General features: G+C 31.5%; 120 protein-coding genes, 1 tRNA gene, 4 pseudogenes and 1 riboswitch (2 of these 126 running past the window's edge). Of the genes and pseudogenes, 62 read left to right on the top strand and 63 right to left on the bottom strand.

Annotated features, from left to right (window positions below; all coding sequences use genetic code 11):
* Positions 1-54: the 5' portion of a uridine kinase gene (gene udk / locus AC0L3M_RS07200; RefSeq protein ID WP_145002328.1), read on the bottom strand. The gene continues 555 nt to the left of window position 1, outside the view; the window shows 54 of its 609 coding nt (coding positions 1-54); the start codon lies at positions 52-54; its stop codon lies beyond the left edge, outside the window.
* Between the two features lie 325 nt (positions 55-379).
* On the opposite strand from udk, the gene AC0L3M_RS07195 reads away from it, so the two are divergent.
* Positions 380-457: transfer RNA gene (locus AC0L3M_RS07195), tRNA-Pro, on the top strand.
* Positions 458-488: 31 nt separating this feature from the next.
* On the opposite strand, the gene AC0L3M_RS07190 is transcribed toward AC0L3M_RS07195, so the two are convergent.
* The 3 genes from AC0L3M_RS07190 to AC0L3M_RS07180 all read right to left on the bottom strand — a co-directional run bounded on the left by AC0L3M_RS07190 (position 489) and on the right by AC0L3M_RS07180 (position 2,589).
* Positions 489-974, bottom strand: coding sequence for a hypothetical protein (locus tag AC0L3M_RS07190; protein ID WP_473432352.1), 486 nt, complete (start codon positions 972-974; stop codon positions 489-491).
* An 88-nt stretch (positions 975-1,062) separates the two neighbouring features.
* Positions 1,063-1,215, bottom strand: a complete 153-nt coding sequence (locus AC0L3M_RS07185) for a hypothetical protein (RefSeq protein WP_341587097.1) — start codon at positions 1,213-1,215, stop codon at positions 1,063-1,065.
* Between the two features lie 9 nt (positions 1,216-1,224).
* Positions 1,225-2,589: an NAD-dependent succinate-semialdehyde dehydrogenase gene (locus AC0L3M_RS07180; protein WP_473432351.1), complete on the bottom strand. Its 1,365-nt coding sequence runs from the start codon at positions 2,587-2,589 to the stop codon at positions 1,225-1,227.
* A gap of 181 nt (positions 2,590-2,770) precedes the next feature.
* On the opposite strand from AC0L3M_RS07180, the gene AC0L3M_RS07175 reads away from it, so the two are divergent.
* The 6 genes from AC0L3M_RS07175 to AC0L3M_RS07150 all read left to right on the top strand — a co-directional run bounded on the left by AC0L3M_RS07175 (position 2,771) and on the right by AC0L3M_RS07150 (position 5,485).
* A complete protein-coding gene (locus tag AC0L3M_RS07175; protein ID WP_292947585.1) occupies positions 2,771-3,097 on the top strand; it encodes a YtxH domain-containing protein in 327 nt (108 codons plus the stop codon).
* Complete coding sequence (locus AC0L3M_RS07170) at positions 3,098-3,445, top strand: hypothetical protein (protein WP_292947582.1); 348 nt, start codon at positions 3,098-3,100, stop codon at positions 3,443-3,445.
* The gene (locus tag AC0L3M_RS07165; RefSeq protein ID WP_145002302.1) at positions 3,445-3,648 is read left to right on the top strand and encodes a hypothetical protein; all 204 of its coding nucleotides are present in this window, start codon (positions 3,445-3,447) and stop codon (positions 3,646-3,648) included. Before AC0L3M_RS07170 ends, AC0L3M_RS07165 begins: the two co-directional genes overlap by 1 nt.
* Before the next feature lie 22 nt (positions 3,649-3,670).
* On the top strand, positions 3,671-4,105 hold the full coding sequence (locus tag AC0L3M_RS07160) for a hemerythrin domain-containing protein (RefSeq protein WP_473432350.1): 435 nt from the start codon (positions 3,671-3,673) through the stop codon (positions 4,103-4,105).
* An 8-nt stretch (positions 4,106-4,113) separates the two neighbouring features.
* On the top strand, positions 4,114-5,154 hold the full coding sequence (locus AC0L3M_RS07155) for a DNA topoisomerase IB (RefSeq protein ID WP_473432349.1): 1,041 nt from the start codon (positions 4,114-4,116) through the stop codon (positions 5,152-5,154).
* A gap of 172 nt (positions 5,155-5,326) precedes the next feature.
* A complete protein-coding gene (locus AC0L3M_RS07150) occupies positions 5,327-5,485 on the top strand; it encodes a DUF1328 domain-containing protein (RefSeq protein ID WP_145002296.1) in 159 nt (52 codons plus the stop codon).
* A gap of 11 nt (positions 5,486-5,496) precedes the next feature.
* Here the strand turns inward: AC0L3M_RS07150 and AC0L3M_RS07145 are convergent, their stop codons facing one another.
* Positions 5,497-5,880 (bottom strand): arsenate reductase family protein, encoded by a 384-nt coding sequence (locus AC0L3M_RS07145; protein WP_473432348.1) that lies wholly within the window; start codon positions 5,878-5,880, stop codon positions 5,497-5,499.
* Positions 5,881-6,056: 176 nt separating this feature from the next.
* Between AC0L3M_RS07145 and trxB the strand changes: the two genes are divergently transcribed.
* Positions 6,057-7,040, top strand: a complete 984-nt coding sequence (trxB, locus tag AC0L3M_RS07140) for a thioredoxin-disulfide reductase (protein ID WP_473432347.1) — start codon at positions 6,057-6,059, stop codon at positions 7,038-7,040.
* A gap of 87 nt (positions 7,041-7,127) precedes the next feature.
* Here the strand turns inward: trxB and AC0L3M_RS07135 are convergent, their stop codons facing one another.
* The 5 genes from AC0L3M_RS07135 to AC0L3M_RS07115 all read right to left on the bottom strand — a co-directional run bounded on the left by AC0L3M_RS07135 (position 7,128) and on the right by AC0L3M_RS07115 (position 10,856).
* The gene (locus AC0L3M_RS07135; RefSeq protein ID WP_473432346.1) at positions 7,128-7,865 is read right to left on the bottom strand and encodes a GIN domain-containing protein; all 738 of its coding nucleotides are present in this window, start codon (positions 7,863-7,865) and stop codon (positions 7,128-7,130) included.
* Between the two features lie 290 nt (positions 7,866-8,155).
* Positions 8,156-9,250 carry a hypothetical protein gene (locus tag AC0L3M_RS07130; RefSeq protein ID WP_473432483.1) on the bottom strand — a complete coding sequence of 365 codons (1,095 nt, stop codon included), beginning with the start codon at positions 9,248-9,250 and terminating at the stop codon, positions 8,156-8,158.
* 146 nt (positions 9,251-9,396) lie between these two features.
* Entirely contained in the window at positions 9,397-10,005 is a 609-nt protein-coding gene (locus tag AC0L3M_RS07125; protein ID WP_473432345.1) for a PspC domain-containing protein, read from the bottom strand.
* Positions 9,998-10,342, bottom strand: a complete 345-nt coding sequence (locus tag AC0L3M_RS07120; protein WP_145002286.1) for a PadR family transcriptional regulator — start codon at positions 10,340-10,342, stop codon at positions 9,998-10,000. The genes AC0L3M_RS07125 and AC0L3M_RS07120 overlap by 8 nt, the downstream gene beginning before the upstream one ends.
* Before the next feature lie 67 nt (positions 10,343-10,409).
* Positions 10,410-10,856, bottom strand: a complete 447-nt coding sequence (locus AC0L3M_RS07115; RefSeq protein WP_292947564.1) for a DUF4870 domain-containing protein — start codon at positions 10,854-10,856, stop codon at positions 10,410-10,412.
* A 144-nt stretch (positions 10,857-11,000) separates the two neighbouring features.
* On the opposite strand from AC0L3M_RS07115, the gene AC0L3M_RS07110 reads away from it, so the two are divergent.
* From AC0L3M_RS07110 to AC0L3M_RS07080, 7 genes are all read left to right on the top strand, one after another.
* Positions 11,001-11,456, top strand: coding sequence for a DUF4442 domain-containing protein (locus AC0L3M_RS07110; protein ID WP_292947562.1), 456 nt, complete (start codon positions 11,001-11,003; stop codon positions 11,454-11,456).
* Positions 11,457-11,516: 60 nt separating this feature from the next.
* Complete coding sequence (locus AC0L3M_RS07105; protein ID WP_145002280.1) at positions 11,517-12,347, top strand: TIGR00266 family protein; 831 nt, start codon at positions 11,517-11,519, stop codon at positions 12,345-12,347.
* Between the two features lie 147 nt (positions 12,348-12,494).
* On the top strand, positions 12,495-12,692 hold the full coding sequence (locus tag AC0L3M_RS07100; RefSeq protein ID WP_028281676.1) for a hypothetical protein: 198 nt from the start codon (positions 12,495-12,497) through the stop codon (positions 12,690-12,692).
* A gap of 133 nt (positions 12,693-12,825) precedes the next feature.
* The gene (locus AC0L3M_RS07095) at positions 12,826-13,179 is read left to right on the top strand and encodes a hypothetical protein (protein WP_292947557.1); all 354 of its coding nucleotides are present in this window, start codon (positions 12,826-12,828) and stop codon (positions 13,177-13,179) included.
* Between the two features lie 70 nt (positions 13,180-13,249).
* The gene (locus AC0L3M_RS07090; RefSeq protein WP_339808573.1) at positions 13,250-14,053 is read left to right on the top strand and encodes an MbnP family protein; all 804 of its coding nucleotides are present in this window, start codon (positions 13,250-13,252) and stop codon (positions 14,051-14,053) included.
* A 62-nt stretch (positions 14,054-14,115) separates the two neighbouring features.
* On the top strand, positions 14,116-15,162 hold the full coding sequence (locus tag AC0L3M_RS07085; RefSeq protein ID WP_473432344.1) for a cytochrome-c peroxidase: 1,047 nt from the start codon (positions 14,116-14,118) through the stop codon (positions 15,160-15,162).
* The gene (locus tag AC0L3M_RS07080; RefSeq protein WP_473432343.1) at positions 15,140-16,126 is read left to right on the top strand and encodes a transporter family protein; all 987 of its coding nucleotides are present in this window, start codon (positions 15,140-15,142) and stop codon (positions 16,124-16,126) included. Before AC0L3M_RS07085 ends, AC0L3M_RS07080 begins: the two co-directional genes overlap by 23 nt.
* Before the next feature lie 36 nt (positions 16,127-16,162).
* Here the strand turns inward: AC0L3M_RS07080 and AC0L3M_RS07075 are convergent, their stop codons facing one another.
* The gene (locus AC0L3M_RS07075; protein WP_473432342.1) at positions 16,163-17,101 is read right to left on the bottom strand and encodes a hydrogen peroxide-inducible genes activator; all 939 of its coding nucleotides are present in this window, start codon (positions 17,099-17,101) and stop codon (positions 16,163-16,165) included.
* Between the two features lie 104 nt (positions 17,102-17,205).
* Here AC0L3M_RS07075 and AC0L3M_RS07070 point away from each other — a divergent pair, with 104 nt between their 5' ends.
* Together AC0L3M_RS07070 and AC0L3M_RS07065 are read left to right on the top strand one after the other, a co-directional pair.
* Positions 17,206-17,685 carry a Dps family protein gene (locus tag AC0L3M_RS07070; protein ID WP_145002270.1) on the top strand — a complete coding sequence of 160 codons (480 nt, stop codon included), beginning with the start codon at positions 17,206-17,208 and terminating at the stop codon, positions 17,683-17,685.
* A gap of 123 nt (positions 17,686-17,808) precedes the next feature.
* Entirely contained in the window at positions 17,809-18,465 is a 657-nt protein-coding gene (locus AC0L3M_RS07065) for a methyltransferase domain-containing protein (RefSeq protein WP_473432341.1), read from the top strand.
* Between the two features lie 25 nt (positions 18,466-18,490).
* Here AC0L3M_RS07065 and AC0L3M_RS07060 read toward each other — a convergent pair whose 3' ends face one another.
* The 3 genes from AC0L3M_RS07060 to AC0L3M_RS07050 all read right to left on the bottom strand — a co-directional run bounded on the left by AC0L3M_RS07060 (position 18,491) and on the right by AC0L3M_RS07050 (position 20,865).
* Positions 18,491-18,910, bottom strand: coding sequence for a BLUF domain-containing protein (locus AC0L3M_RS07060; RefSeq protein ID WP_473432340.1), 420 nt, complete (start codon positions 18,908-18,910; stop codon positions 18,491-18,493).
* A 136-nt stretch (positions 18,911-19,046) separates the two neighbouring features.
* Positions 19,047-19,514: a DUF2141 domain-containing protein gene (locus tag AC0L3M_RS07055; RefSeq protein WP_473432339.1), complete on the bottom strand. Its 468-nt coding sequence runs from the start codon at positions 19,512-19,514 to the stop codon at positions 19,047-19,049.
* Positions 19,515-19,617: 103 nt separating this feature from the next.
* Positions 19,618-20,865 (bottom strand): OmpA family protein, encoded by a 1,248-nt coding sequence (locus AC0L3M_RS07050; RefSeq protein ID WP_473432338.1) that lies wholly within the window; start codon positions 20,863-20,865, stop codon positions 19,618-19,620.
* 192 nt (positions 20,866-21,057) lie between these two features.
* On the opposite strand from AC0L3M_RS07050, the gene AC0L3M_RS07045 reads away from it, so the two are divergent.
* Positions 21,058-21,660, top strand: a complete 603-nt coding sequence (locus AC0L3M_RS07045; protein ID WP_473432337.1) for a trimeric intracellular cation channel family protein — start codon at positions 21,058-21,060, stop codon at positions 21,658-21,660.
* Here AC0L3M_RS07045 and AC0L3M_RS07040 read toward each other — a convergent pair.
* The 5 genes from AC0L3M_RS07040 to AC0L3M_RS07020 all read right to left on the bottom strand — a co-directional run bounded on the left by AC0L3M_RS07040 (position 21,657) and on the right by AC0L3M_RS07020 (position 25,448).
* Positions 21,657-21,983, bottom strand: a complete 327-nt coding sequence (locus tag AC0L3M_RS07040) for a DMT family transporter (protein WP_473432336.1) — start codon at positions 21,981-21,983, stop codon at positions 21,657-21,659. The genes AC0L3M_RS07045 and AC0L3M_RS07040 overlap by 4 nt on opposite strands.
* Positions 21,984-22,090: 107 nt before the next feature.
* Entirely contained in the window at positions 22,091-22,456 is a 366-nt protein-coding gene (locus tag AC0L3M_RS07035) for a DUF2200 domain-containing protein (protein ID WP_473432335.1), read from the bottom strand.
* Positions 22,457-22,563: 107 nt separating this feature from the next.
* Positions 22,564-24,720, bottom strand: coding sequence for a M3 family metallopeptidase (locus AC0L3M_RS07030; protein ID WP_473432334.1), 2,157 nt, complete (start codon positions 24,718-24,720; stop codon positions 22,564-22,566).
* A 42-nt stretch (positions 24,721-24,762) separates the two neighbouring features.
* The gene (locus tag AC0L3M_RS07025) at positions 24,763-25,233 is read right to left on the bottom strand and encodes a peptidylprolyl isomerase (RefSeq protein WP_473432333.1); all 471 of its coding nucleotides are present in this window, start codon (positions 25,231-25,233) and stop codon (positions 24,763-24,765) included.
* A gap of 35 nt (positions 25,234-25,268) precedes the next feature.
* Positions 25,269-25,448, bottom strand: a complete 180-nt coding sequence (locus AC0L3M_RS07020; RefSeq protein WP_473432332.1) for a hypothetical protein — start codon at positions 25,446-25,448, stop codon at positions 25,269-25,271.
* A 7-nt stretch (positions 25,449-25,455) separates the two neighbouring features.
* On the opposite strand from AC0L3M_RS07020, the gene AC0L3M_RS07015 reads away from it, so the two are divergent.
* Positions 25,456-26,097: an NUDIX hydrolase gene (locus AC0L3M_RS07015; RefSeq protein WP_473432331.1), complete on the top strand. Its 642-nt coding sequence runs from the start codon at positions 25,456-25,458 to the stop codon at positions 26,095-26,097.
* A 47-nt stretch (positions 26,098-26,144) separates the two neighbouring features.
* Positions 26,145-26,947: pseudogene (locus AC0L3M_RS07010) on the top strand (lysophospholipid acyltransferase family protein).
* A gap of 11 nt (positions 26,948-26,958) precedes the next feature.
* Here the strand turns inward: AC0L3M_RS07010 and AC0L3M_RS07005 are convergent.
* From AC0L3M_RS07005 to AC0L3M_RS06995, 3 genes are all read right to left on the bottom strand, one after another.
* Positions 26,959-27,420 (bottom strand): hypothetical protein, encoded by a 462-nt coding sequence (locus AC0L3M_RS07005; protein WP_473432330.1) that lies wholly within the window; start codon positions 27,418-27,420, stop codon positions 26,959-26,961.
* Positions 27,420-27,968, bottom strand: coding sequence for a hypothetical protein (locus AC0L3M_RS07000; RefSeq protein ID WP_473432329.1), 549 nt, complete (start codon positions 27,966-27,968; stop codon positions 27,420-27,422). Before AC0L3M_RS07000 ends, AC0L3M_RS07005 begins: the two co-directional genes overlap by 1 nt.
* A gap of 86 nt (positions 27,969-28,054) precedes the next feature.
* Entirely contained in the window at positions 28,055-28,549 is a 495-nt protein-coding gene (locus AC0L3M_RS06995; RefSeq protein ID WP_028281693.1) for an RNA polymerase sigma factor, read from the bottom strand.
* A gap of 266 nt (positions 28,550-28,815) precedes the next feature.
* On the opposite strand from AC0L3M_RS06995, the gene AC0L3M_RS06990 reads away from it, so the two are divergent.
* Both AC0L3M_RS06990 and AC0L3M_RS06985 read left to right on the top strand, forming a co-directional pair.
* A complete protein-coding gene (locus tag AC0L3M_RS06990) occupies positions 28,816-30,969 on the top strand; it encodes a TonB-dependent receptor (RefSeq protein ID WP_473432328.1) in 2,154 nt (717 codons plus the stop codon).
* A gap of 165 nt (positions 30,970-31,134) precedes the next feature.
* Complete coding sequence (locus AC0L3M_RS06985; RefSeq protein ID WP_292946381.1) at positions 31,135-31,422, top strand: hypothetical protein; 288 nt, start codon at positions 31,135-31,137, stop codon at positions 31,420-31,422.
* A 14-nt stretch (positions 31,423-31,436) separates the two neighbouring features.
* Here the strand turns inward: AC0L3M_RS06985 and AC0L3M_RS06980 are convergent, their stop codons facing one another.
* The 3 genes from AC0L3M_RS06980 to AC0L3M_RS06970 are packed head-to-tail and all read right to left on the bottom strand — an operon-like array spanning position 31,437 to position 33,826.
* Entirely contained in the window at positions 31,437-31,655 is a 219-nt protein-coding gene (locus tag AC0L3M_RS06980; RefSeq protein ID WP_473432327.1) for a 3'-5' exonuclease family protein, read from the bottom strand.
* Between the two features lie 5 nt (positions 31,656-31,660).
* Positions 31,661-31,942 (bottom strand): exonuclease domain-containing protein, encoded by a 282-nt coding sequence (locus tag AC0L3M_RS06975; RefSeq protein WP_473432326.1) that lies wholly within the window; start codon positions 31,940-31,942, stop codon positions 31,661-31,663.
* 39 nt (positions 31,943-31,981) lie between these two features.
* On the bottom strand, positions 31,982-33,826 hold the full coding sequence (locus tag AC0L3M_RS06970; protein WP_292946403.1) for a hypothetical protein: 1,845 nt from the start codon (positions 33,824-33,826) through the stop codon (positions 31,982-31,984).
* Positions 33,827-34,091: 265 nt separating this feature from the next.
* Between AC0L3M_RS06970 and AC0L3M_RS06965 the strand changes: the two genes are divergently transcribed.
* From AC0L3M_RS06965 to AC0L3M_RS06950, 4 genes are read left to right on the top strand one after another with little or no spacing between them, the layout of a single operon-like run.
* Positions 34,092-34,718 (top strand): hypothetical protein, encoded by a 627-nt coding sequence (locus AC0L3M_RS06965; RefSeq protein ID WP_292946406.1) that lies wholly within the window; start codon positions 34,092-34,094, stop codon positions 34,716-34,718.
* Between the two features lie 2 nt (positions 34,719-34,720).
* Complete coding sequence (locus AC0L3M_RS06960; RefSeq protein ID WP_473432325.1) at positions 34,721-36,067, top strand: 2TM domain-containing protein; 1,347 nt, start codon at positions 34,721-34,723, stop codon at positions 36,065-36,067.
* Between the two features lie 11 nt (positions 36,068-36,078).
* On the top strand, positions 36,079-36,426 hold the full coding sequence (locus AC0L3M_RS06955; protein ID WP_028281701.1) for a 2TM domain-containing protein: 348 nt from the start codon (positions 36,079-36,081) through the stop codon (positions 36,424-36,426).
* Between the two features lie 59 nt (positions 36,427-36,485).
* The gene (locus tag AC0L3M_RS06950) at positions 36,486-37,241 is read left to right on the top strand and encodes a LytR/AlgR family response regulator transcription factor (RefSeq protein WP_473432324.1); all 756 of its coding nucleotides are present in this window, start codon (positions 36,486-36,488) and stop codon (positions 37,239-37,241) included.
* 3 nt (positions 37,242-37,244) lie between these two features.
* Here AC0L3M_RS06950 and AC0L3M_RS06945 read toward each other — a convergent pair whose 3' ends face one another.
* Positions 37,245-38,426, bottom strand: coding sequence for an LETM1-related biofilm-associated protein (locus AC0L3M_RS06945; RefSeq protein WP_473432323.1), 1,182 nt, complete (start codon positions 38,424-38,426; stop codon positions 37,245-37,247).
* 155 nt (positions 38,427-38,581) lie between these two features.
* Between AC0L3M_RS06945 and AC0L3M_RS06940 the strand changes: the two genes are divergently transcribed.
* The 5 genes from AC0L3M_RS06940 to AC0L3M_RS06920 all read left to right on the top strand — a co-directional run bounded on the left by AC0L3M_RS06940 (position 38,582) and on the right by AC0L3M_RS06920 (position 43,441).
* On the top strand, positions 38,582-39,229 hold the full coding sequence (locus AC0L3M_RS06940; RefSeq protein ID WP_292946424.1) for a DUF4331 family protein: 648 nt from the start codon (positions 38,582-38,584) through the stop codon (positions 39,227-39,229).
* A 26-nt stretch (positions 39,230-39,255) separates the two neighbouring features.
* Positions 39,256-39,822 (top strand): DUF4331 family protein, encoded by a 567-nt coding sequence (locus AC0L3M_RS06935; protein ID WP_145002223.1) that lies wholly within the window; start codon positions 39,256-39,258, stop codon positions 39,820-39,822.
* Positions 39,823-39,919: 97 nt separating this feature from the next.
* Positions 39,920-41,203 carry a tetratricopeptide repeat protein gene (locus AC0L3M_RS06930; protein WP_473432322.1) on the top strand — a complete coding sequence of 428 codons (1,284 nt, stop codon included), beginning with the start codon at positions 39,920-39,922 and terminating at the stop codon, positions 41,201-41,203.
* Between the two features lie 10 nt (positions 41,204-41,213).
* Positions 41,214-42,476 (top strand): TonB-dependent receptor plug domain-containing protein, encoded by a 1,263-nt coding sequence (locus AC0L3M_RS06925; protein ID WP_473432321.1) that lies wholly within the window; start codon positions 41,214-41,216, stop codon positions 42,474-42,476.
* Positions 42,449-43,441 (top strand): TonB-dependent receptor domain-containing protein, encoded by a 993-nt coding sequence (locus AC0L3M_RS06920; RefSeq protein WP_473432482.1) that lies wholly within the window; start codon positions 42,449-42,451, stop codon positions 43,439-43,441. The genes AC0L3M_RS06925 and AC0L3M_RS06920 overlap by 28 nt, the downstream gene beginning before the upstream one ends.
* A gap of 557 nt (positions 43,442-43,998) precedes the next feature.
* Here the strand turns inward: AC0L3M_RS06920 and AC0L3M_RS06915 are convergent.
* The 5 genes from AC0L3M_RS06915 to AC0L3M_RS06895 form a co-directional block, all read right to left on the bottom strand.
* Positions 43,999-44,796, bottom strand: a complete 798-nt coding sequence (locus AC0L3M_RS06915) for an anti-sigma factor (protein ID WP_473432320.1) — start codon at positions 44,794-44,796, stop codon at positions 43,999-44,001.
* Between the two features lies 1 nt (position 44,797).
* Complete coding sequence (locus AC0L3M_RS06910) at positions 44,798-45,325, bottom strand: RNA polymerase sigma factor (RefSeq protein WP_292946439.1); 528 nt, start codon at positions 45,323-45,325, stop codon at positions 44,798-44,800.
* Between the two features lie 85 nt (positions 45,326-45,410).
* Positions 45,411-45,968 (bottom strand): superoxide dismutase family protein, encoded by a 558-nt coding sequence (locus tag AC0L3M_RS06905; RefSeq protein ID WP_292946442.1) that lies wholly within the window; start codon positions 45,966-45,968, stop codon positions 45,411-45,413.
* 72 nt (positions 45,969-46,040) lie between these two features.
* Positions 46,041-46,673: a YceI family protein gene (locus tag AC0L3M_RS06900; protein ID WP_292946445.1), complete on the bottom strand. Its 633-nt coding sequence runs from the start codon at positions 46,671-46,673 to the stop codon at positions 46,041-46,043.
* A 71-nt stretch (positions 46,674-46,744) separates the two neighbouring features.
* Complete coding sequence (locus tag AC0L3M_RS06895) at positions 46,745-49,957, bottom strand: VPS10 domain-containing protein (RefSeq protein ID WP_473432319.1); 3,213 nt, start codon at positions 49,955-49,957, stop codon at positions 46,745-46,747.
* A gap of 96 nt (positions 49,958-50,053) precedes the next feature.
* Between AC0L3M_RS06895 and AC0L3M_RS06890 the strand changes: the two genes are divergently transcribed.
* Entirely contained in the window at positions 50,054-51,184 is a 1,131-nt protein-coding gene (locus AC0L3M_RS06890; protein ID WP_473432318.1) for a vWA domain-containing protein, read from the top strand.
* A 112-nt stretch (positions 51,185-51,296) separates the two neighbouring features.
* Positions 51,297-52,763: a MoxR family ATPase gene (locus AC0L3M_RS06885; protein WP_473432317.1), complete on the top strand. Its 1,467-nt coding sequence runs from the start codon at positions 51,297-51,299 to the stop codon at positions 52,761-52,763.
* Between the two features lie 55 nt (positions 52,764-52,818).
* Here the strand turns inward: AC0L3M_RS06885 and AC0L3M_RS06880 are convergent, their stop codons facing one another.
* From AC0L3M_RS06880 to AC0L3M_RS06825, 12 genes and pseudogenes are all read right to left on the bottom strand, one after another.
* The gene (locus AC0L3M_RS06880; RefSeq protein ID WP_473432316.1) at positions 52,819-54,030 is read right to left on the bottom strand and encodes a bifunctional alpha/beta hydrolase/OsmC family protein; all 1,212 of its coding nucleotides are present in this window, start codon (positions 54,028-54,030) and stop codon (positions 52,819-52,821) included.
* A gap of 57 nt (positions 54,031-54,087) precedes the next feature.
* Complete coding sequence (locus AC0L3M_RS06875) at positions 54,088-54,660, bottom strand: YdeI/OmpD-associated family protein (protein WP_473432315.1); 573 nt, start codon at positions 54,658-54,660, stop codon at positions 54,088-54,090.
* A 2-nt stretch (positions 54,661-54,662) separates the two neighbouring features.
* Positions 54,663-56,313, bottom strand: a pseudogene (locus AC0L3M_RS06870) (M1 family metallopeptidase).
* A gap of 144 nt (positions 56,314-56,457) precedes the next feature.
* The gene (locus AC0L3M_RS06865; protein ID WP_473432314.1) at positions 56,458-58,266 is read right to left on the bottom strand and encodes an acyl-CoA dehydrogenase family protein; all 1,809 of its coding nucleotides are present in this window, start codon (positions 58,264-58,266) and stop codon (positions 56,458-56,460) included.
* A gap of 27 nt (positions 58,267-58,293) precedes the next feature.
* Complete coding sequence (locus tag AC0L3M_RS06860) at positions 58,294-59,484, bottom strand: acetyl-CoA C-acyltransferase (protein ID WP_339808602.1); 1,191 nt, start codon at positions 59,482-59,484, stop codon at positions 58,294-58,296.
* 5 nt (positions 59,485-59,489) lie between these two features.
* Positions 59,490-61,897: pseudogene (locus AC0L3M_RS06855) on the bottom strand (3-hydroxyacyl-CoA dehydrogenase NAD-binding domain-containing protein).
* Between the two features lies 1 nt (position 61,898).
* Positions 61,899-62,354 carry a MarR family winged helix-turn-helix transcriptional regulator gene (locus AC0L3M_RS06850; protein WP_145002185.1) on the bottom strand — a complete coding sequence of 152 codons (456 nt, stop codon included), beginning with the start codon at positions 62,352-62,354 and terminating at the stop codon, positions 61,899-61,901.
* Between the two features lie 139 nt (positions 62,355-62,493).
* Positions 62,494-64,263: an AMP-dependent synthetase/ligase gene (locus tag AC0L3M_RS06845; RefSeq protein ID WP_473432313.1), complete on the bottom strand. Its 1,770-nt coding sequence runs from the start codon at positions 64,261-64,263 to the stop codon at positions 62,494-62,496.
* Between the two features lie 262 nt (positions 64,264-64,525).
* On the bottom strand, positions 64,526-65,332 hold the full coding sequence (locus tag AC0L3M_RS06840; protein ID WP_292946484.1) for a helix-turn-helix domain-containing protein: 807 nt from the start codon (positions 65,330-65,332) through the stop codon (positions 64,526-64,528).
* Positions 65,333-65,401: 69 nt separating this feature from the next.
* Positions 65,402-69,100, bottom strand: a complete 3,699-nt coding sequence (purL, locus tag AC0L3M_RS06835; protein ID WP_473432312.1) for a phosphoribosylformylglycinamidine synthase — start codon at positions 69,098-69,100, stop codon at positions 65,402-65,404.
* Positions 69,101-69,264: 164 nt separating this feature from the next.
* Positions 69,265-71,103: an endonuclease gene (locus AC0L3M_RS06830; protein ID WP_473432311.1), complete on the bottom strand. Its 1,839-nt coding sequence runs from the start codon at positions 71,101-71,103 to the stop codon at positions 69,265-69,267.
* A gap of 68 nt (positions 71,104-71,171) precedes the next feature.
* Complete coding sequence (locus AC0L3M_RS06825) at positions 71,172-72,383, bottom strand: RsmB/NOP family class I SAM-dependent RNA methyltransferase (RefSeq protein WP_341587046.1); 1,212 nt, start codon at positions 72,381-72,383, stop codon at positions 71,172-71,174.
* A gap of 166 nt (positions 72,384-72,549) precedes the next feature.
* On the opposite strand from AC0L3M_RS06825, the gene AC0L3M_RS06820 reads away from it, so the two are divergent.
* From AC0L3M_RS06820 to AC0L3M_RS06765, 12 genes are all read left to right on the top strand, one after another.
* Complete coding sequence (locus tag AC0L3M_RS06820; protein ID WP_473432310.1) at positions 72,550-72,813, top strand: RNA polymerase sigma factor; 264 nt, start codon at positions 72,550-72,552, stop codon at positions 72,811-72,813.
* A 91-nt stretch (positions 72,814-72,904) separates the two neighbouring features.
* Positions 72,905-73,126: an RNA polymerase sigma factor gene (locus tag AC0L3M_RS06815; RefSeq protein ID WP_473432309.1), complete on the top strand. Its 222-nt coding sequence runs from the start codon at positions 72,905-72,907 to the stop codon at positions 73,124-73,126.
* A gap of 35 nt (positions 73,127-73,161) precedes the next feature.
* Positions 73,162-73,476 carry a hypothetical protein gene (locus tag AC0L3M_RS06810; protein WP_473432308.1) on the top strand — a complete coding sequence of 105 codons (315 nt, stop codon included), beginning with the start codon at positions 73,162-73,164 and terminating at the stop codon, positions 73,474-73,476.
* Between the two features lie 2 nt (positions 73,477-73,478).
* Positions 73,479-73,940 carry a Spy/CpxP family protein refolding chaperone gene (locus AC0L3M_RS06805; RefSeq protein WP_473432307.1) on the top strand — a complete coding sequence of 154 codons (462 nt, stop codon included), beginning with the start codon at positions 73,479-73,481 and terminating at the stop codon, positions 73,938-73,940.
* Between the two features lie 136 nt (positions 73,941-74,076).
* Positions 74,077-74,364, top strand: coding sequence for an EF-hand domain-containing protein (locus AC0L3M_RS06800; protein ID WP_473432306.1), 288 nt, complete (start codon positions 74,077-74,079; stop codon positions 74,362-74,364).
* 28 nt (positions 74,365-74,392) lie between these two features.
* A complete protein-coding gene (locus AC0L3M_RS06795) occupies positions 74,393-75,844 on the top strand; it encodes a CotH kinase family protein (RefSeq protein WP_473432305.1) in 1,452 nt (483 codons plus the stop codon).
* 168 nt (positions 75,845-76,012) lie between these two features.
* On the top strand, positions 76,013-76,534 hold the full coding sequence (locus AC0L3M_RS06790) for a hypothetical protein (protein ID WP_473432304.1): 522 nt from the start codon (positions 76,013-76,015) through the stop codon (positions 76,532-76,534).
* 24 nt (positions 76,535-76,558) lie between these two features.
* A complete protein-coding gene (locus AC0L3M_RS06785) occupies positions 76,559-77,701 on the top strand; it encodes a YHYH protein (RefSeq protein ID WP_473432303.1) in 1,143 nt (380 codons plus the stop codon).
* A 426-nt stretch (positions 77,702-78,127) separates the two neighbouring features.
* Complete coding sequence (locus AC0L3M_RS06780; protein ID WP_473432302.1) at positions 78,128-78,571, top strand: YHYH protein; 444 nt, start codon at positions 78,128-78,130, stop codon at positions 78,569-78,571.
* 154 nt (positions 78,572-78,725) lie between these two features.
* Positions 78,726-79,208, top strand: coding sequence for a toxin-antitoxin system YwqK family antitoxin (locus AC0L3M_RS06775; RefSeq protein ID WP_473432301.1), 483 nt, complete (start codon positions 78,726-78,728; stop codon positions 79,206-79,208).
* Complete coding sequence (locus tag AC0L3M_RS06770) at positions 79,205-79,873, top strand: SCO family protein (RefSeq protein ID WP_473432300.1); 669 nt, start codon at positions 79,205-79,207, stop codon at positions 79,871-79,873. The genes AC0L3M_RS06775 and AC0L3M_RS06770 overlap by 4 nt, the downstream gene beginning before the upstream one ends.
* A 79-nt stretch (positions 79,874-79,952) precedes the next feature.
* Positions 79,953-81,050 (top strand): WD40/YVTN/BNR-like repeat-containing protein, encoded by a 1,098-nt coding sequence (locus AC0L3M_RS06765; RefSeq protein WP_473432299.1) that lies wholly within the window; start codon positions 79,953-79,955, stop codon positions 81,048-81,050.
* Between the two features lie 129 nt (positions 81,051-81,179).
* Here AC0L3M_RS06765 and AC0L3M_RS06760 read toward each other — a convergent pair whose 3' ends face one another.
* From AC0L3M_RS06760 to AC0L3M_RS06730, 7 genes and pseudogenes are all read right to left on the bottom strand, one after another.
* Positions 81,180-81,629 (bottom strand): hypothetical protein, encoded by a 450-nt coding sequence (locus tag AC0L3M_RS06760; protein WP_473432298.1) that lies wholly within the window; start codon positions 81,627-81,629, stop codon positions 81,180-81,182.
* An 11-nt stretch (positions 81,630-81,640) separates the two neighbouring features.
* Positions 81,641-82,123: a hypothetical protein gene (locus AC0L3M_RS06755; RefSeq protein WP_292946519.1), complete on the bottom strand. Its 483-nt coding sequence runs from the start codon at positions 82,121-82,123 to the stop codon at positions 81,641-81,643.
* Between the two features lie 32 nt (positions 82,124-82,155).
* Positions 82,156-82,701 carry an RNA polymerase sigma factor gene (locus tag AC0L3M_RS06750; protein ID WP_145002158.1) on the bottom strand — a complete coding sequence of 182 codons (546 nt, stop codon included), beginning with the start codon at positions 82,699-82,701 and terminating at the stop codon, positions 82,156-82,158.
* Between the two features lie 274 nt (positions 82,702-82,975).
* Positions 82,976-84,754: an ABC transporter ATP-binding protein gene (locus AC0L3M_RS06745; protein ID WP_473432297.1), complete on the bottom strand. Its 1,779-nt coding sequence runs from the start codon at positions 84,752-84,754 to the stop codon at positions 82,976-82,978.
* A gap of 63 nt (positions 84,755-84,817) precedes the next feature.
* Positions 84,818-86,545 carry a phospho-sugar mutase gene (locus AC0L3M_RS06740; protein ID WP_473432296.1) on the bottom strand — a complete coding sequence of 576 codons (1,728 nt, stop codon included), beginning with the start codon at positions 86,543-86,545 and terminating at the stop codon, positions 84,818-84,820.
* Positions 86,546-86,616: 71 nt separating this feature from the next.
* Positions 86,617-87,569 (bottom strand): annotated as a pseudogene (locus AC0L3M_RS06735) (glycosyltransferase family 2 protein).
* A gap of 36 nt (positions 87,570-87,605) precedes the next feature.
* Positions 87,606-88,136, bottom strand: coding sequence for a DUF4199 domain-containing protein (locus tag AC0L3M_RS06730; RefSeq protein WP_028281742.1), 531 nt, complete (start codon positions 88,134-88,136; stop codon positions 87,606-87,608).
* A gap of 158 nt (positions 88,137-88,294) precedes the next feature.
* Between AC0L3M_RS06730 and AC0L3M_RS06725 the strand changes: the two genes are divergently transcribed.
* The 4 genes from AC0L3M_RS06725 to AC0L3M_RS06710 all read left to right on the top strand — a co-directional run bounded on the left by AC0L3M_RS06725 (position 88,295) and on the right by AC0L3M_RS06710 (position 91,406).
* The gene (locus tag AC0L3M_RS06725; RefSeq protein ID WP_145002153.1) at positions 88,295-88,546 is read left to right on the top strand and encodes a type B 50S ribosomal protein L31; all 252 of its coding nucleotides are present in this window, start codon (positions 88,295-88,297) and stop codon (positions 88,544-88,546) included.
* 145 nt (positions 88,547-88,691) lie between these two features.
* On the top strand, positions 88,692-89,867 hold the full coding sequence (locus tag AC0L3M_RS06720; protein WP_145002152.1) for a GlmU family protein: 1,176 nt from the start codon (positions 88,692-88,694) through the stop codon (positions 89,865-89,867).
* Between the two features lie 139 nt (positions 89,868-90,006).
* A complete protein-coding gene (locus AC0L3M_RS06715) occupies positions 90,007-90,699 on the top strand; it encodes a lysoplasmalogenase family protein (protein ID WP_473432481.1) in 693 nt (230 codons plus the stop codon).
* A 2-nt stretch (positions 90,700-90,701) separates the two neighbouring features.
* The gene (locus AC0L3M_RS06710; protein ID WP_473432295.1) at positions 90,702-91,406 is read left to right on the top strand and encodes a lysoplasmalogenase family protein; all 705 of its coding nucleotides are present in this window, start codon (positions 90,702-90,704) and stop codon (positions 91,404-91,406) included.
* Between the two features lie 16 nt (positions 91,407-91,422).
* Here the strand turns inward: AC0L3M_RS06710 and AC0L3M_RS06705 are convergent, their stop codons facing one another.
* Both AC0L3M_RS06705 and AC0L3M_RS06700 read right to left on the bottom strand, forming a co-directional pair.
* A complete protein-coding gene (locus AC0L3M_RS06705) occupies positions 91,423-93,042 on the bottom strand; it encodes an ABC transporter substrate-binding protein (protein WP_473432294.1) in 1,620 nt (539 codons plus the stop codon).
* A gap of 198 nt (positions 93,043-93,240) precedes the next feature.
* Positions 93,241-93,537, bottom strand: coding sequence for a GNAT family N-acetyltransferase (locus tag AC0L3M_RS06700; protein ID WP_186439197.1), 297 nt, complete (start codon positions 93,535-93,537; stop codon positions 93,241-93,243).
* A 124-nt stretch (positions 93,538-93,661) separates the two neighbouring features.
* On the opposite strand from AC0L3M_RS06700, the gene AC0L3M_RS06695 reads away from it, so the two are divergent.
* From AC0L3M_RS06695 to cls, 3 genes are read left to right on the top strand one after another with little or no spacing between them, the layout of a single operon-like run.
* Positions 93,662-94,321: an alpha/beta hydrolase gene (locus AC0L3M_RS06695; protein ID WP_473432293.1), complete on the top strand. Its 660-nt coding sequence runs from the start codon at positions 93,662-93,664 to the stop codon at positions 94,319-94,321.
* Positions 94,322-94,372: 51 nt separating this feature from the next.
* Positions 94,373-95,302 (top strand): lytic transglycosylase domain-containing protein, encoded by a 930-nt coding sequence (locus AC0L3M_RS06690; protein ID WP_145002147.1) that lies wholly within the window; start codon positions 94,373-94,375, stop codon positions 95,300-95,302.
* The gene (gene cls / locus AC0L3M_RS06685; RefSeq protein ID WP_473432292.1) at positions 95,303-96,760 is read left to right on the top strand and encodes a cardiolipin synthase; all 1,458 of its coding nucleotides are present in this window, start codon (positions 95,303-95,305) and stop codon (positions 96,758-96,760) included.
* Between the two features lie 60 nt (positions 96,761-96,820).
* Here the strand turns inward: cls and AC0L3M_RS06680 are convergent, their stop codons facing one another.
* Complete coding sequence (locus AC0L3M_RS06680) at positions 96,821-97,399, bottom strand: tetratricopeptide repeat protein (RefSeq protein ID WP_145002145.1); 579 nt, start codon at positions 97,397-97,399, stop codon at positions 96,821-96,823.
* 211 nt (positions 97,400-97,610) lie between these two features.
* On the opposite strand from AC0L3M_RS06680, the gene rpmH reads away from it, so the two are divergent.
* The 4 genes from rpmH to AC0L3M_RS06660 all read left to right on the top strand — a co-directional run bounded on the left by rpmH (position 97,611) and on the right by AC0L3M_RS06660 (position 101,420).
* Positions 97,611-97,772 (top strand): 50S ribosomal protein L34, encoded by a 162-nt coding sequence (gene rpmH, locus AC0L3M_RS06675; protein WP_028281753.1) that lies wholly within the window; start codon positions 97,611-97,613, stop codon positions 97,770-97,772.
* Between the two features lie 101 nt (positions 97,773-97,873).
* Positions 97,874-100,726, top strand: coding sequence for a carbamoyl-phosphate synthase large subunit (gene carB / locus AC0L3M_RS06670; protein WP_473432291.1), 2,853 nt, complete (start codon positions 97,874-97,876; stop codon positions 100,724-100,726).
* Between the two features lie 65 nt (positions 100,727-100,791).
* On the top strand, positions 100,792-101,316 hold the full coding sequence (locus AC0L3M_RS06665) for a plastocyanin/azurin family copper-binding protein (protein WP_473432290.1): 525 nt from the start codon (positions 100,792-100,794) through the stop codon (positions 101,314-101,316).
* Positions 101,317-101,351: 35 nt separating this feature from the next.
* Positions 101,352-101,420, top strand: coding sequence for a hypothetical protein (locus tag AC0L3M_RS06660; protein ID WP_473432480.1), 69 nt, complete (start codon positions 101,352-101,354; stop codon positions 101,418-101,420).
* Between the two features lie 51 nt (positions 101,421-101,471).
* On the opposite strand, the gene AC0L3M_RS06655 is transcribed toward AC0L3M_RS06660, so the two are convergent.
* From AC0L3M_RS06655 to AC0L3M_RS06625, 7 genes are all read right to left on the bottom strand, one after another.
* Entirely contained in the window at positions 101,472-102,026 is a 555-nt protein-coding gene (locus AC0L3M_RS06655; protein ID WP_145002142.1) for an acyl-CoA thioesterase, read from the bottom strand.
* The gene (locus tag AC0L3M_RS06650) at positions 102,026-102,277 is read right to left on the bottom strand and encodes a hypothetical protein (protein ID WP_292946568.1); all 252 of its coding nucleotides are present in this window, start codon (positions 102,275-102,277) and stop codon (positions 102,026-102,028) included. The genes AC0L3M_RS06655 and AC0L3M_RS06650 overlap by 1 nt, the downstream gene beginning before the upstream one ends.
* Positions 102,278-102,279: 2 nt before the next feature.
* Entirely contained in the window at positions 102,280-102,645 is a 366-nt protein-coding gene (locus tag AC0L3M_RS06645; RefSeq protein ID WP_292946571.1) for a 6-phosphogluconate dehydrogenase, read from the bottom strand.
* A 12-nt stretch (positions 102,646-102,657) separates the two neighbouring features.
* Complete coding sequence (locus tag AC0L3M_RS06640; protein WP_473432289.1) at positions 102,658-104,043, bottom strand: DNA recombination protein RmuC; 1,386 nt, start codon at positions 104,041-104,043, stop codon at positions 102,658-102,660.
* A gap of 497 nt (positions 104,044-104,540) precedes the next feature.
* Positions 104,541-105,212 carry an ABC transporter ATP-binding protein gene (locus AC0L3M_RS06635; RefSeq protein WP_473432479.1) on the bottom strand — a complete coding sequence of 224 codons (672 nt, stop codon included), beginning with the start codon at positions 105,210-105,212 and terminating at the stop codon, positions 104,541-104,543.
* Positions 105,213-105,335: 123 nt separating this feature from the next.
* Positions 105,336-106,367 (bottom strand): FecCD family ABC transporter permease, encoded by a 1,032-nt coding sequence (locus tag AC0L3M_RS06630; RefSeq protein WP_473432288.1) that lies wholly within the window; start codon positions 106,365-106,367, stop codon positions 105,336-105,338.
* Entirely contained in the window at positions 106,364-107,575 is a 1,212-nt protein-coding gene (locus tag AC0L3M_RS06625) for an ABC transporter substrate-binding protein (RefSeq protein ID WP_473432287.1), read from the bottom strand. Before AC0L3M_RS06625 ends, AC0L3M_RS06630 begins: the two co-directional genes overlap by 4 nt.
* A 128-nt stretch (positions 107,576-107,703) precedes the next feature.
* A riboswitch (cobalamin riboswitch) is annotated at positions 107,704-107,927 on the top strand.
* Between the two features lie 31 nt (positions 107,928-107,958).
* Here AC0L3M_RS06625 and AC0L3M_RS06620 point away from each other — a divergent pair.
* Positions 107,959-109,809 carry a TonB-dependent receptor plug domain-containing protein gene (locus tag AC0L3M_RS06620; protein ID WP_473432286.1) on the top strand — a complete coding sequence of 617 codons (1,851 nt, stop codon included), beginning with the start codon at positions 107,959-107,961 and terminating at the stop codon, positions 109,807-109,809.
* Between the two features lie 8 nt (positions 109,810-109,817).
* On the top strand, positions 109,818-110,864 hold the full coding sequence (locus tag AC0L3M_RS06615) for a DUF5074 domain-containing protein (protein ID WP_473432285.1): 1,047 nt from the start codon (positions 109,818-109,820) through the stop codon (positions 110,862-110,864).
* Positions 110,865-110,951: 87 nt separating this feature from the next.
* On the opposite strand, the gene AC0L3M_RS06610 is transcribed toward AC0L3M_RS06615, so the two are convergent.
* The 3 genes from AC0L3M_RS06610 to AC0L3M_RS06600 form a co-directional block, all read right to left on the bottom strand.
* Positions 110,952-111,671 carry a Dph6-related ATP pyrophosphatase gene (locus AC0L3M_RS06610; protein ID WP_473432284.1) on the bottom strand — a complete coding sequence of 240 codons (720 nt, stop codon included), beginning with the start codon at positions 111,669-111,671 and terminating at the stop codon, positions 110,952-110,954.
* A gap of 17 nt (positions 111,672-111,688) precedes the next feature.
* Positions 111,689-112,459, bottom strand: coding sequence for a S41 family peptidase (locus tag AC0L3M_RS06605; protein ID WP_473432283.1), 771 nt, complete (start codon positions 112,457-112,459; stop codon positions 111,689-111,691).
* A gap of 212 nt (positions 112,460-112,671) precedes the next feature.
* The gene (locus tag AC0L3M_RS06600) at positions 112,672-113,124 is read right to left on the bottom strand and encodes a hypothetical protein (RefSeq protein ID WP_473432282.1); all 453 of its coding nucleotides are present in this window, start codon (positions 113,122-113,124) and stop codon (positions 112,672-112,674) included.
* A gap of 109 nt (positions 113,125-113,233) precedes the next feature.
* Between AC0L3M_RS06600 and AC0L3M_RS06595 the strand changes: the two genes are divergently transcribed.
* The 4 genes in view from AC0L3M_RS06595 to AC0L3M_RS06580 are tightly spaced (at most 24 nt apart) and all read left to right on the top strand, a layout consistent with a single transcriptional unit that may run on beyond the window.
* A complete protein-coding gene (locus tag AC0L3M_RS06595) occupies positions 113,234-113,743 on the top strand; it encodes an RNA polymerase sigma factor (protein WP_473432281.1) in 510 nt (169 codons plus the stop codon).
* Positions 113,730-114,206 (top strand): hypothetical protein, encoded by a 477-nt coding sequence (locus tag AC0L3M_RS06590; RefSeq protein WP_473432280.1) that lies wholly within the window; start codon positions 113,730-113,732, stop codon positions 114,204-114,206. Before AC0L3M_RS06595 ends, AC0L3M_RS06590 begins: the two co-directional genes overlap by 14 nt.
* Positions 114,207-114,230: 24 nt before the next feature.
* A complete protein-coding gene (locus AC0L3M_RS06585; protein ID WP_473432279.1) occupies positions 114,231-114,797 on the top strand; it encodes a DUF4252 domain-containing protein in 567 nt (188 codons plus the stop codon).
* A 4-nt stretch (positions 114,798-114,801) separates the two neighbouring features.
* Positions 114,802-115,343, top strand: partial view of a DUF4252 domain-containing protein gene (locus AC0L3M_RS06580; RefSeq protein WP_473432278.1) — the 5' portion only. It continues 1 nt past the right edge of the window; 542 of the gene's 543 nt are visible here — the first part of the coding sequence; its start codon is at positions 114,802-114,804; its stop codon straddles the right edge of the window (only 2 of its three bases are visible, at positions 115,342-115,343).

The following is a 115,343-nucleotide window of genomic DNA, read 5'->3' as shown; positions in this document are numbered from 1 at the left end:
AACAACTGTTGTTTTTCCACAACCAGTACCTCCTGCAATTCCAATTATAAGCATATTCTATTATTAAATCTTTGGTGACAAATTTAATAATTCTAAGTTATCTAATTGGTATTTTTATAACGTATTAATTTGGTAAAGTGTTATTGTTTACGTCCTGCTGTAATTTTTTTATAAACTTTAGCTTTTGAATAATAAAATAAAGTAAAATGTTTTATAATTTTTGAATAAACTTTTAGGTTAAACGATTGATTTTTAGCTTGTTTTGGTGTTGTTGTCTTACGGTTTTAGAATTTTAATATATTTTCTGGTTTTAGTTAAAAGAAAAGATGTATATTTGCACCTCTAAAAAGGAAACCCTTTGAGGAAATGATAATCAATTCGGGGTGTAGCGTAGCCCGGTTATCGCGCCACGTTTGGGACGTGGAGGCCGCAGGTTCGAATCCTGCCACCCCGACCAAAAAAAAGCTTCAGTTTTACTGAAGCTTTTTTTATTCTAATTTTATATAATTTTCTGAATATATTCTTGAGCCATTCTCGTCCAATTCTACTTGACTAAATCTATTTTTTGACAGTATTAGTTCGTATTCAAAGGTTTTTCGAAGTTTCATTATATTATCCATAGATAATGATCCATATTCAACATGTTCAGTTAGAATATTATCATTAATGTTGTATTTACCAAAAGCAAACCATTCGGTTGAATCTGCAGGTCTTTTTTTACTCCACATAAATTTTCCATCGGTAAACAATTTAATTTGTTTTTGATTGGCATTGGAGATTGTGGAATCTTTGATTTTATCGTTGACATAGTTATAGAAGCTTACTAATTGCCATGCGCCTTGAAGATTTTTACTTTTATTGTCTGTTTTAATTTCTGTAAAATCTTTTTTGCTGGTTTCGCGGTTTATGTCACTATTATTATTACAAGAAAAAAATAGTAGCAGAATTACTGAAAGTAGTATTGTATTTTTCATAATTCGTGAATTAAGTTGTTGATTTAATACAATTTACGAAAAAAATAATGAAAACTTTTTTGTTAGTACAGAATATATTTAAACCTTATTAAAACCATTTGAAAAAGAAACCAGAAATTAATACTGCCACGACAAGCAATAGTAATATTATTACTACAAAGCCACTTGTTAATTTAGTTGTTTTATCTTTTTGTAAAATGTAATCTTTTCTATCTTCGTTTTTATCTTTTATTAAACTCATATTTTAGTTTTATTTGTTAATGTATACTGTTTTTGTGTTTACAAATTCTAATATTCCTTCTTTTGACAATTCTCTACCATAACCTGAGGCTTTTGTTCCGCCGAAAGGCAATCTAGGATCAGATTTTACCATTTCGTTTATAAATAAAGCACCATCAGGGATTTGACTGATATTATCATAAATGCCATCAATATCATTTGTGAAAATCATTGTACCCAAACCGAATCTAGAATTTTTTGCTAGCTGTAAAGCATCTTGTTTATCCTTAGCTTTAATGATTGCTGCTACAGGTCCAAAAGTTTCTTCATCAAAAACTGGCATTCCAGGCGTAACATTAGTAATTATAGTTGGTTGGTACTTTGCTTTTTCTCTGGTATTACCATAGTGCACAGTTGCGCCTTTTTTTAATGACTCGGTTACTTGTTTTTCTAATTCTTCAGCTAAATCTTCTCTTGCCATGACGCTCATATAGGTGTCTTTGTCTTCAGGTTTTCCATATTTTAAAGCGTTTACCTTTTTAGTGAATTGCTCTAAAAAAGTGTCGTAAATTTTTTCTGTAACAATAAACCGTTTCGCAGCAATACAACTTTGACCATTATTTTGCATTCTGGCGCTGACCATTGTGTCTAAATATTTATCTAAATTTGCGTCATCTAATACAACACAAGCATTATTACCACCTAATTCTAATACCGTTTTTTTAAGGCTTTTTCCAGCAATGGCTGCTATACTTTTTCCAGCTTTTTCGCTACCAGTAAGTGTCACTGCTTTTACTATATCATTTTGGATTACCGCTTCTAAATCCTTGTGGTTAATTAGTAAAGCTTGAAAACATCCTTCAGGATAACCTGCATCGATAAATAATTTTTGTATCGCAATTGCTGTACCTGTTGAATTTGATGCATGTTTTAAAAGCCCCACATTACCAGCTGTCAATGTTGGAACAGCAAATCTAAAAACTTGCCAAAAGGGATAATTCCAAGGCATTATGGCTAATATTGTACCTAAGGGATCGTAGCTTATAAAACTTTCTGAAGCTTCAGTTTTAATGATTTGATCAGATAAAAAGTTGTCTGCATTAGCAATGTAAAAATCACAAAGGACAGCACATTTTTCAATTTCGGCAATACCTTGTTCTATAGGTTTTCCCATTTCGGTTGCCATTAATGTGGCATAATCTTCTTTGTTTTCTTCTAATAGATTAGCTAAGTTTTTTAATAATTTGGTTCTGTTAGGAATTTCGGTTTGGCTCCAAGTTTCAAACGTTGTGTTTGAAACAGTTAATATGTTAGAAATTTCTTCTGGTGTGTGATAATTATATTTATTAATTACGTCACCTGTATGCGGATTAGTTGTGATTATTTGCTTTTTCATTGGTTTTATTTTTTGTTAAAATTATAAATAATCCATAGTAATTTCTGATTTAAATCTTATTTTAACATAGATTTATCAATTTATTTAAAGTTTTATTAAGAATAATTAAACGCTTATATTTTATCTTTGTTTCAAGCTGATACAAACCATCAGTATAAATATTAACTATAAAAAAAATAAAATGAGCAAGAACACAAATACAGCGTTAGGACTATTATTAGGAGGAGCAATTGGAGCAACTTTAGGAATATTATTTGCACCAGATAAAGGTGTAAATACAAGAAAAAAACTTAAGGACGACGCAATTGCTACTAAGGATAAATTAGCAGATAGTGCTTTGCATTTAAAGGATCAAGTAGCTAGTACTATAACGTCACAAAAACATAGTTTAGATTCTCAGTTAGAAACTGTAATTTCTGATGCAAGTTATAAAGCAGACGATGTAATTACGACGTTAGAAAGTAAATTAAAAGATTTAAAAGCGAAGAATAAAAAACTTCAAAAATAGATGACTGTTTTTGAATCCATACAAGATACCTCGAATCAAGCGATTGATAAAGGTGAAGAATATTTAAAAAAATCCCATGAGTATTACAAGCTAAAGGTTTTTCAGCAATTGACAATGTCAATTAGTTTAGTTTTAAAATCATTATTAATTGGTGGATTAATACTTATAGGATTTGTTTTTGTAGCGGTTGCTGGAGCAATTGCTATAGGTAACATGTTAGATAGTTTTTCACTTGGCTTTTTAATTGTCGGTCTTATTTTTATGTTATTTTCTGCAGTTATTTATTTAATAAGAAAACAGATTAACAGTAAGGTTATTCAATCACTGTCAAAAACATTTTTTGAATAATGATGAAACAATATAAAACAGAACACGATTTAGAGAATGACCTTAAAAGACTTAGTCTTGAAAAGCAAATTGCATGGGAAGAATTAAAATCTATTAAAGGAGACTTTAAAGAAGCTGTGCAACCTCCAAATTGGTTACAAACAGGTTATAAAATGTTTACAAAATTTGGAATGATGATGTTATTCAAAAAAATAATAAAATAATCTAACCATTAAAAATCAACCAATGACCATATTTGAATCCATAAGAAAAGACCATGATACCCAAAGGGAATTACTAGATCAGTTAGTAAAAACTACAGGAGATAGTAAACAACGAGATAAGATTTATAAGCAGTTAAAAAATGAATTAAATATTCATGCAGAAGCGGAAGAGCGTCATTTTTACAAACCACTTATAAGTAATGACATGATGCAGGAAAAAGCTAGACATGGTATTGCGGAACATCACGAAATTGACGAATTATTAGAGCAATTGGATGATACGGAATATAGCTCTTCAGCTTGGCTTAAACTAGCTAAAGATCTTAAAGAAAAAGTAGAGCATCATCTAGAAGATGAAGAACACAAGTTTTTTCAGTTGGCAGGAAAAGTTTTTAATGACACCCAAAAAACAGCGTTAGCAAAAGATTATAGATCGTATATGGATACTAATTTATAGATTTATAAGTGAAAGCTTTACATACAGATATTTACAATCAAATTCTTTTACAACCAGAACAGGTTATAGAAGAATTTGATTTGGTTTATACCAATCCTTCTCATTTAAAGATAATTAGAGAACGTTTAGATGATGACTTTATTTTTAAACTTAAAAATAGAGTCATCAAGGAGAAAAATGAAATAAACAGAATTAAACAGTTGGTCATTCCTCCAGCGTGGAATAATGTAAAAATTTCTCAGTTAAAAAACGGTCACTTACAAGTGGTAGGTCGTGATGCTAAAAATAGAAAACAATATAGGTACCATCCTAAATGGAGTAAAATTAGAAATCAAACCAAATTTTATAAAATGTATCTTTTTGGGCAACAGTTACCTAACATAAGAGCACAAGTAGAGGTTGATTTGGACCAAACCACATGGACGCAAACCAAAGTATTAGCATTGATTGTAAGATTAATGGAAGAAACACATATACGGATTGGTAACACACAATATGCTAAACGTAATGAAACCTATGGTCTTACTACATTAAGGTCTAAACATGTAAATACTTTTAAGGATAAAATTCAGTTTGAATTTGTTGGTAAAAAAGGTAAAGCACACAAAGTTTCTATTAGAAATAAAAAGCTAATAAAATTAGTTAATAAATGTGAAGAAATTCCTGGTTGGGAGTTGTTTCAGTATTACGATGCTAATGGGGAAAAACAAAAGATTGATAGTGCTATGTTAAATAATTATTTACAAGATTTAAGTGGGACGCTTTTTACTGCAAAAGATTTTAGAACATGGGCTGCAAGTATAATTTGTTTTGAAACCTTAAAGGAATTAGGATACACAGAAGATCCAAAATTAAATAAGGAACATATTTTACACGCTATGGATGTTACATCTAGTCAATTAGGAAATACAAGAAATGTCTGTCGTAAATATTATATACATCCAGCAATTATTGAAAATTACGAAGAAGGTACCATTGTTAATTATTTTGAATCTCCTAAAAAAAGAAGCAAATACCAGATCACTTCACACCCATGGAAAGCGCTTTAATGCGACTTTTAAAATCATATCAGCCAGAATTTTAATTGGGATTTCTTAATAACGTCTTAAATAGCAGTGTGCTTATGTTAAGTGCAGTTAAAGTCTTTGTAAATGCGTGTTAAACAGTATTATATAAGGTTGCATAAATTGTAAATTTGAATAATATTTAAAACAATTAATTATGCGCTGGACTATCTTTTTTATAATTCTTGCATTTATATCAGCTATTTTTGGTTTTGGTGACCTAGCAGGAAACTTAGCATTTTTGGCTAAGCTGTGTTTTTTTGTATTTGTAGCTTTGTTTATTGGTACAGTTTACAAGTTTATATCAGAACATTAAAAACTTTTAAATTAATTATTAGTACCTAAAAGCTGTCTTACTTGAGATGGTGTTTCAATTTTATAAAATTTATCTTCAATTACCAATATAGAATTAGCAAGTACTTCTGGATTGTTTTGTATTACTTTAATCCAATCCTCATCCGTTAATACCGCTTTATTATCATAATTTTTAGTAAAATCTGGATGCTCTTTATTTATTAGTTCAGCTACAGCTATATTTAATTTAGCAGCAATTTCTATCCATTGAGTGTCAGAAACTTTAGTTTTTGAAACATCAATTGTTAACGTTTTTTTTACACTATCTTGGATATATGCTAATGTTTGTTTGTCTACATTAGAGTTAGAATTATAGTAAAACGTATTTTTATTAGTGTTTGTCGCTATCACACCCATTGGTTTTTAAAATTAAATTAGAGTTTCAAGTTAGAATATTTCAAATAAAGTTTTCTTAAAAAAAGAAAAAAATAGACTATAAGAACTCTTTATTCTTTAATAATAACTTTTAATAAGTCTAGTGTAAGTTTTCTTATAAAAATTCTACTTTTGTAGAAGATAAAAATGAATATAATATGTCAGAGAATATAGAAAAAGTAAAATGTTTGATAATAGGTTCTGGACCTGCAGGATATACAGCAGCAATATATGCAGCAAGAGCTAATATGAAACCTGTTTTATACCAAGGAACACAACCTGGTGGACAATTAACAACTACAAACGAAGTTGAGAATTTTCCTGGTTACCCAGAAGGTATTACTGGTCCAGCAATGATGATGGAGCTACAAAAGCAAGCTGAACGTTTTGAAACAGATGTTAGAGATGGTTGGATTACTAAGGTAGATTTTTCTGGAGATGTACATAAAGTATGGGTTAATGGTGAAAAAGAAATCCACTGTGATACCGTAATTATATCAACTGGAGCAAGTGCTAAATATTTAGGGTTAGACTCTGAGCAAAAATATTTAAAACTAGGAGGAGGAGTTTCTGCTTGTGCTGTTTGCGATGGTTTTTTCTACAGAAATCAAGAAGTGGTAATTGTTGGAGCAGGAGATAGTGCTTGTGAAGAAGCACATTACTTATCAAAATTATGTACTAAGGTAACCATGTTAGTTAGACGTGATGAGTTTAGAGCGTCTAAAATTATGGCTGAACGTGTTAAAAATACAAAAAACATAGAAATCCTTTTTAATACCGAAACGGAAGAAGTTATTGGTGACGGTCAGGTTGTAACAGGTGTTAAGGTTTTAAATAACCAAACAAAGCAATCACACTTAATTCCAGCGACTGGATTTTTTGTAGCAATTGGACACAAACCTAATACAGATATTTTTAAAGGCTTTTTAGATTTAGATGAAACAGGTTACATTATTAATGCTAAACCAGGAACCTCTAAGACAAATATTGATGGGGTTTTTGTTAGTGGAGATGCTGCAGACCATGTGTACAGACAAGCTATAACAGCAGCAGGTACAGGATGTATGGCAGCTTTAGATGCAGAACGTTATTTAGCAGCTAAAGATTCTTCTTTTGAGGTTAGTACTTCTACTTATAACTAGTATTTAAATTTTAAAACAAAAAAAACCGAAGCAATTGCTTCGGTTTTTTTTGTTTTTTTATTCTTTTATTTTATTAATATAATAGTCTTATTTTTTCTTTAAAATAGCATTATCCTCAAAGGTTTCAATTGTGATTTTAGAGCTTCCAAAGATTTCTATTATTGAAGATCCTGAGGCTTTTACCACTAATTCTCCACTAACATCTACGTAAGCTTCAGCTCTATTTTCTGTAGTAACAGTTGCGTTTTTTGATGTTAAATTTTGGCCATTAAAATCCGTCGAGTTATCAGCATTTAATATTAAATTAGCTGTATCACCTTCAATTTTTGCATCTGCACTCTCTAACATATCAACGACTATTTTGGACGCGTTAATTAATGCCTCAACCTTACTGCTTCCGTTTAACTCTAAAGTAGCAGCTTTTGCAGTAATATTTAATTCAGCTTTAGCTTTATCATTATTTATTAGTTTAAATAAGTTACTATCTATTGTTAAGTAAGCTTCTGAACTACTTGAGGTTGTTAATGTTAAGTCATCAAATTTTAAGCTAGATTTAGAACTGATTTCTGCATCCTCCTTAAGCTCGATAGTATTTAAAAGCGAATTATAATATATGGTTATTTCAAGCTTTTTTTCTTGTAGCCTAGCAGTTGTCTTTAAACTTAAGGTGTTATCCTGAGACATTATTTTAATGTAATTATGTAGGTTTTCGTCTGTAGTAATTTCAATTCTAGTTGAATCTGCTTGTACTAAATTAACTTCAAAATCTTCTGTTAAAAGTAAACGTTCAAAAGCAGTAACAGGAGTGGATACCTTTGTAAGCACACGACTGCCTTTAACCTTTTCTTTTTTTGTGCAAACGTAAATGTAGTGGTAAGAAGTAAAAATAATGTAAGTAATTGTTTTGACATTTAAGTAAATTGATTTGTTAGTACAAATATAAGCAAAAACCATCCCAAACTTGATTAAAGCTTGAGATGGCTGGTTTTTTTGATTGATTGTTGTTGTAAAATTTGGTCTAAATTAAAACAAAATAGACACGATTGATGATACTAGATACTCGATTAATGCGATCATAATTGTTGGTTTTTGATTTGATTGATGATTGTATGATTTTAATTCTCGTCTTTGTTATTGGTTATGTTAATACCATCTTCTTCATTAATAGTGACTTTTACGTTTTTTGTACTTGCTTTTGCACCTTCGTCGTTAATAATAATATCCATAGTGTCTGTTTTTGCCACTATACCTTCCTGGTTTACAACTATGGTTGAGGTGTTGTCGTTATCTGAAGTCATGTCATTATCGTCATCACAATCCAAACATTCTAATTTAGCACGTTTTACTAGTAAAAAGTGTTCTTCCATTCCGTTATCTAAAATATCGTTATAATAATGACTGTTGTTTCTGTGGTAATTATACGTGCTTTCTTCAGCAAATAATACGCTTCCTTCAGGAAGATAAACCGTTAGTTCTACTTCTTGATCTCTTGATATGTCGTTGTTAGAGACTGTAAAGTAATTGTCTAATATTAAGTTATTGTTATCCAAAGTGTAATTATAGCTTATGTTTTTTGCTCTGTCTTTAGCTTTACTATAGCTGCTTCCTCTAGCTGATTTATCCACTCTAAGTTTAGCAACACTATCTTTAGTAGACTTAACAATTAGTCTAATACCTTGAGAAAACACAATCTCGTTTCCGTTATCGTCATCAGCACGTTGTAACCCATAATCACGTCTAAAACGTTCAGCAAAGGTGTCGTTGTAATTCATGCTAATCACTAAAGTATCATTAGTTTTAATGTTTGCTAATTGTTCTGTTTTAATGTCTGCAGCTTTTTCTTTATAGCTTAAGCCTTGTCTTGTACCAATAATAGCCAATCCAATTATTGCCATAATCCATAATCCAATTAAACTGTATTTAGCAACGTTACCCATTGGTTTTAGGTTGTTTACTAATATCTTTAAGCCTAAGTAAATAAAGAAAATAATTGGGATAACAGATACTATAAATATTAAGACTGGAAATAACCAAAAAAGCCCATCACCATCATTGAAAGTTCTAACATAATCTGTGGTAAAAAAGCCAAAATCGGCATTAAAAAAGGTCCCAAATATTAAACCTATTGCTAAAGCGATGATACCAGCAACGCATGATACTACAAGTGCAATACCAATAAATTTAGAAAAAATTTTAAATAAAGATGAAATAACGTTTCCTAAACCTCCAAAAAAGGATTTACTACTAGATTTGATCTTATTTGTATCTATCTTTTTTACCGAATCTGATATGTTGTCTGACGCTTGTCCAAAGCCTTCTTTAAACTTGTCCGCATGTTTTTGAAAATCTATATTTTTTACATTCTCTGATACGCTATCAAATCCGTCTCTAATTTTTTTTCGATATTAGAAATAGTGACTTCTTCTCCAGTCATGTTTAACTTATCAGCAGTCGTGGTTGCTTCTGGAATAAAAATCCATAATAATATGTACAAGAAAATACCAGTACCAGCTCCAAATACTAGAAGTATCCAAACTAATCTTACCCAAATAACATCAATATTAAAGTAGTGTGCTAATCCAGAACAGACACCACCAACATAGCTGTTATCGGTATCTCTAAATAGTTTTTTAGCATTACTGTTTTTAGATCTTGATGAAGCATGGCTTTTTGGAGTAGGTTCGTCCTCAAAAATTTCGTCATCTACCAAATAATCTTCAGGTTGTCCCATGATGGTAATAACATCCTCAACTTCTTTATTTCCAATAACTTGTCGGTCTGTTTTCATACGTTCAGAAAACAACTCGGCAATTCTAATTTCTATATCAGCGATAATTTCAGAACGACCTTGAGAGTCTGTAAATGAACGTTTTATAGCCTCAAGATAACGTTGCAGTTTTAAGTATGCATCTTCATCGATATGAAAAAATATACCTGCTAAATTTATATTGACTGTCTTATTCATTTTTAGTTGATTTAATTGATGTTACTATATTTACTGCATTTTGTAATTCGTTCCAAGTCGTGGTTAATTCTTTTAAAAAAAGATGACCTGTTTCTGTCAATCCGTAATATTTACGTGGTGGTCCAGAGGTGGATTCTTCCCAACGATAGTTAAGTAATCCAGCGTTTTTAAGTCGTGTTAATAAAGGGTATATTGTGCCTTCAACAACTAATAATTTAGCGTCTTTAAGTGTTTCTAATATTTCGGCAACGTATGCATCTTCGTCCTTTAAGACTGACAAGATGCAGTATTCCAGAACACCTTTGCGCATTTGTGCTTTTGTGTTTTCTATCTTCATAATTCTGTAAGATGTTTCATAATTAAACTGTTCGTTTTTTGATGATTTGATTGATTGATGATGTGTATTATTTGATAAATTTTATTGTAAATGGATATTTGTATGCTTGACCATCTCTTGCTTTTAGACTTGCATTAATTATAAAAATAATTTCTAATATAAAACCAAATACTGCTAGTAGTCCAATGCTACCACCAATATAAAATAGAGGTGACGGTTTGGTAAGATTAATATTAATGCCTTCAAAAGCCTGAAAATCTAATAAGTCTAAATGGTTAAATAAAGTGAAAGCAAAAAACGGTATACATAACGTACCAATGATTAAAGCATACAATAAAATACTAAACTGAAAATTAATAGCTTGTTTACCATGGGCATCAATAAACTCTGATTTATCTTTATTAGCAACCCATAATACTATTGGAGCTATTAAATTTCCGAAAGGAAATATAAACCTAGAAAAAGTTGATAAATGAATAAATGTTGCAAGATTTTTTTGATGACTGGTAACCATAATTCAAAAGTATATAATAGTTTCTTATGCAAATATATATCTTTAAAAAGGTATTATGCAATACAAAGTACTAAAAATTAACATATTTTTAACATAGTGTAATGTCAATTATTTTCGATAATTTAGCTAAAAATTGAATATATAATGAAGATAACTCCTAGTAAACTCAACACCTTTACAATACTTAAGTTACCATCAGCTTTTTTGTGTGGTGTTAGAACAAAAGTTTTAAATGATACACAATGCGTAACAACTGTAAAGCATAGATGGTTTAATCAAAACCCTTTTAATTCTATGTTTTGGGCTGTTCAAGGTATGGCTGCGGAATTTGCAACTGGTGCCATGATGATGAAGAAAATACAAGAAACAGGTAAAAAAGTATCCATGTTAGTCACCTCTAATAATGCTACGTTTACTAAAAAGGCTACAGGCAGAATTACCTTTGTGTGTAATGATGGTTTAAAAGTAGATCAAGCATTACAAAATGCTATAAAAACTGGAGAAGGTCAAACTATTTGGATGCAGGCTATTGGTACTAATACTGATGGAGTAGTAGTATCAACATTTAATTTTGAATGGTCTATTAAAGTAAAAAGCTAAACTCCAATTGTAACAAATTGTACAATTAAGCAACATATAATAAATTAAACCTTTACAAATATGTATCCAAAAGACGAATTACCTCAAAACAGTTTAAATGCACACGACATAGATTATAAAATTTATGGCGAAGAAATGCAATATGTAGAAGTAGAACTTGATCCACAAGAAGGCGTTATTGCCGAAGCAGGAAGCTTTATGATGATGGATGATGGTATTAAAATGGAAACCATATTTGGTGATGGCTCTCAAAACGATTCTGGTTTTTTAGGAAAAATATTTGGAGCAGGAAAACGATTGTTAACTGGAGAAAGTTTGTTTATGACAGCATTTTACAACAACTTGACAGGAAAGCGTAAAGTAAGTTTTGCGTCACCTTATCCTGGAAAAATTGTAGCTATTGATTTGCTAGAATACAAAGGTAAGTTTATATGTCAAAAAGATGCTTTTTTATGTGCAGCAAAAGGTGTTAGTGTAGGTGTAGAATTTAGTAAAAAATTAGGTCGTGGTCTTTTTGGAGGTGAAGGTTTTATTATGCAAAAATTAGAAGGAGACGGATTAGCTTTTGTACATGCAGGAGGAACTTTAGCAAGAAAAGTATTGCAACGAGGAGAGACATTAAGGGTTGATACAGGATGTATCGTTGGCTTTACTCAGGACGTAAATTATGATATAGAGTTTATTGGAGGTATTAAAAATACCGTTTTTGGTGGTGAAGGTTTATTTTTTGCAAAATTAGAAGGTCCAGGTGTAGTATATATTCAATCATTACCATTTAGTAGGTTAGCAGGACGTGTATTGCAAAGTGTACCAAGAGGAGGGAAAAGCAAAGGCGAAGGTAGTATTCTTGGTGGTTTAGGTGACTTGTTGGATGGTGATAATCGCTTCTAATTAAATAATTTTAACGTGTTTTTAACTGTTAAAATTTTGGATGCATCAATTTTGAACCTATTTTTTTGCTACCTTTAATCGAAACTTTTAAACCGTTTGCCTATAGCATACTATTACTTTTTATTTAACTAAACCTAATAATTAATTATGGCAAGAGCAATGTTTGAGTACACTAAAACTGTACTGCAAAAAGTTAGTTTTGATACCACGTTGTTTTGCAAAGAAGTCCAAAAAGCCTTAGAGCGACTTTTACCATATGAGGTAGAAGAGCTTAAAGTGTATATTGAGTCTTTAGTACAGCAAAACCCAAAATTAGACCAATGTTTAATATATCTAAACACTTAAAAATATAAAACTAAAAAGCGACCAACAGGTCGCTTTTTTTATATAAATAACATAAGTAATGTTATAAATTTGAACTAAATGCTATAACTTTGCAAAAATTTATTTTTCCCTGAAAAAACTATTTACAATATTATTGTTTTTATCCTTCGCAATACGTCCTATGTATTACGTTGGTTATGTGGCTTATTTTCAGTTAAATATAGATTACATTATAGATACCTATTGTGTTAATAAAGAAAAACCACAATTAGCCTGTAATGGTAAATGTCATTTAGCAAAACAATTGCAATCACCAATAAATGATGATAATGATAGTAAAGCAATAACTACTTTAGCAGAATCTTTTTTTCCTGTATTTTACTCGGAATACCAATATACTCTAGACGCTTCTTCGCTAGTGTTTTTTAATCAAAAAAATACAACGATTTATAACCAAAGGTATTCTTACAACTTTGATTATTTTCATTTTAAACCTCCAATAGTATAATTTTTTATTTTTCGGCTTAAGCCAAAATAGGCTTAATTACATTCTATTTAAATAAAAAATAACAATACAAATGAAATTATTAAAATACACATTTGCACTATTAGCGTGTGCAATATTTACAGCATGTTCATCAGATGATGATAATAATCAACCAGAAGATTTAACAGGACAAACAGGTGTAATTACACTTAAGTATGACAATGGAGTTGGTGATCAGGATTTTATATTTGGTACCACTTACAATAAATCTAATTCAGAATCTTTTAAATTAGAAACGTTAAAATACATGATTAGTAACGTAAGATTTACGGATTCTAATGGTAATATTTTTGAATACCCAACAGAGGATAACGTATTTATTATTAACGAGCTTGATGGTAATAATGCAGGCGAAATCTTTGTGACATTAGAAGGTGTGGACGCAGCTGATTACGTATCTGTTACTTTTGGTGTTGGTATTGACCAAGACAGATTTGCTTTAGGTGCAGCAGGTCAAGGTACTTTTTTAGACTATGCAACAGACCAAGGTATGATGTGGAGTTGGGCTTCTGGATATAAATTTATTAGATTAGATGGTACCTATTCTACAAGTGCAGTGTCTGACCAACCATTAGCAGTGCATATGGGAAGCGTTGGGACAGCATTAGATAATTATAAGGAAGTAACGTTAAGTTTTCCAAATACAGTTTTGGTTAGAGCAGATAAAACACCAGAAGTACATATTAAGGCAGATATAGCTAAAGTTTTTGATGGTACAACAACAGCTAATTTTGCTGATGGTTATGATCAAGTACATACAGATGTTAATGAGACACCAATAATCGCAACAAACATAGCTACAATGTTTGAGGTACATCACGTACATAACGATTAAAACTTATCTAATAACACCATTAAAGGCTAAGTGCTTTTAATGGTGTTTTAAATCTCATTATTATGAAAAAGTTAAGCCTTATAATTTTGGGCTTGGTTACACTGTTTGCGTGTTCTAATAGTACAGATACAGCAAACTATGTTCCCATACCTTTACAGTTAGATTTGCCATCTAATTTTCCAGATATAACTTATAATTTGGATAATAATCCTATAACAGACGCAGGTTTTGAATTGGGTAAAAGACTATTTTACGAAGGTAAATTATCCTCTAATGGTGCAATAGCTTGTGCTTTTTGTCATGAGCAAGCTTTTGCTTTTACACACCATGGACATAATTTAAGTCATGGTGTAAATGGAGGAATTGGTTTAAGAAATGCACAACCAATCCAAAATTTAGCTTATCAAACATCCTTTATGTGGGATGGTGCAGCATCGCATTTGGATTTGCAACCCATACTTCCTATTACTAGCGAGTTAGAAATGGGTGAAACCTTATCCAATGTTATTGCAAAATTACAACAGGACAGTTATTATCAAGAGCAATTTGCTAAAGCATTTGATGGTGGAGAAGTCAATACGGAAAACATGTTAAAAGCATTGTCTCAATTTATGTTAATGATGATTTCTTCTAACTCTAAGTACGATAAGTATGTTAGGCAAGAAGATAATGTTACATTAACAACAACAGAGTTGGATGGTTTAAATACGTTTCAAAATAAGTGCTCAAGCTGTCATGCTTCAGACCTTTTTACAGATCAAACCTTTAGAAACAATGGTTTGCCAATTAATCCACAATTAAACGATAAAGGACGTTTTAATATACTAGAAAACCCAGACGATTTGTATAAGTTTAAAGTGCCAAGCTTACGTAATGTAGAGGTGTCTTATCCTTATATGCACGATGGACGTTTTTCTACCTTAGAAGTCGTCTTAGATTTTTACGATTCTGGTATTGTGGATAATGGTAATGTAGATGCGTCATTACAAAAAACAGATGGGACTTACGGTATCTCACTTTCAGCATACGAAAAAGAGAGTTTAATAGCTTTCTTAAAAACATTAACCGATAATCAATTTTTAGAAGATGAACGTTTTGCAGAATATTAAATATTTAATAATAGGAGTCGTTTTATTTAGTGTCGCTAAAGCGGAAGCACATAATCCCGTAAACCCTTGTAATAAACATGAACCATTTCAGGTATTATGTGATTTATGTGGCTGTTCTACAAGTAGCGGAAGTTTTGGTTTTGGAACTTTAAGCAATGCTAACTTTGTTGGTTTAAGATATATTTATCAAAATTTTGAGTCTAAAAACGGGATTTTTGAAAACTCTCCAATTAGCAAGGAAACCTTTAATACCATACAATTATGGGCTCAAATACCAATTAATGATTCTTTTTATGTTACTACAAGTCTACCATATCAAGATTTGACAAGAGACTTTAATAACGTAAAAGAAAACCTAAACGGATTAGGAGATGCAAGTGTTATAGGATGGTACAAACACGTGTTTTATAAAAAGAAAGATGAAAACGTCGTAGACTTTAACCCTAATAAAGAACCATCAGGACATAGTCTGCAGTTTGGTTTAGGTGTTAAATTACCTACTGGCCAATTTGAACAAAGATTAGCAGATAATATTAATCCTGGATTTCAAGTTGGGACAGGTAGTGTTGATGGTGTTTTTTCTTTAGGTTATAATTATGGAAGTGACAAATTTGGTGTCAATACGCTACTTAGTTATTATTTAAAGGGCGAAAATAAAAATGACTACCAATTTGGAGATCAATTTAGTTATGCAGTAAACTTTTTTACTGCAATTCCGCGACAAAAAATGAATATCATGCCATTTGTTGGACTTTCAGGAGATGTATATGATTCTATTACACAATACGACGAAACGTTAAGAGATACAAATGGAGATATTTTAAACTTTAGCTTTGGATCCGAGTTGGCTATCGAAAAATTTATCTTTGGAGCTAGCTACACATTACCAGTTAGTCAAAACTTATTTGGTGATAATGTACAGTCTAAACAGCGATTGTCCGTTTATGTCAATTTTGCTCTTTAAAAAAAAAGCGACCATTTGGTCGCTTTTTTTATTTTATTATTTAGATATAGGACTAATTATTTGCACGTTTTGAAAAGCAATAGCACCTCTAACAATACCAGAAATCACGTCTTGCATTGCTTCGATAATTTGCATTTTAAGCTCGCTTTTATGATATATTAAGCTAACTTCTCTTGCAGGTGAAGGCTCTGCAAAATAATGTAGATTCTCTTTATCTCTATCATTTAAGTCTAAGGTATGTAAGTAAGGCATTAATGTCATGCCTAGACCTTCGTTAGATAATTTAACCAAAGTTTCTATACTACCACTTTCTATTTGAAACTTATCGTCACTATGGTTTTTAAAAGCCTTACATAAATTAATAACACCATCCCTAAAGCAATGACCATCTTCAAGTAAAAGCATATCATCTATTTCTAAGTCAGAGGTTTCTAACTTTTTCTTGTTTTTTAACCTGTGATTTTGTGGTACGTAAGCAACAAATGGTTCAAAATATAGGACGCGCTCTTTAATATTTTCGTTTTCTAAAGGTGTTGCAGCAATTGCAGCATCTAAATGACCATCGTTAATTCTAGATATTATTTCTTCGGTAGTTAACTCTTCAATTTTAAGTTTAACCTTAGGATATTTTTTAACAAAATTGGTTAAAAACATAGGTAATAATGTTGGCATAACGGTTGGGATAATACCAATCTTAAATTCGCCACCTATATAACCTTTCTCTTGATCTACAATATCTTGGATTCTGTAGGATTCATTAACTATATTTCTAGCTTGGGTTACTATTTTTTTACCTACTTCTGTTAACTCTATTGGTTTTTTACTTCTATCAAAAATTAAAACATCTAATTGATCTTCTAATTTTTGTATTTGCATACTTAATGTTGGCTGTGTTACAAAGCACTTTTGAGCAGCTTTTGTGAAATTTTGATTTTCTGCAACAGCAAGTACATAGGATAATTGAGTTATTGTCATCGATATAGTTTAAGACTATAAAAATATAAAATCTATCAATAAAACTTATATATTAATTGGTTTATTTAGTTGTAAATTTGAGTAAACAAATAAATTACAATACTATGACTTATAATAGCTTAGGACTAGACACAAAAAAAACTAAAGAATTAGCAGATCAATTAAATCAATTACTGGCTAATTTTCAGATATATTATCAAAACTTAAGAGGAATCCACTGGAATATTAAAGGTAAAAACTTTTTTGGATTACATGTTAAGTTTGAAGAGTTATACACAGATGCAAATATGAAAGTAGATTTAATTGCAGAGCGTGTTTTAACTTTAGGAGAAACACCATTGCATACTTTTGAAGACTACGTTAAAATAGCTAAAGTACCAGTAGGACATAATGTATCTAAAGATGAAAATGCTGTAGCTTTAATAGTAACATCTTTAACAGAATTATTAAAATTAGAACGTGACATTTTGGATGCTTCTGGAGATGCAAATGATGAAGGTACCAACGCTATGATTAGTGATTTTATCTCTGAGCAAGAAAAAACAATTTGGATGATGAATGCTTGGTTAGGTAAAAGCTTATAATGACATTAATTTTTGATTAAAAAAGAGCTACATAAGTAGCTCTTTTTTTTGAAACATAGTTTTTGTAGGTTTGCTAGATATACTTCTATAAAGTAAGTATTTTATGTGTTAATAGTTAAGACAATGAAGACTCCAAAAACACCTTGGCCAACCAAAGCAGCTATGGAACAGGTTTATAAATTAAACCTTTGGGGAAGTAATGCGTCAGAATTTTATTCAGGTGAAGGTTCGCATAATCCGGATTTGGTTAATCCATATATAGAGGTTATTGTGTCTTTTTTAAAAACATTTAAAACACCAATTAGTGTTTGCGATTTAGGCTGTGGCGATTTTAATATAGGAAGTAATTTGTATAATTATGCTAGTAAATATTTTGCTGTAGATATTGTACCAAGCTTGATTGATTATAACAAAAACAATTTTATAGCAAATAACTTGTCCTTTAGTTGTTTGGATATTGCTTTAGACGAATTACCGTCTGCAGATTGTGCCTTAATTAGGCAAGTTTTACAACATTTATCTAACAAAGAAGTCAAAAACATTTTGAAAAAGCTACAGGCTTACAAATATGTTATCATTACGGAACATATTCCATCATTTGATTTTATTCCTAATCTAGATATAATTTCGGGACAAGGTATTAGACTTAAAAAGCAGAGTGGTTTGGATGTTTTAAAAGCACCTTTTAATTTTAAGATTACATCTCAAGAAGTGCTTTTAACTATAAATTTAAAAGAAGGGAAAGGTAAAATTGTAACAACTAAGTATACACTACAATAAATTATTACTTAAAATAGTGTCAGGTTTAGATAGCAATGTTTTCTAATAATATGTCTGCAACTTGTGGAAGTCTATTAATTAAATCTTCTACAACCTTAGGATCGCTTAAATCTGTTCTTATACCAGGAATTAAACTTAATGAAGGATCATCAAAATCTGCACAACCCATACTCCAAATACCAAAAAGTCTAGTCTTTACTGTTTGATCATCAATTATTTTGATTTTACTATGTCTTATATCTCGACGTAAACGGTTTAACAGGTCGTCAATAATATTATGGTCTCCTTCTATGACCTGAACAAATAAACCATCCTTGTGCATTAGCACACCTGTAATATTATCTATTGTGTTAAATGCACGTGCGTCATGTAATAAATCTAATAAATCACGTTTATTAAAATGTTGTGTGGCTTGACTAGAGTAAATTATTCTACGACAGGTCATATATTGATTATTAAGTAGGTTGTTAAGAGTGTTGGTTATCACTAAGTTAATCAAAAAAAGATAATGTTGTAAAAAAATGTAAAATTAAAAAAGCCACGATATAGTGGCTTTATTTTAATTTGTTTTTTGAATAGTCCTAGAAGCGTACATCAAAGTTTAAATTTTCATTAGTTACTTCAAATTTAGCTTCAGAAAAATTAGGAGGACCATAAGATAGCGGATTGTTAGACATACCATAGTTTTCCTGAGGCATACCGTTTTCAAAATCCATACGATTATTTTCATTTTCATCATGTAATACCATTATTGCGTATGCACCAGGTTTTACATTTTTAAAAGTTACCGTTACAGTGTTATCTTTTATCGAGCTATTTATATTTTGTATGCCTTGACTTTTCATCCAAGTATCATTGGTATGTAAAGCAAACATTATTTGTCCGGAGTTGTTTTTTACTTTATTAACTACAACAGTGATAGTTTGACCAGTATCTGTAGTTTCATCAGTATCTACTTGAGCAAAGGAAAATGAAATGCTAAGCATAAAAACTACTAAGCTATTTACAAAAGTTAAGTACTGTTTTTTAGATGTTTTAAAAGTCTTCATAAGGTGTTGTTTTAATTGGTTAACACTTCAAATTTGCAATAAAGACAACTATTAGACTAAAAAACTGTACTCAACTGTTGTTTTTTATAGTTCAATTGTAGAATTAAATCATTGGTATGATTTCTACACGTCTGTTTTTATGTCTGCCTTCTTCCGTATTAGAAGAATCAACAGGAAATTCTTCACCAAAACCTCGCGTTAATAGTTTGGTTTTATCAATACCTTTTGCAACTAAATAATCTCTAACAGCATTGGCTCTAGCTAAAGACAGTTTTAAATTAGTTTCTGCAGAGGACGTATTATCTGTGTGTCCTGATATTTCGTAAGTTTTAATGTTTGATTTTGTAATGTAAGAGGCTACATTATCTAATATTTTTTTGCTTTCAGCTGTGATTTCAGATTTACTTAATTCAAAATAAATTAAAACAGCTTTTGGTTTAGATGTTATTTTTATTTCATTAATATCAGCTTCAGGAGGACAACCATTATTGTTGTTTAGTCCTTTAACAGAAGGACATTTGTCAAATTTGTCTGGTACACCATCATTATCGGTATCAGGTAAAGGACAACCGTTATTAGTTTTGTCTCCAGCAAAATTTGGACATTTGTCATATGGGTCTGCAACACCATCGTTATCAGCGTCTGGACAACCATTTAAAGTTCCAGCGATATCTGGACAATTATCTTCTTGATCCATTATACCATCTTTATCTGTATCTGGGCAACCATTAAACATTGCTAAACCAAATACATTAGGACAATTATCTTCTTTATTAATTATACCATCGTTGTCGTTATCTGTTCCACCAAATTTAAAAATTATACCAACAGAATGTTGGAAGTGGCTTATACCATAATCGTCTAATGCATGTTTATAAATGGATTGACCTGTCAACCCAAAATTATAAGTCAACCAAACATTTAATCCAACACCAGCATTTGCTGTAAGTGATTTACCTAGTGTATCAACCCAAGTTAATCCACCTCCTATAGCAACATATGGGTTTACATTAAAATTATTTATAACGTTATATTTAGCTAGACCATCTAAAGCTATTAATGAAAACTTTTTGTCAACATCAATATAGTTTTGCTTGATTCCTGTCAATGTTACAGAACCTTCCAAAGATAAATTACCTGTTAGGTGTCTAGAAATTGCGCCTTTAAAACCAGCAGCTTCCCAATTCCAGGTTTTAAAACGTCCTAAATTATTGGGTGCTTTTAGCACAGGGTTATTAATTGCATTAGTGCTTAGACTAGCTGTCCATGGAGAATACACATCTTGCGCTTGTAAATTTTGAGATACAGATAGTAGCAGGACAACAGTTAGTAGTAAAACTAATCGTTTCATTTTTTTAGAATATTGGTTAATAGCATGACCAATATAGTTTAAATAATAATAATATTAAAACTAATAAGATTAACGGTTAGCTTAGGCAGATTAACTCGTACAAGTCGTTTGTTAAATCCAATTTTGATAATTATTATAGTTTAAGGTCTTAGGTTTATTTTATAAAAACTAATTTTGCTTTTTAAATTTACTATGTTTTACATTATAGATATTTTAGGAACAATTGCTTTTGCAATTTCAGGTGTATTGGTAGCGCTAAATAAGCGTATGGATGCTTTTGGTATTTTAATTATCGCATTTGTCACAGCTGTTGGAGGAGGTACTTTAAGAGATGTTTTAATTGGCGAAACACCTGTTAGCTGGATGAAGGATATGACTTTTATTTACGTTGTTATAGCATCTACTATTTTTGCTGTTGTTTTTAGATCTAAAATTGATTATTTACGTAAATCCTTGTTTTTGTTTGATACTATTGGTATTGGATTATATACAGTTGTTGGCGTTGAAAAAGGAATTTCGGCTGGATTACATCCTATTATTTGTATTTTTTTAGGTACAATGAGTGCTTGTTTTGGAGGTGTAATTAGAGATATTTTATGTAATGAAATTCCTGTGATTTTTAGAAAAGAAGTGTATGCAACAGCTTGTATTTTGGGTGGAGCTACCTATTTTGCTGTCATTAAATTACCCATAGCATCAGACTTTGTTTTTGTAATTGCTGGAGCAGTAGTAATAACCGTAAGACTTATTGCTGTAAAGTTTAAAATTAGTTTACCTAATTTATATAAAGATTAATTAGTAACTACTTTTAATCCTACTATAGATATTATTAAAGTGGTAATAAAAAATAGTCTCCAAAAAGTTGCAGGCTCATCAAAAACTACAATCCCTAAAATGACTGTCCCAACAGCTCCAATACCTGTCCATACAGCATAGGCTGTCCCTATAGGTAGTTGTTTGGTAGCTTTTAAAAGTAATAACATACTTATAACTAGACAGATTATAAATCCAATATACCAATAGGTAGCTATTGTACCACTAGACTCTTTTGCTTTACCAAGACAGGCAGCAAAAGCTACTTCAAATAATCCAGCAATGATTAAAATAATCCAATTCATATATTTAGCAGAGTTATTTAATTTTAATCAAAAATAAAGTATTTAAATAGATTTAATATAACAAAGTAAGATTGAATGAGGATAAATAACAATAGAGTTAAAAAGAATCAATTCTGTCTTAAAATTTTATCCATTTTACGACCTCTAGCCAATTCATCGACTAATTTATCTAAGTACCTTACTTGCTGTGTTAAAGGAAACGTTATGTCCTCAATACGATAACCACAAATTACACCTTTAATAAGGTTAGCATTTGGGTTAAGTGTTGCCTCTTCAAAAAAGGTTTTAAATGATACTTTTTTGTCAATTAAGGTTTCAATTGTTTTAAAATTGTAGCCTGTCAACCACTGGATGACTTGATGTAATTCCTCAATTGTACGTCCTTTTTTTTCTACTTTAGTCACATAATGTGGATATACGGAAGCAAAAGTCATTTTAGCAATTCTTTCATCTTGTTTAGCAGTAACTATCATATTGTTAAAATTTTTGAAAGCCTAAATAGCTATCTTTAAAAAAATAATAACCCTATAAATAAGTTTTAGAAACTATAAATAGGGTTATTTTATTAAACTATAATAAATTATTGATTTGTTGTAACCGGAAAACCTCTATCACGCATTAAAGCTTCAATTTTAGCACCTCGACCTCTAAATAAATTATAAGCTTCGGCTGGATCCATACTATTTCTTGGTGCAAATAAGTACTTAACTAATTTATCTGCTAAAGCTTTGTCATAAAAACCATCAGGTGCATCTTTAAATGCTTCCGAAGCATCGCTAGTTAGGACATCTGCCCACATATAACCATAATAAGCTGTAGCGTACCCTTCGCCAGAAAACACATGACCAAAATGTGGTGTTCTGTGACGCATTGGTAACTCTTTTGGCATATTAAGTGTCGCTAAAGTTTCGGTTTCAAACTTAGCAATATCAATATCTGTTGGGTCTGCTAAATGTAATTTCATATCCATTAAGGCAGATGCTAGATATTCTGTAGTAGCAAAACCTTGATTAAATGTTGCTGCTTTTTTGATTTTAGCCACAAGTGTCTCAGGAATTGGTTCTCCTGTTTTATAATGCACTAAAAACTGATTAATAACTTCATCTGTAGATAACCAACGTTCTAATAATTGACTCTGAAACTCAGTATAATCTCTAACACCTCCATTTAATGTTGGGTATTTTACATTAGATGAAAAGAAGTGTAATGCGTGTCCAAATTCATGAAAGAAAGTTTCGGCATCATCCCAAGATATTAAAACCGCTTCGCCAGGAGCAGCTTTTACAAAGTTAGAGTTGTTAGATGCTAATACTGTTTTAGGACCATCAAAAGTGGTATGACTTCTATAGGTTGTAGCCCAAGCACCAGATCGTTTTCCTGGTCTAGCAAATGGATCTAAATACCAAAGTCCAATGTGTTTTCCAGAATCTAAATCTGTAACTTCCCAAACTTTAACGTCTTCATGAAACACAGGTACTTTTCCCTCTTCTACTGGAGTGAATTTATAATTAAATAAACGTCCAGCTGTATAAAATAAGGCTTGTGTTAATTTGTCTAATTGTAAGTATTGTTTGACCTGATCACTATCTAAATCGTATTTTTTTTGACGTACTTTTTCAGCGTAAAAACGATAATCCCAAGGTGCAATTTCTATATTTTTACCAGCAGCATCAGCTACAGCTTGCATATCTGCAACTTCTTCTTTTACTCTTGCAATAGCTGCAGGCCACACAGCTTCCATTAATGCCATAGCGTTTTCTGGTGTTTTTGCCATACGATCTTGCAAACGCCATTCGGCATAATTAGAGTAGCCTAATAATTTTACACGCTCTCTTCTAAGTTTTAAAATTTCTGCGATAAGCGCTTTATTATCATAAGCATCTCCATTATCTCCTCTAGAGTAGTAGTTGGTCCAAACTTGCTCGCGCAATTCACGTTTAGTACTATAAGTTAAAAACGGATCCATTGAAGATCTTGTATTTGTGATAGCATACATGCCATCCTTACCATTATCTGTTGCTATTTTTGCTGCAGATTTTATAAAACCATCACTTAATCCGTCAAGTTGGTCTTTAGTTAAATATGTGATATAGTTTTCTTCGTCATGTAAAACGTTATCTCCAAATTTGTTATATAGTGTGGATAATTCTTTATTTATTTCAGCATAACGTTTTTTCTTGGCGTCGTCTAATTCGGCTCCATTCATCTCAAAACGCTTGTAAACCAATTCTGTAACACGTTGCTGGTCTGCAGGAAGTGGGTTGGTTTGTGAGGCATCATAAACCGCTTTTACGCGTTTAAATAAAGCTTCGTTTTGATTAATTTTAGAAGTATAATCAGATAATTTAGGAGCTAAAGCACTTTGCACATCTCTAAATTCTGGACTACTCATATTGCTACTAAAAATACCATAATACGTAAATACATTATCTAGGCTATGACCTGCACGTTCCATAGCTTCAATAGTATTTTTAAAAGTTGGTGCTTCCGTATTATTTGCAATAGTCTCAATATCAATTAGACCTTGTTCAATGCCTTCTAAAACAGCAGGTTGGATTTGGTCAACTTTCATTTTGTCAAAAGCAGGAACACCACCATAAGGTCCTGTAAAGTCTTTAAGCAATAGGTTATCACTCATAGGTTTAGAATTGTTGTTGGTTGTAGCATCTTTTTTACAACTAGTACTAAGTAAAATAATAGTACAGGTTAGGATGCAGTAAATGGCATTTGTTTTCATAGTTTAATTAATTATAGCTTAAAAATACTTAAAAGTAAGTCACTATTCTAAAATTTTGACTGTTTTAATATAGATATTGGTAAGTGGCCAATCAGACTCGTCAACAGTTACTGCATTAATCTTATCAACAACATCCAAACCATTGATGACTTCTCCAAAAATAGTAAAGTCACCATCTAAATGAAACGCATCTTGTTGTGTGATAAAAAACTCGTAAGGAGAGGCTAATTTATGTGGATTTTCAATATCACTACTAGGCATAGAGATTACACCTCTTTTATGTGTAAATCCACGTTTGGTATCTGTTGGTAATAGATAGTGACCAATTTTACCACGTTTGGCAGCAACTTTTACATTGTCTGTATTACCACCTTGAATGATAAAGTTTTTAACCACACGATGAAATTGCGTATTATCAAACGCACCTTGTTTAGTCAGAAAAATAAAATTGGCACGATGAAACTTTGTAATGTCATGCAATAAAATATCAATATTACCCATGGTTGTTACCAACCGCACTTTGTTTTCTTTGTTATTAGTCTCGTATTCTAAAAAAAGTCCATTGCGTTATCCTCTGTCAAGTAAGGATATTTACGCGTTGGTATGGTGTCTTTCTTTATAGTATCAATAGTTGTTTTAGATAAGTTTGTTGTCGATTTAGATTTGGATTGTTTATCTTCACAATTAAGAAAGATTAAACAAAAACCAACCAATAATAATACGCGCATTTTTAAAATGAATTTTAATGAATTTGTCATAGCGTTACCAAAAATAAAAAATATACCATTGCCAGCCGAAGCATCGCAGCTTAAAATGGTGCCACCTTATAGGCAAGATTTAGTCAAGCAGCAAGGTGATAATATCAAAAATGCCAGACAAAGTGCAGTTTTAGCCTTGTTTTATCCGGATTTGGAAGCGCAAACTAAACTTATTTTAATTTTAAGAAAAACGTATAAAGGGGTTCATTCTGGACAAGTTGGTTTTCCAGGAGGAAAAGTAGAGTTAGAAGATAAGGATTTGATGCAAACAGCATTACGCGAAACGCATGAAGAAGTTGGTGTACATCCAGAATTAGTTACAGTCTATAAAAAACTAACACAAGTTTACATTCCGCCTAGTAATTTTTATGTTCAACCGTTTATTGGATTGGCTTCTCAAACACCAATATTTACTAAACAAGATACAGAAGTAGAGGATTTGTTAGAGGTTTATCTAACGGATTTGTTAAGCGATGGTAATTTAACTTCCAAAAAAGTTAAGACTAGTTATGGTGCTGAGGTTGAGGTGCCTGCCTTTAATTTGAGTAATCATTTGGTTTGGGGAGCAACAGCTATGATGCTTAGCGAAGTCAAAGACTTGTTAAAAGCAACCCTTTAACGTAAAGGTTTTTCTATATTTGTATTTACTAAATGTAAAATAAAACTATGGGTTTATTTAAAAAAATCCTTTCGGACATATACTTTTTGTTAAAAAATGGTTGATAAGAATCCTTGGTGTCTTGACACATAGACGTTATAGAGGGTTTAATGAGTTACAAATAGAAGGGTCTGATATTATAAGAAACTTACCAGATACCAACGTATTATTTATTTCTAATCACCAAACGTACTTTGCAGATGTAATTGCAATGTTTCATGTCTTTAATGCAGCATTAAGTGATAGGCAAGACACCATAAAAAACGTGGGTTATTTATGGAATCCAAAATTAAATTTTTATTACGTTGCAGCTAAAGAGACAATGAAGGCTGGATTATTACCTAAAATATTTGCATACACAGGATCTATTAGTATAGAACGTACTTGGCGTAGCGAAGGTAAAGACGTAAATAGACAAGTTAAAATGTCTGACATTTCGGCTATTAAAAAAGCATTGGATGACGGTTGGGTAGTTACATTCCCACAAGGGACAACCACACCTTTTAAACCAATCCGTAAAGGAACAGCGCACATTATAAAACGTCATAAGCCAATAGTCGTACCTATAGTAATTGATGGTTTTAGACGTAGTTTTGACAAAAAAGGATTACGTATTAAAAAGAAAAATGTATACCAATCTTTTGAGATTAAAGAACCCTTAAAAATTGATTACGAAAACGACTCTATTGCAGATATTGTAGAGCAAATTGAATATGCTATTGAGCAACATCCATCGTTTTTAAAAGTGATACCTCAAGCAGAATTATTAGCGCAAGAAGAACTTAATAAGCAACGTGAGTTTTTAGGGTAATAGTCGTTAGGTTAAATACAGCTTTCAGACGTTTTTACATCTATAACCTGACCTTCAGCTTTTGCTTTTTTGTCCTTTTCGGATCCTAAAGCCATACCAATTACCATACCTATTAGTAGTCCAAAAGTTAAGCTTAATGGTCCTAAAGCCATACCAAACACTAATCCAAGACACATACCTATTGGCATGTATGTATTGGCATAATGACCAATAGTAATTAAATTAAACTTCTGTTTTAAATAAGCTAATAACTGTTGCAAATTTTTAGATAAAACCTTAATGTTTGTATCAGATTGTAAGTTTATTAGCTCCAGCTCATTATGTATCGATTTTAATTCTGCATCGTTAAAATCACGCAGATTTAAATCGTTAAATACTCTAATAAAGTTGTCGTATATACGACATTCCTTTTTTGTAGATAATTCAGTTTTTAAGCCTTTAAAAAAAGCAATATAGTTATCAAAAGTCTGCATTATACTTCTATTTTTTTAAGCTCGTTGTAGTTTCTATTTAATCGTTTTAATAAAATACCATAGATTAGTTTATAAAACAACCAGATTATAGTAACAAAAATAACTGTCACTAAAGTAAACACACCAACCATGACCATAAATTGCGTATTATTAAAATGCTCAATTTTTTCAACTAATTTGGGATCATGTTTACTAGAATAATAAAAACCAAATATCATCGATACAGACGCCATAATTAGATTGTACAGCACATAATACTTAATTACCTTTCTAGTTTTAATAATGCTTTTCATTAAACGTCTAGCATTATCAGTTACAGATATAGATTTGTATGATTTATATAATAAATACACAAATAGTATAATAATAGCGTAGGATAGGACACTTAAAATTATAAACAAATTACTGCTATATAATTCTTCATGTTTAGCACGATACGTATCAGACATTATAAACGGTAGCGCATTTATAACAATCCAAAAAACTAGTTCGGCAACACTTATATAAAATAGCGTCTTAACAATACTAGACGACTTTTTTAACAACATAGGGTAAATTTGCGAGGCAGATTTTTTTCAAATTTAGCATCACTTTTAACCCAATCCTTCTTCAATAATTCTAATTCATCCATAGGTTACGGATTTAAAATGGTTTTTAATTTAGTTTTCACTCGGTTCATTTTCACTCTAGCATTAACTTCAGTAATACCCATTGTTTCACTTATTTCTTTATAATTTTTGTCCTCTAGATATAAAAAAACTAGTGCTTTTTCAATATCATTTAATTGGTGGACAGCATTATATAATAATTTTAATTGGTCCTCTTCTGTACTATCATACTCTTCAGCACTAATTTTAAACTGTACAGTATCAAATTGCTGAGTATTAATAGTCCGTTTAGACTTGCGATATAGCGTAATTGCAGTATTTAATCCCACACGATACATCCAAGTACTAAACTTACTATCACCTCTAAATTTCGGAAAAGCCTTCCATAACTGGATGGTTATTTCCTGAAACAAATCATTGTGCGCATCATAATTATTGGTATAAAGTCTACAAACTTTATGCACAATGTTTTGATGCTGCTCCAGCAATTCGACAAAATTTTGTTCTAGTGGTTTACTCAATGGTTATTTGGTTGGTTTAACTATTAGTAGTTAAAAATATAAAGATGTTACACAAATTTAAAATTATTTTTTTTGGCGTTACCACAAGGGTCGCGTTTTCCGTTTAAATCTTTTTTTGCCATATATGGCAGCAAAAAAAGGATACCACTACAACCGCTAACGCAACTCATCCTTAAAAATCAACATTTCGGGATTGTTTTATTTTAAATCAAGAGTCATCCAAACATCTTTGTACCATCAAACAATCAAAAATCGAACTAAATATTATGAAACCTTTTATTACCATTTTAATCCTATTAATCAGTTTAATCACGCAAGCACAAACCACAATTTTTGGTACAGTAACAGATGTAAACAAACAACCCATACTTGGAGCTAATGTCTACCTAAAAGGAACTTATGATGGAGCCAGCACATTGGCAGATGGTAGTTTTAGTTTTACAACAAGCAACGTAGGACAGCACAGTTTAGTCATCTCGTTTGTGTCTTTTGAGACGTTTATTATAACCAAAGAGGTTGCAGCATTACAAGATTTAAAAATTGTATTAAAAGACGATGTTAATACTTTGGACGCAGTAGTACTATCTGCTGGTACCTTTGCTGCAGGAGATAATAGTAAAATATCAGTATTAAAACCGTTAGATGTAGTTACTACTGCAAGTGCATTAGGCGATTTTGTTGGCGCATTACAAACACTTCCAGGTACAACAACAGTGTCAGAAGATGGACGCTTATTTGTGCGTGGTGGAGACGCAGAAGAGACACAAATATTTATCGATGGTATTCGTGTGTTTACACCATACGCTCCAACCACAAATAATATTCCAACACGTGGACGTTATTCTCCGTTTTTGTTTGACGGAATTACATTTTCTACAGGAGGTTATAGTGCAGAATATGGACAAGCTTTATCAAGTGTATTAGAGCTTAATACTATTAATCAACCAGATCAAGAAAAAACAGATATTGGTATCATGAGTGTTGGTGCTAGTTTAGGAAATACCCAAATTTGGGGTAAAAATAGCCTAAGCGTTAATGCGTCTTACATTAATTTATCACCTTATTTACAAGTGTTTGATGATCGTAACGATTGGAAAAAACCTTTCGAAACCTTTTCTGGAGAAGCGGTTTTTAGACATAAAACAGACAATGGATTACTTAAACTTTATGGTGCATTTGATACTTCAGATTTTAGTTTAAATCAAGAAGATATAAATCTAGAGGATGGTTTACCATTAACTTTAAATAACAAGAATTTTTATTTTAATGGTTCATATAACCAAGTTTTAAATAGCAATTGGACACTAGCCAGTGGGTTTAGTTATACGTACGCAAAAGGAAAAATTAATATTTTAGATAGTAAAATTCAGTCAACTGAAAATTCTGTACACGCAAAAATCAAACTTAAACACCACATTAGTAATCGGTTTAAATTAAATTTTGGTGCCGAACAGTTTGCGACGCAATTCAGTGAAGACTATAACGATCCAATAATTAATAACGTTACTTATGGTTATAACAATAACCTAACAGCAGCCTATACTGAGGCTGATATTTTCTTCTCTAAAAATTTAGCATTAAAAGCAGGTTTTCGTGCAGAGTATAGTGCCTTATTTGATAAAGCTACATTATCTCCAAGAGCGTCCTTAGCTTATAAAACAGGTAGTAAAAGTCAGCTGTCATTAGCGTATGGTAACTTTTTTCAGCAACCCAATAGTGCTATTTTAAAGTTTAATCAAAACCTAGAAGCACAACAAGCGCAACATTACATTTTAAATTATCAGTTTAATGCAGATGGTAAAATATTTAGAGCCGAAACCTATTATAAAAAGTATAGTGATTTGGTAAAATATGATACAGATTTTACAACTTTTGAAACTAACTTTAATAACTCTGGTAGCGGTTATGCTAAAGGTTTAGACTTATTTTTTAGAGATAATAAAAGTATCAAAAATATTGATTATTGGATAAGTTATTCTTTATTGGATACTAAGCGTGATTATAAAAATTTTCCAACAGCTGCACAACCAAATTTTGCTAACACACATAATCTGTCAGTAGTCGGAAAGTATTGGATAGATAGTTGGAAAAGTCAGGTAGGACTTAGTTATAGTTTTGCATCTGGTCGATCGTATACAGATCCAAATCAGATGGGATTTTTAAATCAAAAAACAAAAGCTTATAATAGTTTAAGCGTTAATTGGGCTTACCTTTTAAGTCCTCAAAAAATCCTTTATTTTTCAGTAAATAATGCCTTAGGATTTACTAATGTTAATGGTTATCAATATTCAGATACACCAAATATAAATGGTCAGTTTAATAGACGTGCCTTGCGACCAGCTGCAGATCAGTTTTTCTTTGTAGGTTTCTTTTGGACAATAAGTGAAAAAGGTACAGATAATCAGTTGGATAACTTGTAGGTAAATCACGTTGGTTCCAGAGCTTCGACTTTAGAAAAAATGTATTGAGAATTGTAACAGTTTGAATAACTTCTCGATACAATTTGTTCGTACCTCACAAACCACTCGAAGTGACGTTGATGAAGTGTGATATTTTAGTTTGTATTTTTTTTATTAATTTACAGCATGAAATTATTTGTCAAACTATTTATTATTCTATTTATTATAGATATAGCGTTAGGGTTTTCAATAAGTTATCTAGCAGAACACGTCCTGCAACCCAATAGTATTGTAATACGGTTAATTGATGAAGCTATTTCGTTTCCGTTAACCTTATTTAATCGCTTGTTTCCAGAACAGGGTATTTATAGATCAAGCACAAATTCGTTTTGGTTGGTTGTAACAGTTAACGCATTAATGCAAGCCTTAATAGCGTTTATAGTTATTAAATTAATAAAAAAAGCACGTGCTTAGTTGTGGTTTGTAATCTAAAATAACGGTAAAGACTCAAACTGAGCAATTAAAAATAATTTACCACATGCTCTAGCATCAGATAAAGCATCATGATGCTTTAAAGGGATATTGTGTACTTTACAGCAAGCATCTAATTTAGCAGGTTTATAACCTTTATTGCGATATAGTTTTAAGGTACATTCCCAACGCTGTTCCATGACTAAATCAGCATGCGGAATATTATAATCGCTCATCGTTTTTAGTAAAACCGTTCTGTCAAAAGACTCGTTGTGAGCCACAGTTGTAATTCCCGAAATCCTTTTTTTATCTCAGGATAAATAGCTTTGAAGTTAGGCGAAAATCTAGTGTCATCCTCTGTAATACCATGTACTTGTATGTTGTGGTAATTGTATTCGTTTTTAGGCGGTTGTATTAATGCATGAAACTCTTCTATAATTTCACCATCTTTAAACGTCACAATTCCAACAGAGCAAATATGATGACTTTTAGCAGTTTCAAAATCTATTGCAGCAAAGGTCATGTATTAGGTTTTTTGTAAAGTTAAATTATATAATTTAATTTATTTACTCAAAGCTTTTAAAATGCGTTCTTCGTTAATAACAATGTCTCTAAATAACACATGAGGGAACTCTTTATATTTGGATGTTTTAAAAAAGTCAAAAATATTTGATAAAGTTGAAGCTGTAATTAATGATAAATTCATTTCTGTATCCATTTCACAATCTGTAACAAAATCATCACTAAATTCAGGAGCAACTAGTAAAATTTTGACTATTCTTAAATTGTTTTTAAGCGCAAGGTTTTGATAAGATTTAAGTTGCCTAGAAACAGAACTAAACTTGTTATATCCTCTTTCTTTACTGGTTTTACATTCAACAATTATGATTTCGTCGTTACCTAAGTTTAAAAGAATATCCATCATATCCTTTTTAGTATTTAATTTATTTTTAAAAGAATCATCTACATTAAAACCTAAACTAGTGAACATTGTTTTTGTTAATTCTTCAAACTTTTGACCTAATTCACTTTCCTTTATTAGGATTCCATTTTCTTTTAATAAATTAAGATTTCTGTAAGCTACGTTTTGATAATTTTCTAGATATAAATTTTCAACATCTTTGTAATGTTCCAAAATATTTAAAATGTCATCTCCTCGCTGTTTGACTCCATTATCTTTAATAAATTTAGTTAAATCTTCTTTGATAATTAAATCTAAAATGTCTCTAGGTTTAATATTATAATCTAATAAAAAGTCTGCTTTTAAAACATACTCTTCTTGTAATTCAAATTGATCCTTTATTTGTTTATTTAATTTAGGTAAAGACTGATTTAACTCTGATAATAATTTATCAAATCCATCTAATGAAATACCAACTTTTTCATCACGTTCAACATTATCAAAATATTCGATTAAACTGCTTATTTTTTCATCTAAAGTACTTCCTTTTAAACTACTTATATTTAAACCTTTTTCACAAAGTTCATTTAAGGTTTTTTTCTTTTCGGTTAAGGTACTTCCTGTTTTGTAAATTCCTTCTAAAAGTAGATTAGTAAAAGAAACTCCTTCTTTAATTATTTCTTCAATTTTTTCAGAGTAATTAAGCTTTCTATCAATATTGTGATCTTTGCATATTTGATTTATGATTGGTTCTCTTAATAATTTTAATGTTCTTCTGTAAAATTTTTCGCCAACTTCTTTTTCTCTTATATTTCTTAATATTCTTACCATTTCATCAGCAACATAAATAGTGTTTTCTTTATTTGAAAAAAAGATAACACCAATATTTTTCAACCCTTTGATTACATCTTGTATATCAAGCTTTTTGATTGGTAGAATAGAGTAATTTATTAATTTAATTTCTTCTTGCGAAAGTCCTAGTTGTTTTGAAAGTGTAAGTATTATTGAAAGTTCATCCGAAGAGACTTTTGCTTCTCTATTATTAGCTATATCATTGTTATAGGCTGTATGTAAACAAGATTTGTAGATTTTATAATCCCTTTTTCTAAGAATACTCAATTCAGATTTATCATCTTCAAAATCTGCATTTAATCCTTTAATTTTAGTTTTTAATTGCTTGACTTCAGTTTCGTAAAGACGGGAAAACCAATCTTGTTTCATTATACAGTTACCATCTCTAATAATTATATCAATTAAAATATCTAATTGAGAAGTGATTTCTTGAAATTCACATTTAATATATTCTTGAAATTCATTTTCAGTTAATGCAAAAATCTTCGATATATTTTGATTGTCTACAGATTTTAACCCTTTGTCTGTAGAACTTAGAATTGTGTTAATCTCTTTTATTTGCTTAGGATTTTTAGATATAATGGTATCTATTATCTTAATAAACGAGTTCTTTTCTATCGAACCCATTTTGTCTAATATGTTTTCTAATTTCATAATTATGGTAACTGAGGTTAAAACTTTACTTTCTTATATCAAAACAAAGCTTTTTTTACCAAAAAAGATTACGGGAAACCGTAACCTCATTTAATCTTATCTTAAAGTATAAACTTACACCTATAAGCTATTATATAAAATACGTAGAACTATGTAAATTACACCCATTACAATTCAGCCTAAAAATATAACAGTTGGGTGATTCCCTTTTTTAAAAGATGGGTTTATACAAGATATTTGTCCTGTAACAATAAAACACTTTAAAATGTATAAACTAGCCATTATTATCGCATTATTAGTATCAAGTATGCTACAAGCACAAACCAGTTATGAAAGCGGAATGAATAAAGCATTTGACTTTTGGAAACAAGGTGAAATCGCACAAGCCTCAAATATGTTTGAGCGCATTGCAACTGCTGAAACAGACAATTGGTTACCATCCTATTACGCAGCACAAGTATTAATATTGGATGGATTTTCTAAACTAAAGCAAAAGGATGTTTTAGAGGCTCAGTTAAAAAAAGCACAGGGTTTTGTGGATGATGCCAACGCAATATCTAAAGATAATCCCGAAATAATGGTATTGCAAGCCATGTTGCATATGGTTTATGTAGTAAGTGATGGTGCAACTTATGGAATGACCTTATCTGGTAAAATAAACACATTGTACGCACAAGCATATAAATTAGCTCCTGATAATCCAAGAGTTATGTTAAGTAAGGCAGAATGGGATATGGGAACTGCCAAATATTTTGGAAAAGATACTAAGCCATTTTGTGAGCAAATAGAAAAATCTCTGCAACTTTTTGCTAACTTTAAACCAGAAACTGCGTTTGATCCAAATTGGGGACAAGAGCGTGCAGAACAATTAACTAAAGACTGTAACGAATAATAATGTCAAAATTTTTTAAAGAAATAGGTAAAGCATTTATAGTAGGTGTGCTTGTGTTTTTGGTTAGAATCGTGATAATGTATCTAAACGGTTATACAATACAAGCCAATCAAGAGTTGCTACTAGATTTTGTTTACAATCAAATGTATGCTGTTGTGTTGCACTTGTCTAACGCTTATTTTGTAACGTATATGTTGCAAAAGCATAAAGCAAATCTGTTTAAAATTAAAAACTTAATTCTAGCAGCTTTAGCGTCTGTAGTTATATCTGTTGTTGCCATTTTCTTTTTAAGATTGTTTATAAAAGTGGTCATCTATGGTCAGTCAGTAATGGACTTTTTATACGAGGATAAGTTAGTATATTATTGGTTTTCGTTAACCATAGCAATTACAGTAACTGCAGGATATTACATCTTTTTTTACTTAAAGCATTTGCAAGAAAATAAAGTAAAAGAACAAAAAGTAATTGCAGGTACTGCAAGTGCAAAGTTTGATGCATTAAAAAACCAATTGGATCCTCATTTTTTGTTTAATAGCTTAAATGTATTAACTAGTTTAATTGAAGAAAACCCAAATAGCGCTCAAAAGTTTACCACTAGTTTATCTAAAGTTTACCGTTACGTTTTAGAGCAAAAAAACAAAGAATTAGTAACCGTTGATGAAGAGTTGCAATTTGCTAAAACCTATATGTCCTTGCTTAAAATGCGATTTGAAGACAGTATTATTTTTGATATACCAGATCAAGCTAAGGATCCAGAAAGTAAAGTCGTACCACTAGCATTGCAGTTATTGCTAGAAAATGCAGTAAAACATAATATTGTAACTAGTAGTAAACCGTTGCATATTAAAATTTATGAAACCGATCAAAACCTAGTTGTAGAAAACAATTTACAACCTAAACAAATAGTAAAAAAGAGTAGTGGTGTTGGATTAGAAAACATCAAACAACGCTACCAATTATTAACCAATAAACGCGTAAGTATTAGCCAGAATACAGCTAGCTTTATAGTGGCAATACCTATGCTAAGTAAAGAAGTATCAGTTATGAAACCAATACCAAAACAACAATTAGACGACTCATATGTAAGAGCACGTAAACATGTGGAAGAGTTAAAAGAATTTTATTACAACCTAATTTCATATTGTATAGTCATCCCGTTTTTAATATTTATAAACTATAAAACCAGTTGGGACTACAAATGGTTTTTCTTTCCAATGTTTGGTTGGGCAGTTGGACTATCATTTCATGCCTATAAAGTCTTTGTAAACGATGGTGTGTTAGGTAAATCTTGGGAAGACAAAAAGATTAAAAAGTTTATGGAAGAAGATAACCAACAACGTTGGAACTAAAATATATTACAATGAAAAATGATATTGATACGTATCTAGAAGAAAACCAACAGGCTAGATATGAAAAGGAAGAAGCTTACTTAAGAGCAAAGAAAAAAGTAGAAAAAATAGTTGGATTTTATTGGCATTTTGCAATCTACATTGTGGTTAATATTTTTATAATGTTACTAATATATAAGCAATCTGGGCAACCGTTTTTAAGTATGGCAGTTTGGTCTACTCCAATATTTTGGGGAATTGGTTTAATATTTCATTTTTTAGGTGTTTTTGGTACAGATTATTTGTTTGGTAAAAACTGGGAACAACGTAAAATTGAAAAGTATATGAACAAAGAAAAAGAAAATAAACGTTGGGAATAACCAATTATTAGTCAATAAACAACACTTAATATCAACTAACCAACCAAATTATAGTACCAATGAAAGTGATAATTATAGAAGATGAAAAACCATCTGCAAGACGTTTAAAACGTATGCTAGAAAGTATTGATATTACTACCGAAACGATGTTGCATTCCGTAGAAGAATCGATCCAATGGTTTAATACCAATGCACATCCTGATTTAATATTTTTGGACATACAGCTTAGCGATGGGTTGTCTTTTGAAATCTTTGATCAAGTTGAGGTAAAGTCGGCTATTATTTTTACAACTGCTTATGACGAGTATGCTTTGCAAGCGTTTAAATTAAACAGTATTGATTACTTATTAAAACCTATTGATGATGAGGATTTAGAAACTGCTGTTGCAAAATATAAAACTAGGCTTCCGCAGAAAACTAATATCGCCTTAGACTTTGAGGATATCAAAAAACTATTGGTTAATCCAATTGATAGGGTTTACAAAAAACGATTTTCTGTTAAAGTAGGACAACATTTAAAATTGGTAAACATTGATGATGTCGAATGCTTTTACAGCGAAAACAAAGGAACCTATTTATACACCACTGAAGGTCGAAATTACCTTTTAGATACAACCCTTGAGGCATTAGAAAACGAATTAGAACCTGAGACCTTTTTTAGGACAAACCGAAAGTTTTTTATAAATATTAATGCTATTAAAGACATTATTAGCTACACCAACTCGCGTTTACAAATTAAACTTAATCACTATAATGAAGATGAGGTTATTGTAGCCAGAGAGCGTGTAAAGGATTTTAAAGAATGGTTGGAGTAGTGGTTACTCTTCTTCGTCTTCAATCCTATTATCATCAAAAGCGCTTGGTAGTAATTTAGGGATAAATTTAACGACTAAAGGCAACAGTAGTGCACCACCAGGTAATATAAAAATGGCTAGACTTGGTATAGATTTAAAAACATCTAAAAGTTGATCTTGTACTTTTTTTTGTTCGTCCTTAGTCAAATCTCTTACTGTAGACTGTGTTAGTAAAATTAGTAATTCTTTACTTTCTAAAAGCTCTTGTGTTAGTTTTTTACTGTTTCGTTTAATTAACTTTAATACCATATTGGTAGAGTTATCATAAAACGTTTTTACAATGTTTTTAGAGCCTAAAAGTGGTACTTTTTCTCTGTAATTTTTATAAAAGTCCTCAATAGTTTTTGAAGCTTCATTAGTTTGATGTTGCGTTAAATTAAGTTTTTCACCTAAAGTATTTAAAAAAGATTCTTCCTCATTATCTAATTTGGCATCAGTCCACGTAGCCATAGCAGCTAGATCCAAACAGTAGCGTGCAAATAAATTGGTATCTACTAAGTTTGTAGCTTCACTATAAAGTAAGACACTATCGCGTTGATAACGCAAAGACTGCTCAAACAAATTAATTAAACTTTTGTCGTAATCGGATTTTACTTTTTTACTATTTAAAGTGTTTAAAACAATACTTTCTATAATCGCTTCATATTGTTTAATAACATCATCATCAACTTTTCCAGTTTTTAAATAGGTTCTAAAAGCCAATACGTCTACAAATAATAAGGCATTAGTTATAAAGTAATTAAAACTTTTGTCTATTAGATTATCATCTATTTGTACGCGTTTATTTATAATACGTTCTGCTTGATCTTTTACATCCTTAGATCCAATAATTCCTTGTAAAAAAGAGATTCTTTCTTTATTAATAGTATTGTAAAAATTAGCAACTTCGGTATAAAAATCGTTGGTCGTATTGTGGTTAGTGTAGGTAATTAATAAGGCAATAACCAAATTTATTTTACAAATTTCGTCAGAACTATAATCTTTATTTTTAGTCCAATTATTTACAACTGTTACATTACTTCCGTATATAAAACCACAGTCTCTAAAGTGTCTGTAATACACTTCTAAGTCGTTGTCTTTAAAGAGCTCATGAGGTTTTAGCTCGTTTATAAGTTTTTTAATCCAGCCTGAAGCAGATGGGTTCATGGTTCTATTTAATTATGGTGCCAAAGATACTTTTTTAAAATTATTTTATGTCTTTTTTCTCTTTTACAGAAAATTTATAAAACCAACATTACAAAAGTTGCGTAAGTGTCTGCGAGAACCAAAAATAATAATTAACAAAAAATCTCAAAAACATTATGAAAAATTTCAAATTTATTTTAGGAGTAGGTGTATTTGCAGCAGCAAGTTTCTTCTTCTTATCAGCGGATCACATTGATGCTCCAGCTGTACAAGGTGGTACAAGTGATATCACAGATTTTTACGCTTTTCAGGGAGAAAACACAGACAACTTAGTATTTGTTGCCAATGTACAAGGTCTTTTAAGTCCAGCAGCAACAGGAAGTGCTAGTTTTGACGAAAACGTAATGATTGAATTTAACATTGACAACACTGGAGACAATGTTGAAGATTTAGTAATTCAAGCTTTACCAAGAGATGGTAAAATGTACTTTTTTGGACCAGTTGCTCCAGGTACAACAGGATTAAGTAGTACAGTTATTGGATCAGGACCACAAACAATAGTAGATATTACATCTTACGGTACGTCTCCAATAGTGCAAACTACTGCAGGAATTTCTGCTTTTGCAGGACCAAGAGATGACCCATTTTTCTTCGATTTTAATCAGTACACAGCAATTATTGGTGGTACAGCTTCAGGATTTAATAATCCAGGAACAGACACATTTGCTGGTACTAATGTAATGTCAATTGTAGTTGAGGTACCAAAATCTATGATTGGTGGATCAGGAACAATTAATACTTGGGTAGAATCTAAGTCTAAATAATAACAAACTTTTAAAACTTACAAATTATGAAAAATTTAAAAAATATATTTACTGTGCTTCTTGTAACCTTAGTAGCCTTTAATTGCTCTAATGATGACGATGCTGCTGTAGTAGGACCAACAGGACCTTCTGGACCTGACTTTACAGGTGTTTACACTCAACAAGATCAAATGGGACGTCCTGCTGTAAATACAGTATTTGTGTCTTCAGGATCTAAAGATATGTTTAACACAACAGTGCCAAGTAGCCAAAATGCAGCGTTCCAAAGTATGTTTGAGACTAACTTAACAGGATTAAGTCCAGCTTATGCTAACCCAGGAGATGCTAATGCATTAGGTTTAGATGCACCATCTTTTACAGGTTTACTTGCAACAGATGTACTTAATGTGTCTTTAGACGGAACAACAACTTTTTATGATGGTACAAATGTTTTAACAGGACGTACTTTAGCAGATGATGTTATTACTGTAGAATTATTATTAATCTTTGGTGGTGAGGATTTTAGTGAAAACCCAACACTATCTAATGATAATGTAGATGCAAATGATAAAGCATTTTCTACATCTTTCCCTTATTTAGCGTCTCCTTGGTAGACTAAAATTTAACCTAGAGTATTGTAAATAGTACTCTAGGTTTTTTATTTTCGCCAATTCCCTTTTGAAACAAACAAAACAATAAAACAACACTATTATGAACACTAAACTATACATGCTGCTACTTGTTATAATTATGGCAACTAGTTGTTCAGAAAAAACAAAAACAGTTACTAATCCAGAGGATTATAATCAGTTTTTAACTTTACAAACTAATACAGAAACTGTTAATGCAACTTCAGATTATAATTTCTGGACTAAAAAATTAGAGGCTACTCCAAATCAATTCTCTTACTTATCTCAAATTGCAGGAGCAGAATCACGATTGTTTAAATCTACAGGAAACATCAAACATTTAAAATCTGCAGAGCAATCACTAATTACATTAAATGAACAAACACAATATAATTCGGCTGGACATTTAAGAGCCTTAGCACGTAATTATATTTCACAACATAAATTTAAGCAAGCTTTAGAATTGCTTAAAAAAGCTGAAGAAAACGGTCAAAATCTAGAGGGTACTAAAAAAATGCTTTTTGATGTACATATGGAGTTAGGAGATTTTGATATCGCCAAAAATTATCTAGAGGACGTTAAGGATTTAAACGATTTTGGATACCTAATCAGATTGTCTAAATGGAGCGATTATAAAGGCGACTTAGCTTCAGCAATTAATTATTTAGAGCGTGCAACGTTAAAAGCAGAGTCTTCTAAATTGGATAATTTAATGGAATGGTCTTATACTAATCTTGCCGATTTTTATGGTCATGATGGTCAAATAGAAAAATCGTATAACTACTATTTAAAATCTTTAGCCTTAAATCCTGATGATGCTTATGCTAAAAAAGGAATTGCTTGGATTGTATATTCTCACGAAAAAAATGCTTCAGAAGCTAACCGTATTTTAGATGCTATCTCGCAATTACATAATGCTCCAGACTATTTATTGTTTAAAGCAGAAATTGCAGAATATGAAAATAATATAGACGCTAAAAACAAGTATTTATCTAGTTATTTTGAAGCTGTTGATAATAAGGATTATGGAGATATGTATAATGTGTATTCTTCAAAAATATTAGCAGATACTAAAAACGAAAAAGCCATTACTTTAGCTAAAATTGAAGTAGAAAATAGACCTACGCCATTATCTTATGATCTATTAGCTTGGAGTTATTATAACAATGGTGACGTTAAAAAAGCATTAACAATAGCAGAGCAGCACGTTTTAGGACAAACTTTTGAGCCAGAAGCACAATACCATATTGCAGCAATATATAAAGCTAATGGTAAATTAAAAGAAGTAGCTGAACTTAAAAAAGAATTACAAGAAAGTAGTTATGAGTTAGGTCCATTAACCACCAAAGTAGTTAACCAATTATAGTATTTAGATAATGAAAAGTATAATCACTTATTTAGCATTTTTAGGTGTTGTTTTAACAGCAAATGCACAAACAGTTAAAGGGTATGTTATGGATAATAACCAACCTTTAGAAACTGCTTATGTGTATAATCAAACCTCAAAAGAACACGCACATACCAATCAATTTGGACAGTTTGTAATCAATAAAACAAAAGTAGGTGATAGCCTAATGGTTGGTTTATTAGGTTATCAAAAGAAAACACTTGTTTTAACGCAATCACTTTTAGACAATACATTTACAATAAATTTAGAGGCTAAAGCATTTGTTTTAGACGAGTTAGTTTTGTCAGAGCCAATTGATGTAATGAATAGTATGATTAAAATAGATTTGGCAACAAGTCCAATTAACTCATCACAAGAAATTTTAAGAAAAGTACCAGGTTTGATCATTGGTCAACATGCAGGTGGTGGTAAAGCAGAACAAATATTTTTAAGAGGTTTTGATGTCGACCATGGTACAGATGTTGGTTTGTCAGTAGATGGTATGCCAGTAAACATGGTGTCTCATGCACATGGTCAAGGCTATAGTGACTTACATTTTTTAATCCCAGAAACTATAAACACTATCAATTTTGGTAAAGGTCCATATTATGCAAATCATGGTGATTTTAATACTGCTGGATTTGTAGACTTTAAAACAAAAGATAAGTTAGAGGATAACTTAATTAGTTTTTCAGCAGGTCAATTTAATTCTTTAAGAACTTTAGGGATGTTTAATCTTCTAGAAAACAAATCCTCTCAGAATGCATATGTAGCTGTAGAGTATATTGAGACTGATGGACCTTTTGAATCGCCTCAAAATTTTGATAGATTAAATATTGTAAGTAAGTATAATGCTTATTTAAATAATGATTCTAAAATAGGAGTAACCCTTAGTCACTTTACAAGTCAATGGGATGCTTCAGGTCAAATCCCTCAACGATTAGTGGATAACGGAACGCTTTCTAATTTTGGAGCTGTGGACGATACAGAAGGTGGTAACACCAATCGTACTAACCTTAATGTGCAATACAGTACAATATTAGATAACGACGTGTCTATGCAGACTAATGCTTTTTACTCTAACTACAATTTTGAGTTATATTCTAACTTCACTTTCTTTTTAGAAGACCCAATAAATGGAGATCAAATAAAGCAAAAAGAAGCGCGTAATATTTTTGGATTTAATACACAGTTCAAAAAAATAAAAACTACGATACGTTTGATATTACTTATAATTCTGGTGTTGGTTTAAGATATGACGATGTTAGTGATATTGAGCTATCGCGTACTTTAAATAGAAAACAAACCTTAGAAAATATTCAATTGGGTAATGTTAATCAACGTAATTTATATGGTTTTTTTAATGCTGAAATTGATTTAGGTAAAGTTAAAATTACACCAGCTTTACGTCTAGAATATATTAAGTTTCAGTACCAAGACCAATTAAGTCCAACATACTCTAACCTTACTGATAGTGAAGTCGCTATTTTACCAAAATTAAGTATTGAGTATAATCAAAATAATAATGTGCAATGGTTTGTTAAATCCGGAATTGGATTTCACTCAAACGATTCTAGAGTGGTTTTAAATCAAGAAATAGATAACGCTTTACCAAAAGCTTATGGATTAGATTTAGGAAACATTTGGAAACCAACAGAAAAGTTAGTCATTAATACAGCTTTATGGTATTTGTTTTCTGAAGAAGAATTTGTTTACGTTGGAGATGCAGGAATTATTGAGCCTAGCGGAAAATCTGAACGTTATGGAGTAGATTTTGGAGTTAGATACCAATTAACAGATAATATTTACTTTAATACAGATGCTACACTTACCAGAGCAAGAAGTTTGGAAGAAGACAACGGAAACGATTATATACCCTTAGCACCAGATTTTACATTGGTAGGAGGTTTGTCTTTTAAAGATTTAAATAATTTTTCAGGAGGAATTAACTACAGATACGTAGATGATAGACCTGCAAATGAAGATAATAGTGTGCAAGCAGAAGGCTATTTTGTAACAGATTTAAATGTTAACTATGCTTTTAATAAACACTGGAGATTAGGAGTTAGTATTGAAAATGTATTGGATACAGATTGGAAAGAAACTCAATTTTTAACTGAGTCAAGATTGCAAAATGAAGTTGATCCAGTGGAAGAGATTCACTTTACACCTGGAACACCTTTTAACTTTAAAACAACATTAAGTTACACGTTTTAAAAATAAATAAAACCTTACTCATTAAAATTACGTAAGTATAGTTGCAATCAGTTTAAGGGAAACAATTAATTGCACAACTAACATTAATTTAAATGCTATGAAAAAGTAAGGTTTGTTTTTTGTTAGTTTGTTTTGAAAGAGTTTGATAATTTATTATCAAACTCTTTCTTTTTTCATCCTGTTTATAATTCACACAAATAGACGTTTTAGTTTAAAGTATTATGAAGTATTTATTACTAACTACTAGAGTATAAGTTTACTCAATTCATTATTAAAAGCAATAGATGATGCATAAGCTTTAAGCAATGTTACTTAGACATAGATTTATCACTTAATCATTGTAATTAGGCGCTTATTTTGGGTATCTAAAATCACAAAAGCTTCTATTTGTTTACTTATGTTTCATTATATTATTATTTATAAGCCAATGGCTATTATTTTGTAAATAACAAAAAAGCTCAAGTGCATGATACTGTATAAATTAGTTTGATATAGTAAAGCAAAAAAAAGACACCTAATAGGTGTCTTTTTTGTAAGTGAATTATGGTTTTATAATCTTATAAGGATGCCAAAGCACCTAAAGTATATAACTGCTCTAATGTTGGAGAAGGACTTCCTCCAGCTGGCTCTAATGTTATACCAAATGCTTGTGATTGATTAGCATTTTTAAGTTTAAAAATCTTATTGTCGTCTTGTATAAAATCGTCAATAGTACCTAAACTAGTTGGTGTTAAAGGATTTAATGTCAAAGACCACACTTGATATACTTTACCTTCTGGAGGCTCTGGTAAACCTTGTAAGTCTAAATAGACGGTATCATCTTTTTTGTCCCAATACACATTAGCAAAAGCTCCAGGAGCTGCAGCTTGACCTTCTAATGGTATATTAATGATGCTCTTATCTCTAATTATATTTAATAAGTTTTTAGTTTCTGCTAAATCTGTTTTAGAAGTTTCCATTTGGATTTCTAAAAAGTCTTTTTCAGTATTAACCGTTTGTATTTGGTTTTCTAAATCAGATTTTTGATTTATTGTCCAAATTAATCCACCTGCTAAAACAACAGCAGCTGCCCAACCAGAATAATTTAACCATTTGGTTTTAGGTCTGTTTAAACTAATAACTTTACTATCTGTATTGTTGTTTAATCTACCTTTTATAGTATTAAAAGCGATATCCTTTTTTGGAGAGACACTTGCAGTTAATTTAACTATAGCAGCCTCTATCTCTAAAACTTCTTTTAGGACTTCGGGATGTTTCAACATTAGATCATATACTTCACTACTTTCTTTTTCAGAAAGCTGTCCAGCAACGTACAGTTCTAATATTCCTGAGTTTATATAGTCGTTAATGTTCATATTATAGTACAGCTTCTCTTAATTCTTTTATACAATTTCTATTCCTAGTCTTAATCGTCCCAATTGGCATGTCTAACTCTTCTGAGGCTTCTTTTTGTGTAAACCCTTTAAAGTATAATAGCTCAATCACTTCAATGCACTTTTTAGCTAATTTATCTACAAATTTCTTGATGCCTATAGCATCAGTACTATCGTCTAAACTATCATGCGACTGGATAATATCTACGAAAAAATCAGAGTTAAGGTTTTTACCCGAGTTTTTAAAGGACTTAGACCTAGTTTTATCTATTGCTGCATTTCTAGCAATATTTATTAACCAAGTAAAGAAACGACCTTTTTTAACGTCGTAACTATCGGCTTTATGCCAAGCTTTGATAAATACATCTTGCATGATTTCTTCTGCAATGTCATTATCTCTAACTATATTATAAATTACACCATGCATACTGTCTTTGTACATATCGTATAATTTTTCAAAAGCCTTTTCGTCTTTCTTTTTAAATTGTACTACTAAATTGTCTATATCCATATAAAAATATCTTGAACTAAAGTATAATAAAAAACATAAAAAAATCGCTTAAAAGCGATTTTTTTTAATCTATTGCTATTGTGGATTACTTAATGATCCCTCCACAACTTACACGTCCACCAGCATCTCCTGTTGGTTGTGTTGTAAAGTCATCTGTACCAGCATGTACAATTATTGCTTTACCTAATATGTCTTTGTTCTCGTCACCACATCCAATACACCACTCATCTGTTTTTAGCATTATTGTAGCATGACCATTAGCGTCTGCTTGTAAATTACCGATGTCGCCTTTATGGTATCCAGCTTTACTTCCCCATTTTCCGTGAGGTGCTCCTGTTGGGTTCCAGTGTCCACCTGTAGATTTTCCGTCATCCGAAGAGCAATCTGCTTTTTCATGAATATGGATAGCGTGTATTCCTGGCTCTAAACCACTAAGCATTGCAGTAAATTTAATTTGGTCATCTTCTTCTGTAAATACAGCATTACCTGTAACATTACTTCCGCTTTTAGATTCTAATTTTAGTTTAACCTTTTTTGCAGTTTCGGCTTCGGTTTTTTCAGTTTCAGGTTGTGTTTTGTCTTCTTTACAGCTTATAAATACTCCAAAAGTTAACACTAATAGTAGTAATGATATTTTTTTCATTTTCATTTTATTTAGATTTTTAAGTTAAGTAGCTCTGTCCAACTGCTTTTTTACTAATATAATAAAATACTATTAGTTTTTTCTTAAAAAAGTGTTGATTTCTATTGAAACGTCTTCCCATGTTTTACTAACACCATCTGCACCTTTATGTAAATCAAAACAAACTTTATTTAAAATACTTAAAGCACCTAAGGCATCCCAATCTTTTAATTGCATTGTCGCAGACATGGCTACACGTCTTTCATCTGTGATTTTTACTTCTAAAGGTAAGTCGTTAGTAACGCCATTCATGGTAATAGAAGCAATGTATTTGTTATCTATATGTTTAATCGTTCCTTTTATAAATTCAGGATTTAACATCTCTCCAAAAAATGAAGTTTTTAACTTTAAATCTCTTGCGTCGTTGTCTGTAAATAAACCACTAATTGGAATAGAAAAGTTTAAATTGTTTAATGCATCCTGTGGAGAATCTCCTGCTTTTTCATCAAAATTTAAAGTGACAAACTGTCCACCAACAGGAACTTTTTCAGTCGTTTTGTAAGCAGTCCATTTTACTGTTGTTCCTTCTGGTTTTACAACAAATTTTTCAGTTTTTGCTACAGACTCAGTTGTTTCTTTTTTACTATCAGAATTTTTAGTGTCGTCCTTACAACTTACAGCAAAAACAAGAGATAATGCCAATACTAATTTTGTTATTTTTTTCATTTTAAAATTTATTTTTTTCGTAATTATTATAATGTTAGATACATAATTTTACTGTTGTAATTTACAAACAATTAATCTAAACTAAAGGTTTTAATTTCATCTATACCTTTGGTCATATTAATTTTAATAATGCTTTGATAATAGGGTTTAAAGTTGGTGTTAAAAAAGGTATTGGTTTTATCTAATGCTAATTTTAAATCTTCTTTAGCATGTTGTAATAAGGTGGTTTCTGTACTAGTTAAACCATTTTGTCTTGTTGCAATATACCAAGAGGCAGTACCTATTCGGTTATTTACACTAACATCTAAAGTTTTAGTTATTCCTTGGCGTTTATCTTGTTTGCCAATGTAAATATCTAATAATTCATCAATTTGTTTAATTATGTCTTTGGATGCTTTTATTTCATCTTTATATTTTTCTTTATCTAAATCCGTTAACTCCGTTTTATATTTTTCAGCTAACTTTTTATTTTCAGCTAATTGCTTAGTGGCATCAGCAGCTATTTGACGGATATTTTCAATCTCTTTTAAAGCAGCATATACAGCATCTGTATTTTTGGTAGATACATCTAGTCTTGGATCTGACGCTACTGTAATAATGGTTTCTGATGTTTGGTCACCATATTCTAAAATAGCTTTGTAGTTGCCTGGTTTTACATCGACACCTCCAGATTCTCTAGAGCTTTTTCTAACAGTTCTAGATGGTCTGTCGCCACCTTTTTCGTCCATATACCAAGTCCATTTATGTAATCCTTTATCTTCTGGAACTTTACGTTTTAAGGTTCTGATTAACTTATCTCCATTGTATATTTTTAATGAAATAGAATCCCATTTAATTTCATTTTTATCGTCATCAGCATCAGAATCATTTGCTTTATCATCATCGTCTTCATTTTTCTCTTCTTTTGAAGCTTTTACAGGATTAACCAAATACGTAAATTGTGCACCACGACCTCTGTTATCTCCATTAAACATAGCATCTGCACCAAATCGGCTTCCTGTTGGTTGTTGGTAAGCTGCTTGATATGCAATAGGAGGAGAGAATAGGGTAATTTTACTGTCTATAACTTGTTTGTTTTTTGCTATAGCACGTAATGGTCTAATATCGTCCAAAACCCAAGCAGCACGTCCAAAAGTCCCAATTACTAAATCATGCTCTCTAGGATGGATTACTAAGTCTTTTACAGAAACAGTAGGGAAGCCTTCCGTCCATTTAGTCCAATTATTACCTGCGTTTATAGATACGTATAAACCATCATCTGTACCTAAAAATAGTAAGTTTGGTTCTTCTAAATCTTCAATAATTGATAAGGTGTAACTTTTAACATCGTTTTCGTCTACAATACGCTGCCATGTTTTACCGTAGTTAGTTGTTTTATAAGCGTAAGGTGTGTAGTTAAAACGTCTGTAATCATTCGCGATAAGCAAAGCCTCACCTTTATTTTTATTACTAGCTTTTATTTGTGCAATCCAACTGCCTTTAGGTAATCCTTTTAGATTATTTGACACGTCGTTATAGCTTTGTCCTCCATTTGTGGTAACATGCACACGACCATCATCTGTACCAACCCAAAAGACATCTTTTTCTGCAGGAGAAGGTTCTATTACTAAAATAGTACAGTGGTTTTCTGCTCCTGTAGCATCCATAGTTAAGCCACCACTTTCATGTTGTTTTAATTTTTCAGGATCGTTAGTTGTTAAATCAGGTGAGATGACTGTCCATGTTAATCCTTTGTCTGTAGATTTATGTACAAACTGACTTCCAAAATAAATAGTATTATTGCTAAAAGGGTCAATGTTTATTGCGCTATTCCAATTAAATCTTAAGGTAACATCTTTATCTGGATGTGTTGGTTGTATAGTATAATTATTACCTGTTTGCCAATCATATCTGCTAACAGAGCCTTGTTGACTCATGGTCCAACCGTAACGCGAATCGTCTTTATCAGGTACCACATCAAAACCATCTCCAAAACTAATCTCTTGCCAATAGCTGTTGCGTATACCTTGTGCACGCCAGACATAAGCAGGACCTCTCCATGATCCGTTATCTTGCATACCTCCATACACATTATATGGATATTCATTATCTACATTAATATGGTAAAATTGAGCAACAGGAAGGTTACCAACAAAACGCCAGTTTTTACCACCATCTTTAGTAATATTTAATCCACCATCATTACCATCAATCATAAAATTACCATTGGTAGGATGTATCCACCAAGCATGATGGTCAGGATGGACTCCATTGTTTGCACCATAAGCAGGCATTAACTGTGTAAAGTTTTTACCACCATCTTCACTAACATTAATATAGGTGTAAACTGAATATACTCTGTTTTCGTTTTGTGGATCAACATATATTTCAGAATAATAAAAAGGTCTGTTTCCAATGTCGCTTTTTTCGTTTATTTTTTTCCATTTGAACCCACCATCATCACTTCTGTAAAGAGCATTCTTTTTTGCTTCAACCAAAGCATAAATAATATTTGGTTTATTAGCAGCTATTGCGACACCAATACGACCTAGTTCTCCTTTAGGAAAGCCTTCTTTTTCTGTTACTTTAATCCAATTTTCTCCACCATCGTGTGTGATATGTAATCCAGAACCTGTTCCTCCAGATTTAAAAAACCAAGGCTCACGTTTATGCTCCCAAAGTGTAGCAATTAATTTGTTTGGATTAGTAGGATCCATAACAAGGTCTGCAGCTCCTGTTTTGTTATTGGCAAATAATATTTTTTTCCATGATTTTCCACCATCTGTAGTTTTAAAAATACCACGTTCTGGATGTTCTCCCCATGGACTACCAATTGCAGCAGCATACACTATATTAGGGTTTGTAGGATCTATAACCACACGATGTATGTGTCTGGTGTTTTCTAAACCCATAAGTGTCCATGATTTTCCTGCGTCTAAAGATTTATAGATTCCATAACCACCATTTAAACTATTTCTAGGATTACCTTCTCCAGTACCTACCCAAATCACACTTGGATTAGATTGTTGTATGGCAACTGCACCAACAGATGCTGTGACTTCTTTTTCAAAAATAGGTTCCCAATTTATACCACCAGAAGTCGATTTCCATAAACCACCAGAAGCAGTACCAACATACATAATACCTGGATTAGCGTGAACAGCATCTATTGCTGTGACACGACCAGACATTCCGCCTGGACCAATGTTTCTTGGTTTCATGTTTTTAACTAAATCCATAGAGAATTCTTGCGAAAACGCTGTAATACAGAAGAGTAATAAGAGGGTAAAGGATAGTTTTTTCATTTTTGGTCGATTAGTTTGCCTAAAGTTAAACAACATAATCTTAAAAAGCTGTTAAGACGTTTATTTTGATGTTAAAATGTCGTATTTTTATACTGCATGAAAAACAAAAATTACAACAGAAAAGGCTTTGTATTTAAACCATACGAAGCACCTTCGCAATCCCCTTTTGAGAAGCTTTTTGATATTTTTAAAGAATTAATTACGCATACTTCTGGAGATTTTGACGAAGCTATAGATTGGCTTCGCGAATTAGATAAAGAATATAAATTAACCACTCCAGAATATTCAATTGACGATTTTATTGAAGATCTTAAAGAAAAAGGTTACATACGTGAAGAAATTAAACCAGACGGAAACAAAGGGAATGCTATTACAGCAAAGACTGAGCGTGCCATTAGACAATCTGCATTGGATCAAATATTTGGAAACATCAAACGTAGTGGTTCTGGAAACCATAAAAGTAAAGGTGTTGGAATAGGAGATGAGCATACAGGCGATTTTAGAAACTACCAATTTGGCGACAGTTTGGATAAAGTCTCGATGACCGAAAGCTTGCGAAACGCACAAATTAATAACGGAATTGGCGATTTTAATTTAACCGAAGACGATTTAGTGGTCGAAGAAACCACACACAAATCGCAAATGAGCACGGTTTTAATGATAGACATTAGCCACAGTATGATTTTGTATGGAGAGGACAGGATAACACCTGCTAAAAAAGTAGCGATGGCTTTAGCCGAATTAATTACAACACGCTACCCAAAAGATACCTTAGACATATTAGTTTTTGGAAACGATGCTTGGCCAATAAAAATTAAAGATTTACCCTATTTAAACGTTGGTCCATATCATACAAATACGGTTGCTGGACTACAATTAGCAATGGATTTATTGCGTCGTAAACGTAATACTAACAAGCAAATTTTTATGATAACAGATGGTAAACCAAGTTGCTTGCGTTTGCCAGACGGAACCTATTATAAAGATAGTAATGGTCTAAATCCATACATTACTAATAAGTGTTATGCGCAAGCACAACAAGCCAGAAAATTGCATATTCCTATCACTACTTTTATGATTGCTCAAGATCCTTATCTAATGCAATTTGTAGAAGAATTTACGCATGCCAATCAAGGAAAAGCGTTTTACACAGGCTTAAAAGGACTAGGTGAAATGATTTTTGAAGATTACGAAACAAACAGAAAAAAAGAATTAAAGGATAATTAATTAGCTGCTAAATATGAAGCAGCTCTCCTCTTATTTTAAGAGGAGAATGAATTTTAAATTTCATTAAAGAAATTTAAAAGAAAGAGGAGTTAAAACAGAATAGAAAAGAACTATGGAAATAAAAAATATAAAAACTTTAGGCGAATTAAAAAAAGCTGGATACAAAAGCAAGTCTATTAAAGATGAATTAAGAGATAATTTAATTGAAAAAATAAAAAGTAAAACAACTGTTTTTGAAGGTGTGCATGGTTACGAAAACACTGTAATTCCAGAATTGGAACGTGCTATTTTATCACGACACAATATTAACTTTTTAGGATTACGTGGTCAAGCCAAAACCCGTTTAGCTCGTTTAATGCTTAATTTGTTAGATGAGTATATTCCTGTGGTTGAAGGTAGTGAGATTAATGACGATCCATTACAACCAATCTCACGTTTTGCAACAGAATTGATTGCCGAAAAAGGAGATAATACACCAATTACTTGGATGCACAGAAGTGAGCGTTTTGCTGAAAAATTAGCAACTCCAGATGTTACTGTTGCAGATATTATTGGTGATGTAGATCCAATAAAAGCAGCCAATTTAAAGTTGAGTTATGCAGATGACAGAGTAATACATTATGGTATGATTCCGCGTGCAAACCGTTGCATTTTTGTTATTAATGAATTGCCAGATTTACAAGCTAGAATACAAGTGGCTTTATTTAATATTTTACAAGAAGGTGATATACAGATTAGAGGATTTAAATTACGTCTACCTTTAGATATGCAGTTTATTTTTACTGCAAACCCTGAAGATTATACTAATAGAGGAAGTATTGTAACACCTTTAAAAGATAGAATTGGATCACAAATTTTAACCCATTATCCAACAGATATTGAGACAGCAAAAACCATTACGCAACAAGAAGCAAAATCTGATGGACGCCAAAAAGAAAGTATTCATGTACCAGAATTAGCAAAAGATTTACTAGAACAAATTGTGTTTGAAGCGCGTGATAGTGATTTTATTGACGAAAAAAGTGGCGTAAGTGCTCGCTTAAGTATTACCGCATTTGAAAACTTATTAAGTACAGCAGAACTTAGAGGTTTAAAAAATGGAGATGATACTACAACCATTAGATTATCAGACTTTTTAGGAATTATTCCTGCTATTACTGGTAAAGTTGAGTTGGTTTATGAAGGTGAACAAGAAGGTGCTGCACAAGTGGCTTATAACTTAATAGGTGAAGCGGTTAAAAGTTTATTTCCTGAGTTTTTCCCTAAGATAGAAAAATTAAAAAAACAAGAAGATGTAAGTCCTTATGATGATATTGTCTCTTGGTTTTTCAATGCTTCTGAAGGTTTTGAGCTATTAGACGGTTTACGAGATAAGGAGTATAAAAATCTATTAGATGCAGTTTCTCCTTTAGATGATTTATTAGCAGAACACCAACCAAAATTAACAAAACAAGAAAGTTATTTTGTAAAAGAGTTTGTGCTTTGGGCTTTAGTGGAATATAAACAATTAAGTAAACACAGATTTACTGAAGGGATTCAGTTTAAAGATCCTTACGGAAGTTTTATTAGTGGTTTATAATTTTAAAACTTAAAACAATAAAAAAGCGCATCATTTTAATGATGCGCTTTTTTATTTAAACCAGTGTGGTAATCACTTCTGTATCGCTATGTAACGTTTTATGCACTGGACATTTATCTGCAATTTGAAGAATACGTTGTATTTGTTTTTCGTCTAAATTACCTTTTAGTTTAATTTCTCTGTTAAAGGTATCTACTTTTATTTCTTTTTGCTCACCATTTTCAACAACTTGTTTGGATACTTTAGTATGTGAAGTGTGCACTTCAATATTTTGTAAATCCCAACCTTTTCGTTTTACATACATTTGAACAGTCATTGCTGTACATGCAGATAATCCAGCAGAAACAAATTCATATGGTGAAGGTCCAAAATTATTGCCACCAAAACTTGTAGGCTCATCAGCCATCATAGTATGACTTCCTACAGTCATTTGTGTAGTAAAACCATCTTCTGCATCTAAACTTGCAACTGCTTGATGTGTTGTTTTTACTATTTCTGTTTTAGGTATGGTAATGTAGCGTTTTGCCCAAGTAGCAATTACACTTCCTACGTAAACAGAATCCTCTTTTTTCATTAATAAATGATCCGCTCCATCTAGCGTTACAAAACTTTTTGGATGTCTTGCTGCAATATAAATTTCTTCAGCATTTTCAATACCAACGGTTGTGTCTTGAGGCGAATGCATGACTAATAAGGCTTTTCGTAAATTTTTAGCAACGTCTGGTAGTGACTTAGTTTCAATATCTTCTAAAAATTGTTTTTTAATTGTAAATGGTCTTCCTCCAATATTCACATTTGCTTTTCCTGTTGCCTTAATTTCTTCAACACTACTTTGTATTAAATGCTTGACGTGTTTTGGATTAGAAGGTGCTCCAATGGTTGCAACCGCTTTAACAGATTCTATTGTAGAGGCAGCAAATATAACAGCAGCTCCACCTAAGGAATGTCCAATTAATAGGGAAGGAGCAGTATAGTTTTCTTTCAAATAATTAGAAGCACTAATTAAATCGTCTACATTTCCTGAAAAATTGGTGTTTTCAAAATTGCCTTCACTTTCGCCTAAACCAGTAAAATCAAAACGTAATACTCCAAAGCCATTTGCTGTTAATTCGCGAGAAATATTTTTTACTGCAGATAAGTTTTTATTACAAGTAAAGCAATGTGCGAAAATGGCAAAATTATGAGGATGTTGATTTATTGGCAGTTCTAAACGACCAACTAATTGTTGACCTTCTGCATTAGTGAAATTTATTTTTTGAATATTCATTGTGTTGCGGTTTTATATTAAGTCGAAAAAAAGTGAAAGCCTTTCAATATTTAGTCATTACCACGTATCTCTAGACTTAATATTGGCTTCGCAAAATTTAATAATCTCTATAATTCTCTTTTCTTTTGTAGTCTCACGTTTGGCTTGGTTTAGCCAATACAAATAACTTTTTCTGTATGAAGGCGCAAAGTTGTTGTAGTTTTTAAAAGCTTTCGGGTTTGCATTAAAGGCTAATTGTAATGCTTCAGGAATGATGCCTTTTTCAACGTCATCTAAGGCTGTCCAACTTCCGTTTTTCTTTCCTGTTTTAATTATTTCTAACCCTTTTGGATGCATTAAATCTTCTGCAAGTAAATCTTTAATATGTTTTTTGTTAAGTGCGCTCCAAACACTTTTAGGGTTACGTTTGCAAAAGTATTGCCTGCGTTTTCCATCTCCTAAACTTTTAACTGTACTATCGATCCAACCATAACACAAGGCTACTTTTACAGCTTCTTCCCAACGCATACTTTCGTTTTTGTGGTCTACTTTGTAAAAGATGAGGTAGATACCATCATCGCTGTCGTGATTGACGTGTAACCATTCTCGCCATTCAGTGTCAGATTTAAAATAGTACTCATCAGTAGTCATTTTTAAAGCGCTTTTACATTCACATAAAAATTACTATCCACTTTTATTTTAGCATCTTTAGATTTTAATTTAAGCGTTTGATTGTTTTTTGTAGGTGTAATCCATTGATTAACACCATTGACTTCAATTTGAATTGGCATTATAAAGTCATCAACTATATTAGTCCATTTGTAGTGTAATTTTTTACCTTGAACTTGATATTCAAAAACAGGAATATTAACAGTGCGTAAATATTGATTGAAAATACCTTTTAAATCCAAACCAGACTCTTCAGCTAAACAGTTTTCAATTTGTTGTGTTGTTACGGTTTGATGATAGAATTTTGAATTTAAAGTACGTAATATTTGTCTCCATTTTTCGTCATCTTTAACCAATTGACGAATGGTATGAAGCATGTTTGCACCTTTGTAGTACATGTCGCCAGAACCTTCATTATTAACATTATAATGTCCAATTAACGGTCTATCATTTTGAATACCTCTTCTTGTGCCAATAACGTATTCTGATGAGGCTTGTTTACCGTAATAATAATCTAAAAATAAGCTTTCAGAATAAGCAGTAAAACTTTCGTGAATCCACATATCTGCAATATCTACATTAGTAATATTGTTAGCAAACCACTCGTGTCCAGCTTCATGAATGATGATAAAATCAAATTTTAAACCCCAACCTGTTTCCGGATAAATCGCTACCCAAATAGCCATTCATATATTTGTTTCCGTAAGTTACAGAACTTTGGTGTTCCATACCTAAATAAGGGACTTCTACCAATTTAAAACTATCTTTGTAAAACGGATAAGGACCAAACCAATGTTCAAAAGCTTTCATCATTTTTGGTGCATCTTTAAAATGGGTTTTTGCTTTTTCAAGGTTGTCTTTTAAGACGTAGTAATTCATGTCTAAATCACCTTTTTCGCCTTTATAAACTTCAGAAAAGTTAGCATAATCACCAATATTAATATTTACACCATAGTTGTTAATTGGGTTTGCTACATGCCAATTAGTTGTAATTGTTTCATCTTTATTTTCAATAATATTTTTAAGTCTTCCGTTAGACACATTCATTAACCCTTTTGGGATAGTAACGCTAATATCCATACTATCAACTTCGTCATACATGTGGTCTTTATTAGGCCACCAAACGCTTGCTCCAAGTCCTTGACAGGATGAGGCTATAAAATGATTTCCGTTTTTGTCTTTTTTCCAAGAAATTCCGCCATCCCAAGGCGCTCTAACAGCTTCACGAGGTTTCCCTTCATAATAGGCTATAACACTATTTGTTGCTCCTATATTTTGCTGGTCTTTAAGCGTTACAAAGTGTGCGTTTCCATCGTGTTTTATTTCTAGTTCTTTATTGTTTTGAGTCACTTTAGTCAGTACTAACGGTTCCTGCAAATCAATTTGTAACACTTGGTTTGGTTTTAAAACGGTATACTGAATTGTATTTGTTCCAGCAATAGTTTTGTCTTCAGGATTAACTTTAATATCTAAATGATAATAGGTTAAATCCCACCATTCGCGCTCTGGAGTAATACTACCACGAAGCGTGTCTTGTCTAGTAAAGTTGTTTTTTTCTTGTAGTAAGCCTTGGGCTTTAGTTGATATACAAGGAGAAATTACAAAAAAAAGTATTAGATAGAGTGTGTTTTTCATTACTATAAAAATTTCTTCTAAATTAATGAAAAATAAAAAACCACTTCACATTGTAGTGTTTTTTAACTATTAAATTAAATAACAAAAAAAAGCTGTTTCATTACAAAACAGCTTTTTAGGGTAATTAAAACTAAAACTTAATTTTTAGAAGCAGTATTTTCCTTCTGCTTTTACTTTTTCTGCAATCTCGATACGTAAATCTACGATATCTGGATAGTTAGCATATTTTGTAAAACGCTTAAGACCCATTAACATCATGCGTTGTTCGTCTCCTTCAGCAAAAGAAATAATACTTTCTTTTCCTTTTTCTTCAACGATATCTACAGCGTGATATAAATATAATTTAGCCATTGCGATTTGAGCAGATTGCTCTTTTTCGCTAGTACGTTTAACGTTTTTCTCTGTTCTTAAAATTGCAGATTCTGCCATATAGATTTCAATTAAGATATCTGCAGCTGCAATTAATAATTGTTGGTGATCTTCTAATTGAGGACCATATTTTTGAACAGCACCACCTGCAACCATTAAGAATGTTTTCTTAAGTTTTTTAATCATTTCTTTTTCTTCTGAAAATAACTCAGAGTAATCAGGCGTTTCAAAAGATGGTATTCCCATTAATTCTTCTTGTACTTTAGAAGCAGGACCTAATAAGTCAACATGACCTTTCATTGCCTTTTTAACTAACATACCAACAACTAACATTCTGTTAATCTCGTTAGTTCCTTCATAAATACGTGCAATACGTGCATCTCTCCAAGCTGACTCCATTGGCGTTTCTTCAGAGAATCCCATTCCTCCAAAAATTTGGATTCCTTCATCTGCACAATTTTGTACATCTTCAGATACTGCAACTTTTAAGATAGAACACTCAATTGCATATTCTTCAACACCTTTAAGTTCTGCTTCTTGATGTGTATTTCCGGCAGCTTCACGCATTGCGATTCTGTCTTCAATATTTTTAGCAGCTCTATAAGTAGCAGATTCACCAGCATAAGCACTTGCAGCCATTTCGGCTAACTTTACTTTAATTGCTCCAAAATCTGCAATAGGTGTTTTAAATTGTTTACGTTCTGTAGCATAATTTACTGCTGTAGATAAGATACGTCTTTGAGAATCTAAACAAGCAGCAGCTAATTTAATACGACCAACGTTAAGTGCATTCATTGCAATTTTAAAACCTTCACCACGACCAGCTAACATATTTTCAGCAGGCACTACAGTGTCGTTAAAAAATACTTGACGCGTAGAAGACGCACGAATACCTAATTTGTGTTCTTCTTCACCTAAAGTAATTCCGTTAGGATTCTCACCATCATATTCAACAATAAATCCAGTAATGTTTTTATCATCTTCTATACGAGCAAAAACAATCATCACACTACAGAAACCTGCATTTGAGATCCACATTTTTTGACCGTTAATTTTGTATGATTTTCCATCTGCAGAAAGCTCAGCAGTAGTTTTACCAGAATTTGCATCAGATCCAGCTCCAGGCTCAGTTAAGCAATATGCTCCAAACCACTCTCCAGATGCTAATTTTGGTACGTATTTTTGTTTTTGCTCCTCTGTACCATATAACGTAATTGGCATAGTACCAATACCTGTATGTGCACCAAAAGCAGTACTAAAAGAACCTGTTCCACTTGAAATATAATCACAAGTTAATACTGTAGAAACAAATCCCATTCCCATTCCGCCATAAGCTTCAGGAACAGCAACACTTAAAAAGCCCATGTCTCCAGCTTTACGCATTACTTCTTCAGTTAATGCATAGTCTTTAGCTTCAAAACGTGCTTTATGTGGTATAATTTCACGGTCATTAAATTCCATTACAGAATCTTTCATCATTGCTTGTTCTTCTGAAAAATCTTCAGGAGTAAACACATCATCACAATTTGTTTCTTTTACTAAGAATTGACCACCTCTTAAGATGTCTTTTTCTAAATCTGCCATTTTATAGTATTGTATTAAGTTCTTTAATTAGTTTAAAAATTCAAATATTCCGCAAGCCCCTTGACCTGTTCCAACGCACATGGTAACTGCACCATATTTACCTTGCATGTCACGCTTACGCATTTCGTCAAAAAGTTGTACCGATAATTTTGCACCTGTACATCCTAATGGGTGACCAAGTGCAATTGCACCACCATTTACATTAATGATATCTGGATTAAGGTTTAATTCTCTAATTACAGCTAAAGATTGAGAAGCAAACGCTTCGTTTAATTCAATTAAAGCTAAATCGTCTTGTTTTAAACCTGCTTGTTTTAATGCTTTTGGAATTGCTTTTACTGGTCCAATTCCCATAATACGAGGCTCAACACCTGCTGCAGCATAGTTTACCATTCTTGCAATTGGCTCTAAGCCTAGTTCTTTAACCATGTCTTCACTCATAACCATTACAAAAGCAGCTCCATCACTCATTTGTGACGAGTTACCAGCTGTAACACTTCCTCCAGCAGCAAATACTGCTCTAAGTTTTGCTAAAGCTTCTTTGCTAGTTCCTGCACGAGGTCCTTCATCTTTAGTTACTGTATACGATTTAGTTGCTTTTTTTCCGTTAGCATCAATATAAGTTTGTTCTACTTCAATTGGTACTATTTGATCTTGAAAACGATTTTCAGCTTGCGCTCTTAATGCTTTCATGTGAGAATTAAATGCAAACTCATCTTGGTCTTCACGAGATACTTTAAACTGTTTTGCAACAGCTTCGGCAGTATTTCCCATTCCCCAATAATAATCTTCATGACCAGATTTTACGATATCGTAATTTAATTCTGGTTTAAAACCTGTCATTGGTACGCTACTCATACTTTCTGCACCACCAGCAATAATACAATCTGCCATTCCAGCTTGTATTTTTGCAGTTGCCATTCCAATTGTTTCTACTCCAGAAGAGCAAAAACGGTTAACAGTTACACCAGGAACATCAACAATATCTAATCCCATTAAAGAGATTAAACGTGCCATATTTAATCCTTGAGAACCTTCTGGCATTGCGTTACCAACAATAACATCGTCGATACGCTTTGGGTCTAAACCTGGCAATTCCTTCATCATATACTTGATGGTTTCTGCTGCCAATTCATCTGTTCTTTTAAAACGGAACACGCCTTTTGGTGCTTTACCAACTGCGGTTCTATATGCTTTTACTATATATGCTGTTTTCATTTTTTTTAGTTTCTTAAAGGTTTACCTTTTGTTAACATGTGCTGAATACGTTCTAAAGTTTTACGTTCTGTACATAAACTTAAGAAAGCTTCACGCTCTAAATCCAATAAATATTGCTCTGTTACGCGTGTTGGCTCTGATAAATCTCCACCAGCCATAACGTAAGCTAATTTGTTTGCGATTTTCATATCGTGTTCAGAAATGTAGTTAGAGTCTTCCATAGAATCTGTTCCAACTAAAAACATACCTAATGCTTGTTTACCAAGTACTAAAACGTCGTCTCTTTTTACTGGTTGTGTGTATCCTGAATTAGCCATTAGCATAGCGTGTTGTTTTGCAACTGCTATTTGACGGTCTTTATTTACAACAACAACATCTTTTCCTTTTTGAAGTAGGTTTAAGTCAAACGCTTCATAAGCAGAAGTCGATACTTTAGCCATACCAATAGTTAAGAAATGCTCTTGTAACACGTTAAGTTGTACGTCTCCTTTTTGGAAAAGATCTTGCGCTCTTAAAGCCATTTCTTTAGAACCACCACCACCAGGAATAACACCAACACCAAACTCTACAAGTCCCATGTAAGTTTCTGCTGCTGCAACCACTTTATCTGCGTGTAATGATAATTCACATCCACCACCTAAAGCCATTCCGTGAGGCGCAGAGATAGTTGGGATAGAAGAATAACGCATACGCATCATACTATCTTGGAAATATTTGATAGCCATATTAAGCTCATCATATTCTTGCTCTGCAGCCATCATGAAAATCATTCCGATGTTTGCACCAACTGAGAAGTTTGCAGCTTGGTTACCAACGACTAAACCAGCAAAATCTTTTTCGGCTAAATCAATAGCTTTATTTAATCCAGCTAAAACGTCACCACCAATAGTATTCATTTTAGATTGAAATTCTAGGTTAAGTATTCCGTCCCCTAAATCTTCAACTACAACGCCAGAATTTTTAAATACTTCGTTTGTTTTTCTAATATTATCTAAAATAATGAAACTATCTTGTCCAGGTATTTTAGTTTGTTTTTTAGTAGGAATATCATAATAATATGAAGCACCTTCTTTTACTGTATAAAATGAAGTATTACCAGAAGTAACCATGTCATTAACCCAAGCAGCAGGCTCTAAACCTTCAGCTTTCATTAATTCGATTCCTTTTTCTACGCCAATAGCGTCCCAAATTTGAAATGGTCCGTGTTCCCAACCAAAACCAGCTTTCATAGCATCGTCAATTTTATAAACATCGTCTGAAATTTCTGGAATACGGTTAGATACATAAGCAAATAATGCAGTGAAGCTTTTTCTGTAAAACTCACCTGCTTTATCTTTTCCTTTTACTAATACTTTAAAACGGTCAACTACTTTATCAATAGTCTTTGTTAATTCTAAAGTTGCGAATTTTGCGCGTTTATTTGGTCTGTATTCTAAAGTGTTTAGGTCTAAAGATAGAATGTCTTTAGTGCCATCTGCATTTCTTACTAACTTATAAAAACCTTGTCCAGTTTTGCTTCCTAACCATTTGTTTTCCATCATTGTATTGATGAAATCTGGTAATTCAAATAACTCTAAACGTTCGTCTTTTGGACAGTTTTCTCTAATTCCGTTGGCAACGTGAACCAAAGTATCTAAACCTACAACATCAACCGTACGGAAGGTTGCCGATTTTGGACGACCAATTACTGGTCCTGATAATTTATCAACTTCCTCGATAGTTAAATCTAAATCTTTAACTGCGTGAAATAAACTTTGTATGCTGAAAATACCAACTCTGTTTCCGATGAAAGCAGGTGTATCTTTAGCAACAACAGAAGTTTTTCTAAGAATTTTTCGCCATATTCATTTAAAAACTCTAATACAGAAGGATCTGTATCTGGTCCTGGAATTATTTCGAATAATTTTAAGTAACGTGCTGGGTTAAAAAAGTGTGTACCACAGAAATGCTTTTGGAAGTCTTCGCTACGACCTTCATTCATGAATTTTATTGGGATTCCTGAAGTGTTGGAAGTAATTAAAGTTCCTGGCGTTCTGTATTTTTCTAGTTTTTCAAAAACTTGTTGTTTAATGTCAAGTCTTTCTACTACAACTTCCATAATCCAGTCTACATCTGCTACTTTAGCAATATCGTCTTCTAAGTTACCTGTAGTAATACGACTAGCAAAAGCTTGACTGTAAATAGGAGAGGGTTTAGATTTTAAAGATGCAGTTAACGCATCGTTTACTAATCTGTTTCTTACGACTTTGTCTTCTAAGGTTAATCCTTTAGCTTTTTCTTTGTCGTTTAGTTCTCTAGGAACGATGTCTAATAATAATACATCTACACCAATATTGGCGAAGTGACAAGCAATACCAGATCCCATAATTCCGGAACCAATAATCGCTACTTTTTTAATTCTACGTTTGCTCATATTATTTTAATGTGTGTTCTTTTTGATTGTATATTTTTTTGTTTGAGATCAATTCATTAATTGTATCCGAAACTTCGTAAAAGCTTTTTAGCTTTTCATCAGATACGTGTTCTCTAATTGCTTCGTTAAAAACTAAAACACGCTCTTTGGCATCTTTACGTTTTTCTTTACCAAAAGGTGTTAGATAAATTAATACACCACGACCATCATTTGGGTTTGGTCGACGTACTATTAAATCTAATTCTTCCATACGTTTTAGGATTCTGGAAAGACTAGTTGCTTCCATACCCATAATTGGACCTAATGAGGTGGAAGGTGTTCCTTCTTCTTGATCAATACTTAATAAAGTAAAACCAGTAGCCATAGTTGTACCAAATTTAGCAGCTTCTTCGTTGTACATTTTATTAACTGCTAACCAAGTGGTTCTAAGGACGTAATCTATGGTTTTGTCTTTCATATTGTAATCATTATAAATGGTTATCTTTTCAAAGATAGTAAAAATTTATTATGCATGCATAATAAATTTAAAATTAGTGCATAAAAAAAGCTACCTAAATTTAGATAGCTTTTTTGCATATAAGATTTATTTTAAAGTATTAATAACCGTAAATATCGTTGTATAATGCTTTATATTTTTCTTTAATTATTTTACGCTTAAGTTTTAAAGTTGGAGTTAAGTGTCCACCTTCTACAGTCCAAGCTTCGGCTGTTAATCTAAATTGTTTAATTTTTTCCCACTTAGCAAATTTAGTGTTTGCTGTGTCTATCTCTTCTTGTATACGAGCTATTACTTCCGGATTAGCAACTAACGCTTCGTTAGTACCTAATGTTTTGTTATGTATTTTGGCCCAATTTCTGATAAATTCAAAATCTGGTTGTATTATCGCTGCTGGCATTTTTTCGCCTTCACCAATAACCATTATTTGATCTATAAATCTAGATTGTTTACATCTGTTTTCTAATAATTGTGGTGCTACATATTTACCACCAGAGGTTTTAAACATTTCCTTTTTACGATCGGTAATTTTTAAAAAGCCTTCGTCGTCAATAACACCTATATCTCCAGTGTGGAAATAGCCATCTTTAATAACTTCGGCAGTTTTGGCTTCGTCTTTATAATATCCCATCATGACCTGAGGTCCTTTTACACAAATTTCTCCATCTTCGGCAATTTTAACTTCAGTGCGATCTAATAATTTGCCGACAGTACCTATTTTAAATCCTCCGTTGCGCATATCATTTACAGATACAACAGGAGAGGTTTCGGTTAATCCATAACCTTCCATAACACCAAATCCTGCTGCATTAAATACACGTGCTAATCTAGGTTGTAAAGCAGCACTACCAGATGCCATTACTGCAACTTCGCCTCCAAGTGCAGCTTTCCATTTGCTAAATATTAATTTATTAGCAAGATTTAGTTTTTGTGTGTACCACCAACCATTTTCGCCATAAGGTTTGTATTGTAGCCCAACGTCTACAGCCCAGAAAAATAATTTTTTCTTAATTCCGGTTAACTCAGCGCCTTTAGCAATAATTTTATCATATACTTTTTCTAGTAATCTAGGTACAGCAGTCATTACTTGTGGCTTAACCTCTTGTGCGTATTCGCTTATTTGGTCAATAGGAGCGTAGTGTATTGAGGCACCACAGTATTGGTATAAATATATAAGCATGCGCTCATATACGTGGCATAATGGTAAAAAACTTAAGGCTTTAGCTGTTCCTAATCCGATAGGTATTCTTTTAAAACTTTCTAAAGCATTGCTAACTAAATTATCGTGTGATAGCATTACACCTTTAGGTTTTCCAGTAGTTCCGGAAGTATATATTAAAGTAGCTAGGTCACTAGCTTTTACATTATCTTTTAACTTTTCAACTTCATTTTGGTTAGATTGATCTTTTCCTAACTCTAATACTTCGTTCCAATTTTTGCAATTTTCTAACTGATCAAAGCAATAAACTTCTATTAACGATGGTACTTCTGCTTTTATTTTTATGACTTTATCATAAACGTCTTGACACGATATAAAACAATATTTAGCTTCTGCATGATTTAAAACGTATGCATAATCCTCTTCGGATATTGTAGGATATACAGGGACATTTTGTGCACCAAGTTGTAAAATACCAATATCCATGATATTCCATTCTGTACGATTGGTTGAGGATATTACTGCTATTTTATCGTTTTTTGCAACACCTAATCTTAGTAGACCTCTACTAATTGTATTTGCTTGTTCTAAGTATTTTTTTGTAGAAATTGATACCCATTTACCATCATATTTTGTGGATAATGATTTTTCAAGATTATATTTTTCAAGTTGATAGTATGGGAAATCGAAGAGTCTAGTTATTTCTATCATTAGTTTATTTGCGAAGTTGTTAAGAGTTGCAAAGTATGAAATTTTATTTCCATTTCAAATAGCAGTAAAAAAAGGAGCTGTAATTAAACAGCTCCTATGCTAACTGATTGATAGCGTGAATATATGCTTTTTTGATTTTTATTTAATAACTAACTATTTTTAAATGAATCCCTTAACTTTCATTTAAATTAAATAAAACACATAAATTCGAAGCTAAATTATGTAAAATCTTTTGTTTAAATGATGTAAAAAATCGTAAAAATTAGAGTTTTAAATAATTATTTAAGAAAATATTCTCAGATTTGAAGTAATCTGAGGGCTTTTGGTTCATAAATAATTTAAAGTCTTTAGTAAAATGCGACAGGTCATAATAAGCATAATACTCTATTAATTGTGTTATTGATGCTTTTTTAGATTCGTATTGCCTCATTAAACTTAAAAATTTATAAAGTTTTATAAATTTTAAAGGTGTTAATCCTATGGTTTTTTTAAACTGTACTTCTAGATGTTTTTGCGAAATTGGAAATATTTTAAGAAGTTCTTCTACATTAATTTTACCTTCCTTTTTGTATATCACCTTAATAGCTTCGTCCACTAATTTTGTGTTTTTACTTTCGTAAATTTGAAGCTTTGATAGTTGGCTTTCAATACGCTGTGCTAATGCTGTTCCGTGAAGGTTTTCTTTAAAAACAGGATATAATAACTCGTATAATTTAGTATCTATTTTAGATAGGCTAATATGTTTATCTGTTAATTTAGAAATATCTGTTTTTAAAATTTTGTATAGTGCAGTTGGATGCAAATTAATCCCAAAATTAAAATAGGGGTTTTGTGCCTTCATCGTGTAAGATTTATAGGATTGCCCAAATACAACGATTCCTTTATTCTTATAAATTTTATTTCTTACGCCTGTTTCTAGTGGTGATTTTGATTTAAAAAATAATATATGCGATTGTGCAGTTGGTATAACTTTAGAAACTAAAGGTATACTGGTTTGCTCAACAGTAAGCTCAAAAAAGTTTTGTACCAACTGGTTAGTGTTGGTACATTCTATATATCTAAAATTCATTAATAGCTTTATGTTCTGAATTATTACAGCATAAACCTAAGAAATTTATTAAAAAAAATATGAATTATCTTACTTTTTATTTTCAATCCATTGCTTCGCATTTGTAAACGCTTCTAACCATGGAGATACTTCATCTTGTCTGTTATCTGGATAGTTAGCCCAATTCCATTGAAAAGTAGAACGCTCTATATGTGGCATCATTACTAAATGACGACCAGTTTTATCACATAGCATTGCAGTATTAAAATCTGATCCATTTGGATTTGCAGGATAACTATCGTAACCATATTTTGCAACAATGTTATACTCTTGCTCTGACTTAGGAAGATTAAATTTACCTTCTCCATGACTTATCCAAACACCTAAAGTCGTGTCTTTTAAAGATGAAAGCATTACCGAGTTATTATCTTGAACTGTTACTGAAGTAAATGCGCTTTCATGTTTTTTAGAGTCATTATGAAGCATTTTTCCATGCACCTCATGTTCTGGATTAATCAACTCTAATTCCATAAATAATTGACAACCATTACAAATACCAATGGATAAAGTATCTTCTCTTTTAAAGAAGTTATTTATGGCTTTATTAGCGTTTTCATTGTATTTTATTGCTCCAGCCCAACCTTTTGCAGACCCTAAAACATCACTGTTAGAAAAACCACCAACAGCTCCTAAAAACTGAATATCTTCTAAAGTTTCGCGACCAGAAATTAAATCTGTCATGTGTACATCTTTAACATCAAAACCAGCTAAATACATTGCATTGGCCATTTCGCGTTCAGAATTGCTTCCTTTTTCACGTAAAATTGCAGCTTTTGGTCTTGGTTTAGCGCTATCTATTATTGGAAGTTTTCCTGTAAAATGTTTAGGGAAACTATACTGTAAATCTTGTTTTTTATAGTTGTCAAAACGTGTTTTAGCTAAACCGTTTGCAGTTTGTTTTTGGTCTAATAAAAAAGATGTTTTGTACCACATGTCTCTTAATCTAGAGACAGTCATAGTAAAGACTTCAGTACCATTTATAACACTTAATGTATCACTATCAGTAACTTTTCCAATGTTATAAAAAGCAATATTAGCGTCTGTAAGTACTTTTTCTATCGCAGCATCTTTAGATTGAAAAACAATCCCTGAATTTTCAGAAAATAAGACTTTACAAGAGTCCTTTTGGTTTAAAGCAGTAATATCTAGTTCTGCACCTAAATTGACATCAGCAAAGCATAACTCTAATAATGTAGTAATTAGTCCACCAGAAGCGACATCATGTCCAGCTATAATTTGATTATCCTTGATTAATTTTTGGATAGTATTAAATACGGTTTTTACGTACTTAGCGTCTTTAGTGTTTGGAGTGTTATTACCAACTTTGTTTAATATTTGCGCAAAGCTACTTCCTCCTAATTTAAAGTCGTCTTGAGATAAGTTTATGTAATATATATCACCACCTTGTCTTTTAAAAACAGGCTCGATAACATTTTTAATATTATTACAGTTTGCTGCAGCAGAAATAATTACAGTTCCAGGAGAAATAACTTCTTCGTTAGGATACTTTTGCTTCATTGACAACGAGTCTTTTCCTGTCGGAACATTGATTCCTAAGTCAATTGCATATTCTGAAATAGCTTGTACTGCTTCGTACAAACGTGCGTCTTCACCTTCATTTTTACAAGGCCACATCCAATTGGCAGATAATGATACAGATTCTAGTCCATCTTTTAATGGAGCCCACATAATGTTAGTAAGTGCTTCTGTAATACTGTTTCTACTTCCAGCAACAGGATCAATTAATCCAGAGATAGGAGAGTGTCCAATGGACGTAGCAATCCCTTCTACACCATTATAATCCAAAGCCATTACACCCATATTATTTAATGGGATTTGTAATGGACCTACACATTGTTGTTTGGCAACTTTACCACCAACACAACGGTCTACTTTATTTGTTAACCAATCTTTACATGCTACAGCTTCAAGTTGTAATACTTGGTCTAGATAATCGTAAAATAAATTTGGGTCATAAGAGACACCACCATAATTTCTGTCAATTGTGGTATCCGTCATTATTGTTTTTGGAGAGCTTCCAAACATATCCTCTAAAGCTAAATCCATTGGTGTATCACCTTTGGTTTTAGATTTAAATGTAAATCTATTGTTTTCTGTTACGTCACCAACAGTATAAATCGGAGAACGTTCTCTTTCTGCAATTCTGTTTAAATGATCTAAATGTTTTTCGGCAATAACTAATCCCATTCGTTCTTGAGATTCGTTACCAATAATTTCTTTAGCAGAAAGGGTTGGATCACCAACAGGTAAGGCATCTAAATCTATAGTTCCACCTGTGTCTTCAACTAATTCTGATAAGCAGTTTAAGTGTCCACCTGCACCATGATCATGGATAGAGACTATAAAATTCTCGTCACTTTCTACCATTCCACGTACAGCATTGGCAGCACGTTTTTGCATTTCTGGGTTAGAACGTTGTACAGCATTAAGCTCTATACCAGAAGCAAACTCTCCTGTATCTGCAGAGGATACTGCAGCTCCACCCATTCCAATACGATAGTTCTCTCCACCTAATATTACTATTTTATCACCTTTTTTAGGTGTATCTTTTAAAGCTTGTTCTGCTTTACCGTAACCAATACCTCCAGCTTGCATGATTACTTTATCGTAACCAATTTTTCTGTTGGTTCTTTTTTCACCATTAATAATCGTGCTTTTTGCTTCGTCGTGTTCAAACGTTAAGACAGATCCACAAATTAAAGGTTGCCCAAACTTGTTACCAAAGTCTGATGCACCATTACTAGCTTTTATTAAAATATCCATTGGTGTTTGGTATAGCCAAGGACGTGCTTCCATAGCTTGTTCCCATGGTCTATTTTCTTCCAATCTAGAATAAGAAGTCATGTAAACAGCAGTTCCTGCTAATGGTAAGGATCCTTTTCCACCAGCTAATCTGTCTCTAATTTCTCCTCCAGATCCTGTTGCAGCTCCATTAAATGGCTCTACGGTTGTTGGAAAATTATGTGTTTCCGCTTTAAGCGAAATAACAGAGTCGTAATCTTTTTTTACATAGAAATCAGGAACATCTGCACGTTTTGGCGCAAATTGCTCCACTTTAGGACCTTTTATAAAAGCAACGTTATCTTTATAAGCCGAAACAATAGTGTTTGGATGTTGCTTGGAGGTTTCTTTAATTAGTTTAAAAAGCGAAGTTGGTTTTTCTTTTCCATCAATGACAAATGTCCCATTAAATATTTTATGACGACAATGTTCTGAGTTGACTTGAGAAAACCCAAAGACTTCTGAATCTGTTAATGGACGACCTATTTTTTTTGATACGCCTTCTAGGTATTCAATTTCTTCATCATTTAAAGCTAAACCTTCTTGTTGATTATAAGATGCTATATCCTCAATATTTAATATTGGTTCTGGTTGGATATTAATTGTAAAAGACTCTTGGTTTAATCCATTATATTTTTCTGAAATCATTGGATCAAAGCCTGTAAAGTCTTTTTGGCAAGCTTCAAATTCTTCAATTCTGATGATGCCATCAATACCCATATTTTGGGTGATTTCTACTGCATTAGTACTCCAAGGTGTAATCATTGCAGCTCTAGGACCAACAAAAAAAGCATCTAATGATGCTTGTTCTATTTTTGGCTGGTTGCCAAATAACCAAATCAATTTAGAAATGGTTTGCGTTGATAATTCTTTTGTTGCTTGAACAGCAAAAAGGTTACTGTTTTGGTTTCCGAAGAAATGAATCATTATATTTTAGTTTGAGTGTTGTTTTTTATAAAGACACAAATTTAGGTTTTTTAGGGTTAATTATAGATAATAATTGCTGCTTAATTTAAGAGTTATTCACTAGGTTTTAAACAAAAAAAAGCGACTTAATTAAGTCGCTTTTTAAATTATAGATTAAGATTTACTTATTCTTTAATCAGTTTTTTAGTAATACTACCGTTTTTGTTTTGTAATTTTAATATGTAGACACCTTTACTTAAGCTAGATAGACTAACTTTATTGTTTTTAGAAGTCACATTACCTTTTAAGATCTTTTTACCTAAAATATCATAGATTTCAAAACTAGAGTTTTCGTTAACTTCAATAGTTAATAAACTAGATTTAATAGGGTTTGGATATATTTTTATTTCTTGTTTATTAAAGTCTGTTGTGCTTAATGTTTGATTATGTTGTCCTAAGTTGGTACATGTGTTAGATGGAGATTCGGTCCATTCATTTAGGTTAAAGGTATTATTTCCTCCAGAAATATTTGGATTTCTTACCAAAGTAGTGTCTGCAGCATAAATCGTATTATCTCCTAAAGTACCAATTATGTCAATTAGGATTCCGTTTTTAAATAATCCTATAGCATCATTACCATTAAATCCTGTAATGGTATTATTAGAATCATCTACAGCAGCTGTACATACTGATAAATTACTATTACCTATAACATACACGTCATTATTATTGATTGTTGCACCATTAGGAAAGTTATAAGTTGCTGTCCATCCCGAGTTACCGTTAGAGCTTAATCTTAGTTCATAACCTGTTAAGTCTGTTATAGCTGCTCCTGTAAAGTTTGCAATTTCCAAAGCTTTATTGTTACTAGAACCTTCTATATATTCAGAAAAGTATAAATCGTTACTTGTACCTGTACTTCCAGCTAATGTTGTTTCAGTAGCTGTTGTACTTAATGCAGAGGTGTTGTCTTCTGCGTCTCTTGCTCTTACAGATAGCGTGTAAGTCGTTTCTGGTGTTAATCCTGAAATAGTATAAGTCGTTGCGTTTGATCCTGTATTTACGTAATTGCTACCATCAAAAACATCGTAACTTACAACAGCTGTGTTGTCTGTGGATGCTGACCAAGTTAAATCAATTGTAGTTGATGTTGGATTAGAAGCTACTAAATTTGTAGGCACTGTTGGAGCTTGTGTATCAGTAGGTCCAGGATTCCATATAGCATTTGCGTACTCTGGATGACTAATAAATGGATTGGCGTTACCTTGAAAATTGTAAGCTGAGTTATTACGTTGTATATCTCTAGCATCTACTGGATCAACATTATTATGCCAATCTAATAACAAACTAATAGCCCAACCTTGAAACACTTGGTCATTAGTACCATTAAACATATCAAAACTGGTATAACCATCAACTGTGTTTTCATAACGTGTCGCAAAGTATAACAAAGCTCTAGCAACATCACCTTTAAACTCGTCAATTGGTTCAAAAACAGTTCCTGAATATCCAGGAACAGCACTTGTTCCTTTTTTAGATCCGTTAGAATATGTATGACTAGCAGAACCCACAATACCAAATGCAAAGCTTCCGCGTCCACCATTAACATAGCCATCTGTTGGATACACGTGATGTATATCATTTTTCATTGGAGAGGCTTCGCCAAATGATGATTGAGGCACTAAATGCTCTCTGTTATAACAAACACCTTCAGCATTGTAATTTCCGCATTGATCAGAGTTGTATGTGTAGCTGTATTGGTCTGTAGCAGTAGGTTTTTCAGAATAAATATCTAAAATTGTATTATCGTTTTCATAATAAAGGTCTCTATCTGTGGTTTCATATCCCAACCATAAACCTGAATAGCCTTGATCAGAATGTCCATTAGCAATAATACTTCTTAATTCTGATTTAAGAGCATAACCACTTAATCCAGTAGCACTATCATAATAATTAGCTGGTACTTGAGCAAAACTAGTTAGTGCTAGTAGTAAGGTTAATGATAATAAGTAAAATTGTTTCATTGTTAAATTTTAAAGGGTATTACAATATGTAAATTAAATTTGTATATGTTATTTTAGTTGAAATACAATTATTTTCTTTCTAAAAGCGCCATGTAAAAGCCATCATAGCCTGATTGGTGAGATAAAATTTTATTATCCTTTATTAAAGAAAACTCTTTACCACTTTCTGAAGCTAAAAATTTGGTTACTTGATCTTGATTCTCTGATGGTAAAATAGAACATGTAGCATACACTAATTTTCCTCCAGACTTAACCATTCTAGAATATGAGCTTAAAATTTCGGCTTGTGTTTTTTTGATTTTTTCAATAAATTCTGGTTGCATTTTCCATTTAGCATCAGGATTTCTTCTTAAAACGCCTAATCCAGAACATGGTGCATCAATTAATACACGATCTGCTTTATCATAAAGTTTTTTAATAACTTTAGTCGAGTCTATGTGTCTTGGCTCAATATTATGCGCTCCAGCGCGTTTAGCACGACGTTTTAACTCTTTTAATTTATTGTCGTAAATGTCTAATGCAATTATTTGACCTTTATTTTCCATCAAACTTGCAAGGTGCAATGTTTTTCCTCCTGCACCAGCACATGTATCTACAACACGCATTCCTGGTTCTACTTGTAAATATTCTGCAACTAATTGAGAAGAGGCATCTTGCACTTCAAAATGACCATTTTTAAAAGCTTCTGTAGTAAATACATTACCACGTTCGGCTAATTTTAAAGCATTCGGATATTTTGCTAATTCTTCAGTTTCAATATCTAAATCAAATAAATCGGATTTAAGTTTTTCTCTAGTAGTTTTAAGTGTGTTTACTCTTAAAATAACATCTGCTTGCTCATTTAAAGCAGCAGCTTCTTTAGTCCAAACAGCTTCGCCTAAAGCTTCAGCAGCTAACTCATCCATCCAATCTGGAAAAGATTCTTTTATTTTTCTAATTTTAGAAAATTCGTCAAAACGACCTTTAATTTTTCTTGTCGGTGTATTTTCAAAATATTTCCAATCAGGTAGTGTAATACCTTTTAGTGTAGCCCAAACCGCAAACATACGCCAGATTTCATCTCTGTTAAATGGTTCTTTTACTTCAGCAATTTCTGCATAAAGTCGTTTCCATCGTACGATATCGTATGTGGTTTCTGCAACAAAACCTCTGTCACGACTTCCCCAGCGTTTGTCGCGTTTAAGTAATTGTTGAACAACTTTATCTGCATAATGACCGTCGTTAAAGATTAATAATAAACCATCAACTGTGGCAAAGCATAAATTTTTGTGTAAGCGCATTTTTTTGTATTTAATAACGTGCAAAGTTACTTAAATAACACCAATTTGTATTACTTTTTAGTATTAAGATATTATAGATTTGTCATTTGAAAAATAATTTTAATTAAATGCGCAAGTTTTTTAAAAGTATTGCATCCAAACTTATTAATAGAATATCTAACCATTTTTGACAGAAACAGATTTTATACACCAGCTTAAGGCTAAAAGTAGCGCCTCTTATGGTAAGCTTTTGGAGGATTTTCAGCACAAAGTGTTTGGGACTTGTCTGTCATTTGTACCAAATAGGGAAGATGCAGAGGATATCGCACAAGAGGTTTTTGTGGAAGTTTTTAATTCTATTCATAAATTTAAGCAAGAATCTAAGTTGTCCACATGGATTTATAGGATTACTACCAATAAATGTTTAGAATTTATTAGAAAAAAATGCTAAAAAACGTTTTGCTTTTTTAGAGTCATTATCAAGCAATGATTATAATCTGGATAAAGCTAGTTACTTTACAGAGATTAATCATCCAGGATTAGTGTTAGAACAAAAAGAAACTAGTGAAATCTTATTTTTAGCTATTAATAAATTACCTGAAGCACAACGGATAGTTTTTACGCTAAATAAAATTGACGATAAAAGCTATAAAGAAATTAGTGAAATTACTAATAAAAGTGTTGGATCTATTGAGTCTTTGCTGTTTAGAGCTAAAAAGAATTTACAAAAAACACTAGAAAATTTTTATAAAAATCAAGAGTAACACAAGTTTTTTAAGACTATTACATCTAAATTAATATGAACACAAATAATAACATTCAAGATAAAATAGATAGCACATTAAATGCTTTAGATACTTTAAATAGTGTCCAAGTTTCTCCTTTTTTTAAGGATAAAACTATGCAAAAAATGTTTGCAGAAAAACAGGTAACTTCTAAATTTTGGAGTTGGTTTACACCGCAATTACAATTAGCAACGTTAGTTTGTGTTGTAATTGTTAACGTATATGCTATCCGTCAAATTAATAGCACAAAATATAACGACGCTATTTCTAGTTTTGCCTCAGATTATGGATTGAACTCAGATTCAGAATCTTCATTTTTAAAATTATAATCATGAAAAAACACACCGTTTTATATCTTTTACTTATTGTTTTAATTATAATGAATGGCTTTTTTCTATTCAATTATATAGGTCGTCCAGGTCAGAATGGACCTAAAGCATCAGGAGATTTTATTGCAGCTGAGTTAAAATTTAATGACCAACAATTAGCACAATTTAAAAGTTTAGAAGCTAAACATCACAATAATATGCGTGCAGTTGGTGATGCTACTAGGTCTTTAAAAGACCAGTTGTTTAGTAATATTACTGCAGCTTCAATTGATCAACAAGAGATAGATAATTTAATAGCAAATATTGCAGACAAAACAATTACAAGAGAACACGAATTGTTTAAAAGATTAAGGGCAATTTATAATTTGTGTGATGATAAACAAAAAGAACAATTTAAATCTATAATAAAAAAAGCGCGAAGATTTGATAATCAAGGACCAAGAAATCCTAATAGACCAGATTAAAACACAGTGTTATTAAAAAATATAAAAAGACCTTCGGTAAATTGAAGGTCTTTTTTTTGTGTTTTGTTTAACATAGTTGGCCACAAGTTATTTTAAAACTAGACATCTAAATACCATAACAAATAAATTTTTAGTCATGAAAAACAACATATTAAGTACAGCAGTATTAGTGTTTGGTTTAACAGTTTTAAGTGTAACTAGTGTTAACGCTCAATCTAGCGATAAACAGAAAAAAGAACCACCAACATTTAGTCAGTTATTAAAAGAATTGGATAAAGATGAAGACGGTAAATTATCTAAATCCGAAATCAAAGGACCTTTAAAAGAAAATTTTGATAAAATTGATACAGATGAAGACGGATTTATATCTGAAGCCGAATTTAAAAAAGCACCAAAACCAAAAAAAGAGAACGTAACTAATTAAATAACATAACCAATAAACCATAAATAATATGAAGTATATAAAAAGCAAATTAAACCTTTTATTAATAGCAGTTATATTTGGTATAACGCTTACAGCCTTTACTTCTTGTAATGACGATGATAGCGTTACAACAACTGAAATAGAGGATGAAGACGTTGGAGTAATTGACGATACTGATTTTGAAGCCACAGATTGGACTTCTGAGACGCACAGTAAAGATGCAGATCCTAATTTTGAAGAGGTATTTGAAGATAACGCTGTAAAAAGATTAGATATAGTAATTACTGAAGCACGTTGGCAATCTATGCTTGATAATATGACAAGCCTTTACGGAACTTTTGGAGCTGGTGCAGGCGGTCCAGGAGGAGGAGCTGGTGGTGGTGTTTTAACAGAAATTGACGAAGATCCAATTTTTGTACCTGCCGAAGTATTTTATAACGGTATTGAATGGTATCGCGTAGGTGTTAGATTTAAAGGTAATTCTAGTTTACAAACTAGCTGGCAAAATGGAATTTTAAAACTATCGCTTAAATTAGATTTTGATGAGTTTGAAGATGATTATCCACAAATAGACAACCAACGTTTTTATGGTTTTAAAAAGTTAAGTCTTAAAAATAACTTTGATGATAAGTCTATGTTGCGCGAAAAAGTAGCGACAGATGTTTTTAGAAACTCAGGATTAGTAGCCTCACATACTGCATTTTATACCGTTTATGTAGACCATGGTGATGGACCACAATATTTTGGACTGTACACTATGGTGGAAGAAGTAGATGATACCGTTTTAGATACACAATTTTCTGATGATGATGGTAATTTATACAAGCCAGATGGTGTTGCTGCTAGTTTTGCTATGGGAACTTATAATGAAAGTGAATACGTTAAAAAAACTAACGAAGATGAAGGCGATTTTGATGATGTTGCTAGTTTATTAGCTGTAATAAATGATGGTTCGAGAACTACAGACCCAGAATCATGGAGAGCAAATCTTGACGCTGTGTTTGATACAGATGTCTTTATAAAATACTTAGCAGTTAATACAGTCGTTCAAAATTGGGATACTTATGGAAGGATGACACATAATTATTTTTTATATAACAATCCCGATACTAGTAAACTAACATGGATACCATGGGATAATAACGAAGCTTTGCAAACAGGAAAAATGGGAGGCTCATTACCATTGGATTTTTCAGGATTAAACAACTCTGAATGGCCATTAATAGGTTATTTGTATCAAGACTCGGTTTACAAAGCGCAATATGATACCTATGTTCAAGACGTAGTAGATAATGCTTTTAATGTTAGCACAATTCAGTCTCTGTACGCAAATTATGCAGCATTAATACAACCTTATGCAACATCAGAAGTTGCAGGTTATAGTTTTTTAGAAAATGGTTCGGATTTCCAAAATGCAGTTAACCTGTTAAATACACATGTATCATCTCGTGCAACAGCAGTTAGTGATTACTTAGATTAAAAATAATTAATTAGTTTTTTAATAGCAGTTAAAGGCTTCATTATGTAAAACTTATGAGGCCTTTATAATAACGATATACTATTAAGACAAAATAAATTCAATATAAAAATATTTTATCACAAGTTTTTTAGAATAAAAGCATCTAAAGCTTATAAACAGTATTTAAAAATGAAAAATAACCAATTAAAAACAGTATTAACAGTCTTTTCAATGCTATTATGTTTTAGCGTATTTGCTCAAAGAGGTGGAGGTAGACAAGGTGGAAGAGGAGGTGAAAGAGGTCAGCAACGTGGAGGAGCACCAGATGCGTCTGAAATTCTTTCAAAATTAGACACTAATAAAGATCTAGTGATTGATAAAGATGAAGCAGCTAGTGATGAAAGAGGGAAAATATCAGAAGATTTTGATTTAATTGACGCTAACGAAGATGGAGTGATTGATTTGGATGAATTAAAAGTGTCTTTAGATGATAGTAAGCCTAGAAAAATTTCAGCTAAAAAAATAATCAAAGCTATTGATGATAATGGTGACGGAACATTAAATGAATTAGAAGTAGCTGCTAAAAATAAAATTGAATTATCTGATAATTTTAGTAAGATAGATACTAATAGTGATGGTGAGTTAGATTTGGAAGAATTAAAGGCGTTTTTTGAAACTGATGATAAGCCTAAACGTAAAAAAAGAGACTGATTTTAAACAAGAATAGCCAAACAAATGAAAAATATATTTAAAATTATTACACTAGTGATTATTGGACTTTTGTTTGGTTGTAATAGTCAAAAAAAATCTACGTCTCATAGTCATGATGGTACTCCAAATCATTCTCATGATACAGATCATGTTGTTACATCATCTGACAATTATTACGGGAATTACGATTTAGAGGATGCTACTTTTGGGACTAAAACTAAAGTTAGTATTGTTGGAGATACGCGTATTATGGTGACCAATTCATTACCAAACCATGACACAGGAGTTTTTCCTAATCCAGGTAATCCAAATACTATTGCGCCTCAGGATATCACTTATTCATTTCCATTAATACCAAAATATACTGGTAAAGCGCAATGGATGAGAGAACCAGGAATTGCTTTAAACGGAATTAAATTTGAGCCTCAAACCGCAGAGGTTGTAGTGTGTGATACAGGAGAAAATTATCGTGTAGAGGCTATTCAGGATGTTATAGATCTTGGTTTAGATTTTAATCATGCACATGTACAACCTACAGGTGCTTATCATTATCATGGGACGCCTACGTCTATGATTTCAAAATTTGATACAGGACAAGATTTGGTTCATATTGGATTTGCTCATGATGGTTTTCCTATGTACTATTCAAAAAGTGGACAGTATAAACCTAGCTTTAAATTGTTAGACGGAACCAGAGAAGGTGAGGATTGTACTTATGATAATCCACATCAGCATATGGATATTGCTGTTGGAGGACATCATGACGGAACGTATGGTTCAGATTACGAGTATGTAGCTGGTTATGGAGATTTAGACGAGTGTAATGGTATTACTATAGATGGGAAGTATATGTATTTAGTGACTAATCAGTTTCCGTATGTTGGTCGTTGTGTAATGGGAGAAGTGGAAGCAGAGCAACATGCACCTCCAAATGGTCAGAAGAATAGTCAAGGAGGACGACCGGAAGCATCGCAGATAATAGAACAAATGGATGCTAATAAAGATGGGAAGCTCTCTAAAAATGAGGTTAAGGGACCTATCGCTGAAGATTTTTCTAAAATAGATACAGACGATGACGGTTATATTACAAAAGAAGAATTAGAAAAAGCCTCAAAAAATGGAGGACAAAGACCACAAGGCGGACGTCCTCAAGGCGGAAGAAATTAATATATATAAAATAAAAAGCAAGTTTTTTTATAACACGCATCTAAACTTTAAATAACCTTAAAACACTAATAGTATGAAACTTTTTTTAAACCATTAACGTACATATCAATTGTTGCTTTAGTATTATTAGCTTGTAATAGTGATGATTCAGTAAGTGATGATTCAGTAATTGAAGCTACTACTGATGATGATGAAGTAGCTGTAACAGAATTACATGCAGCATTTTCAGCATTTAATTCGGATGCTGTTACAGTAATTCTTTCTGATGATGGTACTCAAGTAAATATTGAAACGACAGGATTTCCTGATCATACTTCAATTTATTGGGAACCTGATAATGCACTTTATATTGATGAACCTGGCGTAACTAAAACAACTCAAAACACATATATTGGCGGAGGTCAAGGAGAAGCTGCAAGTTTTACAGTGGATGCGACACCAAATTTAACAGGTGCCTCCGTTACTACACAATTAAACACTATTGGTATTGCTGTTAGTGGTGCGTCTATTTTTAATGATCAGGAAGGTATGGGAGATTTAGATCAAGCAGCTGGAAGTTTAGATTGGGCTGGTGCACATAAAGGTCCTGGTGTATATCACTACCATTTAGAGCCTACACCAATTACTAGCAACGACGATAGCTTAGTGGGTATATTGTTGGACGGTGTATTTATCTATGGAAGACAATGTAGTTCTACAGGTGCAAATCCTACAGATTTAGATGCTTCTGGTGGTCATACATCTACTACACAATACACAAATGGAGTAGAGGAGTATCATTACCATATAATAAACGAAGTATATCCTGCTAGCAATTATGCATACGCACCAGCATATGTATTATTTGCAGGACCATTCCAAGGTTACTAAAATATAAAAGCATGAGACCAATTCTTTTTTTATAATAATAGTATTTACAATATCAGGTTGTAAAGACGCTTCTGATAGTACAAATAGTAATTCCGTCACTAAAAAGGAACAGCCAATAGTTATAGGTAATGTAGAATTATTAAAGGAAGCATTGGTGCTTAATGGCAATAAAGGAAGATGGTATTACAAAGACAAACCATATACAGGCTATTCTTTAAAATATTATCCAAATGGCGTTTTAGAAGAAAAATTAGGTTTTTTTAATGGAAGAAGAGAAGGTGTAGCAAAACGTTGGACTAAAAATAAAAAACTACAACTAGAATCTTATTATAAAAATAATAAGTTAGACGGTGTTTATAAAACATGGTGGGAAAATGGTCAGTTATCTGGGCAGTCGTTTTATGAAAACGGTGTAAAGCAAGGTGAAGAAAAACAATGGTTTCCTGATGGGCAAATGTTTAAATTAAGAAATTTTGCGGATGGAAAAGAGCTTGGTTTTCAAAAAGCGTGGTTAGCTAATGGCAAATTATATGTTAATTACGAAGCAAAAAATGGACGTATTTTTGGTATGAGACGGGCTAGTTCATGTGTTAGATTAGAAGATGAAGTTGTAATCAGAAAAAAAATAGTTTTATGAAATACTTATGCATCATACTAGTGTTAATTTTTACTAGTTGTAAGAAGGACGTTAAAAAAGAAAACATTAAAGTAATTGAAAACAGCAGAGTAGAGTATCTGCCATATTACAACGATGACTCGTTTACACCGCACTGGTTAACACCAAATACTAAAGAGGAAAAGGCGTTTCATAAAATCCCTGACTTTTCTTTACAAAACCAATTAGGAGAAACGGTAAGTCAAAGCACGTTTGATAATAAAATATATATAACCGATTTCTTTTTTACAACCTGCCCAGGTATTTGTCCTAAAATGACAGGTAATATGGCCAAAATTCAGGAAGAATTTAAAAACGATCAGGACGTTTTATTATTATCTCATTCGGTAATGCCAAGTACAGATTCAGTTTCTGTTTTAAATGCTTATGCTACCAATAATAACGTTATAGCTAATAAATGGCATTTAGTAACAGGCGATAGACAACAAATATATGATTTGGGAAGAGATCACTATTTTGTAGAAAGTGATTTAGGAGAAATAAAAAGTATTGATGACTTTTTACACACCGAAAATTTTTTACTAATAGATAAAAATAAACACATAAGAGGTATCTATAATGGATTAAATAGAGCTTCCATAGCGCAATTAATTATAGATATAAAAGCATTAAAAATAGAAGGGTAAATAATTTTGGTTGATTATTTTTCAGTAAAGCTTCGCTGTAATGGTGGAGCTTTTCTATTTTTATAGAAAATTAATAATCATGAAAAAAATAATATATCTAATATTTAGTATTTCGTTTATAATTGGATTAGGCGGTTGTGGTATTGGTAAATATAAAACGGTATCAAAGCCAATTAAAACCACTTTTACAACTGTTGAGATTGAAACGTTAATAGAAGATGATGCTTTAAATGTAAGAGCTATTGAAATTATTGATACTGTTGGTTTAGCCTATTTAACGTCTGAAGGTAAGTTTGGTATGTATTTTAATAATGATTTACCAGGATATAATGCGATTAAAAAGGTATTACCCATTCAGATAAAACATGATACCATTATTCCAAATTTTAGAGCTTTGGCTGTTACTAGTAATAAAGGTTATGGGTTAAGTATAGGGTCACCTGCTTTGATTTTTAATTTAGATGTTGATTTACATAAAAACACAGTCGTGTATCAAGAAAATCATGAAAAAGCATTCTACGATGCTATGGAATTTTGGAATGACCAAGAAGGTATTGCAATTGGAGATCCAACAGATGATTGTTTAAGTGTAATTATAACAAGAGATGGAGGAGAGTCTTGGACAAAACTATCTTGTGAGGTGTTACCAAAAGCAAAAGAAGGCGAAGCTGCATTTGCTGCAAGTGATACTAATATAGCTATTGTAGGTGATAAAACGTGGGTGGCTACAGGTGGTAAGGCTAGTCGTATTTTATATTCTCCAGATAAAGGAAACACTTGGGAGGTCTTTGAAACACCAATTATACAAGGCTTAGAAACTACAGGTATTTATAGTATAGATTTTTATGATGAAAACAATGGTTTTGCAGTAGGTGGAGATTACACCAAAGCGGATGATAATGTGGCTAATAAAATAAAGACTACTGATGGCGGAAAAACATGGCAACTTATGTCTGATGGTACTGGACCTGGTTACAGAAGCTGTGTACAATACGTACCAAATAGCAATGCGCAACAATTAGTTGCAATTGGATTTAAAGGAATAGATTACAGTAGTGACGCTGGTAATACGTGGACGCATTTAAGTAATGATGGTTATTATACTATTAGGTTTATAGATGAAACAACAGCGTATGCTGCAGGAAATAAAAAGATTAGTAAATTAACCTTTAAATAGATTGTTTGAATAGTAGAAATAGCGTCATTCTAAATTTATTTCAGAATCTCATAATTATTCAATCAAAGAATTTAAAATCAAAATAATTTAAGTTTAATGCAAAAAAAGAAGCCTATTGGCTTCTTTTTTTTACTCTTTTTTATTGTCTTTGTGTCTTCCTCTAAACTCTTCTATCATTTTTCTTTTAAAGGAGCGTTCAGCATTAAATAGTAATACAATTTTTTTGTAACTAATTATTTTTGAAAGCTTATCTACGTAAATTTTATAGCTTTTTACTCTAGCGTCTTCCAAATCTTGCATGTCCTTAATTAGGGTTTCAGCTTCTTTGTTAGTTAATTTTGTAACATCAATATCCTTACGTTTGATGTCAGACGCTTCTCTTAATTTGTTTTTTTGTTCTTCAAAGTCATTGTAAACAGGCCAAAAAGCTTCTGCTTCCTTGGAGGAAAAATCTAACTGCTCTGTAATGTGTGCTACTTTTAAAGCTTTAAGTTTTTCGTGTTGTTTTATTTTATCTTTTTGTGCAATTGCACTAAAAGAAAACACTAAAACTAGTAATGTTATAATATGTTTTTTCATTGTAATATGTTTTATTCTTGGTATAAGTCGTTTAAATCTATATCGTCAATATAGTCTTCAACTTCAATTAAATTATAATCTATAAAATCTGTTTGAGATAATTCCGAATCATTAATTAACATGTTAAGATCGTTAATTTCTATTTCATCTAAAATATAGTTTTCTACAGTATCTGTATCTAAGCTGTCTAATGTAGGAGCTGCTTTAAATAGGTTTAAATTAAATAATAGTACTATGGCTGCAGCAACGCTAGATAATGATACAATAGTTTTTTTGTTAAACAGATTAAATACTTTAGGTTCTGGCTTATCTAATTTAGATAAAATATTGTTTTCTAAAGTTTCAAAATAACCATCTGGAACCTTAAACCCAGAGGTTTTAGAATGTGCTTCTAATGTTGCTTGCGCTAGAATGGCATCTTCTAATCCTTCAAAGTAGTCCTTAGGGATTTTAAATCCTGAAGTCTTGATTGTATTTAAGCTTTCTTTTTTCATTATATTATTAAGACTAAAAAAACGTAATTGGTTTAATGTTCTTTTAAATAGGCTTCTATTTTTTTAGAAGCTAAATGGTAGGATGCCTTTAAGGCTCCTTCGCTGGTGTCAAGTATTTCTGATAGTTCGCTGTATTTTAAATCTTGAAAATATTTCATATTAAACACTAATTGTTGTTTTTCAGGAAGTGTTGCTATTGCTTTTTGAAGTTTAAGCTGTATGGCTTCTCCTTCAAAGTAAACGTCCGATTGTAAATTGTTTATTGCTAAATCCTGAGTATCGTGACTAGCAGTGTTTTTTAATTTTGCGTTTCTTTTTAAATGTGTTAAAGCTTCGTTAGTTGCTATTCTATAAATCCAAGAGTATAATTGGCTGTCGCCTTTAAATTTATTAATGTTTTTAAAAACCTTTATAAACGTATTTTGTAAAACGTCATCCGCATCGTCATGAGATTTTACTATATGTCTAATGTGCCAATACAATCGCTCTTTGTATAGCGTGATTAGTGTTTTAAAAGCAGCGTTTTTTTCTGATTCAGATTGTAATTGCTGCACTAAAAGTGTTTCGTTCTCTGACATATTAAATATTAGACTCTAATTTAAGCTAATAGTTTAAAAGTTTTGTTAGAATTTTTAATGATTATTAACTATCTGTAAATCATAGTTTTATACGGAAATAAACGATTAAATGTATGTTTTGTCGGTTTAAAAACAAAATTTACTTGTTTTTTAGTATTATTTGCTTTAGATTTATCTTATTAAATTTGGTTATGTTGTTGGCCCCAAATCTAGCAATGCACAAAAAAAAGGATAAACTTGGTTTATCCTTTTTTTAATTAATTATTTGTTTTAATTATTCAAAGCTTTGCATTTCTACTAACTTTTTATACATACCGTTTTTATCTAATAGTTCTGTGTGTGTGCCTTGTTCTACAATTTCACCTTTTTGCATTACAATAATTTGATCTGCATTTTGGATGGTAGATAGCCTGTGAGCAATAACAATAGATGTTCTGTTTTTCATCATATTTTCTAAAGCAACTTGGACTAGGCGTTCGCTTTCAGTGTCTAAAGCTGAGGTAGCTTCATCCAAAATCATAATAGGAGGGTTTTTAAGTACAGCTCTAGCAATACTTAGACGTTGTTTTTGTCCACCTGAAAAATTATTTCCAGCATCTCCAACATTGGTTTCAATACCTTTTGGCAACTCGCTAACAAACTCCCAAGCATTTGCAATTTTTAAAGCGTCGATAATTTGATCTTCGGTTGCATCAGGTTTACCTATTAAAATGTTGTTTTTTATGGTGTCATTAAATAGGATAGAATCTTGTGTTACTAATCCCATTAGATTACGTAAAGACTTTTTTGTCACTTTTTTTATGTCATTACCATCAATAGTAATGTTACCTTCATTTACATCATAAAAACGAGTCAGTAAATTAGCTATTGTACTTTTTCCACTTCCAGATTGTCCTACAAGAGCAACAGATTTTCCTTTAGGTACTTTTAAGCTGAATTTTTTAAGCACATTTTCTTCTTCATATCTAAAATTGATGTTTTTGATATTGATTTCGTGTGAAAAGTCTGTTAAGTCAATAGCATCACTATTTGTTATTATAGTTTCCTCTTGTTCTAATATTTCAAATACTCGCTCTGCAGCAGCTAGTCCATTTTTTACAGAATATGATGCTTTAGAGATTGCTTTTGCTGGTGTTAAAATGTTATACGCTAATAGTAGATACACTAAAAATAATTCGCCTTCAAGTGTTTTTTCAACTAATACTAGATTACCTCCATACCATAAAAGAATAGCAATTGTAACAATACCCATAAACTCACTCATTGGTGAGGCTAAGTTGTTTTTGTTACCTATACTATTTGATAATTTTAATAAACGGTCAACAGAATTATTGAATTTTTGTGTGAAACTAGATTCTGCATTGTAACTTTTAACAACCTTTAATCCTGTTAGGCTTTCTTCTACAATTGATATGAGTTTTCCTGATTCTTCTTGAGCTTTTGTTGATTTTGATTTTAAATTTTTACCGATTCTAGAAATTATAAAACCAGAAATGGGCATGAAAACAAAAACAAAAAGTGTAAGATTTACACTAATTTTTAGCATAGCATAAATCGTAAATAGTATTGTTAAAGGCTCTCTAACAATAAGTTCTAAAATAACAAAAAATGATGATTGTACTTGGCTAATGTCACCTAACATTCTAGCCATTATATCTCCTTTTGTGCGATTTGAATAAAAAGGTATTGATAAGCTTATAATTTTTTGATACATTTTTTTACGCAGATCACTTAAAACTCCATTTTTTAAATGCATCATATGAAAGGACGCTAAATAGTTAAATAAGTTTTTGAGTAAAAATGTAGTAATTACTAAACCAACAGCTAACAATAATGAATATTGAGGACCATGTATCTCATTAAGTTTACCAATTTCATAGAAGAATGAATCTTTTAAATAATCAGTAATATTCCAAATGTCAGTATACACAGGTTTTTTTAGAATAGTTGTAGGCTCTGAGTTTTTTTGAAATAGCACTTCTAACAATGGAAACATTGTTATAAATGATAATGTGCTAAAAAGCGCGTATAGAATATTAAAAATAACATTCATCACTATATTAAACTTATAAGGTTTAATATATGGGATTATTTTTTTAGGTTTTGATCCATTTAATTATAACTGCATATCTTTTAATATAGCATCAATCTTGCTTTCCAATTTCTGTTCCGTAGCTTCAAATTCTGACACATTGTCTAAAGTGGTATTAACGCTAATGTAGAATTTTATTTTAGGCTCTGTACCACTTGGTCTTAGGGCTATTTTACTTCCGTCTTCCGTATAATAAATTAATACATTTGATTTAGGTACATCAATAGTACTTGTAGTATTGTCTATTGTATTTTTTGCTTCAGATAATTGATAGTCTTCAATCTTGATAACTTTTGACCCATTAACTGTTGTTAGAGGGTTTTCTCTTGCATCAATCATCATTTGTTTGATTTCTTGCGCACCTTCAATACCTTTTTTAGTCATGGATATTAAACGTTCTTTATAAAAACCATGTTTAGTGTACAGTTGTATTAATTCTTTGTAAAAACTACTGCCTTTAGCTTTTGCTTGAGCTGCAATTTCGCAAGCAAGTAAAGCAGATGTTACAGCATCTTTGTCACGTACAAAATCACCAACCATAAACCCAAAACTTTCTTCTCCACCACCAATAAACTCTTGGTTAGGAAAGTCTTTAATCATTTTAGCAATCCATTTAAATCCAGTCAGACCAATTTTACATTCTACCTTAAAGGCATCTGCTAAAGCAGTCATCATTGGCGTAGATACAATGGTGCTTCCTATAAATTGATTGTCATTTATTTTGTTGTTATTTTTCCATTGTTGCAATAAAAACTCAGTCATCATGACCATGGTTTGGTTTCCGTTTAATAAAATCATTTTATTATCTAAACCTCTAACAGCAATACCAACTCTGTCACTATCAGGATCTGTACCTATAACAATATCTCCATTTACTTTTTCTGCTAATTCTAAAGCCATTTTAAGAGCTTCAGGTTCTTCTGGATTTGGAGATTTTACAGTTGGGAAATCGCCATTAGGCTCACGTTGTTCTTCAACAATATTTACATTATTGTAACCTGCACGTTTAAACGTTTCTGGTATGCTAGTAATGGAAGTTCCGTGCAAGGATGTAAAAACTATATTCAGATTATCTTTGGCAGCTTTGGGTGTATCAAAACTTCCGTTTTTTACTGCTGCATCAATAAAAACATCATCAACTTCTTTTCCTATATATTCTATTAAATCAGGCTTTGCTTCAAATTTTATTTCGGCATAGTCTAAGGCATTTATTATTTTAATAATTTCGGCATCTTGAGGTGGTACTAGTTGTCCACCATCTTGCCAATATACTTTGTAACCATTATATTCTGGTGGATTATGTGAAGCAGTTAAAACAATACCACAATGACAGTCTAAATGTTTTAAAGCAAAAGATAACTCTGGAGTAGGACGTAGGTCTTCAAATAAATAAACTTTGACATTGTTTGATGAAAACACGTCTGCCACAACTTTTGCTAAACTTTTACTGTTGTGTCTACAGTCGTAAGCGATAGCAACTTTTAAGTCTTCTCCTGGAAAAACAGTTTTCATGTAATTACAAATACCTTGTGTGTTTTTTCCTAAGGTATATTTATTAATTCTGTTTGTCCCAATTCCCATTACACCACGCATACCTCCAGTACCAAACTCTAGGTCTTTATAAAAACTTTCTTTAAGCTCAGTAGGCTCTAAAGCGATAAGATTTTTTATATAATCTTGTGTTTCATTATCAAAAGCTGGAGTTAACCAAGTATTGACTCTGTTTAAAAGTTCTGGTTCAATATGTCTCATAGGTTGTGGTCTTAAATTAAGATAAATAATTACCTAAAGGTAGTTATTTGTTTTGTTATTAATTAATAAGTTTAGTCCTTTAAATTTAAGGATTCTTTAATTAAATATCTTTTTTTGTCTGATTTTTGACGTAAAATTATTTCGCCTAAAAAACCAGCAACAAAAAATTGTGATCCTAAAATCATGGTTACTAATGCTAGATAAAACTGAGGTCGTTGGGTGATTAGTCTGCCTGAGGTATTAAAAAATAGTTTGTCTATTCCTAAATACAAAGCAAAAACAAGTCCTAAGCCAAACATAATAACGCCTAATGCACCAAATAAGTGCATTGGTCTTTTGCCAAATCTGGATAAAAACCAAATGGTAATTAAGTCTAAAAACCCGTTAACAAAACGATCCATTCCAAATTTGGTTTCGCCATATTTTCTGGCTTGATGTTGGACTATTTTTTCACCAATGTTAGAAAATCCAGCATTTTTGGCTAAAACTGGTATGTATCTGTGCATTTCGCCATTTACATCAATATTTTTAACAACATCTTTATTGTAGGCTTTAAGTCCGCAATTAAAGTCATTAAGTTGGACACCTGAAGTTTTTCTTGCTGCCCAATTAAATAATTTTGAAGGTAAGTTTTTAGTTAACTTATTATCGTAACGCTTTTTTTCCATCCAGAAACTAACTCAAAACCTTGATTAGTAATCATGTTGTAAAGTTCAGGTATTTCCTCTGGATTGTCTTGTAAATCGGCATCCATAGTGATTATTACATCTCCTGTTGCTGTAGCAAAACCAGCATGTAATGCTTGGGATTTTCCAAAGTTTTTTAAAAATCTAATACCTTTAACGTTATTGTCCGATTTTTGGATTTTTTCAATAATTTTCCAAGAATTATCTGTACTACCATCGTCTATAAACAATAGCTCATAAGAAAAACCATTGGTTTGCATGACATTTGCAATCCAATGGTGTAATTCTGTTAATGATTCTTCTTCGTTAAGTAGTGGTATGACTACTGATATGTTCATAATTTAATTTGAAATATATTTTCAAATATAAAACTATTATAGGTCTTCGTTAGTTTTTTTCATTATTAATGAAACAATAAGTCCAATAACAGCTTGTATTACTAAAAACATGGCTGTAGATTGTATTTGTGGCATTAACGCGAATTGGTTTTTTTGCGCTTCCATAAGATCTAAAGTTTTAGCGATTTCCTCTTCAGGAGCGTTAAAATTTTTCATGATTTGTAATGTTGCTTCAATTGTTTTTTCTTTTAAAGCAACAGCAGCTTCAGGGTCGATAAAATTAAAAACAAGTACGCTTACCAAAGTGCTAATTATTACACCTATTGCAACCGTAATAAAATAGGAACTAAAACTTTCTTTAAATGAAATATAACCACCTAATGATGCTTTAGATTTTGATACAGAAATAATTCCGTAGACAATAATTATAACGAATAATAAAATACCTAACCACCATTTAGTTAATAGGTCTAAGTACAAAGCATAGGCTAATACAGTGATTCCGCCTAAGGTTGCACCAAGGTACAGACCAAAATTAATTGCGATTGATTTTATAGTTTTTTCCATAATTTTGTTGAGTTAATTAGTTAATAATCTATTAGTCTTAAAGTGCAATAATATGTTACAATATTACATAATTATTTTTTTCATAAATTAGTTGCTCATTTGTAAAAAATACTTAAATTTGCACCTCGAATTTAGTTAAGATAAAAAAGCATTTAGCGATGAAAAAAGGTATACATCCAGAAAATTATAGAATGGTAGCATTTAAAGACATGTCAAACGATGACGTATTTTTAACTAAGTCTACTGCAAACACTAGTGAAACTATTGAAGTTGATGGTGTTGAATATCCAGTTATTAAAATGGAGATTTCTAGAACGTCTCACCCATTTTACACAGGTAAGTCTAAACTAATTGATACTGCAGGTCGTATCGATAAATTCAAAAACAAATACGCAAAATTTAAAAAATAATTTTAGCGTTAACTATATTTTAAAAGCCTTTCATTTTTATGAAAGGCTTTTTTTGTTATCTTATTTTCAACTATTTTTGAATGCTAAACACAAAAAGTAAAATGCTTAATTGTGTTTTGATGTTTAAACTTAAAATAAAACCACAATGAATTATATCCTTTTTGATGGACCAGTACGCAACCAATTACTTCCATTTACTTATACTAGACCTGTTGCAGATATCAGAGTTGGTATACTGACTATTAGAGAGAAGTGGGAGATGTATTTACAAACGACTACTACAACAGTAACTGAGGATTATTTGGCAGATAAATATCCTATGGTTGAGTTGGAAGAAAATGTTATGTTAAATGCCTCTTATTTACCTAATAATGAATTAGTTGAATTGATTATAGGGTTAGAAAAAAATCAAGCTATTTTTAAGGATGAGGATATAATTGCTTTTTATACAACAGATACTCAGGAAGACATAGATTTTGATACGTATGAAGCTATTGAGTTTGATAATGATATTACTAAAATTGAACACACTTGGGAGATATTTTCTAAAAACGGAGAAGCTATACAACAAGATTTTGAATTGTTAACTAAAGACAGAAAATCTGAACCAATACCTACAAGTAATAATATTATTGCACCAGAGAATATTTTTATTGAAGAAGGAGCAGTTGTACAGTTTGCAACATTAAATGCTAGTGCAGGACCAATTTATATTGGTAAAGATGCAGAGGTGATGGAAGGGAGTTTGGTTAGAGGTCCTTTAGCTTTATGTGATCATGCAACTTTAAAATTAGGAGCAAAAATATATGGACCAACTACAATTGGACCACATAGTAAAGTAGGAGGCGAGGTTAATAACTCAGTGTTATTTGGGTACTCTAACAAAGGACATGATGGGTTTTTAGGGAATTCCGTAATAGGAGAATGGTGTAATTTGGGTGCAGATACTAATAATTCTAACCTTAAAAATAATTATGTAGAAGTTAAACTATGGGATTATGAAACAGAACGTTTTGCTAAAACTGGGTTGCAATTTTGCGGATTAATGATGGGAGATCACAGTAAATGTGGTATTAATACAATGTTTAATACAGGAACCGTTATAGGTGTTAATGCCAATATTTTTGGTAGTGGTTTTCCAAGAAATTTTGTACCAAGTTATAGTTGGGGAGGCGCTTCTGGTTTTACAACCTATTTAACGTCTAAAGCTTTTGAGGTTGCTAAAGTAGTAATGGCAAGAAGAGGTGTGGAATTTTCTAGTCAAGACGAAGCTATTTTAACTCAAGTTTTTGAAGATTCTAAAAAGTACAGAAAAGAGTAATCATTATTTAGTACAATCTATTGGTGATCAAAGGTTATTCGTCGAAATTGTAAGGTTTTATGGGTTAATTCTGAATTAAATTTTTATATTGATTAGGCTTAATAATCAATATGAGTTTTATTTTTAAAAATACGCTTAGATTTACCATCTTATATCTTTTTCTATACGTTTTAGATTCTTTTTTAAGAATAATGAAGCGTTATATTCCTATAGATACTTTACTAAATTAGCTCTAGGCATTACTTTATTAGTTTTTTATTTATTTAAAACTAAGCAAAAGGACATTTCTAAAAAACGACTGGTAATTTATGCTTTATCTTTATTTATAATTGGAGATGTTTTTTTTATTACCGGAAATTCTGGCGAAATGACTCATTTTGTATTTGCAGCTTTTTTATTTATTGGAGCTAAAATTTGTTATTCGATACGATTTTTAAATAGTAAAGATTTCAAGATTTCTAAATTAATTCCTTTTTTACTTCTTGGTTTTGCTTACATGACTATTATAACAGATTTAGTGTATAATAATTTAGGTCATTATTTTTTTCCATTTTTAATCTACTTATTTGTAGTACTGTTATTAATGCAATTTGCTTATTTAAGAAAATGTGAGGTCAATGGATTAAGTTTTTGGTTAGTCTTATTTGGTGTGTTTTTCTCAATGATAGCAGATAGTATTAATATCCTTAAAATATTTTATGATCCATTAATTGCTTATAATAAAATTACTGTTATGTTTTTTTATTGTTTGTCTCAGTACATGATTATATTGGGAGTACTAAAAGAAAGTAGACCTATAGATAATAATGAAAAACTGAAGGTAAATACATAATTATGGATAAATTAATACGCTATTTTACACCTGTATTTTTGGCTTTGTTATTTTTAGATATTTATGTAAAAACTAATTTGCCTATAATTCCTTACAGGTATTATTCTAAAATATTGGTACTAGTCACTCTTATAATATTTACTGGTTATTGTGTTTACAAGAAAAATAAGTTGAACAATAGGTATGTTTTTTATGGATTAATTATTTTTTTTATTGGTGATATTTTAATTATTGACCACTTAAATAAAGTAAAGTTTATTATTAGTTTAATACTTTTTGTAATTGGTAAATTAATCTACATTTTTAAATTTACACACAAAGAAGACTTTAGTAATAAGCGTTTATTACCATTTTTAGCAGTTTGTTTTTTGTCTGTTGCGTTTTTGTATAATCTAATTTTTGTAAACCTTAAAGGGTATTTTATACCAGTAACGTTATATTTTTTTATATCCTTAGTCATGACTCTTTTTGCCTATCTTAGAAAAGATGTAGCAAGCAACAAAAGCTATTATACAGTTTTATCAGGTGTAGTTTTATTTGTATTCTCTGAGGCTACAATGGTAGTTAAAACATTTTATGGAGATATCCTATTCCAGGATTTTATAGTAATGTTTGGTTATGGCTTTGGTCAATATCTTATAATTTTAGGTTTAATGATTGATAAACCTAACTATGTTGTAAATAGTGATCTTATCTCTAAAATATAAAAATTAAAACTAGTACTTATTGTTTTTTAACTTGCTTTAACTCTAATAAATTGATAGGGTTATTGCCAAGTCCAATAACATTTTTTTGAGTAAATCTAATCACTTCATCATAATATAAAGGTACAATTGGAGCGTTTTTTATAACCAAACTATCCATTTTGGTGTACAATTTAGTTCTTTCAGATACCTCTGTAGTAATAAAAGCTTGGTTGTACCATTTATCAAAATCAGTATTGCTAAAATGAGTATAATTTGGACCATTTGGCGCAAAATTTTCTGAATAAAATAATGATAGATAATTTTGAGCGTCTGGATAATCTGCAACCCAACTAGCTCTAAATAAATCTAATTTTCCGTTGGCTTTACCTTCTTTTAAAGTTGATGCAGGAATGACATCTACCTTTATATTTAAACCAATTTTAATAAGCTCACGTTGTATGTATTCGCAAAAGTTAAGATAATTACTAGTTGTCGTAATTGTTACTTCTGGCGTTTTATTATTGTTTTGTGCTTTGTATTCAGCAATAAGTTTTTTTGCTTTTACGGGTTGGTAAGTGTATCCAATATTAGCATTGTAACCTGGTAACCCTTTTGGTATAAATCCACCATTTGCAGCTATTCCAATTCCGTTACGTAAATAGGTCATCATTTTTTTTCTGTCAAAGCCATAATTTATAGCTTCACGTATTTGTTTGGATTGGATTTCATTTAAATCAGAATCCATATAAAAAGCCAAATATTCTGTATTTAAGTAAGGACCTCTATTTATGTTTATAGCATTAAGGTATTTATCTCTTAATTCTCCATTTGTAGTCAATATTTCATCTTGATAAGAGGCATCTAAACTATTTAAAAAGTCTAAATTACCTTGAATAAATTGCATAAATTCACTCTGCTTATCAGGTAAAAAGGTAATAGCTACAGCTTCCAAATGTGGTAGTTTTTGACCATCTTTAGTAGTTTCAAAATAGTTTTCATTTTTTCTAAAAACCAATTTGATGTTTTCTTCCCAGCGCTTAAATTTAAAAGGACCTGTGCCTATTGGATTTGATCTAAAATCATTACCATAATATTCTGTTATTTCTTTAGGGACTACACTACAATACTTCATTGTTAACAAACCCAAAAAGGCAGGAAAGGGTTGTTTTAAAGTGATATTAAAAATGGTGTCGTTTATCGCTTTAAAGTTATCTACTTTATTAAAAATCCACTGACCTGACGACGCTATATTTTTATCCAACAATCGGTTAAAACTATATTCAAAGTCAGAAGCAATAACTTGTCTTGTGGAATCCTTACCAAATAATTTATGTTTATGAAAATAGACATTGTTTTTTAGCACAAAATTATAACTTAAACCATTATCTGATAGTGTCCAGTTTTTAGCAATGCTAGGTTTAACATGTAAGCTGTCATCCATTTGAACCAATCCATTAAATAATTGATGTATTGCCCAAATATCAGCGTTGTCTTTTGCAAATGCAGGATCTAGTGATCCTATGTTTTTGTGTTCGTTATATCTAAAAACTAAATGGTCATTGTTTACGTTTTTAGTATCCTTACAAGATACTAAAAATGAAAAAATAAAAATTAAGCTATATATAGGTAACGTTTTGTTGGTTATAATAGTTGTCAAGGTGCTGTTATTACTGTTTCTCTTTTTTTAGTGTAAAGACAAGTGCTTTTTTAAAAGTAAAATTATATAGTGTAAATATACATAATATAGCTAATTCTTTTTCTTATAGTTTTAGCATAGTTATAATTAGTATAACGTTTATTTCAAAAAAAACCGAAGGTGTTAGCTTCGGTTTTAATTATGTTTTTATTGTAAAAGTTAGATTCTGACACCTACAGGTAAAAGTTTTTTGTATTGCCTATTGCGCCTCATAAATTTTGCTATTTCCGGACTGGTAGGCATTACGCTTAAATTACGTTCTTCAATATTGTCAAAAACAATTTTTAAAAACTCGTTTACAAAATCTTCATTATCCTGCTCCTCAGGCACTATTAATTTAGTTAAAAAGATTTTTCTTTCTTGTAAAGAGTATTCTATTTTAGCGAAATGATTATCAATTTTCAGTTCAAATTGACGTAAAAAATCATTGTCAACTAACTCAGCTGCATCAATCATAATGTATAAAGTTTTATTAATTATTAGGGGAGTTTCAAAAATAGTACCAAACTATTTTATAGCTTTACAGCGCAAAGATACTCAAAAATCTAATAGCACTGTGTTTGTTTATTGTTAAAAGCTTATGAATCAAGAAGTAATACCTGTTTATCTAATGCCTGGTATGGCTGCTAATCCTACGATATTTGAGCACATTAAATTGCCGGAAAATCAATTTAAAATTTACTGGTTAGAATGGAAATTACCCAATCCAAATGAAACATTATCTAGCTATGCAAAACGCATGTGTGAAGATATAAAACATGATAATCCAGTACTTTTAGGTGTCTCTTTTGGAGGGATTTTGGTGCAAGAAATGAGTAAGTATATTAAGTACAATAAAATTATAATAGTATCCAGTGTAAAGACCAAACACGAGTTGCCTAAAAGAATGCGTCTGTTGCGTATGACAAAAGCATATAAAATACTACCTACTCAATTACTTAGTAATGTTGATTTGTTGGCTAAATATGCGTTTGGTAATACTATAACTAAACGTATTGAGTTATATAAAAAATATTTGTCGGTAAGCGATAAAATGTATCTGGATTGGGCAATACAGCAAGTAGTTTGTTGGGATCAAGACCAAGCATTAGATAATGTAATCCATATACATGGTGACAATGATAAAGTATTTCCTTTCGCTAATTTAGGAGCATGCGTAAGTATAAAAGGAGGTACACATATCATGATTATTAATAAATATAAATGGTTTAATGAAAACTTACCAAAACTAATCGCTTAAATATTAAGTGGTTTGAATAAAAAATTTTAAATTTAAACAAAAGATAAGAAGATGAAGATTGTACAAAAAAGTTTAGCTATTGTTGGCTTAGGCGTTTTAGGATTGTTATTTATTAACGCCTATCAAGACGCTCCTACTGACGAGAATTTTGAGAAAAAAATAATAAACGATTATAATGTATACGCAATTCAAATGCCAAGCTATTTGGAGTTTGCAGGAGAAGCTGTGCCATTATCAAATCCAGATATTTATGAGCGCATGGATAAAGAGCTTTTAGTTAATACCTACTGGCAATCTAATGGATTGTTAATGTTTAAGCGTGCCAAAAAATATTTCCCTATTATCGAGCCTATTTTAGCAAAAAATGGGATACCAGACGATTTTAAATATTTGGCAGTTATTGAAAGTGGTTTAACAGATGCACGTTCTCCTGCAGGAGCAAGTGGATTTTGGCAAATCATGAAAGCAACAGGTCGCGAACATGGACTAGAAGTAAATGATAATGTAGACGAACGTTATAATTTAGAAAAAGCCACAGAAGTAGCTTGTGATTATTTAAAAAAAGCTAAAGAAAGTTTAGGATCTTGGACATCTGCAGCAGCAGCATATAATGCAGGTAATTATGGTATTTCTAGACGCTTAAAAGAACAAGATGTGACTAGTTATTATGATTTGCTTTTAGGTGAAGAAACAGGAAGGTATGTGTTTAGAATAATAGCTTTAAAAGAAATTTTATCTAATCCAGATGCTTATGGATTTAATTTTAGAGACAAAGATTTGTATAAAGCAGTGCCAACCTATCAAGTAGCTGTAGATACTGCAGTAACTGACTTTGCAGGTTTTGCTAAGCAATTTGGCATAAACTATAAAATATTAAAATTACACAACCCTTGGTTAAGAGAACCTCATTTAAATAATAGTTCTAGAAAACAATATTTTATTGATATCCCAAGAGAGGGTTACTACCAAACTAATCCGTAAATGCTTGATTTTTTAACTCAAAATTGGTGGACTATAGCAATTGCTATCAATTATATATTGGTAATAATTGCAGTTGCTACTATTTTATTTAAATCAATAAATCCAACAAAAACACTAACGTACATCATTGTATTGTTAGTGTTTCCTTTTTTTGGATTAGTAGTTTATTACTTTTTTGGACAAGAGTATAGAAAGGATAAAATTTTTAATCGTAAAGACGTTTTAAATAACCATTTAATACAATCTATTAATAAAGATTTAAAGATTCAGCCAGAATCCTTAACGCAATACGAAGCTAAAATTGACGAAGATCAAATTAGATTAATACATCTGCTTCAAAAAAATGATAAATCACCATTAACTAAATTTAATGATGTAGAAATCATAATTAATGGCGAAAATAAATTTGAAAAACTTTTTAAGGATATTGACACTGCTAAAAAACATATTCATATTGAATACTACATTTTAAAAGACGATAAAATAGGTACTAGATTTTTAGATCTATTGTGTAAAAAAGCCAAGGAAGGCGTAACGGTAAGACTTAGTTTTGACGATGTAGGTAGTAAAATTTCTTCCAAAATGAAGAAAAAACTAACCAATGCTGGAGTCCAATATTTTGCTTTTATGCCAGTATTGTTTCCTAGATTTACAGGTAAAATGAATTATAGAAATCACAGAAAAATTGTGATTATCGATGGTGAAATAGGTTATGTAGGCGGAATAAATGTCTCTGATACTTACGTTAATTATCCCGAAAATAAAGACTATTGGAGAGATACACATTTAAAAATTATTGGCGAATCTGTTTTTACCTTACAAACTCAATTTTTAACCAATTGGAATTTTGTAGCAGATACTAGCTTGACATTAAACCGTTCGTTTTTTCCGCAAAACAAGGTTAAAACAATTACTCCAGTACAGATAGCAGCAAGTGGTCCAGATACAGATTGGGCTAATATTATGGAAGCTATATTTTTTGCAATTGTAACTGCCGAAGATTACGTTTACATAACAACGCCTTATTTTATTCCTAATGATCAAATCATTACAGCCATGCAAGTGGCATCAAAAAGTGGAGTAGATGTCAAGCTTCTAATTCCAGATAAATCGGACTCATGGACAGCAAAACATGCCACAAACTCATATCTAGAACAATTATTAGAAGCCAATATCAAAATTTATAGATATGAAAAAGGCTTTATTCATGCTAAAACTATGGTTGTGGATGATGTCTTTACAACTATAGGAACCTGTAATATGGATTACAGAAGCTTTAATATTAATTTTGAAATCAACGCGCTTATCTATAATAAAGAAAAAGCAATTGAAGCTAAAAGCATATTTAATAATGATCTAGAAAGTGCTATTCAAGTTAATTTAGAGCAATGGACAGAGCGATCTAATATTAAGCGTATACAAGAAGCCTATTGTAGACTTTGGGCGCCTTTACTGTAAAAAAAAAGGGTCAAACTAGTTTTAATTAGTTTGACCCTTTTTAATTTTATAAAAGTATAATTATCTACTACGTCTTTTTTGTGCACGTATTGATCCACCTTGACCAAAGTGTTGTTTAGGTGCTTGTGCGCGTTTCATGTTTTCTTTCATCATTTTTATTTGATCAGTTAACATACCTTGTTTATCAAGCTTTTGTGCTTCGGCTAATAATGTAACCGCTTCTTGCTTTCTTCTTTTAGACATTGCAACTCCAGCTAAATTAAGTTTAACCATAGCCATATCATGATCCATAGATAAACCTAATTGCTCTGCTTTTTTAAAATAACGTTCAGCTTCAGTCATATTATCCTGAGAAACCATAATACCATTTAAAAAGTTATAATACCCTTGTTGCTTTTTAACTAAAGCAGTATCCGGATTTTTAATTTTATCTAACCATTTTTTAGCACCAGGAAAATCTTGTTTTCTTAATCTTAAAAAAGCTAATAAAATAAATTCATTTTTAAAATATAAGAAGACAAATATTAGGGCTAAAAAGATGTACATGATACCATTACCGATGTTTCCTTCCACAAATTGCCAGATGGCTACACCAAAAATTCCGATTGCTAATATTAGTTTTATTACTTTATTGTACATTTTTTAAATTTTAAAAGTCTTGTATTACTTGATTTGTAACGTTTTTAAGCGTTATTTTTATTGGAGTACAAAGAAACTAAAAAAATCTTTAAAAATATTTTTTAAATTAGGTTTGTGAAATAAAAAACTCGTTGTATATTTGCGCTCAGTTTTACGTAAAGCATAAAACTAAATAAAACATATACTATTCAGATTTTAAAAAAATAAGACAATGCCAAAAAGAACGTTTCAGCCATCAAAGAGAAAAAGAAGAAATAAACATGGTTTTAGAGAAAGAATGGCTTCTGCTAATGGTAGAAAGGTATTAGCTCGTCGTCGTGCTAAAGGAAGAAAGAAAATATCTGTTTCATCTGAAACTAGACATAAAAAATAATGTTTAACAATTGTTAACATTTTAAAGGCGTTACTTAGGTGTAACGCCTTTTTTTGTATCTAATAATTACTATTTTTGATAATCGAAAAAAACAAACTAAAATGCCAAAAAATCCTAAGTTAAAGTCTATTCTTATTATTGGTTCAGGTCCTATCGTTATTGGGCAAGCCTGTGAGTTTGATTACTCTGGTACGCAAGCACTAAGATCTTTAAGAGAAGACGGAATCGAAACTATTTTAATCAATTCTAATCCAGCAACAATCATGACAGACCCAAGTATGGCTGATCATGTATATTTGTTGCCTCTTAATACAAAGTCTATTGTTCAAATTTTAAAAGAACATCCTCAAATTGATGCAGTACTACCTACAATGGGTGGACAAACTGCACTTAATTTATGTATTGAAGCAGATGAAAAAGGCATTTGGAAAGACTTTGGTGTAGAGATTATAGGTGTCAATATTGACGCTATTAATATTACAGAAGACAGAGAACAATTTAGAGAGTTAATGCTTAAAATAGGAGTCCCTATGGCACCTCAAGCAACAGCTACATCATACTTAAAAGGTAAAGAAATTGCTCAAGAGTTTGGGTTTCCTTTAATAATTAGAGCCTCATTTACTTTAGGTGGTGCAGGCGCTTCATTTGTATATAAAGAAGAAGATTTTGACGAGTTATTAACACGTGGATTAGAAATTTCTCCAATTCACGAAGTCATGATTGACAAAGCCTTAATTGGCTGGAAAGAGTACGAGCTAGAATTACTAAGAGACTCTAATGATAACGTAGTAATTATTTGTTCTATTGAAAATATGGATCCAATAGGAATCCACACAGGAGACTCCATTACTGTTGCTCCTGCAATGACATTAAGTGATAAAACATATCAAAAAATGCGTGATATGGCTATCCATATGATGCGTAATATTGGTGATTTTGCTGGTGGATGTAACGTGCAATTTGCAGTTAGTCCAGATGAAAACGAAGATATAATTGCTATCGAGATTAATCCTCGTGTATCACGTTCTTCAGCTTTAGCTAGTAAAGCAACAGGATATCCAATTGCAAAAATAGCTGCAAAATTAGCTATAGGTTATCATTTAGATGAGTTAGAAAACCAAATTACTAAATCTACATCAGCATTATTTGAGCCAACTTTAGATTATGTAATTGTTAAAATACCACGTTGGAATTTTGATAAGTTTGAAGGAAGTGATCGTACACTAGGACTGCAAATGAAGTCAGTAGGAGAGGTTATGGGTATTGGACGTTCTTTTCAGGAAGCACTTCATAAAGCAACACAATCTTTAGAGATTAAACGTAATGGTTTAGGTGCTGACGGTAAAGGTTATACTAATTACGAACAAATTATTGAAAAGCTAACCTACGCAAGTTGGGATCGCGTGTTTGTAATTTATGATGCCATTCAAATGGGAATTCCTTTAAGTCGTATACATGAAATTACTAAAATTGACATGTGGTTTTTACGTCAATATGAAGAATTGCACCAATTACAAAAAGAAATTTCGACCTTTAAAATAGACACCATCCAAAGAGATTTACTTCTAGAAGCTAAACAAAAAGGGTATGGAGACAGACAAATAGCACATATGTTAGGCTGTTTAGAAAGTCAAGTATATAATAAAAGAGACGAGTTAGGTATTAATCGTGTTTACAAACTTGTAGATACTTGTGCTGCCGAGTTTGAAGCTAAAACACCTTACTATTACTCAACATTTGAAAATGATGTAGAAACAGCTGACGGAACACGTTATGCGCATAATGAAAGTATAGTTTCTGATAAGAAAAAAGTTATCGTTTTAGGATCAGGACCAAACAGGATTGGACAAGGTATCGAGTTTGATTATTGTTGTGTACATGGTGTATTAGCTGCTGCAGAATGTGGTTATGAAACCATCATGATTAACTGTAATCCAGAAACGGTATCTACAGACTTTGACACAGCAGATAAATTATATTTTGAACCCGTTTTTTGGGAACATATCTATGACATCATTAGACATGAAAAACCAGAAGGTGTTATCGTGCAATTAGGTGGACAAACCGCTTTAAAGCTTGCTGAAAAACTATCTAAATACGGAATTAAAATTTTAGGAACTAGCTTTGAAGCTCTAGATTTAGCCGAAGATAGAGGGTTGTTTTCTAACATGCTTAAAGAAAACAATATTCCTTATCCAGAATTTGATATTGCTACAACTGCAGATGAAGCAGCTGCAATTGCAGACGTGCTAGATTTTCCAATATTAGTTAGACCTTCATACGTACTTGGTGGACAAGGGATGAAGATTGTAATTAATAAACAAGATTTAGAAGAGCATGTCGTTGATTTATTAAGACGTATGCCTGGAAATCAACTGCTATTAGACCATTATCTTGATGGAGCTATTGAAGCTGAAGCAGATGCTATTTGCGACGGAGAAAATGTTTACATCATTGGTATAATGGAGCATATTGAGCCTTGCGGAATCCACTCTGGTGATAGTAACGCAACATTACCACCTTTTAATTTAGGAGAGTTTGTAATGCAGCAAATAAAAGACCATACCAAGAAAATTGCATTAGCATTAAATACGGTTGGGTTAATCAATATACAGTTTGCTATCAAAGATGATATTGTTTACATCATTGAAGCTAATCCAAGAGCATCACGTACAGTACCATTTATTTCTAAAGCCTATGGAGAGCCTTATGTAAATTATGCAACTAAAGTTATGTTAGGCGAAAAGAAAGTTACTGACTTTAATTTTAACCCACATTTAAAAGGTTATGCTATTAAACAGCCAGTGTTTTCTTTTAATAAATTTCATAATGTGAATAAAAAACTTGGTCCAGAAATGAAAAGTACTGGAGAAAGTATATTGTTTATAGACGATTTAAAAGATGATCAGTTTTACGATTTATATGCAAGACGAAAAATGTATTTAAGCAAGTAATAAAAATAATCGATTGGTTTTTAGGAGGTTATAATTATTTTTTGTATTTTACAATAAAAGAGATTATGACAAAAAAACTACTATTTATTTTATTTGCTTTTGTAGCTTTAAGCGTATCAGCTCAAAACCAAACAGTTAATATAGATTGGAGTTTCGGCTCTAACTCTAATGCAACAGGACCAAATAATAATGCAGATCGCACCATTGAGGTTGGAGATACAGTTATTTGGGATTGGTATTCTACTGGTACGCATAATGTAGAAAGAACAGGAGGTACGTCCTCAGATAATTTTGTAAGTGGTTTTATGACTACAGGAGCAACGTTTTCGCATACGTTTACATCTGTTGGTACAAATACATACCAATGTAATCCACATCCTACAAGTATGTTTGGTGTTATTACAGTCGTACCAGAAGGGACTTTAAGTGTACCTGATTTTGCAACACGTTTATCTGCGATAAATTTGTATCCAAATCCTGCATCATCGACTTTAAATGTCGAAATACCTTCTCAGTTTAAAGAAGATTTGACTATTGAAGTGTATAATGTTTTAGGAAAAAAATACTATCAAAAACAATTAGTCAATTAAAGACTAGTTTGTCTATTTCTAATTGGAATGATGGTGTGTATTTAATAAAAATAACTTCTGTTAGTTTAGGGACCACAATAACTAAACGATTTGTAAAAATTTAATACAAGTATTTTAAAATAAAAAAGCCTTCATTTTTTGAAGGCTTTTTTATTTTAAAAATTATCAGGTAAATCTATTCTAACTTTGTAATCTTTTAATATTGGCAGGTAATCTGTGTGCGAAAAATCTTCATGATCAAACTCATATTGTCGTTGTTTTTTAGTCTCCATTCGCTTAATAGCTTTTAAAAAGCGTTTGACTTCAACCTTATCATTTAAAATAAGTCCAGCAACTTCCATGGATTGTCCATTATCATCTTTGGCTACCATTGTAAAGTAAGACGAGTTACAATGCTTTACAATACCAGTCTGTATATTTTCAGCCTCTACACGTATACCAACAACCATAGATGTATTTCCAACAAAATTTACAGAAGCTTTCATGGTTACTAGTTCGCCAACCTCAATAGGACTTAAAAAATCTACAGTATCTACACTAGCAGTCACACAGTAGGTTTTGGAATGTTTAGAAGCACAAGCAAAAGCTATTTGATCCATCAAATTTAGTATGTAACCACCATGTATTTTTCCACTAAAGTTAGAGTGTGATGGTAACATTAATTCGGAAATACTAATTCTAGAATCGTCTGCTTTTTTATATGCTTTCATTATAGTTTTTGTTGTTGTATGTAATATTCAATTTGGTTTTTTCTGTAAAATCCGACAATAATTAAAGCCAGTCCAAAAAAGAGACACATGATAATAATAAAGTTATTTAATTCTTCTCTTTTACTAAATTTTCCTGGCTCTATAAGCGTATCAAAACCAAAAGATAGTAGTCCTGCTCCTGCAATAAATATAAAAATATATTTAGCTCTTAAGCTCCATTTGTATATTATATTTTGAGTAGAATCTGTCATAATTAATAATTAGAACGTCGTTCTTTATCTTCTTCTACTTTAGTAATAAAGTACTTAGTATCACCTAACCAAAAGAAGGTTTTGTAACGTTCAAAATATGAAAGTTTTACAAATTTACCTTGTAGACGATTTAAATCATTAATAACCTGTTTCTCTTTATCCTCTACAGAAAATTCAAAAAGTTGAGCTTCAGATACACCTTGACTGACCTCGCCTTCCCAAGTTTTAAACATAACACCTTTACTGCTAAATTTAACTAATTCTCCTGCTCTAACACCTTCACTGTAAGTTGCAAAGTATATAAAACAAAAATATCCCACTAAAATTAGGACTATAATAACTAAGGTTTTTACTAAAAATTTTATCATAATTGTTTTGTGTTAATCGTCAAATTCTGCTCTTTTAATAATGGTTTCGGGTAATGCTTTTTTAGCTTTAGCACCTAATTTTTTCAATTTTTCAACACTTGTAATTAGGTTTCCTTTTCCTTCTACTAATTTATTCATTGCAGAGGAATAATCCTTTTTAGCATCGTCTATTTTTTTTCCAACACCAGTCAAGTCTTTAACTAAACCTTCAAATTTATCATATAAAGCGCCAGCTTGTCTTGCAATTTCGATAGCATTTTGTTGTTGCTTTTCGTTGTTCCACATACTATCAACTGTTCTTAAAGTTGCTAATAGTGTGGAAGGTGTAACAATAACTATGTTTTTTTCGAATGCTTTATTGTATAAACTATTATCGGCATTAATAGCGACTGCAAACGCAGGTTCTATTGGGATAAATAGTAATACAAAATCAGGACTTTCTATATCATATAAATCTTCGTACTTTTTATCAGATAATTGGTCTACGTGTCGTCTTATAGAATTGATGTGGGCTTTTAAATATATCTCACGCTCGTCATCTTCAGCATTCACGTAACGCTCGTAATCTGTTAAAGACACTTTACTGTCAATAATCATTTTTTTATTGTCAGGTAAATGCAAGACTATATCTGGTAGTACTCTTGTACCATCAGCTCTGGTAAAATTTTGTTGTACAAAATACTCTCTATCCTTTTCTAAACCAGATTTTTCAAGAACACGTTCTAAAACTAATTCTCCCCAATTTCCTTGCATTTTACTATCACCTTTTAGTGCTCTAGTTAGGTTGGTGGCTTCTTTAGTCATTTGCTGATTTAAATCTTTTAAACCTAATAATTGCTCTTTTAAAGCACTATGCATACTAATACTTTCCTTTTGAGTATCATCTACTTTTTTCTCGAAGGTTAGTATTTTTTCTTGAAGTGGATTTAAAATATTTTTGATATTTTCTTTATTCTGAAGGGTGAATTTTTCGCTTTTTTCGTCTAAAATTTTAGTTGCTAATAACTCAAAATCCTTGCGTAGTTGTTCTTGACGTAATTCGACTTCTTCCTCACGTTTAAGGTTTAATTGTTGTAAGTTTTCAAAATCGGCATTTTTTCTAGCTAAATCTTCATTTAAAATATCCTTTTCACGACGAATGCCTTCGCGTTCAATTTCAATTTTAGAAATAGTTTGTTTCAACTCTTGTAATTGGGTGTTAAATGTTGCGTGTTGTCTTTCGCTTTCTGCGGAATAAAGCTGTTTTAAGTCAGAGAGTTGCTGTTGTAAATTGGTGTTTCTTTCTTCTAAAGTACTTTTTTCGCTTTTACTTTTAAGTTTAGTGAAAAGCATGCCTAAATAACTACCAATAGCAGCAGCAATTAAAATAGTAATAATTAGTATAATGTTGTCGTTCATTTAATAAAAACGTAGTTTGTTCAAAGATAGTTAATTTGTGACTCAGTGAGAAGTTAAGTGTTTTTATATGCTGAAAGCTTAATTCTTTTTTAATTTAGAAAGTGATTACAAGTCTTTTTATAAAGTTTTACGATAAATGTTTAGCATGACCTGGTTTAGGATTTTTATTTTAATTGAGATGAAGTTAGTTGTAATGAGGATGATTCAAAACCTTAATTAATATGAGATACTGAAACGAGTTCAGTATGACGTGGATTGTTTCTTTGTGATTATAATTTAGATGAATTTGATTTTATAAAAGATGATTCATAATAACCTTAATTACTATGCGATACTGAAACAAGTTCAGTATGACGTGGGTTGTTGCTTTGTGATTATAATTTAGATGAACTTGAGTCTGTAGACGATGATTAAAAACACTTTAATTAATATGTGATACTGATACAAGTCCAGTATGATGTGAATTGTTGTTTTGTAATTTTGAGTATGACGTAAAACTACTTTTTAACCCTAAAACTGCCTGTTTTTTCATCAAAAACAATCATATCTGCAGGAAACAGGTTAGAAAATGCACCTTTTTCGATTAAATTACAAGGTGAGTCACTAACTATTCCATGGTTTGACATGACAATCATACTATCACATAATTGGATGGCTAAATCTATTTCATGAGACGAAAATAAGATGGTTTTTCCGGTATCTTTTGCTAATTTTTGAAGCAGTTTTAAGATGTATGCTTTGTGATACATGTCTAAATGCGACGTAGGTTCGTCTAGAATAATTAAATCTGTATCTTGAGCTAAAGCACGAGCAATCATAACCTTTTGAAGTTGACCATCACTAAGCTCGAAACATTTTTTATGTTTCAAATCTTCAATAGTCGTTTGATTTATAGCTTTATTAATAATAGTTAAATCTGTGTCAGACAAATTACCAACCCAATTGGTATAAGGTTGACGTCCAAGAGCAACCAATTCAAAAACGGTTAAGTTTTTTGCAGCAATAGGCTCTGTTAATACCAAACTTAAAGTTTTGGCAAGCTCTAAATTAGAATAGTTATTTAAACTTTGATTATTTATTAATACATGACCATTTAAAGGTGTTATAACCTTTGTTAATGTTTTTAAAAGTGTGGATTTACCAATCCCATTACCACCAACTAATCCAATTAATTCGCCTTTAGTTAAAGCAATATTAATGTTAGATGCTACAATAGTTTGGTTTTTTTTAGACTGATAACCTACAGTTAAATTATCAGTTTTTAGGATGGTATGTTGGTTGTTTTTTTCATTTTAAAACACCATTTTACGTTGTCTTACTAATAACCAAACTACAATTGGTGCACCAAATAAGGAAGTTATAGCATTAATAGGTAGCATATAATCTGTGTTTGGTAATTGAGCAATACTGTCACAAATTAGCATAATAATTGCACCAAATAAAAATACAGCAGGTAATAATATTTTATGATTGGACGTATTAAAAACTTGTCTAGTAACATGCGGAATTGCTAAGCCAATAAAGGCTATTGGTCCTGCAAAAGCAGTAATAGTACCTGCTAGTAGGCTAGTGGCAATAATAATTAATAATCGACTTTGTTTAATGTTTAAACCTAGACTTTTAGCATAATTTTCGCCTAACAGTAAAGTGTTAAGACCTTTTATAGACAGGATACTAAATAGGATGCCAATACAATAAATGATTGTAAAAATAGTAACCTCGTTCCAGTCCAAATCTCCTAAACTACCAAAACCCCAAAAAATGTATTGCTGTAATTGTTCTGCACTACTAAAGTAGGATAGTACACTAACTATTGCAGCTGTAATACTACCAAACATTAATCCGATAATTAAAATAGCCATAGTATCTCTAACTTTTGAGGATACAATTAGGACTAATAATAACACTAAAAAACTACCTAAACTTGCTGCAATAACTAAGCTCCATTTGGTAAGTAAAAAAGTAGCTAAAAATCCACCAAAAATACTACTACCTAAAATAACCAATGCGACACCTAGACTAGCTCCAGAGGTAATCCCTAAAACAAAAGGACCAGCTAAAGGATTTCTAAAAAGGGTTTGCATTAATAACCCAGAAATACCTAAACCAGAACCTACCAATACAGCAGTAATTGCTTTGGGTAAACGATAGTTTTGGATTATATATTGATGATTGTTTAAATTATCAGATTTAGTAAAAAAACTGTCTATAATAGTATTAAAAGCTATGGATACAGATCCTAAACTAATGTTTACCATAAATAATAGTAAAAGCAAAACTGCTAATACTATAAAGGGAATGGTATAAGATTTGGATGTTATCACTTTAACGGTTTAAAAAAGTAAGTTTGATAATCTGGCAATAAGTCTGGATGACAAATTTTAATGATGTCTTTTAATACTAAATCAGGTCTAGATAAACCAAGCTCATAATATAAAACGCCTCCTGTTTTTCCGGTTGTATCTGCAAAAGTATAGATGGCATTATTTTTATAAGCATCAAATTGTGTGTAATGTGTATTAGCGGTTTGTAAAGCCTCTAGACTTGTATAATAAGATGGACTTAACCATAAATTAGCATGTTTTGCTTTTTCAAAAACAGCTTCAAAACTTAAAGCCAAACTGCCTTGAGATTTAGTATCTGCATATAAATAATCGACATTTGCATCTTTTAAAAATTGAGCTTCGGTACTGGTTCCATTTGGTAAATACCATACGTCCTTATACATTGCACCACTAATTACGGTTGGTCGCTCAGTGACGGTTTGCGCTAATTGTTTTGCTGCTTTGTAATTAGTTTCGATAGTTTTAAATACAGAATCTGCTTGTTTTTCTTTGTTATATAATGCACCAAAAAACTTAATCCATTCGGCTTTAGCCAAAGGTGTTTTTTCTACCCAATCACCATTATAAATTACAGGTATTCTAGCATTACTTATTGTTTTTAAAGATTTACTTGTGCCATCAACACCAAATCCAACGACAACATTTGGATTTAACTCTAATAACACTTCGGTGTTTAAACCTTCGTTTTTACCTAATTCTCTTACGTGTCCATTATCAATACGCTGTCTGATTTTTTCTGAAGAAATATAATCACTGCCAGGAAAACCAATCAACGATTTTTCTTCATTTAAAAGGTCTAAAGCAGGAATATGCGTTGTAGAGGTTACTACTATAGACGTTACAGGAGTAATGATAATGCCATCATATTCATCTTTCATAAACGATGTTTTTGCAGCGTCTTCTTTACTAATTAAAACGTAATTATAGGTTTTTTCTGCTTTCGGCCAAGGGTTGTTTATGGTTAACACTTTAAAATTACTATGATTTGTAATACTAAATCCTTCAGCGTAAGCGATACTATTATCCTCTTGTATTAAAGCAGGAAGTTTCCTGTCAATACCTGGATCTTCCTTACAATTTAGAAATAATAAAAATGAAAGTAATAGTAATAAAAAAGCTTTGTTATGTAACATTTGTAGCGCTTTATCGGAATATTTTCCTTTAAATTTATATAAAATTTTAGTCATGAGAGACGGGTCAAATTTAACAATATATATAGTAGGAGGAATTATATTATTACATTTTTTAATTGGCTTTATTTATTTAATCTATAAAATGAATAAGAAAAATGAAGAATGAATTAATTTAAAATAGTACATTCGCGCTGAATTTTGGTTTGACTTTGTGCTAATGCAAAGTCGATTAAAAGGGAATCTGGTTTAAATCCAGAACTGTTCCCGCAACTGTAAGTTTATGTTCAACATTAGTTGGACACCTTTTAAAGGATGTTATTCAAACTTAGACCACTGTTTTATTAAAAATGGGAAGGTAGAGTAACATATAACAAGTCAGGAGACCTGCCAGAATTTGTCATCTAATACGATCTTCGGGAGAAAGGTCTTTAAGATTTATGAAAAAAACTATTGGATTACTAATTGCTGTATGTTGTAGTGTTGTGTCTTATGCACAAACACAGCTGGATTCTATCCAATATTTAGATGTTATCGAGTTGAGTGATGTCAAGTTGAAACAAAATGCTGCAGGATTTAAAGTTACAGTTTTAAACGACTCTGTTTTAAATAAAAACACTTCTAATTTTACGGATTTATTACGATTTAATTCTAATATTTATTTTAAAGAAAACGGTTATGGCATGGTGTCTTCACCATCGTTTAGAGGGACTAATGCCTCGCAAACTGCTGTGATTTGGAATGGTATAAGTATTAACTCTCAGTTAAATGGTCAAACGGATTTTAATACCATAAATACCAATAACGTTAATAAAGTAGTTATTAGAAATGGTGGAGGTAGTGTGCAATATGGAAGTGGAGCAATTGGAGGTAGTGTACACTTAGACAATACATTAAGTTTTACTAAACATTTTAAAAATGAGGTCAAACTTAACTATGGTAGTTTTGAGAGTAAAAACATTAGTCTAGTTACAGATTATGGACAAGATAAATTTGCTTTTAATTTAGGAGTAAATTATGTAGATTCTGATAATGATTATAAATATTTGGACTCTGATAAAATTAATGAAAATGGTGCTTTTAATAATTTAAGCCTTAATGCTAATTTAGGTTATTTTATTTCAGATAAAGATGTGCTAAAATTATACCATCAGACTTTTTTAGGTGATCGTGAGTTTTCTGGTACAACTGCCACGCCATCAAATAGTAAATATAAAGATGAAAACTCTAGATCAATGTTGGAATGGGTTAGGACTGATCAAACGTACACGTCCAATTTTAAACTTGCCTATTTAAAAGAGTCTTTTGAGTTTTACCAAAACAAAAATTCTGAGTTTTTTACTTTTGGACAAGTCAATACTTTTCTGGCAAAGCATAATTTTAATTATAAAATATCTAAACAGGTAAGTGTTACTAGTATTTTAGATTACAATCTTTTTAAAGGTGAAGGCAGTAGTTTTGGTAATCCAGATCGATCTATATTTTCTGTTACAGGATTATTGCAATATAATCCAAAAACGAATTTAAATTTTGGTTTTAATATAAGACAAGATGTGACTTCTGATTTTAGTAGTCCATTATTGTTTTCAATGGACGCTTTGATTGGTATTACCAAGTTTTATAAAGTCAAAATTAATGGGTCAAAAAATTATAGAATTCCGACATTTAACGATTTGTTTTGGCAACCTGGAGGTAATTTGGATTTAGTACCAGAATCGTCTTATCAATTTGATTTAGGTCATGTTTTAGACTTTGATTGGTTGCAACTACAGTTGAATACCTACTATATTAAGTCGCAAGATTTGATACAATGGAAACCAAATATCTCTGGATTATGGACACCTCAAAATATAGCTGAAGCCCATAGTTATGGAGCAGAAGTAGGCTTGACTATTTCTAAAAAAGTTAATAATCACCATTTGACGTTTAGTTCAAATTACTCTTACACAGTTTCAGAAAATTTAGAAACAAACAAGCAATTAATTTATGTGCCTTTTCATAAAGCTAATGCCACAGTAGCTTATGGGTTTAATAGGTTTAGCGCACTTTATCAGCAACTTTATAATGGAGACGTCTTTACAACTTCCGATAATTTAAAAGGTCCATTTTATAGTTTGCAATCTTATAATGTAGCCAACTTAGGCGTTAATTATAAACTATTACAACAGTTTAATCACGAATTAGAGTTAGGTTTTAAAGTAAATAATCTATTTAATAAACTATACCAAAATGTAGCATTTAGACCAATGCCAAACAGAAATTTTAATATTCAATTACACTATAAATTTTAAATCAAATTATGAAAAAAATCATTTATTCAATTGTAACCTTATCATTATTAGTCTTTTCTTGTTCTAATGACGATGATGCATTTACACAACCAGAACCATTAGGAGCTTATGAAAATGGGATTTTAGTAAGTGCCGAAGGTGGACCCTCTTCAATTTCTTACATATCAAATGATTTTTCTGTAACAGAAAATCAAGTGTACTTTAATGTTAACAATGAAAACTTAGGCGTGTATTTACAATCTATAGGTTTTAGTGGAGATAAGGCTTATATCGTTGTTGATGCAGGAACAATCACTGTTGTTAATCGTTATACTTTTGAAAAATTAGGAACCATAGACACTGGATTAACGTTACCAAGGTACATTGCTTTTGATGGTAATACTGCTTACGTGTCTGATTGGGCTGATCCAAATGATACTACAGATGATTACATTGCTGTCGTAGATTTAAATGCTAATACTGTAACATCTACCATAGCTGTACCTGAAGGTCCAGAGCAAGTTTTAGTTAATTTGGATAAAGTGTTTGTATCACATAAAGGAGGTTATAATACTAACAATTTGATAACAGTTATAAATACTTTGGATAGTACAACAGAGACTATTACTGTACAATCTAAACCAGACGAGATGGTGATTAATAATCAAGGTAATTTGGTTGTGCTTTCTGGAGGTAACGAACCATGGACAGGTAACGAAACACCAGCAGCAATAACAAAAATAAATGTTGCAGATAACGCTATTGTATCATCTTTTGTTTTTGGAATAGGTCAACATCCAGGTTTAATGAGTTATAGTGATGGTAATACTTATTACATTTTAGATAATGCAGTTTACGGATTGTCAGATACAGATACTAGTTTACCAACAGCTTCATTATTTGACATTACTGCTACTAGTGCTTATGGAATGGCAGTAAAAAACAACTTGCTATATGTAACAGATGCTGGTAGTTTTTCAGGTAATAGTACTTTAAAAGTATATGACTTGTCTTCTGGATCAGAAACCAATAGTTTTGACGTTGGAGTCATTGCTTCTAAAGTGTACTTCAACTAGAAAATAGTTAATAAAACCACAAACCAACCATTAAAAAGCCTCTAAATTATTTAGAGGCTTTTTTATATTTTATACCTAAGATGATAGTTACGGAATTAAGTCACAATACCAAACACCATAGGTTTCGGCATCACTTTTACAGATATCATTATCATTGGTATTAGGTGCTTTGTATTCGCGATATACTTTGTCGCCAATAGTAAATGGGATTGGGTTTTTAAAGATTGGTCCATCAAAACAAAAGGTATGGAACTCGCCATTTTCTCCGCAAGGATCAACACCTTCGGGTAGGTTATCTATAAAATTTTCATCTATAATAGTTCCAACAAAATCTTGATCAAAATATTTAGAGTTTGCACAAACCACTATGGTTTTAAAACCAAGCGCTAAAAACTCAGTAATAAGTTGTTTTGTATCGCGTTTCCATAACGGAAAGACGGTTTTTATGTTTTGTGTGGCTAGTTGGTTTTCTCTGTATACTTTTAAGTCCTCTAAATAGATATCGCCAAAGGCACTATGTGTAAAATTGTCATCTTTTAATGCAGACACAGCCTTCAGCATGATGTCTTCATAAGTGTCCATACTTGGCATTTCAGGAAGTTCTATTACACTGGACTTAATACCTAAAGCTTCGGTTTGTGAAGTTAGTAGCTCCAATCTTAAACCATGCATGGTCACACGATTAAAATGGGTGTTAACCGTTGTAATTAATTGCTTAACAGAATAAGTTTCGTCTTGTAGTAAATAATATAAGGCTAAAGCCGAATCTTTTCCTGTGCTCCAATTAAAATATGTTTTATAGCTCAATAGGTTTTGTTTTTTCTTTATTTAAATACGTTTAATCCTTCACTATCAATGTACATGTTGTCTTTTGTAATAGTATTAAGCTTTGAGTAGTCTTTTATTTTTAAGTTGTTTAAAATAGGTTGGTTGCTAAAACGTCCATTACCTGTAATATGCTGAATGGCTCTTGCTAAAAGTGGTTCGTCTTGTTGTCCTAAAACACCATAATTTGCAACGTTTTCTTCTAAAGTTAAAGTTGGGTTCAAACCTGTTTCGTATTCAAAAAAGCCATTAGCATTCTCACTTTTACCAACTAGAGGCTGCATTGCCCAAGTATGATTTGGATTAATACCTGTGGTGCAATTATAATTACAACTTGGACTATCATATAAGGTGGTTGAAAACTCATTTTTACCAACAGTAACATCACCAATATGTATGACATCAAGGTATGGTTTTAAGCAATTTATAACCAACTCGCTAGCAGAAGCAGAACTGCCTTGTGCTAAAATGTACACTTTATTTAAGTTTAAGGTATTTATAGATGTACCATCAGAGAGTTGATTGGTAAAGTATTTGTTAACCTGAGTATCACTAAGGGTTGCTTGTATTTTATTATTCCATTGTTGTTTTAAAAATAGTGCAGTGGTAGGTTCTCCAGCAATCATACTTCCTAAATTAATAGCACTATTAACGCTGCCTCCAGGATTGTAACGTAAATCTAGGACAAAGTCTTGGACACCTTGGGCAATAAACTGACCAAAAACACTATTAAGCTGTTGGTCATAACCACTTGTAAAACGATTATACATTAAATAGCCAACCTTAATACCATCTACTGTAAAGGTGTTTGCTATTAAAATTGGATTTTCTTCATATACTTGTTTAGTAAGTATAACGGTTTCGCCTGTTAGAACAAGATTGTCGGATGCATCTAATTCGGCAAGACCAAGAGTATAAGTATCGCTTCCAAAAAATAATAAGTTTCTATAATTGTTTTCTGTGAGTTGTATTCCGTCTACGGTTAAAAAAAGTTTCCACGTTGTAAGTTGTTTGTGGATGCGCTTGTATTTGGTAATACATACTGTACAACACCAAAAGCATTACTGCCACCATCAATTAAACCAACACCAAACTCCATTCCGTTGCTTTTAGATACACCATTTAAAGCGTTGTTTAAAGCAAAATAATCGTCTACAATCCAACTAAAACGATCTTGGTCAGATAATAAGCTATAAAACATTTGGTCAGGCGTATCAAAACTATTTAAAAACTGAGTATAGTCTGCAGTATCTAAAAATCGATCATCTGCTAAGTCCGTAACTTGATCTTGCCAATAATACCACGTATTTAATCCAGACCAAATAAAATCTTTAATCTCTGTGTCAGCGATTGGGTTGTCATCCATATCTTCATAACAGCCTAAAATAATAAACGGAAGTATAAGGACTAGGTGTTTTATATTAATAATTTTCATAGCGCTAAAGGTTCTTTTTCATTATAAAAGTACTTACTTTATTTTATATTGAAAATAAATTGTAACAATTATAATAGTTGTTCGTCGTAATAGAAACCAACCAACCAAAATGACGCAGTCAGAGTTTTTAAAATTAGTAATGCCTTTTAAAGATAAGGTCTTTCGTTTAGCAAAACGATTGCTAGTCTCTAGAGAGGAAGCAGAAGATGCCACTCAGGAGGTGTTGTTAAAATTATGGCGAAACAAAGGTCAAATAGAAAATTATAAAAATGTAGAAGCATTTTCCATGACCATGACCAAAAATTTTTGTTTGGATAAATTAAAATCCAAGCAATCGCAGAATTTAAAAATAGTACATAGTAATTATCAAGACCACAATGTAGCACTACAAAAACAAATAGAATTAAATGATAGTTTACAGTGGGTAGCAAGGATTATTGAGGATTTACCAGAACAACAAAAAATGGTAGTACAATTAAGAGATATTGAGCAATATGATTTTGACGAAATAGCAAAAATGTTAGATATGAATCCTACAGCAGTGCGTGTAGCACTATCCAGAGCTAGAAAAATAATAAGAGAAAAATTAACAAGTACACATAATTATGGTGTTAAATAATATAGAAGACTTACTAGAAAAGTACGAGAATGGCCAAACCACTCTAGAAGAAGAAGCACAGTTAAAAGACTATTTTAACCAAGAGACTGTCGCTCCGCATTTAGAGTATTACAAAGCAATTTTTAGGTATTATACGGTAAACCAACAGGAGACTTTTACTAAACACGTACCACTAAACACTAAAAAGAAAATCAATTTTAAGTGGTTAAGCGTTGCAGCAGTAGCAGTGTTAATGGTTGGTATTTATCTGACCAGACCAAAAGAAGACGTTATTACAGAAGCCGATAGGATAGCTTATAATCAAGCAAAAGCTTATCTAGAGTTGGTCTCAAAAACCTTTAATAAAGGGACTGCACAAGTTAGTTATTTAGGTGAAATTAATAAAGCTGGCACACAAGTTGACTATTTAAAAGAAATGGAAAACCCAATAGGACGTATTTTAAAAATTAGAAACATAAAATAATATTAAAATTTAAAACCAAATACAATGAAAAAATATATAACAATTACAGTATTAGCCATATTATTAATGCCATTAACAGGTATGGCTCAGGATATTTTTGAAAAATATAGTGATGATGACAAAGTAAGTTATGTGTCCATCAAACCTAAAATGTTTCAGATGTTAGCAAAAATAGATATTAATACAAATGATGCTGAAGCTAAAGCTTATATGGATATGGTAAATAGTATTACCAGTTTTAAAACTATGGCAACAGGTGACAAAACTATAGCTAAGGACATCACTAAATGGGTTGCAACACGCAGCGCAGTTTTAGAAGAATTAATGGAGGTTAAGGACAATGGAGTGGTCATGAAGTTTTATGTAAAAGAAGGTAAAGACAGTGACCATGTAAGTGAGTTGTTAATGTTTATTAATGGATTAGAAGCAGCAATGAAAGATTCTGATATTGAAATTAATGGAGAAAAGCGTACTATCGAAACTGTAGTAATCTCTTTAACAGGTGATATTGATTTAAATCAAATTTCTAAATTAACTCAAAAAATGAATCTTCCAGGAGGAGAGGAGTTAAAAAAGAAAAATAAAAAATAAACCCATGAAAAAAACCTTCCAAACCGTAATAACACTTCTTGCTTTAAGTATTGTTTTAGTAAGTTGTAAAGACCAAAACTCTATACAAACCTATTTTGTAGATCATCAAGAGTTGCCAGCTTTTATGTCCTATGACGTATCTGCAGATGTAATAGATTTTTCTAAAGCTAACTTAAATCCAGACGAGCAAAAAGCATATCAATCTGTAGATAAACTAGACATTTTAGCCTATCGTATTAAAGATAATAATTTAGAAAGTTACAAAACAGAGTTGCAAAAAGCTAAAAAGGTCTTTAATAACAAAAAGTATGAAGAACTAATGGAGTTTAAAGACAAAGGTGTTAACGTTAAGGTTAGTACATTAGGTAACGCAGATACAATTGACGAGTTTTTAGTGCTTGCTAGCTCCAATGATTTTGGATTTACTATTGTACGTATTTTAGGTGACAACATGAAGCCAGAAGAGTTAATCAAGCTAAGCGATAAACTTAAAAATGCAGATGTAGATCAAGCACAACTTAAAAGCTTAACTAACTTTTTTAAATA

This window comes from Olleya sp. KJ81-1 (genome assembly GCF_055808135.1).
The sequence above is the reverse complement of the archived record's forward strand: the minus strand, read 5'-3'. Positions and strand labels throughout refer to the sequence as shown.

Excerpts from the sequence above, each read along its gene's own strand:
- AC0L3M_RS07190 (WP_473432352.1), bottom strand. The coding sequence starts at position 974 with ATGAAAAATACAATACTACTTTCAGTAATTCTGCTACTATTTTTTTCT.
- AC0L3M_RS07185 (WP_341587097.1), bottom strand. The coding sequence starts at position 1,215 with ATGAGTTTAATAAAAGATAAAAACGAAGATAGAAAAGATTACATTTTA.
- AC0L3M_RS07180 (WP_473432351.1), bottom strand. The coding sequence starts at position 2,589 with ATGAAAAAGCAAATAATCACAACTAATCCGCATACAGGTGACGTAATT.
- AC0L3M_RS07175 (WP_292947585.1), top strand. The coding sequence starts at position 2,771 with ATGAGCAAGAACACAAATACAGCGTTAGGACTATTATTAGGAGGAGCA.
- AC0L3M_RS07170 (WP_292947582.1), top strand. The coding sequence starts at position 3,098 with ATGACTGTTTTTGAATCCATACAAGATACCTCGAATCAAGCGATTGAT.
- AC0L3M_RS07165 (WP_145002302.1), top strand. The coding sequence starts at position 3,445 with ATGATGAAACAATATAAAACAGAACACGATTTAGAGAATGACCTTAAA.
- AC0L3M_RS07160 (WP_473432350.1), top strand. The coding sequence starts at position 3,671 with ATGACCATATTTGAATCCATAAGAAAAGACCATGATACCCAAAGGGAA.
- AC0L3M_RS07150 (WP_145002296.1), top strand. The coding sequence starts at position 5,327 with ATGCGCTGGACTATCTTTTTTATAATTCTTGCATTTATATCAGCTATT.
- AC0L3M_RS07145 (WP_473432348.1), bottom strand. The coding sequence starts at position 5,880 with ATGGGTGTGATAGCGACAAACACTAATAAAAATACGTTTTACTATAAT.
- trxB (WP_473432347.1), top strand. The coding sequence starts at position 6,057 with ATGTCAGAGAATATAGAAAAAGTAAAATGTTTGATAATAGGTTCTGGA.
- AC0L3M_RS07125 (WP_473432345.1), bottom strand. The coding sequence starts at position 10,005 with ATGAATAAGACAGTCAATATAAATTTAGCAGGTATATTTTTTCATATC.
- AC0L3M_RS07120 (WP_145002286.1), bottom strand. The coding sequence starts at position 10,342 with ATGAAGATAGAAAACACAAAAGCACAAATGCGCAAAGGTGTTCTGGAA.
- AC0L3M_RS07115 (WP_292947564.1), bottom strand. The coding sequence starts at position 10,856 with ATGGTTACCAGTCATCAAAAAAATCTTGCAACATTTATTCATTTATCA.
- AC0L3M_RS07110 (WP_292947562.1), top strand. The coding sequence starts at position 11,001 with ATGAAGATAACTCCTAGTAAACTCAACACCTTTACAATACTTAAGTTA.
- AC0L3M_RS07105 (WP_145002280.1), top strand. The coding sequence starts at position 11,517 with ATGTATCCAAAAGACGAATTACCTCAAAACAGTTTAAATGCACACGAC.
- AC0L3M_RS07100 (WP_028281676.1), top strand. The coding sequence starts at position 12,495 with ATGGCAAGAGCAATGTTTGAGTACACTAAAACTGTACTGCAAAAAGTT.
- AC0L3M_RS07090 (WP_339808573.1), top strand. The coding sequence starts at position 13,250 with ATGAAATTATTAAAATACACATTTGCACTATTAGCGTGTGCAATATTT.
- AC0L3M_RS07085 (WP_473432344.1), top strand. The coding sequence starts at position 14,116 with ATGAAAAAGTTAAGCCTTATAATTTTGGGCTTGGTTACACTGTTTGCG.
- AC0L3M_RS07080 (WP_473432343.1), top strand. The coding sequence starts at position 15,140 with ATGAACGTTTTGCAGAATATTAAATATTTAATAATAGGAGTCGTTTTA.
- AC0L3M_RS07075 (WP_473432342.1), bottom strand. The coding sequence starts at position 17,101 with ATGACAATAACTCAATTATCCTATGTACTTGCTGTTGCAGAAAATCAA.
- AC0L3M_RS07070 (WP_145002270.1), top strand. The coding sequence starts at position 17,206 with ATGACTTATAATAGCTTAGGACTAGACACAAAAAAAACTAAAGAATTA.
- AC0L3M_RS07065 (WP_473432341.1), top strand. The coding sequence starts at position 17,809 with ATGAAGACTCCAAAAACACCTTGGCCAACCAAAGCAGCTATGGAACAG.
- AC0L3M_RS07060 (WP_473432340.1), bottom strand. The coding sequence starts at position 18,910 with ATGACCTGTCGTAGAATAATTTACTCTAGTCAAGCCACACAACATTTT.
- AC0L3M_RS07055 (WP_473432339.1), bottom strand. The coding sequence starts at position 19,514 with ATGAAGACTTTTAAAACATCTAAAAAACAGTACTTAACTTTTGTAAAT.
- AC0L3M_RS07050 (WP_473432338.1), bottom strand. The coding sequence starts at position 20,865 with ATGAAACGATTAGTTTTACTACTAACTGTTGTCCTGCTACTATCTGTA.
- AC0L3M_RS07045 (WP_473432337.1), top strand. The coding sequence starts at position 21,058 with ATGTTTTACATTATAGATATTTTAGGAACAATTGCTTTTGCAATTTCA.
- AC0L3M_RS07040 (WP_473432336.1), bottom strand. The coding sequence starts at position 21,983 with ATGAATTGGATTATTTTAATCATTGCTGGATTATTTGAAGTAGCTTTT.
- AC0L3M_RS07035 (WP_473432335.1), bottom strand. The coding sequence starts at position 22,456 with ATGATAGTTACTGCTAAACAAGATGAAAGAATTGCTAAAATGACTTTT.
- AC0L3M_RS07030 (WP_473432334.1), bottom strand. The coding sequence starts at position 24,720 with ATGAAAACAAATGCCATTTACTGCATCCTAACCTGTACTATTATTTTA.
- AC0L3M_RS07020 (WP_473432332.1), bottom strand. The coding sequence starts at position 25,448 with ATGCGCGTATTATTATTGGTTGGTTTTTGTTTAATCTTTCTTAATTGT.
- AC0L3M_RS07015 (WP_473432331.1), top strand. The coding sequence starts at position 25,456 with ATGAATTTTAATGAATTTGTCATAGCGTTACCAAAAATAAAAAATATA.
- AC0L3M_RS07005 (WP_473432330.1), bottom strand. The coding sequence starts at position 27,420 with ATGCAGACTTTTGATAACTATATTGCTTTTTTTAAAGGCTTAAAAACT.
- AC0L3M_RS07000 (WP_473432329.1), bottom strand. The coding sequence starts at position 27,968 with ATGTTGTTAAAAAAGTCGTCTAGTATTGTTAAGACGCTATTTTATATA.
- AC0L3M_RS06990 (WP_473432328.1), top strand. The coding sequence starts at position 28,816 with ATGAAACCTTTTATTACCATTTTAATCCTATTAATCAGTTTAATCACG.
- AC0L3M_RS06985 (WP_292946381.1), top strand. The coding sequence starts at position 31,135 with ATGAAATTATTTGTCAAACTATTTATTATTCTATTTATTATAGATATA.
- AC0L3M_RS06980 (WP_473432327.1), bottom strand. The coding sequence starts at position 31,655 with ATGAGCGATTATAATATTCCGCATGCTGATTTAGTCATGGAACAGCGT.
- AC0L3M_RS06975 (WP_473432326.1), bottom strand. The coding sequence starts at position 31,942 with ATGACCTTTGCTGCAATAGATTTTGAAACTGCTAAAAGTCATCATATT.
- AC0L3M_RS06970 (WP_292946403.1), bottom strand. The coding sequence starts at position 33,826 with ATGAAATTAGAAAACATATTAGACAAAATGGGTTCGATAGAAAAGAAC.
- AC0L3M_RS06965 (WP_292946406.1), top strand. The coding sequence starts at position 34,092 with ATGTATAAACTAGCCATTATTATCGCATTATTAGTATCAAGTATGCTA.
- AC0L3M_RS06960 (WP_473432325.1), top strand. The coding sequence starts at position 34,721 with ATGTCAAAATTTTTTAAAGAAATAGGTAAAGCATTTATAGTAGGTGTG.
- AC0L3M_RS06955 (WP_028281701.1), top strand. The coding sequence starts at position 36,079 with ATGAAAAATGATATTGATACGTATCTAGAAGAAAACCAACAGGCTAGA.
- AC0L3M_RS06950 (WP_473432324.1), top strand. The coding sequence starts at position 36,486 with ATGAAAGTGATAATTATAGAAGATGAAAAACCATCTGCAAGACGTTTA.
- AC0L3M_RS06945 (WP_473432323.1), bottom strand. The coding sequence starts at position 38,426 with ATGAACCCATCTGCTTCAGGCTGGATTAAAAAACTTATAAACGAGCTA.
- AC0L3M_RS06940 (WP_292946424.1), top strand. The coding sequence starts at position 38,582 with ATGAAAAATTTCAAATTTATTTTAGGAGTAGGTGTATTTGCAGCAGCA.
- AC0L3M_RS06935 (WP_145002223.1), top strand. The coding sequence starts at position 39,256 with ATGAAAAATTTAAAAAATATATTTACTGTGCTTCTTGTAACCTTAGTA.
- AC0L3M_RS06930 (WP_473432322.1), top strand. The coding sequence starts at position 39,920 with ATGAACACTAAACTATACATGCTGCTACTTGTTATAATTATGGCAACT.
- AC0L3M_RS06925 (WP_473432321.1), top strand. The coding sequence starts at position 41,214 with ATGAAAAGTATAATCACTTATTTAGCATTTTTAGGTGTTGTTTTAACA.
- AC0L3M_RS06915 (WP_473432320.1), bottom strand. The coding sequence starts at position 44,796 with ATGAACATTAACGACTATATAAACTCAGGAATATTAGAACTGTACGTT.
- AC0L3M_RS06910 (WP_292946439.1), bottom strand. The coding sequence starts at position 45,325 with ATGGATATAGACAATTTAGTAGTACAATTTAAAAAGAAAGACGAAAAG.
- AC0L3M_RS06905 (WP_292946442.1), bottom strand. The coding sequence starts at position 45,968 with ATGAAAAAAATATCATTACTACTATTAGTGTTAACTTTTGGAGTATTT.
- AC0L3M_RS06900 (WP_292946445.1), bottom strand. The coding sequence starts at position 46,673 with ATGAAAAAAATAACAAAATTAGTATTGGCATTATCTCTTGTTTTTGCT.
- AC0L3M_RS06895 (WP_473432319.1), bottom strand. The coding sequence starts at position 49,957 with ATGAAAAAACTATCCTTTACCCTCTTATTACTCTTCTGTATTACAGCG.
- AC0L3M_RS06890 (WP_473432318.1), top strand. The coding sequence starts at position 50,054 with ATGAAAAACAAAAATTACAACAGAAAAGGCTTTGTATTTAAACCATAC.
- AC0L3M_RS06885 (WP_473432317.1), top strand. The coding sequence starts at position 51,297 with ATGGAAATAAAAAATATAAAAACTTTAGGCGAATTAAAAAAAGCTGGA.
- AC0L3M_RS06880 (WP_473432316.1), bottom strand. The coding sequence starts at position 54,030 with ATGAATATTCAAAAAATAAATTTCACTAATGCAGAAGGTCAACAATTA.
- AC0L3M_RS06875 (WP_473432315.1), bottom strand. The coding sequence starts at position 54,660 with ATGACTACTGATGAGTACTATTTTAAATCTGACACTGAATGGCGAGAA.
- AC0L3M_RS06865 (WP_473432314.1), bottom strand. The coding sequence starts at position 58,266 with ATGGCAGATTTAGAAAAAGACATCTTAAGAGGTGGTCAATTCTTAGTA.
- AC0L3M_RS06860 (WP_339808602.1), bottom strand. The coding sequence starts at position 59,484 with ATGAAAACAGCATATATAGTAAAAGCATATAGAACCGCAGTTGGTAAA.
- AC0L3M_RS06850 (WP_145002185.1), bottom strand. The coding sequence starts at position 62,354 with ATGAAAGACAAAACCATAGATTACGTCCTTAGAACCACTTGGTTAGCA.
- AC0L3M_RS06845 (WP_473432313.1), bottom strand. The coding sequence starts at position 64,263 with ATGATAGAAATAACTAGACTCTTCGATTTCCCATACTATCAACTTGAA.
- AC0L3M_RS06840 (WP_292946484.1), bottom strand. The coding sequence starts at position 65,332 with ATGAATTTTAGATATATAGAATGTACCAACACTAACCAGTTGGTACAA.
- purL (WP_473432312.1), bottom strand. The coding sequence starts at position 69,100 with ATGATTCATTTCTTCGGAAACCAAAACAGTAACCTTTTTGCTGTTCAA.
- AC0L3M_RS06830 (WP_473432311.1), bottom strand. The coding sequence starts at position 71,103 with ATGAAACAATTTTACTTATTATCATTAACCTTACTACTAGCACTAACT.
- AC0L3M_RS06825 (WP_341587046.1), bottom strand. The coding sequence starts at position 72,383 with ATGCGCTTACACAAAAATTTATGCTTTGCCACAGTTGATGGTTTATTA.
- AC0L3M_RS06810 (WP_473432308.1), top strand. The coding sequence starts at position 73,162 with ATGAACACAAATAATAACATTCAAGATAAAATAGATAGCACATTAAAT.
- AC0L3M_RS06805 (WP_473432307.1), top strand. The coding sequence starts at position 73,479 with ATGAAAAAACACACCGTTTTATATCTTTTACTTATTGTTTTAATTATA.
- AC0L3M_RS06800 (WP_473432306.1), top strand. The coding sequence starts at position 74,077 with ATGAAAAACAACATATTAAGTACAGCAGTATTAGTGTTTGGTTTAACA.
- AC0L3M_RS06795 (WP_473432305.1), top strand. The coding sequence starts at position 74,393 with ATGAAGTATATAAAAAGCAAATTAAACCTTTTATTAATAGCAGTTATA.
- AC0L3M_RS06790 (WP_473432304.1), top strand. The coding sequence starts at position 76,013 with ATGAAAAATAACCAATTAAAAACAGTATTAACAGTCTTTTCAATGCTA.
- AC0L3M_RS06785 (WP_473432303.1), top strand. The coding sequence starts at position 76,559 with ATGAAAAATATATTTAAAATTATTACACTAGTGATTATTGGACTTTTG.
- AC0L3M_RS06770 (WP_473432300.1), top strand. The coding sequence starts at position 79,205 with ATGAAATACTTATGCATCATACTAGTGTTAATTTTTACTAGTTGTAAG.
- AC0L3M_RS06765 (WP_473432299.1), top strand. The coding sequence starts at position 79,953 with ATGAAAAAAATAATATATCTAATATTTAGTATTTCGTTTATAATTGGA.
- AC0L3M_RS06760 (WP_473432298.1), bottom strand. The coding sequence starts at position 81,629 with ATGAAAAAACATATTATAACATTACTAGTTTTAGTGTTTTCTTTTAGT.
- AC0L3M_RS06755 (WP_292946519.1), bottom strand. The coding sequence starts at position 82,123 with ATGAAAAAAGAAAGCTTAAATACAATCAAGACTTCAGGATTTAAAATC.
- AC0L3M_RS06750 (WP_145002158.1), bottom strand. The coding sequence starts at position 82,701 with ATGTCAGAGAACGAAACACTTTTAGTGCAGCAATTACAATCTGAATCA.
- AC0L3M_RS06745 (WP_473432297.1), bottom strand. The coding sequence starts at position 84,754 with ATGAATGTTATTTTTAATATTCTATACGCGCTTTTTAGCACATTATCA.
- AC0L3M_RS06740 (WP_473432296.1), bottom strand. The coding sequence starts at position 86,545 with ATGAGACATATTGAACCAGAACTTTTAAACAGAGTCAATACTTGGTTA.
- AC0L3M_RS06730 (WP_028281742.1), bottom strand. The coding sequence starts at position 88,136 with ATGGAAAAAACTATAAAATCAATCGCAATTAATTTTGGTCTGTACCTT.
- AC0L3M_RS06725 (WP_145002153.1), top strand. The coding sequence starts at position 88,295 with ATGAAAAAAGGTATACATCCAGAAAATTATAGAATGGTAGCATTTAAA.
- AC0L3M_RS06720 (WP_145002152.1), top strand. The coding sequence starts at position 88,692 with ATGAATTATATCCTTTTTGATGGACCAGTACGCAACCAATTACTTCCA.
- AC0L3M_RS06710 (WP_473432295.1), top strand. The coding sequence starts at position 90,702 with ATGGATAAATTAATACGCTATTTTACACCTGTATTTTTGGCTTTGTTA.
- AC0L3M_RS06700 (WP_186439197.1), bottom strand. The coding sequence starts at position 93,537 with ATGATTGATGCAGCTGAGTTAGTTGACAATGATTTTTTACGTCAATTT.
- AC0L3M_RS06695 (WP_473432293.1), top strand. The coding sequence starts at position 93,662 with ATGAATCAAGAAGTAATACCTGTTTATCTAATGCCTGGTATGGCTGCT.
- AC0L3M_RS06690 (WP_145002147.1), top strand. The coding sequence starts at position 94,373 with ATGAAGATTGTACAAAAAAGTTTAGCTATTGTTGGCTTAGGCGTTTTA.
- cls (WP_473432292.1), top strand. The coding sequence starts at position 95,303 with ATGCTTGATTTTTTAACTCAAAATTGGTGGACTATAGCAATTGCTATC.
- AC0L3M_RS06680 (WP_145002145.1), bottom strand. The coding sequence starts at position 97,399 with ATGTACAATAAAGTAATAAAACTAATATTAGCAATCGGAATTTTTGGT.
- rpmH (WP_028281753.1), top strand. The coding sequence starts at position 97,611 with ATGCCAAAAAGAACGTTTCAGCCATCAAAGAGAAAAAGAAGAAATAAA.
- carB (WP_473432291.1), top strand. The coding sequence starts at position 97,874 with ATGCCAAAAAATCCTAAGTTAAAGTCTATTCTTATTATTGGTTCAGGT.
- AC0L3M_RS06665 (WP_473432290.1), top strand. The coding sequence starts at position 100,792 with ATGACAAAAAAACTACTATTTATTTTATTTGCTTTTGTAGCTTTAAGC.
- AC0L3M_RS06655 (WP_145002142.1), bottom strand. The coding sequence starts at position 102,026 with ATGAAAGCATATAAAAAAGCAGACGATTCTAGAATTAGTATTTCCGAA.
- AC0L3M_RS06650 (WP_292946568.1), bottom strand. The coding sequence starts at position 102,277 with ATGACAGATTCTACTCAAAATATAATATACAAATGGAGCTTAAGAGCT.
- AC0L3M_RS06645 (WP_292946571.1), bottom strand. The coding sequence starts at position 102,645 with ATGATAAAATTTTTAGTAAAAACCTTAGTTATTATAGTCCTAATTTTA.
- AC0L3M_RS06640 (WP_473432289.1), bottom strand. The coding sequence starts at position 104,043 with ATGAACGACAACATTATACTAATTATTACTATTTTAATTGCTGCTGCT.
- AC0L3M_RS06625 (WP_473432287.1), bottom strand. The coding sequence starts at position 107,575 with ATGACTAAAATTTTATATAAATTTAAAGGAAAATATTCCGATAAAGCG.
- AC0L3M_RS06620 (WP_473432286.1), top strand. The coding sequence starts at position 107,959 with ATGAAAAAAACTATTGGATTACTAATTGCTGTATGTTGTAGTGTTGTG.
- AC0L3M_RS06615 (WP_473432285.1), top strand. The coding sequence starts at position 109,818 with ATGAAAAAAATCATTTATTCAATTGTAACCTTATCATTATTAGTCTTT.
- AC0L3M_RS06605 (WP_473432283.1), bottom strand. The coding sequence starts at position 112,459 with ATGTATAATCGTTTTACAAGTGGTTATGACCAACAGCTTAATAGTGTT.
- AC0L3M_RS06600 (WP_473432282.1), bottom strand. The coding sequence starts at position 113,124 with ATGAAAATTATTAATATAAAACACCTAGTCCTTATACTTCCGTTTATT.
- AC0L3M_RS06595 (WP_473432281.1), top strand. The coding sequence starts at position 113,234 with ATGACGCAGTCAGAGTTTTTAAAATTAGTAATGCCTTTTAAAGATAAG.
- AC0L3M_RS06590 (WP_473432280.1), top strand. The coding sequence starts at position 113,730 with ATGGTGTTAAATAATATAGAAGACTTACTAGAAAAGTACGAGAATGGC.
- AC0L3M_RS06585 (WP_473432279.1), top strand. The coding sequence starts at position 114,231 with ATGAAAAAATATATAACAATTACAGTATTAGCCATATTATTAATGCCA.